Source organism: Planococcus sp. SSTMD024 (assembly GCF_041320495.1).
Lineage (GTDB): Bacteria > Bacillota > Bacilli > Bacillales_A > Planococcaceae > Planococcus.
This window is the reverse complement of record NZ_JBGGNS010000022.1, coordinates 918,805-1,034,147: the sequence shown is the minus strand read 5'-3', so window position 1 is coordinate 1,034,147 and position 115,343 is coordinate 918,805. Positions and strand designations below refer to the sequence as shown.

Here is a 115,343-nt window from a genome sequence, read left to right as displayed (position 1 = left end):
TGACTTCCAGGAAAATGATGGTCTCCTGGTCGCTCGCAAGCAGCCGCTCGAATTCCTTCAGGTTGCGCATGACAGGCACGACGCCTTTTAACTTAACCAACAGCTTTTCCTCCTCCGTTAAAAACAATCTAGGGACATTATGCGCCAGCTTCGTTTCCCGCACAACTATTAACCCCCGGCTTCATTTCATCGGCCGATTGCGATAAAATGGCAGTAATCATCCGAAAGGAGTTGGCGGCCATGCGGGTCAAGAAAGTGGAGAATGTCTATCAATTGGCTTTTATGCCCAGGGTATTTCCGGTGAATTGTTATTTGGTCGAAGAACAGGAAGGTTTGACACTCGTTGATTGCGCCTTGGGTTTCGCAGCAAGAGACATCGCTTTGGCGGCAAAAACCATCGGCAAGCCGATTACGAAAATCGCACTGACGCATGCCCATACCGATCATGTCGGCGCACTCGATGCTTTAAAAAAGCAGTTTCCCGCCGCACAAGTCTCCATCTCGGAAAGGGAAGCGAAAATTCTCTCAGGCGATAAAAGTGCTTCGCCTGAAGATGCGGGCAAACCCGTCAAAGGCGGAATCCCGAAAAGCATCCAGACAACGCCCGACCGCCTGTTGCAAGAAGGCGACCGGATCGGCTCGCTCGAAGTCGTCCTGTCTCCCGGGCATTCGCCTGGATCCATCTCGTTTATTGACAGGCGCTCAGGCGTCCTCATTGCAGGAGACGCTTTCCAGACACGCGGCGGCACCGCAGTTTCCGGGACATTCAAGCCGCTGTTCCCGTTCCCGGCGATCGCGACGTGGGACAAGCGTACAGCACTCGACAGCGCCAAGAAATTGACCTTGCTGCAGCCCAGCTTCCTCGCTGTCGGGCACGGGCGCATGCTCGACCATCCTGTGCGCTTCATGGAACAAGCAATCCGGGATGCCGAGCAAAAATTAAAACCCTAGCCAATTTCGGCTAGGGTTTCTTTCGTTCCAATTGATGGCGCCCGACGCGCATAAACCACACCGGCCGCGTGATTTCCGACACTTCCTCCACGCGCCGGACAATTTCAAACCCGACTTTTTCATAGGCACGGATCGCCGGCTTGTTGCGGATATCGGGATCGGTGACACAGCACGTCACCGATCCGTCGCGAAACACCACTTCCTCCAAAAAACGGCGGATGATCGCCTGGCCGAAGCCTTGGCCGCGGTAGGCGGGTGCCCCGATAAGAATATCCAGGCCAGCTGCCTTCTGCAGTTCAGTAAACTGTTCGCTGCCCGGATAGTCGCTCCAGCGGAAGGTCTGGATATAGCCGATCGGTTGTTCCAGGTAGTAGATGAGATATGGTTCGGTCGGATCCCGCCCTTTGATGCTGCCGACAAATTCGCGCACGAACTCCCCGTAAGTGCCATTATAGCTATATCCCCAAAAACGGTTGATCTGCGGTTCTTTCGTGATCCATTCATAGAGCAGCGGCAAATGTTCACGCCGCAAACGTTTGAAACTGACATGTTCAACCTGCAAGGCCATGAAGCATCCCTCCCCGTGGTCGCGGCTACTCCCGGTCTTTATCTACCGGCGGCCGCAAATAATCCTCCAAATGCTCATTCGGCAATGAAAACATCGATTCTACAGGCGAATAATTCCCCGCAAGCCGCCCGATCGGCGCAAGCTTTTTCGTATCGATCCGGCCCTTGTCATATAATTCATCCTGGATGTGATAGCGCAGCACTTTGCCGATTACGAGATGATCGTCGCCGAGCGGAATGACCTGCACCAGCTCACATTCCATGCTGACGGGCGATTCTTTCACGCGCGGCACTGAAACCACTTCTGATGGGGCAGGCGTCAAGCCTGCATAAGCGAACTCATCGACGTCCGGCGCAACATGTTCGCCGGTTTTCGCCATTTCATTCGCAAGGGGCGCAGATACGATATTGACAACAAACTCGCCCCGCCCCCGGATATTCGCCAATGTGTCTTTCACTGTGCCAGCCCTTCCCTCGACCCCTTCACCGATCGAAAAGATCAGCATCGGCGGATTGCGCGAAGCGACCGTAAAAAAGCTGAAAGGCGCCAAATTCAACTCGCCGCCGGATGAGACGGATGAGACCCAGGCAATCGGCCGCGGCAACACGCTGCCGATCAGCAGCTTATAATTTTCCTTGCTCGTTTGTTGTGTTGGATCGATAATCACACATGTCCACTCCCTTTTCTATTCCTCCGGACCGTTATGCTTGGCATGATCAATCGACTTCTGAAGCAAATAGCCGAACAGCGAGATTGCCGCCAAATACGGCAGGATCATCATGCCGAAACCGGTCCCGAATTCTTCCATAGTTCCTACAGCCTGCAGATAAAGCCCCCAAGCTATGTAGAGTACATACCCGGCTGCCACAAAACCAAGCCAGATATATCGCTTCAGCCACCACGGCAATAACAGCGGCGCCAGTAAAAACACCCCCAATTGGATGTGGCCCATCCATTCATATACAAATTCCACCGCTATCACACTCCAGCCCTTACGCAATCATTCAGCCAAATCTTCCGTGGCGCCCAAGCTATTTTTATCATTGATAATATAAGTTTAAACTTTCGCCATAAAGCAGCTTGAACCCTTTTTACATGAGTTTTTTCCTGCAAAAAACACAGAATTTCAAGCAAGGCAGTTTACTTTGAACCCGATTATTACGCAATCCGAATTGCTGAAATAGGCCTAGAGAATAGGGAGGTTTTCTGTCATTTCTGACAATATAGGTTTATAATACAGTTAATAATTAGGGAGGTGTCCTATATGGAATGGGAACGCAAACTCGCCCACTGGCGTGCGGAAGGGCTCATCGACCAAGAGACGGCCGAGCGCATCCAGGCGTTTGAAACCCGCCAGCCGAAAAAGCGCAAATTGCCTCTTTTGCTCGTCATCGGCTTGATTTTTTTTGCGCTTGCCGTCTTCAGTTTTATTGCCGCCAACTGGCAAGCCATACCGGCGATCGCAAAAGTCGGCATGGTTGTGCTGCTCATGTGGATCTTCTATGTACTTGCTCATTTCTCCGAGAAAAAACATTTTGGCCACCCCATCATTTTTCAAGTGCTTGGGTATGTGATGTTCGGCGCGAGTTTAGTCGTGACTGGCCAGACGTTCCATCTAGGCACCGGTTCCAGCATCGTCCCGTGGGCGCTGTTCATAGCCGCCATTGCGCATTTCTTCATCTGGCGCCATGCCGCTTTCACCGTATTGGCGTTCATTAGCGGGATCACCATCCTGACTTCGGCAGCCCCCGGCATCGGCTTGATCGAATGGCTGCTGTTCATCGCCGTCACGCTCGCTTGGTTCTTCCTGAGCAAAGACGGGCCGACAATGATTTTCAGTTGGCTCTTGCTGTTCGGTTCGGGTTTTCTCGTATGGAGCCTATGGGACATCGACAGCCCGCTCGTGCCGATTTGGACATTGTTCGCACTCACACTGCTGTTGCTATTGATTCCACAAGACAAGCAGAAGCTATTAAGACCGCTCTACTTGATTGTCGGCGGGATCCAGTTGATTGTGTTCCTGGCGATCCGCGGGGAAAGCGATATGGCTTTCGCCGAATTGACCATGCCTGAATCAATCGCTCTTGCCGCGGCAGGTGTTGCAGTCCTGGCACTTGCGTATTTCCGGGAGCGCCATTTAATGTGGCTCGGCGTGCTCGGGCTTGTCGGCTTCATGCTCTTCGATGAAACGGCCATCGCCCTAGCCATCGTTGCGGAATTGACCGCGCTCGCCTATTTGATTATCGCCCAGCGCCAAGACCAGCCGCTCGCTTTGGGCTTCGTCTATTTCATCGTCGTGCAATTCGTCATCTATGTCATCTATGCGTGGGAACGGCTCGACATGTCGCTGTTCTTCCTCATCGGCGCCATCCTGCTGTTCGTGCTGTCGGGCATCGCCTGGTGGCTTAACCGCAAGAAAGAAGGTGCAGTGACATGAAGAAATGGCTAATGCCTGCCTTGCAGACCGTCTTTGTCGCATTGCTCGTTGTCAGCTTTTACGCCACTTCCTGGTTTGGCGATCAATATGTATTGCGTGCTGAACCTTACGACCCGTTCGATCCGTTCTACGGGGAATACGTGATGCTGCAGTATCCCGACCTTGATGCGCCTGCCGGAATTTCCGACGGCGCCGTTTACTTCACCTTGACGGAAGGCGAAGATGGCTACGCTGTCATCGACCGGATCGAGGAGCGCCCGTTTTTCGGCGCCATCAACGGCAGCAAATACGACCGCCGTGTCGTCGCCCCGCAATTGGAGAATTTTTACGTCGAGCAAGGCCGCGGCCCTGAACTGGAAGAAGCGGTCGATCTCCAAGTGACCATCGACGTTGCACCATGGGGTTCCATACGGCCAATCAGCATCGCCCCAAGGGAAGAATGAAGGCATAAACAAAACCCGGCATACAAAATGCCGGGTTTTTCGTTTGGCTTAAAATCCGTTTACAAGCAGGAAACAAGCTTGCGCACGCAACACTCACTGCGCTTCCCCCAGCACACTCGACCGCTCCAGTAAACAATTCCGGTAATAATTGTCCATCTCTTCCCATAAAGCTTCATTGCTGAAATTCTGGCGGACCCATTCCCGGCCGGCTGCTCCCAGCGCTTCGCGCAATTCAGGATCGCTGATCAACTTATCCAGCTTCTCCATGACATCCCGGTGGCTGTCGGGATCGACCAAAAAGCCGGTCTTCCCATCCAGTAAGGTGTCGCGCGCGCCCGTCACATCCGCTGCGATGACCGGAATGCCCGTCAGCGCCGCTTCCGCTGACACATTGCCGAACCCTTCGCGCTTTGTGAGGAATAAAAACAGATCCATCAGATGGTAAAACGGCACGGGGTCCAATTGGTAATCTTCATGGACGATAGCGGGGTGATCGGTGATCGTCTCACGCGTCCACTCGGAAACCGCATCCGCCGATTCGTAATCCCCGACGATGAGCAGCCTTAAATTCGGGTGCTGCGCGTGCAGCTCGGTGAACGCACGCACCGTTTCGTCGATGCCTTTGTCTTTGGTGATCCGCCCCATCGAGCCGAGAACAAGTTCTTCGCCGGTCCATCCATAAGCTTTGCGCTGTTCTGCCACACGCCGTTTCATCTCGCTGTCCAGTTCAAAACGCTGCAAATCAAAGCCATTGACGCTGCCCATTCCTAGAATCTTGATTTTATCGGCAGGCGCGATGCCAAGTTCGACAATCTGCCGCTTCAGGCTCGGCGATACCGCAAGCATATGGGTTGAGGAGGCAGCCGCGATTTTCTCCGCCATCAGCAAAATCTGCCGCTTGATGCCCCCGGTTGTCTCCAGACGCAAGCCGAGAACATTATAGATGCGCACCGGCACCTTGCAGAAATAAGCAGCGAGCGACACGATCAACCCTGCTTTCGGCGTTCCGGTGTTGACGATATCCGGTTTCTCGGAGCGGATAACGCGGATGCAGGCGAACAGCGACTCCAGATCTTTTTTCAAGGCAATTTCACGTTCCATATTGACGTGCAGCACCTTCACGCCTTCTTCTTGCTCAAAGATTTCAGTGTAGCTTCCTTCCGAAGTCAACGCTTTCACTTCATAGCCGCGCGTTTCCAATGTTTTCAGTTGCCCTCTCACCAATTGCAGGCTTTGGGCAATGGTCATGGCGTGCAACACTTTCGCTGACATGATGGACCGCTCCCTTTCAGGCCCCTTGCACCGCTTGGGCAGATGCAATAGGGCTGCCGATTTGTTCCAGTAATTCCTTCGCATAATGAGTGGCGTTATTCTTTTTCACGGAAAATACTTTGTCGCTGCCCCGGATCAATTTCGTCAAAACTTCGCGTTCATTGGCGAGTGCCTGGTCGATGTTCAATTCCGGATTGAAGAATTCATAGGCCGTGAGTAACGGCGAGCGCAAATAATTGAATTCGTAGCGGTTCAAGTTCATCAGCTTCTGGAGCGCTACGGCTTCGGTTTGTTCTGCGACATAATCGTCTCCGCGTTCGAGAATGGCGACATGCGTCACCACTTGATGGTCGAGTATCGATTGTTCCCCGACATACTCCGTAATCGGGTCCGGCTTTTTGAAGCTGATGTATTCCATGACCGGCAATAGTTTATCCACGCGGTTCTTGATTTTCGCACCCATGCCCTGCTCGACCGTGGAGTAATAGCGGAATGTGCTTGTCCACGGAACGGAATGGATCGTTTTGCCGTCTGTGATGGCCAGATCCTCTGCGATGAATTCGGCGCCGTGTTCCATGCAAGCCGTCATGCTGCTTAATGTCTTGCCGGTATCCGGCGGAGCGAATACCGTCAAAGTCGACTCATCTTTCTTGAATGCGGAGCAATGAATCGGTGCATAGCCTTTTTTCAATAACAGAAGTGTCGCAAGATCGGTCATGATATAGCCAATGGAATGAAGGTTCATGATCCGGTGGGTGATGAGTTTATAGTAAGCGCGGTTGACGGTGATTTTCGGCTCATCCGTCAAAAACCCTTCCGCGCGGATACGCATGCGTCCTTTGCCGGCGTAATTGCGTGTGTAGTAGATTTTGTCTTCTCCTGGCTTACCGCTGAAATAATGATATTTCCCCATCGCTTCATGTTCGGCATCGTCATTGAATTCCTTCAATTCGACCTGCATGCGGACCACGCAACGTTCGTATTGTTCCCTCGTGCCTTCCGGGACATTATGGCCGTATGACCAGCCAAAATTTTTGATGTTCGTTTTGACACCGAGCACTCCAGCAGACGCAATATAATAATATGTTTTCAAATGAAACTCCCCTTTGTTTTTGATTTTCCCCGCATGACCTGAACCCTTAGTTCAATTCGCCGGCTGGTACCAGCGATTCGCTGAGGCAGTTTTTATAGAAACTGTCCAGCTCTTTCCATAGCACTTCGTTGCTGAAATGGGTGCTTGCCCATTCCCGCCCGGCTTCCCCAAACCGTGCGCGCAAACTGTCGGATGCCATTAACTTGTGAATCGTTTCCGTGATTTCCTTCAGGTTCCCGGGATCCACCAGCAGACCGGTCTTCCCGTCCACTATCGTATTCCGCGCACCCGTGACATCGGAAGCGACAACCGGCAATCCGCATAAAGCCGCTTCAATCGACACATTGCCAAAACCCTCGCGTTTCGTCAGGAACACGAAGATATCCATCAAATGGTAATACGCTACCGGATCCGGCAGAAACCCGGTTTTGACGATTTTCGGGTTGTTCTCGATTTCCCATCTCACGTCCTCTTCCACCGGGTCATCGTCTTCGTAATCGCCGACGATGAGCAAGCGCAGTTGCTCGTTTTCTAGGCTTAGCAGTTTGAAGGCATTGACCAGTTCATTGACTCCTTTGTCTTTTGTCAGCCTGCCGACAAAGCCGAGAACGATATGTTCTTTGCGGAGTTGATAGCGTGCTCGCAGTTCGCTTTTGGCTGCCTCAATTTCAGGGGTGGCCTGGAATCTCGCAACATCAAAGCCGTCGCCGCTGCCTTTTCCGAGCACGCTGATTTTCTCTTCACCGGCAATGCCGAATTCGACCGCCCGCTCCCGCAAACTGTCCGATACCGCCAAACAATGCGTCGCAGAAGAAGCAGCGATTTTTTCCATCGTCAATAACAAGCTGCGCTTCCACCCCGCGGTCGTCTCCAGCCTCAACCCCCGCATCGTGTAGATTCGCACGGGCACCCGGCACATCCGCGCAGCCAGAGTGACGACCAGGCCGGCTTTCGGTGTGCTGGCATTGACGACTAACGGGCGCTCCCGCCGGAACAGCGAGACGCACCGGGCAAGCGATTGCAGATCGTGGAATGGCGAAATGCCCCTAACCATCGGCAATTCGAGCATATCCACTTGTTCACTTGCCCGAAACGCCTCGTAGCCGGGGCCTTTGGAACTCAATGCTTTCGGGTCGAACCCGCGGGTTTTCAAATAGCGCAATTGGCCATCCATAAAGCTCAAACTTTCCGAAACAGTTACGGCATGGATCAGTTTCGTTGTCATGGCATTACCCTCCGCTCAGCTTTTTTCATAAATTTCCTCTGTCCGGAACACTTTGACCACAGTCTGCATCAAGATGTACAAATCAAGTCGCAAGCTTTTGCGCTTGATGTAATCGATGTCGATGTCAATTTTTTCGTCCCAGCTCAAGCTGTTGCGCCCGCTTACTTGCGCAAGGCCCGTGACTCCCGGCTTCACCATCAGCCGCTGCTTCTGGTAGTCGTTGTAATTGTCGGTCTGGTCGGTGACAGTCGGGCGCGGGCCGATAAATGACATATCGCCTTTGACGATGTTGATCAGCTGGGGCAATTCATCGATGCTTGTTTTGCGGAGGATATTGCCGACTTTGGTAATGCTCGGGTCGCCGTCGAATGGATCGATGCGGTTGCGTTTTTTATCGCGGCCATGCTCCATCGTACGGAATTTATAGATGGTGAAATGGCGCCCGTAAAGGCCGCCGCGCTGCTGCTTGAACATGGCGGGCCCTGATGATTCGATGCGGATCAAGATGGCAACTGCTAGCAATAATGGCGATAAGGCCAATAACATCAAAGCGGCAATAACGACTTCCAAAAACCTCACCGCTGCGTTCGAGCGCTTCGGCTGCTTTTTTTCTTCACTGAAATCTCCAATAATCATGGGCTGCCCCCTCCTCACATTCTCCATAAAATCACCTTCTCCGGTTTCTCATTCCGTTCAAGTATGCTTTTGACATCGAAAACATAGCCTTCCTTGCCTTCAAGCAAGCGCTCGAATAACTTCCACCCTTGTTTCCGGTACGCTTCATGCGGCACTGCGAGTATGACCGAAACCGCTGGAAGCAATTCCTCCTGCCTTGTCAATAAAACACCGCCTACGCATTCTGCCTGGCCCTGTTCGAGCCTGGCATCCGCGACCTGCACATCCATGCCGTATTCCTGAAGCTCCGATACGAGTTCGAGCACCCCCGTTTCCGGCACATCGCTTGTCCTGTCTTCTTTCGTGACGCCCAGCACCGTGATGCGTGCTTCGTGGATGATGACTTCATTCTGGATCAACTTCTTGATGATCCGCTGCGCCACTTGCTTCCCCTTCTGCTCCCCTTTGCACCAGAATTGATCCACTCCATGCCATGGCACGGGATGATCCCCGAGGAGGTCCGGTTCGAATTTGATGAATCCCCGCTTCGTATTGGCGGTTTCCAATACGTCATGCGTGTCGATTCCCTGCTGGTTCAAGGTCAGCGCCACTTCATTCATCAATGCGATATTCACTTCTTTTTGGGCGATTTCGAGCAATTGGGCAGCTTCGGCGACACGGATCGATTTCGCCTTGTACATACCGCCGTCATGAATCGGTGCGAATAAATCGGCGAGATAATCGGTGACCGGCCCGCTTTGCCCTGCGATCACTTTGCGCATTTTCGCAACCTTCCCTTGTGGTTCATTGCCTTGCCATCTGGATGGGACAAAGCCGACGAAAAATTCCTTCCCCGCTGTGAAACCTGAATGCTGCTCAAGCAAGGGGATGCAGATTTCTTCGGTGGTGCCTGGGTACACCGGGGCTTCAAAAATGAGCACCGAACCTTTTTTCATATGCTTTCCGACGATTCGGCACAACTCCGAAAGCGCATCCAATGTATAGACGGGGCGCTTTGAACCGGTCATCAAGAGGATACCGGCATCCGCCAGTTCACTGGCTTGATCGGTAAAAGCAATGCCGTTTTCGTCATATCTTGCTTTTTTGGAGCGATCCGGATCGAATACGATGACCGGATAAACGGTGCCGAATGTTGTGGCCGCAAGCAAGCTTGTTTCCCCGGCCCCAACAATTGCGATTTTCAAGTTTTCCATCATGAGCCCACCTTCTCCCCCTTTTTCCCTGTCCATTTCGTTTTGGTGAATTCGAGCAATTGCTTGCTATTCGCTGCAGCGTAAGACAGCAATAATAGCGGGATAATCTTATTGCGGTGGCGCATCGCCGTGCCCGCACTTTGCGTCCCGTAGGAATAGATGAAAACGGTCATCCCGATTACCAATAGGATGAATATTTTTGTCCTCACCGGCATTTCGCTCCGGAACAGGCCGTACAGCGTAGCACCGATCAGGAACAGGTACACGCTCGAATCAAACAGGAAGCTGACGATATCCGCAACTCCCCGCCAATCGAGCGGCAGCGGAGAAAACAGGAAGTAGAACATTTTCAACGGCGCGACAAGCAATGCCGCTATGCCAGACAACCCGCTGAAGCTTGCCAAGTAAACCGAACCGCCTTCAGCGAAAATCTCGTAATCGACCGTTCCGCCTTCTTCGGTGACGAATTTACTCAAGAAGACATCGGCGTTCTGGAAGACCAGGAAGGCGATGCCGCCGACAAATAGCAGGTAGATAAGCGGGGTAGAAAGTTTGCTTCCCATCTTTCCGCGCTCCAACCAGACGAATGAAGCGATATAGACGAGCAGCAAGCCGATCATGCCGGTATGGAACATCATCGCCAGAATCGACAATACAACAGCCCAGCCGAACTGGAGAAACGAGCGCTCCCCGATCCAGCGCAGGAAATAATACAGCGATACCGTCGTAAAGAAAATGATCAGCGCTTCCCGAAGCAGGATGCTCGACATGAAGATACTGTTTGGCATAAGCGTGAAGATAAGCAACGCGATAAAGCTCAATTTCTTCTCGATCTGCAAATAGTTCAGTGACTTGAAGAGGAAGACGGCCGAGAACACCCAGCAGGCGATATTGAGGAATTGCGAGTAAGCCCGCTGATCCCCGATCATATAGTAGAGCCCTGACAGAAATGGCACATATACTGTATGGGTCTGATCGAGCGGGAATTGGCCATTGGCGACCAGGACCGAAACTTCATGGAAATATTCCGTATCCGTGCCGCTCGAGAAGATCCCGATCGACGGAACATACAAGTCGATGAATAAAATGACCACCCGCACCGCGAACCCCGCAAAAATGACGAACAGCCATTCATTCTTCAAATTGCGGTATAAATACAAGGAAATGGCGACGATTCCGGTAAAGACGAGAAGCATCCCGTATCCATCACCCGGCGGAAGAAAATCTTTGATCAAAAACGTTGCCAAAATCTGTATTACAAAAAATCCAAGCACATAAATCATGAACCCCCACCCCCTTCTTTCAACGTCTCGCCAAGGCCATCAACCGCGCCTTGTAGTAGGCGATATCGCTTAACTGCAGCGCCCATAGCATCGCCGCATAAACAATGACCCCCGTCAATACGCCAATGAACAATGCCGGAATATCGCCTATCGCCAGTAAAGAAACCGTGAATGCCGCTCTTGCCGCGATGCCCATGACAATCGCGGCGAGTATGCCTTTCGACAAATCGACCAAAAGCCGGCGACTGTCGAGCGAACCGATTTTCCGGACGAGCGATGCATACAACAGCACCGTACTGACAATCGCCGCGATACTGGTCGCGAGCGCCAAGCCGTTCAGCCCGATAACACGCGACAGCACCAAGTTCAACGCGACATTCAGGAACATGGCGCCGAATGCATTGATCATCGGCGTGCGTGAATCTTCCAAGGAATAAAACACTTTCGACAGCACTTCCCGCAGCCCGAACCCGAGAAGGCCCAGCGCGTAGAAGAACAATAATCCCGTTGTCATCGCAATCGCCCGCTCCTCGAACGCCCCGCGCCCGAACAGCAGCTCCGTAATCTGCCGCGAGAAAATCATCATGCCGACCGCAGCGGGAATGACGATCAACGACACCGTCGTAATGATCTTGCCGACGACATCTTTCAACTCTTCCATGTTTTTTCTGACAGCCAATTTCGAGATTTTCGGGAACATCACTTTCACGACCGCCAGCACGAAGATTGCCTGGACGAAAAACACGATGCGGTGTGCATAGGTCAAGGCGGAAATCCCGCCTTCCGCGAGCTGGGATGCGACTGTCCGGTCGACCAGGATATTGATTTGGTCAGCCGAAACCCCGATGATGACCGGAATCGCGAGCATCATCATCTGCTTCAAATCACGGTCTTTCAGATTCAGTACCATTTGATGGCGATAGCCGCTTTTGCGTATGGCTGGCACCATGTACAAAAACTGAACAATGACTGCAATGACCGTACCGATGGCAAGCATCATGATGTCCATTTTCGAACTAACCACAATCGTCGTGATCAGCAGCACATTCAGCGGCAAGCCGCTCAGCACCGTCGGCAGGAATCGGTCCTTCACTTCCAGGTAGCTGGTGAAAATGAAGATCAAGGCGGTGAAGTAAAGCGTCAGCGAAATGATCCGCGTGAACAGCACCGCAATGCGCAGCGTCTCCCCTTCAAAACCGTAGGCGAACAGTTTGACGATCGGCACCGGGAACACCAAAAGCAGGACGACCAGCACCGTCGATAGCAGCATGACCGCATTGGTGACATTGGCGGTAAAGCGTTCCGCCGCTACATCGCCCCGCTCTTCGCGAATTTTCGTGTAGACCGGGATGTAGCTCGCGGCGATGCCCATGCCGATAAACGCAAAGAACACTGTCGGGATATCGGTCGAGATCAAGTAGGCGTCCGTCAATCCATCGGCACCGTAGAAAAACGATAGGAAGATGTCCCGTGAAAAGCCGAGAACTTTCGTGATGATGACGACGAACATGATGGCGATGACTGTTTTTTCCATAGTTTCAACCTCTTTTGCGTTCATTCTGGAAGCCAAGATCCGCTCCCGAAGCAGTGATGCAGCATATCATTTGATCCGGCCATCTGTTTGCGGCAGCGATCCTCCTTGGAATTTGGCGCGGACGGAATCCTGTTGTTGTTAATCCTATGGGGCGGAGGTTAAAAGAGGGTTAAACTGTTCAGGCGTTTCGAAAAAGCTTTGGATAATTCGAAATATTTTAATCAGGAAGCTTACAGTCGAAGTTTTTGTGGGGAGGAGATTGCGCTTCAAGGGGACGCTTTCTGAGGGGGCCGGCTTCAGCCGCTTCCCTCGCTAGCGCTCAGTCCAAGGTCTTAGGTTCTCTATGGTCGAGCATGATATGAAAAGCGTTGCTCAACTTTCGCCATGCTCAAGCTTCGCAAATGTATGGACTCGGCTTCCCCTCGCCATCCATTCGCCCCTTTCCGCCCCACCTCTAGCTTTAGAGAAGGAATGAAATTCATGTAGCTTCGAAATTAGTGTGAATAGGTTTGTTCAACCTTGATCATGTCCAGCTAAGCATCAACACCAGCGGATGAACACGAGAAAATAACATACTTTGTCTATTACCAACTCCAATGAAATCTATCAGCCGAACCGCGCTTACGGGCGAGCCGAAGCAATGAGACAAGCGTTCTTCTTGGCTTATTGCGGGAGGCCAGCCCCAAGCGGGAGGCGGCTACTTGATGATGCTAAAGATCAATGAATCATCCTTATCGCTCGCTAGTCCAACTAACCGTCACCAACCAGTGGATGAATCGACGAACAGAGATACTGCGTCACATAAAAACCTCGACGATATCTATCAACCGAACCGCGCACAAACCCGGGCTCAACGCTCAAAATGTTCGAGTATTGCAGGAAAAACACTACTCCCACATCTGCTCATTGCGGGAGGCGGCTGTTTGGTGATGCTAAAGATCAATGAAACATCCAGCTCGCTCTCAAACCCAATTGAACTTCTCTAAGCGGAAAAAATACTTCCCACTAAACTTTCACCTACACAAAAACCTCCCTCAACAACAAGACAATAAAAAAACGCCCGCCAGAAATACGGCGGGCGCTTGGTGATTTCATGTAGTTTCATACGCTGCTTAATTGCTTGCTGGCATTCGCCCGGTACGCTGGGAAGAATGGTTCGTCCGAATTGGCGCTGGACTTTTTGCACAGTTCTTCATAAATCTCGGCGTTCCAGATTTTCCGGCCTGTGTAAAAACGGAAGCCCGTGTGCTGGCCGAACTTTTTCTTGAATTTGTAAAGTGGATCTTCCTCGTCGTTTGTCCGCCCGCCTCCTGCATGGATCAGCTTGACGCCGTTCTCTTTTCCCCATCGTGCTGCGCCGTATTGCAAAACGTAGATCGGCGACAGCTGATGGAAATCGTGGATGGTGCCCGAAAGATGCGTATGCAGGATGCCGCCATAGAGAAAATGCAGCTCTGCAGCGATCACTTGCCCTTCGTAAACGGCTTCAGCCAAGACAATTTTATCGGCGAACTTCAATAGGCAGTTATCGAAGTACCCATCGTCAAAGAAATAATAGGAATCGGCATGGACACGGTTCATTGTTTCGTAATAGATCTCCTTGAAACGGTTCAAGTCGCTCGGTGCTACGGTGATGCGGCAGGTGACGCCCGCATTCAGCGAACGGCGCAAAGTTTTTCTGGCGGATTTCGAAAACTCGGACGCAACCGGATCGTCAAAACCGTCCAGTGTCGTCCCGACGGTCTCACGCTGGAACGTGACATCGTAGCAATTGGAAAAGTCGCGAGCGTTGTCGAAGATCGGATGAAAGCGGACGAATTCGCTGACGATGCGTTGGTCCTTGCAGTATTCACGGAAAGCATGCTCAAAAGCAGTGACCAAATCGGAATGGCAGCCTGTCGCACAGCGCATGATCCGCGGGCCTCCGTAGCCATAGGGCGTGATGGCATCGTACCATCTCTCCCCGTGCACCATCATCGGGATTTCGCGTTTGATAAACAGATGCCTGATTTCGCCGTATGCGCTTTGGAACACGAATTCCTCGCATATCCCATGTTCCATCCTTTCGTAAAGCTTACCGTAAGCTTCTTCAAAAAACAGGTCATTCAATGGGTCCACTTCCTTTCATCATGCGCCGGTTAGACGCGGCTCGCTTCCAAATGTTTTTTGCAGCGGTAGGCAGGGAAGTAATCGGTCGGTGCATCTGCCGCGTTGAGTTCGCATAATTTCTGATAGACCGGCTTGTTCCATATTTTCTTTCCAATATAGAAATCGAATCGGGTATTTTTCCCGAATTGCCTCTTGAACATCAGCAAATTATCGTTCGGGTCGTTGGTCCTCCCCCCGCCGTCGTGGATCAGCCGATAACCGTTTGCTTTCCCCCAAACCGTCAGCGCGTATTGCAGCACGTAGGCGGGATAAGCATGGTTGTAATCGCTCAAAGTGCCTGACAGATGCGTGTGGATACGGTCCCCATAAGTGAAGTTCAAGCCCATCCCGATCACTTTCCCTTCATAGACCGCTTTCGTCAAAACGATATTCTCTGCAAAATGTTCAAGGCATTCCGTAAAATAATCTTCCTCAAAGTAATAATAGGCATCCGCATTATTGCGATTCATCGTTTCATGATAGATGTCTTTGAACTCACCCAGGCTTTCAGGGTTTTCGATGATTTCGTAAACCACACCCGCCTCAAGCGCCTTGCGGATATTTTTACGTGTCGATTTGGAAAACTCGCTTTGGACCGGGTCCTCGTAAGCCGCCAGATTGGTCCCCACCGTCTCGCGCAAATAACGCACCTCATAGCAATCTTCAAAATCGAGTGCATTGTCGATGACCGGGTGGAACCGGACGAACTCACTGATGATACTGTGTTCTGCGCAATATTCTCCGAAAGCTTGCTCAAATGCCTCCACCAATTGGGCTTTTTGGCCTTCTGCATATTTTTTGATGACCGGCCCCCCGTAACCATACGGAGTGACAATGTCGAAATATGGTCCACCTGTTACGGAAATCGGAATCTCACGGCGGATAAACTGATGATGCACACGGCCAAGCGGATGCTCAAACTCGAACACTTCGCACCTGCCATTCTCGATCACTTCGTACAATCGGCCGTAATTTTTTTCAAAAAATAAATCCTTCACACGCTAAACCCCATTTCTGCTTTTGTTGTTTGTATCTGCTCCCCCTCTGATTTCTCTCTATTGAGCCTGGCTCGCCTCTTTTGCCGGACGCTTCCGGTATGCAGGAAAAAACTCATCCGTTACGGCAGTGTGCGCTTCCTGGCAAAGTTTCTTGTACACCTCTTCATTCCATACTTTCTGGCCGCTATAGAACGAAAACCTAGTATGGTGGGCAAATTGCTGCTTAAAGCGAAGCAAGTTATCATCCGGGCTGTTTGTCCGCCCGCCTCCACCGTGGATGAGCTCGATGCCATGTTCTTTAGCCCATAGCACGGTGGCGTATTGCATGACATAAACCGGCGATAGATGATGAAATGCTTCATACGTTCCCGACAAATGCGTATGGATCAAATCGTTGTAGACAAATTGCAATTCCATGCCGATCGCTTGGCCCTCATAAAGCGCTTCGACCAGCAATAACTTGTCCCCAAACGATTCAAGCAATTGAGTGAAATATTTTTCACTGAAGTAATAGAATGAATCAGCGTGATTACGGTCCATCGTCGCAAAGTAAATCCGCTGGAATTCCTTCAGGTCGCGTGGTCCGAGTGTTACCCGGAACTCGACGCCATCGCGCAATGCTTTACGAATGTTCTTGCGGGCAGAAGCGCTGAACTCCGCTTCAACCGGATCGTCATATGCACCGACCCTGGTTCCGACCGTATCACGCAGATAACGCACTTCGTAGTTCTTTTCGAAATCCTGCGCATTGCCAAGCACCGGGTGGAACCGGATAAACTCACTGACCACGCCTTCCGCTTCACAATACGCAGCAAACGCTTCCGCAAAGGCGGATGCCAACTCTTCCCGATGTTCCGGCGCACAGCCTGTCATCAACGGCCCTCCGTATCCATATGGCGTAACAATGTCGAAGTAGCGTTCAGACCCGAGCAAAATCGGAATCTCGCGCTTGATGAACAGATGCCGGACGCGCCCCAGCGGATGATTGAACTCAAAGACTTGGCACACGCCTTTTTCTACTTCTTCATACAATTTCCCATAACGTTCATCGAAATAAAGATCCCCCATCATCTTTTCCTTCTTTCTCGTTGTAAGTTGCGAATGATTCCTCCCCAATGCCTGATGGAGCTCCTGCCATCGCATGCACTCCTTTCTAAATGAAACTCTTTAGTAGCACCTATCCTAAAAGGCCCAGGTTAAAGACAGGTTAAACAGGCCATAAATTTTTCAGGGGACTTATATATAGACAAAATTGCGTGAAAAGGAGACAAGATTCTTTGCGAAAATGAAATAATTTACTTAATATAGGAAATATAGAACTTTCACAGAAGAGGGGCAGACCGATGAAGCTTTATAAATGGATCGGCAATAAACAGGAAACCGATGCGTTGAAAGACGATGGCTGGTTCGTTTTAACAAACGGAGGCGATGCAGCAGCCATCAATGAACAAGGAATTCCGGCTGGCGACAACATCGAAGCCTACGAAGTCCTTGACCAAAAAGGGAAGCTCGAAGACGGGGCCTTCGCCGTATTCAACAACATCCCAGTCACCGAAGAAGGGCGTGAACTGTTCGAATCGCGCTTCCAGAACCGCGCAGGGCTAGTCGAAAAAGAACCGGGCTTCGCGGCAATCCGCATCTTGCGTCCGCTCGATTCCGATACGTATGTCATCCTCACGATGTGGGAAGACGAATCCGCCTTCACCACTTGGCAGTCGTCCCAAGCCTACTCACATGCACACAAAAAACGCGGCACATCGGAAGGCATCGACAAACGGCCGAACATTTTCCCGCGCCCATCATTCGTCACCACTTATTCCAAATAGCAAAGAGGCTTCCAGTTGGAAGCCTCTTTTTCTGTGGAGAAGTATGTGAGTTCATCGAAATGCTTGAGTAAATTGGACAGGCGAGCTAAGTGGAATGCCTTTGTTTTTTTTCATCACACAGTAACCGCCTCCCGCAATGAGCCAATGAATCGGCAAAAGGGAGTTGAGCCGGTTCATTTGCGACGCATCTGCTCGCAGATGTGGGAGCAATAATGGTTTTCCCAAGATGCTCCGAACGCAGTGAGAATTGAATACGGGTTTGGACGCGGTTCGGCTTTTTGATTTCGTTGAACTTAATGTGCGATGTAATGTCTCTATCCATAGATTTCATCCACTGGTTGGTGACGCTTAGTTGGACCAGCGAGTGATGAGGATGATTCATTGATCTTTAGCATCATCAAGCAGCCGCCTCCCGCTTTGGGCTAGCCTCCCGCAATGAGCCAATGAACCGGCGAAAGGAAGTTGAGCCGGTTCATTTGCGACGCATCTGCTCGCAGATGTGGGAGCAATAATGGTTTTCCCAAGATGCTCGAACGCAGTGAGAATTGAATACGGGTTTGGACGCGGTTCGGCTGATAGATTTCATTGACGTTTTTGTGTGATGAAATATCTCTATCCATAGATGTCATCCATTGGTTGGGGACGCTTATTTAGACAAGAATGTCTAAAAGATACTCTATCTTTTTTCAGTTCATTTTGAAGCGCTGCAAAAACTATTTACACTAACCCTTTAATAACAACTGCGTTCCACCTCATCATGATCCAATAGAAAAAACCGCAGCGGCTGCTGCGGTTCAGGTTACTTTTTCTCCTGCCAGGTAGCGGGCGAGCACCATGTCTTCGCCGCTTTCCGAGATGACTTCAAGGGTCCGGTTGATCTCGCGAATCGTCCCGTTCAGCTCCTCAATCGTCTGGCACACGATATTGAAACGGCCCAGCATCTGTGAATAGGAGCCGGTCACCGTGATTTCATCGCCCACTTCACGTGTCGGCACCCAGGAAATCACTGACGGCAAATCCAGAATTTCTTCCAGGCCGCGGATTTCGCGGATGGTTCCCGCACCGAGAAGCACAGAGAGATTGCAGGACGGGTAACGCATGAAGCCGTCATCAAAATTGCTCAGGTCGTACTGCGAAATGTCTTCCCCTACCGCAAAATCAATCATCATCTCCAGCAAATTGACATCAGTCTGGCGTTTGACGATCTGGTAATGCTGCTCCCCGCTCAAACGGTAGCCCATCTCGTAAATAAAGAACTCCCCATTGTCGTAAAGTGACTGGATCAATACAAGTCCGTTCTTAAGGCCCATCCCCCTCAGCATTTCTCGAATATTGGCATCGTGAAGCGCGATAAATTCAGCGAGATGGCTGGACGGGTAGATCGTTGCGACTGGAAGCGGCGGGCTTTGGTGCCCTTGGTTGTAGACAAAACGGTCCGTGACAGCGGATAAGATGACCTCCCCGTTTTGCAAAGTGTAATACATTTCGACGCCATGGTTCGTATCGATGAAGCGTTCGACGAGCACGCGGCCGTGGCGCGAAAAGTGTCTGGCTTTTTCGGCTGCCTCGTATAGTTCTGCTTCGTTTTGGCAGACGGTGATGCCTTTGCTGGCGTAGCTGTCGACCGGCTTGACGATGACCGGGTAGCGCACCGGCACCCCATCGCCTTTTTCGTATTGTTCGATGACCGGCACATCGAATCTTCGGCATAACTCCTTGAACCGGTCTTTGTTGGAACTTGTTTCCAAGTGTTCTTTTGTGGCATAAAACGGCAATCCCAGGCGTTCCGTCAGCATTTGGGCATTCCATGTGTTGATGTCGTCGAAAGCCGTCAATACACCATCGACCTGCTCTTGACGCGCCATGTCCTCCAAGGCGTCGATATCTGCGGTGCTGATATGATAAGCTTTGTCGGCGGTTTTCTTTGCTGGCGATTCCTCGTTGTTGTCCGTAACGATTGTATATAGGCCCATGTTTTTAGCAGTTTCGACGACGTCGATCATATGCGTAATGCCGCCAAGAATGAGCAGCTTTTTCTGTCTTTTCACAGGAAACACCCCCTTCAGTCTGTTCGGGTAATATTGACTAGGAATTTCTCGGATTATGCGAAATCAATCGATTTTCTTGTTCGTTTGTAGAACAAATTTACCAACCGGGGTATTGTTTTGTCAATGTGGAAATCTGAAAAAAATAATATTTCTTCCTATTTAATATGTTTTACCTACTTTTAACCGGAAAACCTTATTGTGAAAGTAGACAGCATACCATTTATTCGAAGGAGGCAGAGAGCCATGGCAGTACCTACTAAGCAAGCGGTTCCAGACATCTTCTTTACGCCCGAATGGAATGAGGCATACGCCGCACACGAGGGAGGGCAATTTCAGCAGTTCGAATGGAAAAGTGAGCTCGGGCACATCATCTATCCTTTCATCAAACGACCGGTGCCGCTGTTAGAAGGCTGGTTCGATACAATTACTGCATTCGGCCAAAGCGGCCCTGTTATCATAAGTGCCGAAAAAAGCAAACGCCGCGCATTGGTCGACGAGTTCGATGCGGCATTTCAGGTTTACTGCGAACAGCAGCACATCGTTTCCGAATACATCCGCTTCAGTTCCTGGATCAAGAATGCGGAAGATTTTTTTCCACATTATGGGCTCGACTTGCGCGGCATCGTCATGTACATCGATTTGACTGTCGATGACCCTTTCCGCTACGAGTTTTCATCCGCCGCCCGACAGCAAGTACGCCGTGCGCTGAAAAACGGCGTGATGGTGGAATATGATTTCACCGGGGATACATTGAACGATTTTTGCCGGCTGTATGACCTCACAGCGGACCGCAACGAGTTTCCGGATCATTATATATTCGATCCTGGGATGCTAAAGGAATCCTTCAAGCATCTGGAAGGCAAGCAGTTCCTGCTCAATGCGAAATACGATGGCAAGACCGTCTCCTCCGCATTGATCGTCCACCACGGTGATTATATGCATTACCATCTGGTCGCCAACGATCCCGAGTATTTCCGCTGTGCCGGAAATTCATTGATCATGGCAGAAGCGTGCCGCTACGGCAAAGAACACGGCTTTTCCGAATTTCATCTAGGCGGCGCCTCGACCGAAGCCCTGTATCGATTCAAACGCCGATTCACCAAGACGGAACCGCTCGAGATCTTGACCGGAAAACGCATCCGCAATACCGATATGTACGGCAGGCTGACCGAGCTGAAACGCCTTCAAATCGGTATCGAAAACCCTGGCCATTTCCCTTTATACAGAGGCTGAAAAAAAGCGCTGGATCCCATAGGGGTCCGCGCTTTTTTCGTTTCATTTTCAAGGCATAAAAAAACAGCGGGCATATGCGCTCGCTGTTTTACTGATTCTTCTACGAAGCGTTCACTTTTGCGGGCTGGAAACGGGCCATGATCATATCGCGACCGTCTTCTGAACGGATGTCGAGCGTACAGTAAATCCGTTCGATCGTTTCCAGGAGTTCTTGCTGGGAGTTTGCGACCACATTGAAGCGGCCGAACATTTGCGAGTAGGAGCCTGTCCGCTCGATCACTTCGCCTTCGGAACGGTTGATGACGCAGGAAATCACTTCCGGCATCGCTTTCACCGCCTCTAAGCCGCGAATTTCCGTAATCGTTCCCGGCCCGAGCAAAATCGGCAAATTAGCGGAAGGATACGGCATCGGTGCATGGTCGAATTGTTCGATCGGATGGCTGGATGTGTCTTCGCCGATCGAAAAATCGAGCATCATCTCCAGCAAGTGGACGCCTGTCTGCTTATGGACAATATGATAATGCTGCTCGCCGCTGAAACGGAAGCCCATTTCGTATACATAGATCTTGCCGCCATCGTACATTGTCTGGATGAACACCAAGCCGTTTTCAATGCCTATATTGCGAATCATATTGCGCACCGCCAGATCGATTTCCTTTATATACTGGTTCTGATGCTGGGAGGGAAACAGCATCGCTACAGGCAGCGGCGGATGTTCTTTCGATTGCTTATGGGTAAAGCGGTCGGTGACGGCAGTCAGGACGAGATGGCCATCCCGAGCAGTGTAGAATGCCTGGACGCCGATATCCGAATCAACAAAGCGCTCGAGCATTATCTTGCCCGACTTCGATTCCCCGACTGCCTTTTGAACCCCCTTTGTGAGTTCCTCTTCCCCATAGCACACCGTAATCCCTTTGCTCGCGTAGCTATCGACCGGCTTGACGATGACCGGAAATTCCACTGCTGGAAGTTCGGGGCCCTGTGCAGGGTCGCACTCATATTCTTCGATGACCGGCACGCCGAATGTACGGCAATAGTCCTTGAAACGGTCCTTATGCGAAGTGATTTCAAGCTGTGCGGGTGTCGCGTAGAACGGCAAGTGGAGCGTTTTGCACAGCGCGACCGCGTGCCATGTATTGATGTCGTCAAAAGCCGTGAACACGCCATCGATTTGTTCTTTCCTGCCGATCTCAGCTAGCTTCTGTATATTTGCTGTACTGATGTCATACGATTGGTCGGCAATTTTCTTCGCTGGCGAACCGACCATATTGTCGGTGACAATAACATAATAGCCCATGCGTTTGGCCGTCTCCACCACATTGACCATATGGAATGTGCCGCCAAGGATTAAAATTTTCTTTTTATCCATCCAAAACCCTCCACTTCGCAAAAATCGTGTACATATCGTATAAGTTCTAATTCAAAATAACTAAATTAATCAATAACCATAATACAAAAATACCAATAAAAAACAGAAACGTCAATAAAAATCTGAAAATTCAGGCATAAAATGTCCTTTAACTCAAAGGTGTCGTATGCGAAACCATCCAGCTCTTGTCGCTTCTATTGTAATAGGCGGTGATTTTGTAGCCGATTCCTGCCGGCGCGAGCACACCTTCACCGCCTGGCCGGTTGTTCACTTTGGCGTTATCGCAGACGAGCCGAACTTCCTGCCCGCCGCTATGTTCGACGAAGATCTCCACTTCTTCGCTGAATTTATGGGCCGGCGCCGGCGGCAGTTTGACGGTTTCCGCCTCGGACGCGCCGTCTTTCTTGTTGACGGTGATCCTTGGCTCGTCTTTCATATCGATCGGGGAGCGTCCACCTTCCGGCACGTATTGATGCAATCGCCCGTTGTAAAGGATGCTCGTCGTATCGTATTGGTATTCTTCGTTGTATAAGGAAGTGATCGAGGCAAGCCCGTCGCCCATGCCGTCGCGCGGTTTCGCGAGCAATGGCTCGATGATGCTGAGGCCAGCCGCATAATCGAGCAGAACATTCGCATAACCGTTGTTCTCGAAATAGCTATGGTTGATGCTGCCGGAATACGCGGGCGTCGTATTGATCGCGCCGCTGCCGATATGGATGCCCGCGATGCCGTTCGAGTCAAAATTGCCGCCTTGGATATGGTGGCCATAAAGCCCGCGCACCATCAGGCCGGTCGCTGCGTTGCCGACAAAATGGCAATCGTAAATCCCGTAGACATTATTATCGCTGCCGCGGTCCGTCTGCAATCCGCAGCCGAGATGGATTTTGTACGGCATTCCCGGCGAGATCGTCTCCTTCAAAGGCGGCGACACGGTGATGCTGCGCGGGCCGACTTCATCGATGTGGTAGACAGACCCTTCTCCAGAGCCCACTTTGAAATAAGCGCCCACATGGACATCGCGCGCGGCGGGATCAAGTTTCATGAATGAAATATTCGTCCCCCGCCCTGAAGCCCCGCTGCCTTCAATGACCGTACCGTTTTGTGAAAACTGGCACAGCCGGTCGAATACGCATAAATTATTATTGCCCTCTTCCAGAATCTGCAAGCCGTGGACTGAGCCCCACATGAACGCGGCGCCTGAGAACAATTTATCGCGGATTTCGCTGGCCACCATGCACACTTTAACGAGTTGTGTATAGCCGTTTTCGGGATCAGTTCCCATGAACTGGATCCCCTTGACCGATCCGCTGCCCCCGCGCATGCGCACCAAATAGTCCATCGGTTCGGACGGTGCGATGCGCGTCGTCTCAGAACTATGGCCGATCCATGAAACGGCTGCCCCCATGCCCCATTCCGGCACTTCAATGGGGCCGCTAATACGATACAAGCCCGGCGGGAAGAACAAATTGCCGCCTTTACTCGTGCCATATGCGGCATCAATCGCTTTTTGCAGCGCTTTCCGGTCGTCGGCTTTGCCGTCGCCAATTGCGCCATATGATTTCACATTGAATAACTGATCTGCCGTCTTTTTCGGGCTCCACATTTCGCGGACAATATCTTCTTTATTGCGCGGAAGCAATTCCTTGTCCCTCGGTTTTTTCCAGAATGCCATGATTGGGCCGCTCCTTTGCTTACTGAATGTCGTACGACGATTCTACCTGCTAAATGTTAAAAATCGGTTAAATTTTTTCAATGAAAAACAGTTCCCTAAAACCGGGTGCACGCCGGCGGGAACTGTCCATGAAGCATTCTATTTTCCAAGTGTCGGTGCATGGCCTTTCATCAATTCCATTGCTTCGATCAGCGCTGCGGCCTTCAGCACTTTCTCTTCTTCAAAAGCCGGCCCCATGATCTGCAATCCCACTGGCAAGCCATCTTTCACCCCCACCGGAATGCTCAGTGCCGGCAAACCGGTCAGATTTCCCGGCCCCGTAAAGCGGATCACTTCATCCAGGAAGCTCAATTCCTGGCCGTTCACGTCCACCGTCTGTGAACCGATCGGCGGCGACAGGAACGGCAAGGTCGGGCTGATCAGCACATCTACGCTTTCAAACGCCGCGGCGAATTCCAGATCGAGTTTCCGACGGATCTGTTGCGACTGCACATAGTCGACGCCGCTCATCAACTCGCCGACTTCCAGCAAAAAGCGCACATCTTCGCCGAATTTCTCCGGCGATTTCAATAGATTCGCATGATGCACAGCGCTCGCTTCTGTCGTGATCGTCACGAGCTCTGCGAATTCCGCCTGCTTCAAGGACGGGATGCTGACGGGTTTGATCACCGCTCCCGCATCTTCCAACTGCTTCAACACGAGTCGCACTTGTTCGTCTACGCGGCTGTCGACATTTTTAAAGAAATAGTCCTCTTCGATGCCAATGACCAAATCTTTCGCATCGCTGTCCAATAGCCCCGAGAAATTCTTCGCCGGGCGGTCGATCGAGGTCGGGTCTTTCGGGTCGTAACCGCTCAAGAATTCCAATAGCAATGCCGCATCGTAAACCGTCTTCGTCATTGGCCCGATATGATCAAGCGACCAGGCAAGCGGGAAGCAGCCGTATTTCGAAATGCGCCCATGGGTCGGCTTGAGCCCGATAATGCCGCAGCTCGATGCCGGGATTCGAATCGACCCGCCCGTATCCGTCCCGAGCGAGGCAATCGCCATATGGGACGCCACCGCAGCACCCGACCCGCCGCTTGAGCCGCCTGGAATCTTCGTCAGATCCCATGGGTTTTTGCACGGCCCGAAATGCGGATTGGTCGTTGTCGCGCCCCACGCATACTCATGCATATTGAGCTTGCCGGTGAACGTTACCCCGGACATCTTCAGCTTCGAGACGACCGTCGCATCGAAATCCGCCACGAACTCGCTGTGGATGCTCGACCCCATCGTCGCTTTCTCGTCTTTAAAATAGAGGATGTCTTTCAGCGCCATCGGGATCCCGTGAAGCGCGCCGCGGTAATTGCCGCTTTGGATTTCCTGTTCAGCCTGCGCGGCTGCTTCCAGCGCTTGTTCTTTCTGCACGGCAATATACGCATTGATCTCGCCGTCGTACAAATCGACATTCGCCAATACCTGCTCCGTCAATTCGACAGGCGACACTTGCTTTGATTGGATGAGCGGCGCCAGTTCCCCGATGGATTTCTGTGCAAGTTCATTACTCATTTCTGCTCACCTCCGGGAATATGCGTCAGGGCCATATCCAGGTCTTTTAATTGTTCCTGGTTCACCGTTTTTCGCAGCTCTTCAAACCCTGCCATCTGCCCGGTGAGCATTTCCTTGTGATGATCCGGGACGTTAATGCCTTTCCTCTCCAAAACTTCGTGAATGTCGAACGCCACATAAATCCCCCATTCCTGAATTTTTTCTGAGGTGTAGATCCTGCTGATTACCGACAGTTTACCATTCTTCGTTATCAATTAACAGATTGTTCTGAAATCATAAAATATATTATTGTTACTATTGAGTAAAATAGCTTCCGCTTATCGACTGCGTTGCAAGGGGCTGCTTGGGGCTCATAGGATGCGAGTCATGCAGCTGAGGAGGCAAGAACTGTTAGTTAGAAAGAAGAGATTTGAAAAGCTTCCGCTTTTTGACTTCGTTTCAGGGGGCTGCTTGCCGTGGGGCGGGTGTTGAGCCAACGTGCCGAAGAGCGGGCACGTTTGTCTCGCCAGCCCGCGCGGTCCCACAGGCGTCAGCCTCCTTCCACTCCGTCTCTAGTTTTAGAAGGAAGAAAATTTCTTCTATCCAATCGACTGAAAATGTGGAAATGCTTCATGCTTTGTAGCACATATCATGTGGACAAAGAGAAGGCGATAGTGAGTACTAGTTTCACCACAAGCTTTTCAACTTAAACGCCATAGGACCAGATGCTTCATCGTAGGAAGCGATTCCCCCACTAGACGGCAACTGAGTAAGGAAGTAGATTTAGCTAAACACACCCGAATCAACGAAATCTCTCAGCCGCCCTGCGCCAAGGGTGAGCCGATGCCGTAAGACAAGTGTTCTTCTTGGCTTATGGCAAGAGGCCAACCCAAAGCAAGGTGGCGAATAGTAAGATGAAACCTCAATCAAATCCCGAAACAGTTCGACACACAAACTCTCACTATCTACTCAAACTTGTCTCGGGAAGCGACTCCCCTACTAGCCGGTAACTGACTACAGAAGCAGAACTGGGTAAACGCACGCGAATCAATGAAATTTCTCAGCCGCCCTGCGCCAAGGGTGAAGCGACGCAGTAAGACAGGCGTTCTTCCTGGCTTACTGCGGGAGGCCAACCCAAAGCAAGGCGGCGACTACTAATTTGAAACTAAAATCAATCGCCGGAACGATTGCACAAGCAAGCTCTCGCTATCTCATCCACATATGTCCTGGGAAGCGATTCGCCCGCTATCTTCATTCAAAACAAAAAAGACGCAGCTCATCGCTGCGCCTTTTCATATTCAATATAAAATCGGTGCATGGAACAGCCCGTCCGGCTGCTCCAAATACTTGTCCCATACCCTTGCCGCTTTGTCGGCAGGGAGCGGACGGCTGAAATAATAGCCTTGCCCGATGATTTCGTATTGCCGCATCAAAGTCACTTGTTCGATCGTCTCGAGCCCTTCGACGACAACATCCGCCCCCAGGTTTTTCCCGAGTTCGATGATGGTCGCCAGGATCGCCATACTGCGGTCGCTGCCGAGCACTTCATCCACCAGCGATTTGTCGATCTTCAAGGTATCGATTTGGATATTCTTGACCGCGTTGAGCGACGAATAACCGGTGCCGAAATCATCGATCGCCAGCTTGACGCCGATTTTTTGCAGCTCTTCAACCAATGAGGCCGAAGCGTCGAGATCGATCATGACGCTTTCAGTGATTTCAATTTCCACACACTCGGCAGGCACGTCTGTTTCATTCAACACACGCGCCACTTTTTCGGCAAACTCCGGATCGAGAAATTGCTTCGCCGACACATTGACCGACACATGGATATCCGGCCGGCCTTCACGGCGCCAGGCATTCAACTGTTGGCAGGCTTCACGCAGCACCCATTCGCCGATTGAATGGATCGCGCCGCATTCTTCAGCGACGGGAATGAATTCAGACGGCGGCACGGCGCCCAGCGCTGAGTTCCAGCGCAGCAAGGCCTCAAAACCGATGACCTGTCCGCTCAACAATTCGACTTGCGGCTGATAATAAACCGAGAACTCCCCATTCACCAAAGCTTGTTGAAGCGCCATCGTAATCTCTTCTTTGCGTGTGGAGCTGTTTAAAAGTTCTGGAGAAAAAAACTCAAAATTCTCCTTCCCCGTACTCTTGGCCATAAAAAGTGCCAAATCAGCTTGTTTGATCAAGCTTTCTTCATTCAACGCTTCAATATCTTGGCAACTAATGCCAAGGCTAATGCCAGAAGCGATTGATTTTCCCCCAATTAGGATAGGCTCACCCATGGCAGCTAAAATTCTTTGGCATAGCTGCTCCAAATAGTTTCTTTCAGCATTCGGTACCGCAAAGACAAATTCATCTCCGCCAAGCCTTGCAAGCACGATGGATTCGGGCAAAGCTGATTGCAAGCGGACGACTACATGTTTCAGAAATTCGTCGCCTCCATCATGGCCAATCAATTCATTGATTGACTTAAAATCATCAAAATCCATAAGCACGACACCGACCGATTTGACTGTTTCTTCCGGTGAATCGATCAGTTCCCGAAAATGGGCGAAAAACCAATGGCGGTTCGGAATCCCCGTCAATTGATCGGTGTAGGCGAGCGTCCGGAAGCGGTTTTCGCTTGCTTTTACTTGTTGCAAAAGCTCTGTTTCCGTCTCAAGGGCATGAAGGTCGACCAGTGCGAGGTTGGCCGAGGACAATAACAATAAAATAACGATGATTGCTATAAATAAAGCAGTTCCAATTATCCATACGCCTTCAGACGCTGCTTCTGGAAGTGCCATATTTGTATAGAAGGTTTTTGTAGAGGTGTAATGAAGCAATGTCAGTACGATGCCCATCATCCCTGCATTGCGGAGACGCTGCATTTCAGTCGCTTGTGCTGCATTGCTGTAGAGGACGAAGTGAAAGCTGAAATAACTAATAGCCAGGACCATAGCTACAGACAGTAAATAATAATCGAGCGAAATTGCATTGAAGCGAACATCTAAAACACCTGACAACCCAAGAAAGTGAACGGCTTTAAGCAGAAACGCTGTTACGAGTACATGCTTGGTTTTCTCGTAGCGTCCGTGTATGTCCTGGGGCGAAATTCTCATGACATAGGCTGCCAACAAACAGGAGGCAAGAAAGGCCAAGGCCAACAGCCAAACCCTTATTGTAAATTGGTATTGTGCCATAAACGTCAGGATGCCAATTAGCTGCATGCCGAAAAAGCCACTGCCAAGCGTCCATATCGCCAGCAATCTAGAACGCGGAGTAATCCCTTTTTTCCGTTTGCTTACGTATTCAATTAAGATCAATACTGTATAGCTTGTCGCTATGGATACGGCAAGAGTTAAAGAAATTAAACTGATATGCGGAAACATTGCCATGGCAAACCTCCTGACTTGGCGGACCAAAAATATTTTCTGCCTACTATTTTGATGCTTACAGAAGGAATAAATTCAGCAAGGACTTTATAATCACTTTACGGATTTTAATTTGATTTTTAAAGCTCTATATTCTGGTATATAGTAAATATTATACCTTCGATTCCCTTCTTTTCACATAGACCTTAATGCCTGATGGAACCATCAAAAACAGTGTTCGCAGCAGGAAAAGCAGTGCCGATTATCCTAACATTCGCGCCCATTGAAGCCTTTTTCCAGGAATTGAAAAAGCGCCGCCATCGCAGCGCCACCTTCCATTATTCTATCGATTTTCCACTGCTTCCTTTCTTCTTCAACGTCACCGTCATCCCGGCTTCCGCTTTGCCGGCGACAATGAATTGCAGCAGGCCGCCCGTCTCCACTGCCCCCACCACGTTCAATTCGATCGTCTCCACTTCATAGCCTTCAAAGCCGCGCACCATCTCTTCCAGCTTGTCCCGGGAAATCGGTGCGTGTTCACGGGTTTCAGTTGCTGAGGCCATCTTGAATGCCTTGCTGTTCACGCCGCTGCCCTGAGCTTTTATATCAGTGGCTTCATTTTCCTCGATGACCGGCAGCCAGATGAACGGCTCCTTGGATTCAGCCATGCCCATTCCCCCTTTCGCATTGTCTCCTATATTCCATATTTTCTGCCAATTTCCTGCCGCGGGGTGACCAATTGACATTTTTCCCTTAGAATGGAGAGAGACACATCAAAACGCATCAAGGAGGAAATGGGATGGCAACTTTAAGCGATATCGCTCTAGCTGACGATTTAGGGCAATTTGAAATAAAGGAAATTTACGGGGCGACCCACCAGCTCCTGCAGGAAATGCAGCAAGCGAAAGCCGAAGCTTTCCCTGGCCGCATCAATGCCATGATCAATCATTTAAAGGAGCGCCTTCAAGGCAAAGCGGCATACCCGCTCGCCGTATTGCTTGAGACGAGTTATCTATCGATTCAGCACCAGCTGAAAAAAGACTGGAACTCCGACTTGAAACAACGCCAATTGTACCTATACGACAATACGATCGAAACGTACCGCGGGCGCATTCCATCGAATGTCTGGAACCAAGTGTGCCTGAACTATGCGGAAACACTTGTCCACACCGGCCGCTCAATCGACGCGCAAGCGGTTTTGAAGGAAATGGTCAAAGATGAAAACGATCCGTCCTACCAGCGCTTGAACGGGGAGTTTGGCTGGACCTTGATTTTCTACTCGACTTTCCTGCCGGTCAAAGCCGAGCGCCTCGGCGCGCTTGAAAAAGCGCTCGATTTATTCAAGACCGCCAAAACCGACATCAAAGACGAAAAAGGCCAAGCCCTTTACGACGAACGCATCAAGCTTGCCGGGAACATGATCGAGCAGCTTGGCGATGTGGATCCCGTGAAACTCGCCCAGCAACCCGAACCGACTGCCGACGAACAGCGCTATCTGGACTGGTGCGCCGAGCAGCAACTGTTCCTCAACAGCGGCAACGATATCGAGCCGGACACGATGGCGAAGCGCGACCTTCCGCTTCGTATCCAGAACAACGCATTCCTCGGCAACTTCCTGGATTCGCTGACGCATGAATTCACGGCGATGCGCCGATCGCTCTACCTCGCAACGAACAGCGAAGACGTGGCGGATGACCATAAGATGGACGGCGACAATACGCGCTACACGAAACGTTATGAAGACTTGAAGCAAGTCTATCGCCAAGCCTATTCCTTATTCGACAAAATGGCGCTGTTATTGAACCAGACGATGCAGCTCGGCGTCGAAGAACCGCGCGTCAACTTCCAACGCATCTGGTTCGAAGACGAAGACTTGAAAAAGCCGCTCAAGCCATTTGTCCAGAACACGAAAAACGATGCCTTGAAAGCTTTGTATTGGCTGTCGAAAGAAGTGTACGGCTATGAGAAATCGGACGAACAAAGCCTGTTCGTGAAAAAGGCCTTGCATATCCGCAACCGCATCGACAACAGCTATTTGCAAGTGGTCGAGAAAGCGGAGCCGTTCGAAAAAGACAACGCCCGCGCACAAAGCCACCACATTACAGAAGCAGAACTTGAGCGCATGACGCTCGCCATGAGCCAAAAAGCGCGCAACGGCATGATGTATTTGCAGTTCGCCTTGGCGATCGGCAAGAAATAATAAAGAAAAAGCCAGGAATCCCGGTTCCTGGCTTTTTCGTATGCAAAGTTTAGACGATCGACGCCGCCCGCTTTTCCTTGCCGCAGCGCTTGCAGCGATACCAGCGCATAGCCGGAACTTCTTCGGCCCGCTCCTGGCGCTCAAAATCATGAAACCCGATCCGGCATAACACACTCTTCTCGCGATTTCCCGCAAGTTGGCTAATCATCAATAACAGCAAGCCGCCGCCAATGAAATAACCCGCAAATCCTCCCAAAGGCGCGAGCAGATCAGCATCTGAAAACAACAAGATGATTCCCATCAAAATAATAAAACCCGATAAAGTCTTCATAGGCCCCCCGTTTTCTCACTGATTTTTTAGTATAATATCCACTGCTTTATGTGTATTCGCAGAGAATAATTTTCTAATTGCATATTTTGACAACAGAGATGAAGCGGATGGCGGTGACGCCTGGGGGACTGAGTGGGACTGGCGAGACAAATGTGACACGCTTTTTGCGGCACATTGGCTCGACGCCCTCCCCCCGGCAAGCATCCGCCAGGAGCGTAATCTCCGTATAAAAAATCCCAATTTACATTTACAACGTGCTGTGCGTTCTAAAATTGAATCTTCAATACTGATATGTATTTCACTTCCCTTTATTCCAATACAAAAACCCCTTCTCAAAAGAGAAAGGGCCTTATTTTACAATGTATTGCCTTCTGCCGGGATCGGGTGGTCCTTCAGCATATTTGCCAGATGATACGTATTATAGGCCAAGCGCTGGATCGCGGCTTTCGAGAAGTCGTTGCCGCCTGTCTCACCATACGACGGCCCAGGACCGGCTTCCCCGACCCAATACGCATCCACATTCGGCGGGATGACAAAGCCGATATGCGACAAACTGTACAATAGCGACGCCGCTGCATGTTTCGCACCGTCTTCATTGCCTGTAATGACCGCTCCGCCGACTTTATTATAGAAAATCGACTGGCCTTGATCGTTCGTCACGCTGCTCGAACCATACAAGCGCTCGATGGCTTGTGTCGCAATCGAACTTTTCTCGCCAAGCCACAGAGGCGTCCCGATGATCAGGATATCAGCCGCTTTCACCAATTCCAAAATTTCCGGCCATTCGTCGCCGTCTTCCATATCTTCTTCCACGCCGAAAGCGATGTAGTAATCCGACAACCGGATGATTTCCGACTCGACGCCGAGTTTTTCGTAATGTTTTTGAACGTCTTTCATGAACACTTCGGTATTGGATTCTTCTTCCGAACTTTTCAATGAACAATTGAGAAATACTGCTTTCAAAGCCATGCAGGCACGTCCTTTCGTTTTCCGTCTCCCTCTAGCTTTCCCTGAAACGGCACGAAAAAAACATTAATTCAAATCGTCGAACTCCTTGGCGATGCGTTCCATCGCTTCTTGGATAAGCGGGCGCGGCGACGGGATGCAGATGCGCTGGAACCCTGCGCCTTCTTTCCCGAACATGGTGCCGTCTTCCAAGATGACGTTCGCTTTATTGTAGATGCGGTCATGGATTTCCTTATCGTCAATCCCATAGCCGCGAAAATCGAGCCACATGACGTAAGTGCCTTCCGGAATGCGCACTTTCACTTTCGGCATGCGCTCTGCAAGGAAATCTTTTACCCATTCGAGCGTCCCGTCGAGATATTCGTTCACTTGACCGAGCCAGTCGTCGCCTTCTGTGTAGGCGGCAATCAAGGCCGCCACGGTGAATGGCGTCGGCAATTGCATACCAAGTTCCGCAGTGAATTTCTCGCGCAGGGCTTCGTTTTCGATGATGACGTTCGTGCAATGAAGCCCGGCCACGTTGAAAGTTTTATTGATCGCCGTACACGTGATGATGTGGTCCGTCTCATCCGCTGCCAGGACCATCGGCGTGAAAGTCTCGCCGCTCCGCACCAAGTCGCCGTGGATTTCATCGGCGATGATTGTCACATTGTGGCGCTTGCAAATGTCCGCAAGCTTGGCCGATTCTTCCGGCGTGAACACGCGCCCCGTCGGATTGTGCGGATGGCAGTGGATGAATAATTTCGTATCTTCATCTTTTGCGAGTTCCTCGAATTCCTCGAAGTTGACCGAGTAACGGCCATCTTCATCCATCACGAGTGCGTTGTTTTTCACGACGCGCCCGTTGCCTTCGACAGCAGAGGTGAACGGTGGATAGACCGGACGCTGGATGATGACGCCGTCGCCCTTTTCGGTCAAGGCTTTCACAGCGATATTCAAAGCGTGCACCGTTCCCGGGCTGAAGATGATTTGTTGCTTATCGATCGCCCAGTCGTAACGTTTTTGGAAATAGTGTTGGATCGCCTCAAAATAAGTATCCGGTAAAATTGTGTAACCGAAGATGCGGTGGTCGACCGTTTGATGGAGCGCATCGACGATCGGCTGTGCAACCGGCAGATCCATGTCCGCTGTGAAAAGCGGGATCGTGTCTTCATCGTAGCGGTCGGTGATGCCGAATTGCTTGATCAGTTCCGCGCCGTCCCATTTCAGTGAATAGGTATTGCGGCGTTCGACTGTTTCGTCAAAATTATAGTTCATTCAAAAACTCCCTTTCTCGAATGGATTCAACACAACTAGTGTACCGCTCCTGTCCGGTGAGTTGGTGAATTTTGCTTATCGTCAATAGCCGAACTTCTTGATCAAGTTGCCACGCAAGACGTCATCCGAGATTTGCAGTTCTTTCGAGCCTTCCTTGAACGGTTCTTCGCACGCCTCAACGCCCAGTTCTTCCCCTGTCATGCGCCAGAAGCAGCTGCCGTTGTCATAGATCCCGTCGGACGATGCGATAAAGCTCAGTTCGCTCGTGATGAACGAGCCGTCGCGGAATGTCGCGCGCCCGCCTTCCGCATCCCACATATTGCGGCCGATGAAATGGTGCTGGGCCGGGTCGCCGCCGAGCACCTCGAGCAAGCTCGGGGCAAGGTCAAGCTGGCTCGCCACTTGGCTGAAGGTTTTCGGCTCCGCTCCTGGGATGTGGACAATGAGCGGAACGTTTTTATTCGTTTCGAAATAAGCAAGCGGGTCCTCTGCTTCAGTGAATTCGATGAACGCCTTTGTATTGTCGGTCATCCCTGTGCTGTGGTCGCCGTAAATGACCAGCACCGTGTCGTCTAGCATCCCTTTTTGCTCGAGCCCATCCACAAACTTGCCGATCGCCTGGTCGACGTAATGGATCGATTGCAAATAATTCTTGAAATGGCGGTCGTGATAGCCGTTATAGCCTTCTGTCTTGAGCAGCTGCAAATCCTCCGGCATTTCGAACGGATGGTGGCTTGTCAGGGTGACGATATGCGAATAGAACGGCTCCGCAAAGGTTTCCATTTCCTCAAGCGATTGGTCAAGCAACGCTTCGTCGTTGATCGCCCAGCCGATCACTTCCGCTTCCTCAAAATCGTCATCGGAATAGAAAGTATCGATGCCAAGCTGCGGGTAGATGATGTAGCGGTTCCAGAAACTTGCTTTATACGGGTGGAACACATTGGTTCCGTACCCTTGCTCTTTTAAAATGCCCGGAAGTGCATCGAATGTATTTTCGGCATGGAGCATATACGCTGAACCTTCAGCTGTCGGGTACAGGGACGTGTTCAGCAGGAACTCGGCATCCGAGGTCCGGCCGAGCGCTGTCTGTTCGTAGAAGTTCGGGAAATACAGATTTTCCCTAGCCAAACGGTTCAAGTTCGGCGTGATTTCCTCCCCGTTCACTTCGCGGTTGAGGACGAAATGCTGCAGCGCTTCCACTTGCAGGACGATGACGTTCTTGCCTTCTGCCATGCCGGAATAAGGGCCAGGCAAGCGCTCCGCATTTCGCCCGTCGAACCAATCCTGGGCCGCTGAGATTTCATCTTCACTATAGACCTTGCGGTTAATGAAATTATCATCGATATAGCGCGTGATATTGGCGCTGTGGAATCCGAGCAACCCGGTGAAATTATACACCCGCATATTCGAGATCAATTTATTGAACTGCCATGCGCCGCCGTTTTCCATCGATTTATTGAACGGCACCGCTGTCAATTGCCAGCCGAGTACGAGCACCAATAGCGCCGTCCCGACTTTCGCCCAGCGAGAAGGGGTGCGGACAGCCGCTTTTTTCCGGCTGATGGCCAGCCACAGGATCGCCATCAACAACACATCTGCCAATAACAGCGCATCGCTCAGGCGGAACAAGGCGAAAATGCTTTCGCCTACATCGCCCACTTGGCGCATCTGCATCAGGACCGTCACGGAAATGATGTCTTCGAAATAACGGAAATACAACGTATCCGCCAAAATGATGAAACTCAGCACCAGATTGGTGATCGCCATCCAAAACAGGCGTTTTCGCCCATGCAACAGCAATAGCCAGAATGTCCCAAGCAAAATCGTACCGATGCTGATCAACAGCACCCCTTCAAAAATCCGTTCCTCTTCCCCGCCAAACAGCCAGGCGACAAATTCCCTGGCATACGCGAACGGACCGAGTGTCGTAAACAGCGTGCCGCTGACGTTCGAGAAATAATACACCTTTCCTAACAGCAATAACACAAACAATGCATAATCCCATTGGCTGAGCAAAAATTTCCCAGCCGTCTTCACTTTTTCCAATTTAAAAACGCCCTTTTCTCTTTTTCTCATAATATTACCATATTCAGAAATTGTTTTTTCCATTTTTTGAATAATTATCTTTTTTTCATTCCCCCCTCCTTTCTTACTCGAAAGCACGCATATCCTGTTAATGAAACGGGTAGTGATTTCTATACTCGTATTCCATTAATATAGAGGAGGGATTCCGTGAAACATCTCATTGCACTCGCTGTGAAATTCGTCATCATCACGCTCGTCTTGTTGGTCGTTCTGACGTGGGCATTTGATGTCAGCTTCATGAACACCTTGATGATCAGCCTTGCGCTTACGGCCTTGTCCTATGCAATCGGCGATTTGCTCATTTTCCTGAATGCCGGAAAACCGAATAACCAGTCAACCCGCAACACGATCGCGACATTCACCGATTTCATCATGGCACTGGCTGTCATCTTGTTGATCGGCTGGCTCTTGACCGGCGAATTCGCCGCCATGGTTGCGCCTGCACTCGTCAGCGCTTTGGTGCTATCGGCTGGCGAATGGTTTTTCCACCAATACGTCGACCGCAGCGTTGTCCCGTGGTACAACAATTACAAATCGGCCAAAAGCTGAAAACGCAAAAAGGCTATCCCAGGCACGATGGGATAGCCTTTTTCGATTTAACTGCCGGGTTTCCAGGCAGCCTTTTCGCGTTCATGTAAGACGGGTTATGCGTTCAAGTGATAGCTGGCTTCCTTTTCAATACCTGTTTTCATCGATGCGACTGTCACTTGGTTGCGCCCCGTTTTTTTCGATTGGTACAGCGCACGGTCAGCCTGCTCAATCAATTCGTCGAGCGGCTGTTCCGTTTCCGACATCGCGGCGCCGAGCGACACGGTCAAACGCCCGCCCGGCTGTTGGTCGGCACCGTAGAACGGATAACTTTCGATGCGTTCGCGCAAGGCATCCGCCAGTTCGAACACCTGCTGTTCAGTGGACACGCCCGTAAAGCATAGGATAAATTCTTCCCCGCCGTAGCGGGCGATGACATCTCCCGGACGCGCCGCTTCTTCCATCAACCGCCCAATCGAGCGGAGCACGCCATCTCCTGCCGGGTGGCCATGTGTATCGTTATAATTCTTGAAATGGTCGACGTCCATCATGACGATTGCCATCGGAACGCCCCGGTATTTCAACTGGCGCACCTTTTCATGGAAAAACCGGAGATTCGGCAAGCCCGTCAAGGCGTCATGCGTTGAATCGTGTTCAAGCGCTTTCCAGCGGATGATGTTGCGGTGCGTATCGTTGAGGATCCAGCCCAGCGCCAATACCCCAATGGCCGCCATCATGGCCATTATGAGCGCCATCGCTGCAGTCGCAGGTGTCGACATCGCCATCCACACCGTTTTGATCGCTTCAAATACCGCAAAGCCGAGCATCATGCGTTTGATATTGGCCATCGCATAAGGCGGACGGTAATTTTTCCTGTCATGGAACAGGCTGCCGATGAGCACCGGCAAGAAAATCGCCTGCATGATGCCGAGCCATACCGTCGGCCCGTCCATCATCATCCGGTAAATGAACGGAATGATCATGGCGATGACACCAGGCAGCCAGCCGCCGATAAATGCGACGAAATAAAGCGGCGCTTCGCGGAGATCGATGCGCATTCCTTCGTGAAGCAGCGGATTGTACATGATTGCGAACGCCAAAACCCCGGTCAGCAAGCCGTTCAACAACGGCGCTTTCCTCGATTCCGCCAATTTCGGCACAAGATATTCCCGGGCTTTCAAGCCGAGATACATCATCGCAATGATCAACGCCATATTTTCAAGGAAATAAAAAAAGTACGCCTCCATCAATCCACCCCACTCTTATCAGTCCCTTAAGTTTAGCAGGAAATGTCTTTTGGTATATATATTTTGGAAATAATTTATAGAAAGCTAAGCACTTTCACTTGTTTAATTCCACAAAAATACCGCAAGCGCTCATTTCAAGCGCTGCGGCATCTTCCTTACAAATCCAATAATAATTTCGACAGGCGGTGCGATTGTTCGTCCAGCTCCTCGTGCTTTCTCACAAGATCGCCAAGTTTGCCTTTCATGGCGTCGACGTCTTTGTCGTCTTCGAATTGTTCGGTGATCGCCACCTGCTCCTGCAAAACGTGGATCGTCTGTTTTAAGTTCTCGCGGTATTCCGTGCTCACTGCAAATTTCTCTTCTTTGTCTTTCAGCTTGTCTTTCATCGATATCCACCTCCTGCTTGTTCTATTCCCGTTGTCCGCCACCAAAAACACCCATTTTCCACAAAACAAAAAAGGCCGCTCACCAACTGGTTTCGGCCTTTTTCTCGTGTTGCCATTTGAACTTTGCGACAAGCCAGTACAATGCCAATCCTGTCGCCGCCCCAGCGCTGTCAATCAAGACGTCGCGGACTTCGCCGCTGCGTCCCGGGATGAATAATTGATGGAATTCATCGGACGCTGCATAAAGCGCGCTCAAGGCGAACGCCAAAAAAACCGCGCGCTGCAAGCCCATCCCGCTTTTTAAGAGTGCCTTTACGAACAGCAGCCCAAGCACGAGATACGCGAAGAAATGGGCGCTTTTCCGGAACAGCGTGTGAAGCGTATCGAACTCCACCGGGACGAATGAGGCGATGGCTTCGAACACTTGCCGGACGATTTCCGAACTGATGCCGCCCGACACCCCGGCCGGCTGATGCGATAACGCAAATATAAGAACCATCCATAAGACCGGCCATAGCCAAGCCAGCAATTGCTTTTTCATCCTGCCAAATCCTTTTCTTTCCTGTCGTACTTCCATTATAACCTAGCGCGCTCAATCAACAAGCGCTTCGAGTGAACGGGCCATTTCCGCATCGACCAGGCCTTCCGAATCGACAACCAAAAATGATTCATAGCGCTCGAGCTGCTCTTTCAGCTCTTTCGTCAAGCCGCCATCGCTAATCAAATACAAAGAAGCGTTACGCCTGGCGGCAGCATTCGCTGCCGCCAATGCGTCGGTGAAATTCGATGCCGGGGCCAAAACCGCAACGCGGCGCTCTGCATCTTCCTCTTTCGTGCGCGCTTGGATTGACAACCGGTCAGCAGCCAAAACGATATCGCTGCGCCCCCTCATCGCTTCGGTCGTCTCACGCGGCATGCGGTTGCCTTGTGACAACAAAATCGGGTATTGGTTTTGGGCAGCGAAGACAGACGCGAGTGAAACATCCTTGAATGTCGCGCCGTCCGCCACGACCGCCCCTTCCGAATCGATGCGCTCGGAAACCAGCGCCGCCGTCTCATAGCGGTTGGCGCCGCCGATGCGTTCTGGCTCAACCCCCATCAAGGCCAATTCCTCCATCTGCGCATCCGAAATAACCGGTGCGCTGCCGAGGATGATGGCATTTCTTGCCCCGAGCCGTTCGATTTCCGCTTTGGCAAACGCGTTCAGCCCGTCATTTTCCGTGAACAACAAAGGCCCGCCTTCCTGATAGGCGAGTGGCGCACCGGCTAATGCATCCGCAAAGCCTTCACCTGTCGCCAGCACCACCGTCTCGGCCGAATCCCATACCGCTTCCGACAATAAAGACGCCGTCTCAAAGCGGTCATCGCCGCTGATTTTCGTCACCGCCGCCGCTTTCGGTTCCGGTTCTCCGCTATACGCCGCAATGCCGCTGCCGCCGTAAACGTACACCGTGTCGTTAACGGACGTGAGCAGTTCACTGCCTTGCGGGATGTTTTCCTGCGCCACTTGATTGCCTTGTGCATCGTAGAACTTCAACTTCCCGCCGCCCAGTACCGCTGCCCCGCCAGACGGAGACAAGGCCGCCGCTTCAACGGAATGCTCCAGCACTTTATTGAATCCGCCGTTTGGTGCCATCACTTGCACGGCGCCGAGACGATACGGATTGCCGAACGCGCTCGTTCCCTGTTCCTGAAGCAATAGCAAGCGGTGATCGCTTTGCTGCTGATGGCTCAGTGCGGATTCCGTCACCACCGGGCGGTAACGGCTCTCAAGCGCACGGAACGAAGCCGACCGGATCGGCTGGCGCATGCGTTCGCCTCCTCTGGCGTTCAAGAATGCCCACTCGCCGGAATCCACGAATTCGACAATCGCACCGTCCGCGTCGGTCCCCACCAGACGCACCTCTTCTGCAGCAGGCAAAGCTTTCTCATACGTGACTTTTTCGTCATCAAGCGAACGCGCGATCAAGGTCGGCACTTCGACTTCTTCATTTGGCGCTTTAATATAGTAGATGATGCCGTCTTTCACTGCATAAGGCTCCAATACATTGGCCGATTGCCATTCCTTGCCGCCTGAAAGTGCGCGGCCGTGAAGCACCGAGCCATCGAAATACATTAAATGGCCGCTTGAAATCACAGCTTGCCGCAAATCGCCGCCCGTTACGTCCGCAACCGGGGTGCCGTCAAGTTTATATGCGAGCAAGCGCGCACCGAGATTGCCGGTGATGATCACATGCCCCGACTCAAGCGCGACATCCGCACCGGATCCGCTCATCCGAAAACCGTCCGCGAGCGCAAAGGATCCGGTTTCTTTGCCGTCCACTACATCATGCACCGAGACGTCATTTCCGGAAATGACGACAAATGCCTGATCGCCGATTGCATAATGCGCTGAGTCCAGTTCCTTGCGCCACAATTCCTTGCCGTCCGCGGCGTAGCTGACGATCGCCTGTGCCCCTAGCTGGTTCTCGAGCACCACGATGACCTGCTCATCTACAACGGAAAGCTCGCCCGCCTTGACGCCTTGCGGTAATTTGACCAGCTCACGGTATTCCGTATCTGCAGCGAACGCTTCATGCGGCACTATGCCCGCCCCGCCCGCTGCCGCAAGCAAGGCGATGCCTATCCCGATCTTGACCTGTTTCATGTGCCTCCCCCTCTTCTCCTGGCTGTCTTCTTTCAGCCTAATGGCAGAAGGTTAAGGAAATGTTAAAAAAACGGCAAAACGCCCCGTCCGGATTGTCGGAATCCAGACGGGGCGCACGTGAGCTCATACCGTTTCTTCGCGCTTCGGGTGCGGCTGCGTGATATCGACCGCATACACCTCGATTTTATTGACCATCAAGTCTTTGATCCCGTAAACTGGGCGTTCGCGGCTTTCGACGTCCGCGACATATTCATTGAGCTTTTCCTGCAAAAAGACGCCGACGGGTTTGTCGGAATCCGTGATTTGAGCTGCCGCATACTGGAAGGAAGTCTCGAAATACAGATTGGAGATTTCAATCGCCTTCAGCGTCTCCTCTTCTTTATGTAAGCCGACCACTTTGTAGTAATTGCCGTATTCGTCGCGCACCAAATCCTGTTGTTCGATGTTTTGCATGCTCATCAAAATTCCTCCTTCAATTAGTCTCGATTGAAAATGCCTCAGTTATTCCTATAGACGGAACTGGAGAAGCTTAAACAAATTTTTATCAACGAGAGACGATTGAAATTGAATGGTTTGAGTTGTTTGTTATGAATTTCCATCTGTTGATACTGGCAGATGGGTTTTATGCACGCCTCTCGCCATAAACCAATGAATCGGCAACAATAAGTTGAGCCGATTCATTGGCTGGATCCGCTATGCGGCAGTATCAGTTGCCTGATTGGTCAAAGGCATCGAACGCATAGGAATCGCAAGTGGATGTCAGACCGCTTTCATAGCCGGCGTTGAATGCTTCGATGCGTTCTTCCGGAGCGATGTTATCGGTGGTCCCACCAGCTTTATCGTCTTCGATTCTGTTCATGGCATTCATGGCTTGATCGATGGTGTCCGCTGTTAGCAGTTCCTCACTATATACGGATTTTGCCCAGATTCCCGATAAACAACTCGCATTTTTTTCCAGCGCAGCATATTCTACCAGATGTTCATAGGCTTCTCCCTCTTGTGGAGCTTCCGTTTTGAACCAGCCCAGATTTTCCTGTATCGCATGGGCGTATTGATGGGCTACCAATAGCGCTGTGGAAAAATCGCCGGCGAATTGGCCTTCAGCTTCCGTCCATACTTGCTGGGCCAACTCTTGTGTGATCACAATCTGGTCATCAAAAGGGCAGTAGAAGCTTTCGAGTGCTTCTGCTGTGCCACATGCCGTCTCGACGGTTCCTTGTTCTTCAGGGCTCGCAAACCAATAGCCGCTGCTCGGGGCGCCGTATCCGTTCTCGAGCAACCTGCCTTGCCAAAATTCATGCACGTTCACAATGGCCGATTCCAGGTAATCCTCCATGGCACCGTTTTCAGGAGCTTCAGTGAAGGCGGAGGACAATTCTTCCCCGTCTTCCGCCGATTCAACAGCCGGCAGTTCCAATTCCAAAGGTGCCGGATTTTCTTGAATCTCTTCTTCAGCCATCGGCGCTTCGGTTCCTTGAGTCTCAGGTGTTTCGGAATCGTTGCACCCCGCCAGGAAAATCAGGACCCCAACGGTAAGAACCATTTTAAAATGTTCACCTAACATCATCAGCTTCTCCTTCCTGATTAAAAAGACAGCCTGCATCAATCGACAGGCTGCCTTTTATGTTTTGCATGAACACTTTGCAATTTAACGCTGACTGTTGTGACGGTTCGCTCAGTTCCCGCACCAACTTGGCGACACTTCCCTGTGCACATGCCCATCGCTTTCCCAAGTGATGACATTCATCACAAGGAAGGCTCCTGCGGGAAGATTGGTGAAATCTATGGAACCGAATGACTCATCAGTTTTGGCATCGCGCCAGCCCAAATTTCGTCCTTCCTTGAAACCATCCGTGTTGACATGCGCGTATGCAATTGCCCTTTCATACTGTTTCCACACATGGTAACGGACCCCGTCCCAACGATACAGAACCGGTTCCCAAGTCACCAGATCTTCTTCAGCAAAAGACGATACTTGCTCCGGAGGGAATGCTTCTACACTAAGCACCCTGTCCCCTGCCTCGTTGTATTCACACTCGCTTGCACTTACTGAATGATCAGGAGAGTCGTCACCGGTATCATGCGCCATGGCGGGCGCCACTGAAAAAGCGGCAATGACGAACAGCGACAGCCACAAAAGAAATAAATTTCTTTTGCCACCTTTCATTGCTTTCACCTTCCTGGATGTATTTCCTCTAAGGGGCAAATAGACAGGAAAGGCTGGAAAACATGATAAGTATAGTTGATGGGCTTCACTCCTCCTTTCTCAACTTTGGTCGGCAGCCGAATCAGACAAACGTGCTTCACAGAATCCAGGAATAGTTGTCTTGTTTGCCGCCTGAGGATTAAGAGTGGGGGTGGTGCAATATGGGCGCTTTGCCATATACCTACTTAGTTGGTCGTGCCTGTAACTTATGTATGCCACTTTACACAAGCACATTATACTCCTTTTTTATTAAAATATCAATTAATTATTCTGAATATTTAGAAATTTTAATCGTTATGAACTTTCGATTGTCGTTTTCGCTGTTCCTAGCCTGGTAAAGATAACTACTGATCCTGGAACAAGGCGGTGGTAAAAATATATGCCTATCTATCAGCTTGTCGAGAAAGGTAAGAACTCGTATTTTCCGAAGCTTATCGCACGACTCCGTGGGCTCGCGCCCAAGCCTCCTCAGTCGCTTTGCGCCTTGCGGGGTCTCGGTCGTCTCGTCGCTTACGCTGCTCCACTGGAAAGATAAGGTCGACCTACGGGAGACATTATCTTTGCGAAAGTAATGCGCAGCATTATTGAGCAGAAGGGTTTACGAGCGAACGCTTCTCCAAATACTGAGATAATTCGTTGTTTTTTAATTGTGGAATAGCTTCACACTCTTTTCATTTATTGAAAATTATAGACTTCTTCAACACTCTGATTTATGTTCCACATTTCTCTATCTCGGAATGGAGTTCATTTTGCATCTAAAGAAGTTAAAATGATGAAGCTTTACGCGCTTTCATCCGTATAGATACATAGAGGTGAGCAATTATGACTTTCCGTTCGAAAATCGATTCATTTTTTATCCGTATCCTTTTTGCGGCAATTCTATTCATCGCCGCAGTTTCGTTTATTCCGTTGTGGTTCGATGACGCGCCGCTTTCAGCTTTCGTGATCGTCACGTCTACTTTCTTCGTGACCACCGCCCTTATCCTGTGGACCACCTTCGCGATACACTATATTTTCAAAGAGAACCACTTAGTCGTGAAAGCCGGCCCTTTCAGAAGCCGGATTCCCTACAACAGTATTTTGAAAGTCGCCCCGACACGCGATATTTTCACCGGCTACCGCCTGTTGTCGTCGCGTGATGCACTAGAGCTCATCAACAATACGACGATGTTTGGGACAGTGAAAATCTCACCGGAAAACCAAGAGGCTTTTATCGCCGAGCTGAAGAAACGGTGTCCTGAGTTGAAGCTGGACGAAAGACTTTCTTAAGCGGCATGCTCCCGGCCATCATCGAATTCGAAAAAGAAATTTAAAAAACAGCCCGTGGGCTGTTTTTTTTCAGGCTGTCGAGAAAGGTAAGAAGTCGTATTTTCCGAAGCTTATCGCACGACTCCGTGGGGCGGGAATCGAGCCTCCTCAGCCGCTATCGCGACCTGCGGGGTCTCTCAAACCCGCTAGTCCCACAGGAGTCGAGCAAACGCTTCTCCAAATACTTAGATAGGTCATTGATTTTTCAATGTCGAAAAGATGACCTCATTCTAATTCATAACTGATTAATGGACTTATTCAACACTCTGTAAAAAAACAGCCCGTGGGCTGTTTTTTTTAATGCCTTCAACTTTATTTCTTCAATACCCCAATGACCCGCCCGTTGATGTAGACGTCTTCGCTGCGCATCATAATCGGTTCGAATTCGGGATTTTCCGCGACGAGCAAAATCTCGCTGCCCATCGGCATGTATTTTTTCATTGTCGCTTCGCCGTCGATGACCGCAATGACGATGTCGCCGTTCGAGGCGGTGTTTTGCTGGTGGACGACGACCATATCGCCTTTGTCGATGCCGGCACCTGTCATGCTGTCGCCTGTCACCGTCAATAAAAAACTGTCTTTCGGCGACACGAGCCAGTCGCGCGGCAAACTGTGTGCCGTTTCGTAACTCTCATTCGCCAGCGCCGGAATCCCGGCCGCGACGTTTCCAATGAGCGGTACGTCCACCAATTCGTGCACTTGAAGCAACACTTCTTCACCGGCTTCGCGCACTTCGATCTCTGCGCCTGGCTCCTGGGCGTATTCGTAATCGCGCCCGTTCTTCAAGTTCTTGTAGAGGCTGCGCTGCTTCGTATCCGGCAAAAAGCGCGCCTGGCATTTCGGCAAGTCCTGCACTTCTTCGCCTTTTCGGTCGATGATTTTCACCGACAATCCATCTGTCGCAATGCCGTAGAACGCCCGGCCGTCCGCTTCCAAATAACTTTTCAGCTGATTCACTGCGTCGCCGATGCCCGTCCCGAACCGTTTCACTTCAGCGATGATATACGGCCGTGCTTCCCCATCCGCATAGATTTCCACAGCAATATCGCAATAGCCTTTTTTCGAGAACTGCTGGACCGGGTATTCGAGCTGCATGAGTTCATGCGGATAGCCGTATGTCTCATGAAGTTCGCGGATGAGCCATTGGCGGGTCAATTCCTCTTTCGAATGCAAGTCGACCAATTGATCGGCCAAGCGGTATTCGGTCATGCTGATGGACTCGAAGGGGCGGAGTGCCGCGTCTTTTCGCATGCGCAAATGCTTGCGGTCGATTTCCTTGATGAATTTCGACGGCTTTTTCACCGACGACATATACAACAATTCATTCGCCCGCGTCATGCCGACATACAACAGCTTGCGTTCATCGGAATCGATCGTCTTCTGATCTTCCGCGTCATCGTAAAGCTCCATCGGGATGACGCCTTGGTTCAAGTCAATGAGGAAAATCACTTTGAATTCCAGGCCTTTGATCGAATGCATGGTCACGAGCTTCACTTTGTCCGATTCGAAATTCGGCTCATTGCCCTGCAGGACTTCGCAAGGAATCCCGAGATTCGCCAAATCAGCGGCAGCGCTGTCGACCGAGCGTTTGTTTTTGGCAACGACACATATTTCCGACAAGCGGTAATCGCCATGCAGCCGTTCGATTTCTTCTGCGAGAAACGCCACTTGCTGCTCCGGCTGCATGAAGAACTGGTAAATCGGCGGATGGCCGTGCCGGTCGATGAGCGCCGGCTTGACGAAATCGACGTTCGATTGGATCGTTTCGTCCGCTTCGATCAAATCGAACGCAGCTTGGGAAATCTCCGTCGTCGTCCGGTAATTCTTGCTCAAGGTCCGCGATTTTCCGCTCATATCATAGCCGATTGTCGTATACGGCCTGCCTTTGCCGAGCCACGAATCCGGATAGATGCTTTGCGTATTGTCCGCCACGAACATCAAGGACGAATGGTCTTTCTCTTTATACAGCTCTTTCAGGAATTCCAGCTGGACGCGTGTCAAATCCTGGCTTTCGTCGATGATGATATGGGTGTACTTGCCGCCATTCGAACGCCTTACTTCGGCGAGCGCCAATTCGTTCAATTGCTTGAACGACACATACCCCTCTTTTTCGAGCAATTCACGGTACAGCCGGGCCATTTCGAAAATCGCCTCGCGCGTCGGCGAATTCTTCAACAGTTTCTGCGGTGTGCTGCTATTGCCGGAAGCACGCCCGATCCGGTCCGCCGCCTGATAAGTTTCGATGTCGGTCATCGAGCACGCCGTGATCCACTCCGCTTCTTCCTTCAGGAACTTCTGGTTTTTAGGCGTCAGGAGCTTCACGTCCGGATAGGACTTTTTCGCTTCATGAAGCGCCTTCAACAAGATGGACCATTCCTTTTCCTTCGGCGCCAGGGCGAGCTTGCGATTCGTGCGCTGCAAATATTTCATGAACTGGCCGTACATGAGCGAATCGATCGTCGCGATCTTCACTTCCGCATTCGACGCAAACAGCCGCTCCGCCTCGCCCATAGCTGCATCGGCCAAACGCTCGTATTGAAATTTTATGTAATTGAGCAAAGTCTTGTTATACGTCACCAATAAAATCCGGTCATCTTCCTCGTGGCAATAATGATCCATCAAGAAATGGATCCGCCGAATCGCCACCGTCGTCTTGCCTGACCCTGCCACGCCTTTCACCAACATCGGCCCGCCCGGCTCCAGTTCCACTATGCGCCGCTGCTCCATATTCAATTTCATCCCCGCACCCTCCCTATTTACAACTTATACCTTTATTCTAAGAATATTGTCATGCAATAGCAAGGTCTTGATTCATCCAAAGAGACTTATTTTAATCAGATGGGATATTGATGAACAGCTATGCAACGAACCATAAGCTTGACTGAAGCCCTATTTAGGTTTTGGATGCATGGGATTTTTGTGGAAATTCCATGGTATAGTAGAGCTGACACAGTAGATTTGATTCAAGTATTGGAGGATCTGAAATGAAGAAACTCATTACCGCCATCCCGCTAGTATCGTTCGCTGTACTTGCAGTGTTCGTCATCAAAGCCAATTTCGGCGATTCCGAAACGCCCGCTCTCCAGGAACCGGAAGAATCGGCAGAAACCGAAGCTTTGGCCATGTCGGAATCGAATGCCCGAAACCCTAAAAGCACATTCCAGCAACTCGACTATAGCGAATATGATGATTTGGAGCATTTCATCACAACCGTCCATGACCAATGGTACGCCATCCACCCGGAACAGCGCTTTGCCTTCTCGATTCACGGAGGGAACTTGCATCTCTTGGCGATAGTCGTGAGAGAAACAAATTACTGGGAAACCGTTATTGAAGAACGCGAATTGACCCATGAATTCGACCGATTGCAAAGCACTGCGTTCCAAATCTCCAGCCCGCTCAGCGAACTCCACGACCAGCAAAAAGAAAACGAGCTGATCCACTTCCAGGAACAGCTCGACATTATTTACAAGCGCATCACCAGCGAATCGTAAAAGGCTGTCGGTGCTCACCGCTATCTTCCCGCCCGCCATTCTGCACATTGGAATCGGCGGGCAGGATTCCTTATTTTATTCCCATAAATTTGGATTACTTCTGAAATCAAGGGTATACAAAAAGGAACGAAGGTAAAAATTCACATGAAGGGAGCAAGAAGATGCCTCATTGCGAAAACTGCGGGACGAAATGGAGCTGGAAAGGTGTCATGAAGCTCAGTTTCAAAGGCAAGAAAGAATGCCCGAATTGCCAGAAACGGCAATACATATCCACCAGGTCGAATTTCTGGGTCACCTTTTTCATCTCCATGGGCTTCTTAACGCCGATGAACGTGCTGCGGTACTATTACGAAATTGGATGGCCATTGATCATTCTGGGCTTTTTGATTTACATGCCGCTTGTGCTATTACTCGCACCTTTCCTGTATAAACTATCGAACACAGGCAAACGCTTCGGCAAAACGGTCGAATAGTCGGCTGCGTTAAGCCCGTTACACTTTATACCTAATTGCTCAGCAGAAAGGATGAATTTCATGGCCCAATGCCAAAATTGCGGTTCACAATGGAACTGGAAGGATATGTTCAAGCTCAGCCTCAAAGGGAAGCAAGAATGCCGAAATTGCCACACTGTCCAATATGCATCAGGCAAATCGAATTTCTGGAGCACCATGTTATTCTTCATCCCGTTTATCCTGGTATTCAATTATCTGCTTATTTATATGGAAGCCGGTTGGCCGCTTCTTATCCTTTTCTTTATCGTTTATGTATCGATTGCCTACTTGCTAATACCGTTCATGCTCAAGTTATCGAATACGAAACGGAAGATTTAAAATTCAAAGCCAAAACCTTCAAAGGATTTTGGATAAGCTTCAGTAAATGAGCCCGCCAGGTATTCTCCTTATTTCATTAGGCAGCCGATGGATTGGGGCAATAAACTAAATGTCCGTCCATCCGTAAATTAGAGATGAAACGGAAAGTGTTCAGCAGCGCGGGACTGGCGAGTGTTTTTGCCGCGACTCTTCAACCCGCAAAATTCCATCCATCTGCAATTCCCCAAAAAGAACCGCTGTTTTAACGTAAGAAGTTCAGAAAACGCGAAAAAAATCTGGAACACCGATTTTAGATCTAGCAACAGGTCTAGCGATCCATTGAAGGCATAACAAGCTTGCACTTAAGTAAGGCTAATATTTTGTAAATAATATATAGAACAAAACGTGTAGAAGTATGGTGATTCCAATCATGTTAAACCAGTTGATGGCGTATTTATTATTTTTAGGTTGAACTACACCCATCGCGACTATGTTCCAAAAAAGTTTAGTGTCACGCCATCTTTTTTTGCTATGAATGTCTTTCCCTTCCATCTTTTGATTTTCTTTTCTAGCCCATAGAACAACGATGATAATATCTAAAAGGGCGCCTCCAGTCACCGCGGCAATAGCAAATTCATCTGAAACCCTAAATGATGGTGGTGATGCTTCTTTATTTGCATCGGCTTCAACTTTGCGTTCGTATTTCATCAACTCTTCTTTAAATGTAGAATTTGAATCGATATTTTTGATCGGTGAAGCACTTTGATCAAAATCGATAAATACCACTATACTAATTAAAGATGCCGTCAATAACACATACGCTGTAAAAAACCAAACGGTCATTTTAATTGATTTACTCAAATGAGAAACACCTACCTTATATGAGGCTGAAAATTCATTTTCAAAACCATTATCCATATTTCACCATATAATGGTATAAATCCTTTTTTAAATAGCATTTATTCAACTATCAATAAAAAAGCACCCTTCTTCACACGATGACAATATCAATTGTCCACATGTAATGTCGGATGCTATGTGTATAATAATTTTAGGTTTATTTTATCGGAAAACATTAAATGCTATTTGCACTGTTTCTCCACAGAAACGGAGCGGCATATGTTGAGCGGCCCTTACTCCACATCGCCTTCCCACGACGACATGCCTTCCGATACATTCACTACTTCAAATCCTGCTTCATGCAAAATTGCGCTCGCTTCCTGGGAGCGGTTCCCCGACTGGCAAATCACCACGTACTGCTGGTCTTCCGATAAGCCGGAAAATTCCTCTTCCCGAAGCGTGCTGAGCGGCTTGTTCTCCGCGCCGGCAATATGCGCCTCTTCGTATTCATACGGCTCACGCACATCGAGCACCGTGTAGCCCGCTTCCTGCTTTGCCGCCACTTCCTCGATCGCGATCGTCTCGTATCCGCCGCTGCCGCATGCCGCAATCAGCAACACCAGCAGTCCCATCAAGCCCATTAGTCTTTTCATCCTGCGTCTCCCTTTCGCATCGTTCTAAACGAATTGTATGAAATTCCATCGTTGAATACTATTTATAAGCTCAAAAAAACGCCTGAACATAACTGTTCAGGCGTTGACTTTAGGTGTCTCTGGGTGCAAATAGCTGTCAATGAACTGCGTCGCTTCTTCGAGCGTTTGGTATTCCCACGCCATGCCGTTCGACATGTCGCGAATGACCAGCCCGCCGGTGCTTGGCTCACACTGAACGATAAGCGTTTTGCCGTCATCGGAATTGAAAGTCTGGGTAATGCGCACGCCGCGGTATTCGAGAAGCGTAGATAAAAATGTGCGGATACTTTCTAACTTCATACGGAACGCCCCTTTCAGGTATATGGTCCGTGACTTGTAATCCGTGCAGTCTTATTCTACTTCACAATATCATATTCAGAATTATTGCACGAGAGACTTTCTTCCTCTTTATGGACTAGAAAGCTCCACAAGAAATGAAGCGAATAGGTCCTCTTCCACTGCCATCTCCCAAATCGCGGAAGCCTCTTCCGTCTCGAGTAGTTCCTTTAGAATTGCCTTTGCGGCCAGTGGCTGATGCCTTGCCGCTTGCGCGCGCGCCAGCTCATACCGCGCCGCGACGAAATGCGGCATTTCTTCAAGGAGCGGCTGGATCAGCTCTTTCGCCCGCTGCCCGTGCCGTTTCGTCGAATAGCTCGACGCCCTTGCAAGAATCAGCCATTCCGCGTAATGCAGTTCTTCCGGCAAATTGTCTTCCAGTTCCATGCGCATTTCGCATTCCATGGACTCCAAAGCATTCCATTTGCGAATATAAAGGTCCGGATTGAACGGTTCCAGCGCAATGGCGGCATCCAGTTTCTCGAGCGCGCCTGGGATATCTTCTAAGATTTCCAGCGCTTCGCTCCACCAGGCGAGCATTTCCGCATCGAGCGGCGCCGCCTCCCCGTAATCTTTGAAGCGCTGAATGACCGTTTCGTAATGCTTCGGCTTGCCGGTCTCTTCCGCCAATTGCAGTTCGGCAAAAATCAGCATGCGCTGCGCTTCTCCGGGCGCTTTCGTTTTTGCATACGGTGTCAATTCCTCGACCGCTTCTTTCGCCATATCACGGTTCAAATAAAATTGCGCCAATTGGATCGCTGCGTCTTCACTTTCCGGTGCCAGCTTGGCGGCGGTTTCACACAGCGTGATGATGGTGCTGGCGAACATCAAGCGTTTGCTGCGGTGGCGCAGGCGTTTGATGAAACCAGCAGGCGGTTGTTCCTCCAATTGTTCCAGACGGCCCATCATTGCCCCGGCTGCAAGCCCATACGCCGCGGCTTGGGCATCTGCCGGCAGCCATTTCTCTAAATTGCGCTTAAGGAACGGGATCTTTCCGAGCGTTTCCAGTGTCACAACGTATTCGCCGTATAATTCCTCTTCTTGCGGTGTTTCCGAAAGCAAGTCCTTGAGCTTGTCCAGCGCGCGTTTATGTTCGCCGCGGCGATTCAAAAATTGCACATATTGGAAACGCGACGGGAACGCGTTCGGTTCTTCATTCGCCTGAAGGAAAAGCGTCTCCGCCGCCTCGAGTTCGCCTGCTGCTTCATGGACATGTGCCCGTGCGGCATACAACCATTCCGCCGGCACTTGGTCTTCAATCCGGTCGAGCAAACGGTTTAATCTATCGATATCGGCAGGCGTCGCAGCAAATCCTGCCAAATCCGGCAATACGGCGGACAAGGGCTCGGCTGCGATAAAATCCAGCGCCGCGGCAAATGCTTTTTGGGTTTTCCCGCTTTCCCGGTAGCAGCGCACCAACCCGCCAAGTGCCGGCGCATAACCGGCTTCCTGGCCAGCCGCTTGCTCGTAATAGGCAATGGCCTGTGCGATATCGCCGCTCGCCTCTGCCAGCTGCCCTTGTTTGGCGAGTGCCAACGGGAAGTTCCCCGCCGACTGGTACAGATGCTTCGCAAACCGCGGATTGCCGGCCAGTTCATGAAGTTCCGCTTCCAGGCAGAGAATTTGCGGTGCGCCGGTCTTGCGCAGCTTTTTCAATCCAGCGATGACGCGGTGAAGCAGGCTCGGAGCCGCGCCGAACTCGCTATAGCGTTCAGCGAGCATATGCAGATCTTCGCCTTCGGAAAGCGCGAAGCCGTCTTCGATGATCTTCAAGGCTTCACCAGCAGAAGCCACGTCCTCCGCTTGTTCCAGGATCAATTCAGCAGCACGGAGACGATAGCCGGCATCGGCCCGTTCCAGCCCCTGTTTCAAAAACGCCAATGCTTCGTTGTTGCGCTTTTGGCCGTAAAGGGCCTGCGCGATGTGGACAGGCGTGAACAAATCTTCGGGATCCAGCTCATACGCACGCCTGTAAGCCGACTCCGCTTGTTCGAATTGTTGCTGTTCAATCGCGATATGGCCCAGATACGAATGAAGAATGTCCTGGTTCAACTCTTTCTTCAAGCCTTCTTCAATGATTTGCTGCGCTTCTGCCCAGCGCTCCTTCTCCATGAACAGTTCAGCCATGCGCAAATACGCAAAAGGTTGCTCCGAATCCAGGACAAGCGCTTGGCGGTATTGTTCCAGCGCTTCCTCCGTTTTGTCCAGTGCCTGCAGGCAGCGTCCCATTTCATATAGGAAATAGCCATCGTCCGGATGGTTTTGGCTCAATTCCGCAAAGCGGCGGTATGCCTGCTCGACAGCGCCGTATTCATACTGGATGAGGGCGTGCGTAATTTGCGCATACATGTCCTCCGGCAATTGGCCGATTGCGATCTTCGACCATTTATAGGCCTGGAAAATGCGCCCGCCGTCCAAATAACAACGCGCCAGATGGCTATAGGCGAGCGGCTGGTAGTGGTCGAGTTCGATCGACCGTTTCAATAAAGGAATCGCTTGCTCCATTTTTCCTTCATTCATGGAAATGGCCGCTTTTAAAAACAGGGCATACGGGCTTCTGGCATGCGCCGGTTCTCGCAATGCAGCCAGCGCTTTACTGCCTTGATCTTTTTGGAAGTACAGATGCGCTTCCAGTAATTCCAGTTCGGCATCGTGCGCATCAAACTCAGCCCGCAGCCGCTCCAACCACGTTTCATGCCACTCGATGGACTTGCCGGCAAGCGCCATCGTCAATCCGATTACCGCTGCATAGCGCTGCTCTGTATGCTGCTCCAAAAACTCCACGAATTGCGCTTCTTGGAGCGGCTCGACATCGAGAAGTTCATAAATTTCCGTAAAGAAACGGTGGTCCGCCGAGTCCAGAATCTCCAGCAATTCATTACGGGAACCGTCCACAAACGCCATGCTCAGTGAATCGGTCATGCGGAACATTTTCGGCACTTCGTCGTAAGCGACCAAAAACGGCCCCAGATCATTCGGGTCTTGGATGACGAGCGCTTGCAGGCGGTCGTCGTACCCGACCACGACCTGGACGTGGGCGCTGTTTTCAATCATCATGCTGAGCAGCACCGGGACGCCGGCATCGATGAAAGTTTTATAACGTTCGATAGTTCCTTTGAAATAATGCGCAGTAAAACCGAGCGCCTCCATATAGGACATCGTCGTCTGCAATTTCGAACCCGTCACATCAAAGACGTGCGCGGCGATCTCGTCTTGTGTCGCTTTTTGCCCGAATGCTTGCAAAATCAGCGAGAGCGAAGCCGGGACGCAATAATTGAGTTTTTGCACTTCAGGCGTTAAGGACAGCTTGTTATGTGCGCCGTGCGGGTTGATTTCCGCTTTCGTATAAAGGCTGTCTTTCAACTCGCGGGGATGCTTGGCAATCCAATGGCCCAGCTCCTCGAAACGTTCCAGTTCGTACAAGCAATGCGCCGCCAAATGAATGAACATTTGTTTGCGCGAATGAAAAGGATTGGCTTCCAGAACCGCGTCCATTTCGTTCAGGACTTTTTCAAAACGGTTCAGCTGATGAAGCCTGGAAATCTGTTCCGTCCGAAAAGCGTGAACATGCGGAAACTTTGCGGCGCCTTGCACCAATAATTCAAGCGAACGTTCCGGTGCCCCTCGCATCGCCAATAGGTCCGCATACAAAAGATGGATGCTCGTGCTCCAGCGGCTGCCCGTCTCCGGAAGAGCACGCAACAAGATGTTCTCTGCGCCTTCCCAGTCGCCGCTATGGATGGCGAAAAACGCCTGCTGGTCCGGGCGCGCCCCGCCGAGTTCCTCGATGCGCGCCAATTGCTCGGCAGCCTCCGGGATGCGGTTCAACTGGCAATAAACTTTCATCAATAAATGATGCGCATGCATCAATTCTTCGTCCTCATAAGCATCGGCATGGATGCCCTGCAGGCGGGCCAGCATCCTTTCCTCCGCTTCCAGGCTGCGCCCGTTTTCCATAAAACGCACGCAATGCCACGCATAGGACCGCAAGCTTCCGAAACGTTTATAGCTCGCAGTCGCCAGCAAATTGCTGTAGCCGTACAAATCGGATTCATCCGCCATGCGGATCAAGCGGTAAAATTCCTCTTCATCTGGAATGCCGGCCAAAAATTCCTTTGCCGCACGCAGTGATTTCGCCTCCCATAACTCCCCAATGATGCGGACCAAATCATCCGCCGTCTCGATGTGAACAGTCGCCATCATGTCTCTCTATCCCCTTTAGTGTCTTCTATTATGAATGTTGACTTCCTAATTGTTCTTTACAAATCAGAAAACTGTTGAATATCACCTGAAAGATCAATTAACTTATTATATATTGGGAGGTACTGGGTCGCAATGACTATTTCAAGGCAATCGAACATAATAAAATCCGCCCCTGTCAACGCGACAAGAGCGGATGATTCGTTTCTTCTTTAATTAGACAGTCAATCCGCGCGCTTGGCGGAACTCGGTGATGCGCTGGTCTTTAATGACGCCGGCTTCGATGACGACCGCCTGTTGGACCATTTCGGACATATGGCCTTCGAGCAACTCGTCGAGCATCGGCGCAAAGCCGGTGCTGAGCACTTTCGTGATGGTGTGCGGAAACATCGCCGGCGTGTTGTCGACGGCGTAATGGATGATTCCGTCCACGGTGTAGACCGGATTGTCGATCGTCGTCGGCGTCGAGGTCTCGATCTCGAGTTCCGGGTCGCAGCTCACATCGATGATCATCGCGCCTTTTTTCAAGCGCTTGAGGTCTTCGCGGTAAATGATGCGGTCGGTGCGCGTCGTGTCCCACATGACGCAGTTGACGAGCACGTCGTAATCGACCATCTTTTCCTTAAAGAGATTCTCCAGCCGTTTGCCGTAGACATCGACTTCCGCGCCGAGCCCGTGAAGGATGCGCATCGCGCCTTTTGCCGTGTGGCCATTTCCTAGAATCGCAACCCGCGTCTCATACGGCATCTTGCCGCAATGCTGGTACGCCTGCAAGACAGCCGCTTCCCCCGCCACTTCGCGGTTGCGGTAGAAAATATAGCGGCCGCCTTCGAACAACTCTTCCCAAGCGATAACCGTATGCTTGCCCGCGATGGCACCATCCGTGAACTTGATGTCCTGGATAGCATGCGCCCAACCGATCAGAAGTTTGCCGTCTTCGAGCTGGTCCAGGTAATCGGCGTTGCCGAGCTTCACATCGACAATCGCATCGCACTTGAGCACTTCTTCGCGCGGCGCGATTTCGGCGCCTGCCGCACGGTAATCGTCATCCGACAAGCCCAGCACATCGCCATACCCTTCTTCAAAATACAAGCGCTCCGGATGTGCCACCTGTTTCAAATCCTCCGGCAAAATCGCCCGCCGCTTCTCGTTATTCTTGCGGCTAATCACAAATCCCATCGTCTTCAAGATCCATTCCCCCATTTTCTCTCGGCACTGCCGTTAAACTCATATTATCATGAAAACCCTTTCAATGGCGGATTGTTGGTTGTGTCCCTGTGTTGCGTGGTTTTGTTTCTGTCCCTGTGTTGCACCGTTTCTGTCCCTGTGTTGCGCCGTTTCTGTCCCTGTGTTACACACAATTCAGCGCAGGACATCTGCTGTACAGAGGCATTCTATCGCTCACTTGTCCCTGTGTTAGACACAATTTCAAACAAAAAAACCGCCCCCGGCTTTCGCCAGAGACGGTCTCTCTCATTTCAAGAATTTCGAGCCTTCCAGGTTCAATGCATCCGCAACCGGGCAGTAATGCGTAATGCCTTCCCCGACTTTCTGGGCGCCGGTAAACGCAAGTACCAGCTGTGAAGCGGAAGTGCCTTCGCGCGCCATTTTCGCCGTCGAATACGCGAGCAGCGTCAAGCCTCCCGCGATGCGGAACATTGAGTTATACGTGCCGATATTCTGCTTCATGAAACCGCCTCCTCTTGTAATGATCATCAGTATAAAAATTCCCCATATTCGCATATTCAAACAATCCCTTCAGCCGAAAGGTTCTTTCTTGGTTCTGTCCATGTGCGGGGCTGGGTGTGTCCCTGTGTTGCGCACAATTCAGCGGACTAAATCCGCTGTACAGAGGCATTCCGCTGTCCACTTGTCCCTGTGTTACACACAATTCTACCGGAGACATCTTCATACCACGCAAAATTCTATATACTATTTTCTGCGCTTCCCTTATACTAAACGTGATTATATCCTCTATAGAAAGAAGTGATTCTTATAAGCATTCTCCTCATTTCCCCCTACCCGGATGCAGTGCGCCGAAGACGCTTCCCGGCCCTCCTCTTACTTCCCCCTCTACCAGATCGTGCTGATCACCACCCATTTGGCGGCGCCGCCCGATCGGACGGTGGCCGCATATGACGAGAAGACGCGAGTTCAATCCCGATTCCTATTATCACGTCGTCATAGGCGGCAACAACCGGCAGGCTATATTCAGCACCAAAGAAGACATGCGGGAATTGATGCGCGCATTTCTGCATGTCCACGCGCGGTACCCATTCACGATTCTCGCTTGGTGCTTCATGTCCAACCACTACCATATTTTAATTAAACCGAAGCAAGATTCACTCAGCAAAATCATGAGCTTGGTGAATCGCCGCTATAGCCATTCTTACAGCAAGCGTTACGGGCATCTCGGGCGTATTTACCAAAAGCGATTTTTCGCCAAGGAAGTCGCTTCGCCGCACAGCTTATTGGTCGTCAGCAGCTACATCCACCGCAACCCCATCCAAACCTCCATCCCCATGGTCAAGCGCCTGGTGCATTATCCGTACAGTTCTTTCCCGCTCTATTGGCACGAGGATCTCCCAGCCCCGCCGTTTTTAGACCGCACCATCCTCCCCGCCCTGATGCCGGAGCCTCATGAACAAACCATTGCCGCTTATTGCCAGTATTGCTTGAAATACAGGCAGAACGTAGAAGAAGACAAACACGTCGAAGAAATGGCTCCGCCGGAAATGTAGTTTTGGGTTTCTGCAGTTTTTTGATCTTTGCCGCGTCCCCTTCTTCAACACAATCAAAGCCGCACTTAACCGTAAGACGGTTGGGTGCGGCTTTTTTAGTAGTGAATTGTGCCTGACACAGGGACAGGAACACCACAAAACCCCTCTGCGACAAGCATCTGCTTCCGTGAATTGTGTGCAACACAGGGACACATTCATTCAGTCACTCACCGTAATCGTCCGCTTCTTCAACGCGCGGATCCAGAAACCGCCGTAGATCGTTTTCGCGTCATAGGCGACGATGAAAGCAGAGGGGTCCAGCTCTTTGACGATCCGGTAAAGGTCCGGTTCTTGCTTTTTCGGCATGAGGATTTGCAGCGAGCTGCGTTTGCCTTCATAGCCATTCGTTTCCCAATCCGTTACGCCATATCCTTTATCGCGCAATTGAATAGCCAGCCGGCCGCTATTGTCCTGCGAAATGACATTCGCCGTTACATAGCCAAGGCTTAACTTGTCTTCGATTTTCGATCCGACGATGATGCCTGCTGCAAAGCCGAGCGCGTACGCCAGCAAGTTCTGCACATTCGCCAAATTATCCAACACCAGCCCGAGGCCGAGAATATTGATGATGACTTCAAGAATCGACAATCCCGCTGCTGAATATTGATAGCCTTTCACCATCAAAATCATGCGGATTGTCGACAAAGTGACAAAACTTAAACTGATGCTGAAAATGATCAGCACCAATAACAAAGGATGGATATCCATTCCTGACTCTCTCCTTCCAACTTGTAAAATATCGACAGTTTTTTTAAGCTTATTGTCGTTTTCCCGGAGCACATCACATTAAACGCTCTCTGCCCTTTTTGCTTCGATGGGCATAAGTGGCTGCAGCTCTTTGAATGGAATGAATATCCCTTATTACGAATTTCACACAAAAAAGCCTGGGAGCAGCAGCCACCCAGGCTTTCTTATATAAGTCAAATTGTGTCTGACACAGGGGCGCACGCGAAGCGAAATGCTTCTATACGTGGAATTCCGTCCCTTGAATTGTGTGCAACACAGGGACACAAGCTGCTTCATCGGCGATGATCGTGGCGTTTGGATGCAACCTTAACACGGAAGCAGGAAATCCCTCTTCGATCCCCCCCTCGACCAAGCGGCTCAACGCCTCGCTTTTTTTAGCACCCGAGACGAGCAAGAGAATTTCTTCGCTTCCCATGATGGTCGCTATCCCCATGGTGATCGCCCGTCTCGGCACCGAATCCAAACTCCCAAAAAATTTCGCGTTCGCGCTTCTCGTCTCCACAGTCAGATCCACAACATGCGTCGTTGACTCGAACGGGGTGCCGGGCTCGTTAAAACCGATATGCCCATTGCCGCCCAACCCAAGAATCTGCAATTCCACCTTGCCGCTGTCTTGAATAAGCTTTTCGTACGCCTCAGCTTCCGCAAATGCATCCTCTGCATCGCCTTTTGGAAGATGCGTATTCTTTTTATCGATATCGATATAGTCGAATAAAAAGCTATCCATATAGTGTCTGTAGCTCTGGGAATCCTGTCCGGACAATCCAATGTACTCGTCGAGATTGAATGTCTGGACGTGTTGATAGGAAGTGCCGTTCCTCACATGATCGGAAATCAGTTCCCTATACAGTCCTTTTGGAGTGTCGCCTGTCGGCATACCTAATTTGATTTTGGGGTTTTGGTGAAGTTTCTCGATGACATAATCGGCTGCGATTCGGCTCATTTCATTATAGTCTGCGACTTTGATTAACTTCATGCTGGATTTTCGTTCCTTTCATAAGTAAATGTCCCTCTGCAAGAGCACTGCATCTACTCCAAAATCCACTCCACCCAAGACTGCTCATAAGGTCCCGAACATTCTTTCCGTTAAAATAAGCATACATTTTTTGATAATTTTACGCTAATTATCAGCGCCATAACGATAAATTATTATTAAAATTGTGAACGTTTTTGTGTCATTCACACTTGCACTTTCCTTCTTTAAAACGCCAGAAAAAATTTATCACTCTACATGCCCGTTGTTCTATGTATCCAAAAATAAAACGCCGCATCCCCCAGCTTTTCGGCAGTGGTGATGCGGCGTAAATTGTGTCTAACACAGGGACATCCGAGCGGAAAAATCCCTATATATCAAGAATCCTGCCCCGCAAATTGTGTCTGACACAGGGACACTATCAGCTACCGAAGCATCCTTTTCACATCATCCGACACTGCGCCGGTGCCCCCGAAGATCGAGAAGCCGCCATACACCGGCAGCTGCTGTTCGGTCGCTTTCGGGATTCGGTCCGGGCGCACGAGCAAAATCGGTGCGTCGTTTTTCGCGGCGAAGACAGAGCCCGTCAACGCGTCCGGGAAGTCCAGTCCGGTAGCGATAAAGGCGCGGCTATCGCCGAGCGGAAGCCGTGTCGCGACTTCGGAACCGGTGTCGTAGCGCGATTTCCCGCCGAAACGTTCAGGGTCCGGCAGCTGCGCGAACACTTCTTCACTGACGGCGCCGGTGCTGCCGATGACGTAGCTCGACGTGTAGCGTTCAAGCGCGGAAACGGTCTCTTTTGGCAAGGAGCCGCTGCGCGTCAGCAAAATCGGAATGCCCTTTTTCGCGGCATACGGGGATACAGATAACGCATCCGGGAAATTCAACCCGCTTGCGACGACCGCTCGATCCGAGTCCAATTTCTCTGCAATCAACGCCGCGGTGTCATAGCGCGACTTGCCGCCGATGCGTTCGGTAGCAAGATCCATGTCTTCGAGTTCCGCTTCCACCGCTCCGGAAATCGCGATGCTCCCTCCGAGGATGATCGCCTTGTCGGCGCCCAGCCGCTCGATTTCCTTGCGCGTTCCGGCATGAAGTTCACCTGTACGCGTCAATAAAATCGGCGCATCTTCCAAGTAGGCGAGCGGCCCGCCAGCCAATGCGTCCGGGAAATCGCCTGCGGTGGCGAGGACCACTGTGTCAGCCGTTTCCCAGCCGCTTTGTGAAATCGCAATCGCCGTTTGATAGCGGCTAGTGCCGGATATGCGTTCCGGGAGTTCTTCCGGCGCCGTTTCTTCCACGGCAATCTTCAGCTTTTCGCTTTCATTGCCATAGCGGTCACGTACCGTTATCGTCAACACGCCACCTGCTATTTGCTTCGGAATCGCCACGCTGAACTTGCCCGCGCCTGTATAGTCTTCTAAGCGCGCGATTTCGCCGTCTTCATTCTCGACAGTAATCACGGCGTCTTCCACAGCCTGATTCAAAATGCCGGTAATTTCCACTGAGCTATCGTAAACATCGCTGACAACGGGCTGTTCGATATCGAAAATCATCAACGCCGCTTCCGCATCGACCCGCCCGTGGCCGAAATACGGGTCTTTTCCGGCTGCGCCGAGGTCGACCGAGGTATCGTACAACCGCTGGGCGATTTCTTCATTCGTCAAATCCGGCTCGTTCGCTTTCACGAGCGCCGCAACCCCTGCCACGACCGGGCTTGCCATCGAAGTTCCGCTCATCGAAGCGAAGCTGCCCCCGGCGATCGTCGACCAAATGCCGGTGCCGGGCGCCGTGATGTCCTGATCGGCTCCGTAATTCGAGAACCCTGAAAACTGGTCGGCGCGGTCTGTCGATCCGACCGCCATGACGTTTTCGTAGCCCGATGGATAATGCGTGTCGTCCGTGTAATCATTGCCGGAAGACGCGATCACCAACACCCCGCGTTCATGCGCATAGTCAATCGCCGCTTGATACGGCTCGCTCTTGTAGTAATTCCCGAGGCTCATATTGATAACGTCCGCCCCCGCATCCGCCGCATAATAAATGCCTTCGATGACATCGGACGAATACGCGAGCTCGCCTTCGAACACGTCGATCGCGAGCAACCCAGCGTCCGGTGCGACACCCGTGCCGAGCGTTCGGTTGTTGTAGGAAGCGCCGATGATACCCGCCACATGCGTGCCATGGTCGTCTTCGCTCATGCTGGTCGCGGTCGCATAGGAACTGACCACTCGGCCTTTCAAGTCCGGATGGTCCAAATCAAAGCCGTTATCGAGTACGGCGACCAATACGTCCGCCGTGCCCCTCGTTCTCTCCCAAGCGCGTTCCGAGCCGATCATTTCATGATGATACTGGAATGAATAATACGGATCGTTCGGCACCGCCGTCGTCTTGAGCAAATGGTCCGCCTCGACATGCGCCACGCCCGGCGACGTGCCTAGTTCTTCTATGTAGTCGTCCACGCTTTGCCCTTTTGGCACCTCGACCGTCACGACTTCATTGGCCGAGTTGATGTTCAGTGCATCGATGTTTTCTCCTGTCAGCGCCTGGCTAGTCGCCCCCGCCTCCAATTCAACGATAACGCGGTCGGTCTCTACAGTGTCTTCCGCCGATACTGCCCCTGTAATCTGCAAAACCGCCGCCCCCGTCAGCACAGTGATTCCGAATTTCTTAGCTGTATTCACATTGTTGGCCCCTTCCATCTGTTCTCCGTGGCTGGTAAATTCCCGCTTATTGTAACATCTCTTTTTTCCAATTAATAGTAATCCACTTTCTAGTTTGGGAATAATTTCTACAAAAACGCATAATCACTAGAACAATGAATCTCTCCCCCATCCAAAAAAAACCGTAGCGCCTCGCCTTTTCGGCAGTGGAGATACGGCATAAATTGTGTGTGACACAGGGACACCATCAAACCGTGACAATCGACTCAAACGAATCCAGCTCATAAATTATAGATAGAATATTCGGACTATTAGTTTTATACTATACCTGAATGAAACAGAAAGGGAGGGTTCTATGAAAAAGCTCATCAAAACCATTGTCATCGTGTTGCTTGCCAGCCTACTCCTGTCTCCTGGCGCTTTCGCCAAGAGCGACAACGCCAAAGAATCGCTCGTCGCTGTCGGCGATTCGATTCCGTTCGGCTTGAATCTCGGCCAGACCAACAAGAATCCCGCGAAGACCAGCTATCCTTATTTAATCGGCAAGCTGGCCGATTTCCGGGTGCGCAACCTCGGCGTGTCCGGCTGGCAATCGGACCAATTGCTCGAAGCATTGCAGAACGACCAGAAATACCGGCAAGCCATCATCCATTCGGATTACGTCGCCGTGACGATCGGCAATAACGATTTGCTCGCCATCTTGCGCGAAGCCGCAGCCGAAAGCGGCGGCAATCAAGCCCTGTTCCAGCAGCTTCTTCAGCTGAAACTCAGCCAAAGTGATGTCTTCTCGAACATCCAGCAAATCATCACGGAAATCCGCTCGCTCACCGATTCACCGATCGTGCTCTATAATGTCTACAATCCATTCCAGCTGACCGACCCGCTCCACTATGTCGCCGATTCCGTCCTGCCGCAGATCAATTCGGCATTCGCCGGCCTCGCCTACTCCAATGAAAACGTCTATCTCGCGGACGCTGACACGGCTTTCGGGAACAATCAAGCAGTATACGTCCTGCCGGGAGACATCCACCCAACCAACGCCGGACAAGCGAAACTCGCTGAAATCGGCTTGCAGGCACTCGGGCTGTACTAAGCAAATGAAACCGAAAAAGCTGCCTTCCTTGAGATCAGGGAAGGCAGCTTTTTTGCGTCGAATTGTGTGGCACACAGGGACGGCTGCACAGCGAATTCCTGGTGTGAAGCGAATCGCCGCCTCCAAATTGTGTCTAACACAGGGACATCTCACCGTTTCACAAACGTTTTCCATAGAACAGAACCCGCACCGGCAATCGCCGCACTCGCAAGAAGCGGATGCTTCTGGGCGACAAGCGACCAACTGTTTTTCCGCAGCCAGCCTTTGTTCGACCCGCGTTCCGCTAATCCATATCCCGGCCGGTACAACGCGCTGTCTTTCGGCAAGCGAGACGGCCGCTCCAATTGCTGTGTGCGGTACAGCGTCGCTTCCATCAAGCGGTCGGTCATGCGCGGCGCGGCGCTTCCGGCGAGCGACAGCAATTTCGCCTGACCGCCGACATAGACATCGCGTTTTCTATGCGCCGCCGCGAACAGCACTGCATCAGCGACGACGCGCGGGTCATACATCATGCCGATATGTCCCGGCTGCTTGTCGAGATAGCTCCGGGCGTGTTCGTTATACGGCGTATCGATGCGGCCCGAATGGATGAGCGTCACCGACACCGGCAATTTCTGCTTCTCGAGTTCCATTCGCAAGCTTTCCGTCCAGCCGTGCACCGCGAACTTGCTCGCGGCGTAGGAAGACTGTAGCACGACGCCCCGGTCGCCGAAACCCGACCCGATGTTGATGATCGATCCGGCATCTCCCCGCTCCGCGTAATGGTTTGCCGCTGTGCGCGACCCGTAAACGACGCTCCAGTAATTTGTGTCGAACTGCTTTTTCATATCGTCCACCGGTATTTCCAAAGCATTCCCGAAAATCATGATGCTGGCGTTATTGACCCAGGTATCGAAGCCGCCGAATGAACGGATGGCCGCCTCAGCAATCCTTGCGATACCTTCTTCCCGGCCAACATCCGCCTGCACCGAAACGGCAACTCGGCCGCGAGCGTTCAGTTCTTCCGCCAAAGCCTCGAGCGCTTCTTGATTGCGCGCCGCCAAGACGACTTTTGCGCCGCGTTCCGCAGCCAGGCGAGCCGTTGCAAGCCCGATGCCGCTCGTCGCACCGACAATCACCACTACTTGATCCTCCAGCTTTTTCAAGCTTAACTTCCGGCCTTTTCCGTGCTTTTGCTGATCGTTCTTCATCCAAGCCGCCTCCCCGAGTTTTTCTTGTCTTTGTCTTTTCCCCGATCCGCACGGCGTTAAGCCGGAATAAATTCCAGTTCAGTTCGCTTTACTATAAAAGCTATTTTCATTCGCTTAAATTGTGTTTGACACAGGAATCCAAAAAAAGCTTATCCCCGCCCACTTCAGGGTATTCTATAGATTGTTGTAATCTAACCACAAAGGAGAAATGTCCCGTGAATCATGTAACGCTAAATAATAAACTCGAAATGCCCCAACTAGGCTTCGGCGTCTGGCAAGTCGACAACGGCCAAGCAGCCGATGCCGTAACGACCGCGCTGAACACCGGCTATACATCCATCGATACGGCGATGATCTATAAAAACGAGGAAGGCGTCGGGAAAGCACTGAAAGAAACGACAATCCCGCGCGAAGATTTGTTCATCACCACCAAAGTCTGGAACGCCGACCAAGGCTATGACAGCACCTTGCGCGCCTTCGACGAAAGCCTCGAGCGCCTCGGCCTCGATTATGTGGACCTCTACCTCATCCACTGGCCGACACCTGAATTCGACAACTACGTCGAGACGTATAAAGCGATGGAAAAACTATACAAAGACGGACGCGTCAAAGCGATCGGCGTCTGCAACTTCGAAATCGAGCATTTGCAGCGCTTGTTGGACGAATGCGACGTGCCGCCCGTGCTGAATCAAATCGAATGCCATCCGTATTTGGCGCAAAATGAATTAAAAGAATTCTGCGCACAGCATAATATCTTCGTCGAAGCATGGAGCCCGCTCGACCAAGGCGGCGAAGTGCTGCAGGACGAAGTGATCCAAAAAATCGCCGAAGCGCACAAGAAATCCCCAGCCCAAATCGTCTTGCGCTGGCACCTGCAAAACAACACGATCGTCATTCCGAAATCCGTCACGCCATCCCGCATCGAAGAAAATTTCAAGGTTTTCGATTTCGAATTAAGCGAAGAGGACATGAACCAAATCAACGGGCTGGATAAAAACCGCCGCAAAGGCGCCCACCCGAACGAAATGAACGTCCGCTAAAATTCCATACAAAAAAGCCCGCTCCTCCCCTGGAACGGGCTTTTTTCTGTTTGAATTGTGCGGAACACAGGGGCGCAAACAGTTCCCCGACACCAAAAAACCGCATCCCAGCGCCTTTTCGGCTGCCGGGATGCGGTTTGAATTGTGTCTGACACAGGGACACCAACTACAAATTCCGCTCCATATACCCTTTGCCCCAATCGTACATCGAATCCAAGATCGGCATGAGGCTCTCGCCTTGTTCGGTCAGCGAATACTCCACTTTCGGCGGCACGACCGGATACACTTCGCGGTGGACGATCAAGTGATCTTCCAGTTCACGCAGCTGGTTGACCAGCATGCGCTGGGTGATGCCGGGCATGAGTTTTTTCAACTCGCCGAAGCGCTTCGTGCCGGATTTCCCTAAATGCCACAACACGAGCATCTTCCACTTTCCGCCGATGATGGAAAGGGTCAATTCTTTTTCGCAGTTAAATGTCTTCTCTCCCAAATTGGGCATTTGCGTCCCCTCCATCTTTATCTTTATCTACCGGAATCCGTCCCTCGCTGTCCCGAATCGACAGCGGCTGCCCTTGGTTCCAAAATGAATTTATTGAGCACATGCAAGACGCCTTCTTCGTTGTTCGACAAGCTCGTGTAGTCGGCGAGCTCTTTTAATTCGATGACAGCGTTGCCCATGGCGATGCCGAAGCCGGCTGCTTTGACGAGGTCCGCATCGTTGTGGTTGTCGCCGATGCCGATCACTTCCGAAGAATCAATGCCGAGCTGTTCAGCCAAGAAGTTCAAGGCACTGCCTTTATTCGCTTCCGGATGCGTCACTTCGAGGTAGCGCAGTTTGGATTTCTCGATGCACGCTTCGTCGCCGAGTACCGCCTTTAATTCTGCCTGCACCGGCGCAAGGGCTTCCGGTTCGTCGATAAACAGCAGTTTCATGAAGCCATTTTCCGCGAGCTTGAGAAGGTCCGGCTCGATTTTATAGCCAACGCCGACTTCTTTGGAATAAGCCCTGACCTGCTCGTTATCGACTGCGCTGTAGAGCACATCGTCCTGATAGACTTGGATGTGCATTTGGTTCTCGGCTGCGATGCGGATGCACGTTTGCGCGATGTCGAACGAGACGATGCGTTCACGCAGCACTTCCCCGCTCGTCGCCGATTTGATCATCGCCCCTTGGTACGTGATCATCGGGGCGTCGAGTCCGAGTTCCAAGGCGATCCGCTGTGCGGACGGATACATGCGCCCCGTCGCGATCGTCACGACCACGCCGAGTTCCATCGACTGCCGAATCGCCGCCATCGTATCCGTCGTCACCTTCAACTCATCCGTCAGCAAGGTTCCATCTAAATCAATTGCGATCATTTTATACATACACTTGCTCCTTCACATCATGCTGTTTTTTTGGCGGGCCAGCCATTGCGATTAAGCTCCGCAACCAGCCACTCGCCATTCATTCCAATCAAACCTGCCCTGTCACCGCAGTTGTCCATGCCACCAATTTTGCACCTCTGTGGGCGAGTTGTCCAATAGGTAAGCTTGGCATGAAAAATAAGCTTGAGACGGAATCGCTTCCAGCCTCAAGCTTATTTCTGTGCTATTCCAAATTGGCGTGCGTGCCGAACATCGCATCGGCCGTGATGTGTTGCTGCTCCATAAACGCCAAGACGAGCGCATCGTATACCACCAATAGCGATTGCTCGAACAACGAGCCCATCGGTTGGATGGATTTGCCGCTCGCCCCGTCCGCTTTCGCTTGCGCCGGGATGGTGATGTGGAGATCCGCAAGCCTGCCGATCGACGACGCCGGATTGGTCGTCACCGCCGCAACTGTTGCACCGATCGCTTTCGCTTTTTCGGTCATCGCAAGCAAGCTGCCCGTTTCACCGGAACCCGATCCGACGATGAACAAATCCTTTTCCTGCAAACTCGGCGTCACCGTTTCGCCGACCACATAAGCGTTCAAGCCCATGTGCACCATACGCATGACGAACGCTTTCGCCATGAAGCCGGAGCGGCCGCCGCCTGCGACAAAAATCTTATCGGCTTGCGCCATCGCGGTCACCAAACGGGCAGCTTCCGCGTCACTCACTTGCCCGACCGTGTGCGACAGTTCGGCAGTTATTTCATTCATGAATCCGGAAACGTTCACGTTAAACCGTCACGCTTTCGTTCATAAGCGCCTTGATTTTCGCCGCTTCAGCCTTTTTGTCGTCTTTGCCTGTGATGCCGCCCCCGACAATGATCAAATCCGGCTGCGCTTCGATGACTTCCGGCAAAGTTTCCAGTTTGATGCCGCCAGCAATCGCGGTTTTCGCATTTTTCACGACGCTTTTGATCGTGCGCAAGTCTGCGAATGAATCTTTTCCTTCTGCCTGCAAATCATAGCCCGTGTGGACGCAAATATAATCCGCCCCCAGCATGTCGAGTTCAGCGGCACGAGTTTCGATGTCTTTCACGGCGATCATGTCGACGAGGATCTTCTTGCCCAGTTTTTTCGCTTCTTCGACTGCGCCTTTGATCGACGAATCTTCCGCTTGCGCGAGAATCGTCACGATGTCCGCTCCAGCAGCCGCGGCATTGCCGACTTCATAAGCCGCCGCGTCCATGATTTTCACATCCGCCAAGACTTCCAAGTGCGGAAACGCCGCTTTCACTTCGCGCACGGCTTTCAACCCTTCTTGGTTAATGACCGGTGTGCCGAGTTCGACGATATCGATCGACCCCTCGACTTCCTTGATCAATTCGATCGCTTGCGGAATATCTACTAAATCCAATGCTAGTTGTAATTTCATCTATGTGCAGCTCCTCATATGCGTATTTTGATGCCCTCCAAGTGTAAGTCCCCGCATACATCTTGGGAAGTACGCACTTTAATCTCACATACAGACAAAAAGTATACCGTCGACGTGTGGAATTGTGTGCAACACAGGGACAAAAGGACAGTCAAATGCCGCAGCGACGGGAAAACGGAGCGTTGAATTGTGTGCAACACAGGGACAAGCCCGCCACCGCGTTTTTTCGCCGAAATTGTGTGCAACACAGGGGCGCATACAATTCCCCCGCACGCAAAAACCGCATCCCGGCGCCATTTCGGCCACCGGGATGCGGTTGAAATTGTGCGGAACACAGGGACAGCTAGCTACTACTTCTTCTTCATTGCCTCATACTGACGCACGACTTCCTGCGCCAGCTCGCTATCGGCTGCGAGCCCGCTGACTTCTGTCAATACGCGCTCCGGCCCGCCTTGTGCGATCATCTCCTGGATTTTCACCGCTTCTTCGTCTTCCGCGTAATCGAACAACAACGCCGCGGCGATCGCTTTGGCGAGATGCGCATACGCCAGTCCCGCTTTTTGCGCTTGCACGGCCGGGCGCACGAGGCGGTCTTCCGGGCCCAGTTTGCGGATCGGCGCGCGGCCGACGCGCGTGACGCCGTCGTTCAAATAGGCGTTTTTGAAGCGCTCGATGTTTTTGTCGATATAGGCCAGGTGCTCCTGTTCGTCCAAGCCGTATTGCTTCACGAGGTACGCGCCGGTCTCTTTCAGGGTTTCCCGGACTTCGCGTTCGATTTCCGGGTCGGCCAAGGTTTCGTCGATCGTCGTTTTGCCGGCGAGATAGCCGTGATACGCGATGACGGCGTGGCCCGTATTGACCGTGAACAGCTTGCGCTCGATGAACGGCGCCAAGTCATCGACGATCGTCATGCCGGAAACCGGCGGTATGTCTTCGGTCGTCTCGACGATCCACTCGTAATACGGCTCGACCAAGACGTCGAGTGAATGGCCTTCCTGGATCGGCACGATGCGGTCGACCGCCGAATTAAAGAAATACACCTTGCCCGCGAGATCCGCTTTCGCTTCGTCGCTCAAATGGCTCAAAATGTGGCCTTTCAAAATATCGGTCGCGCCAATCTGGTTTTCACAGGCAATGATGTATAATTTTTCCGAACCCGCGCTCATGTCCGTCGCCACGTCCAACTCCGACATCGGCTCTAAATCCGCTCCCGTCGCAAAATTTCCCTTCACGCGCGCTTCAATTCCGCGCGCAATCAACGGCGCGATGCGCGGCAAGATGTTCGGCCCGATCGCCGTCGTCAAATACGTCGCTTGCTGGATCTTCGCGATGACCGCGTCTTCATCTTTCATATTGTTGATGCCCGACACATTGTCCACCAAGACACTTTCGTCCGTCTCCTGCGCCATGTTCACGCGGTACCGGCCCTGTTCGTTCAACCCGTCGATGATCTGTTCCGCCACATCGACAAAACTGACGTGATAGCCGGATTCCGAGAACAAGGCCCCGATAAACCCTCTGCCGATATTGCCTGCCCCAAAATGGATCGTTTGTTTCATTCCAATCATTCCTTCATCAAATTATTTTGTAAGTATTCGTAAAACAACTCTTCCAATTTGCCGCGGATGACGCCTTCATTCGACGACGAGAAAATCATCATCGCGGCTTCGCTTTCGATCAGGCTCGAACTAATCAAGCTCATGATTTCCTGTTCACGCTCGCTCAATTCCACTGGCGTCAGCATCAACAACACATTCGTCATGTGCACGTCGCGTCCGTCCATCCCTTTGACCGCACTCGGCGTATCCAAATGCACCACCTGGAACAGCAAATGACCTACCGATTCGTCTCGGCAATGAAACAGCGCCATATTGGTCCCCGGAATCCCGAGGCCGCCTTTCGTCTCGCGGTCTTTCAGTTGCCGCAAGGTGCTCTTTGCATCCAGCAAGCCGTCCGCCGCCATTCCGCCCAACACCTCTTCGAGCACCTGCCAATAATCTGCGCCGTGCTTGTTCACCACCCGGAAATGGTCGAGTATCGCTTCCATCCCCGTCTGCACTTGCTTGATGTCCACCAGCAACTTCCGGACATCCCGCCGCTCTTTTCGGTTGGGCCTCGTGACGTCTTCTGCCGTCAAATACTGCTTGTTGCGCGTCACTTGCTGGATATTGTGCTGCAAGTAATTCTCGATATGGCTGATGTCCTGTTCGTTCAACAGCGGGCTCACCATCAAATAATCCACATCGGTCACCGGCAGGCGGATCGTCGAAATGACCAGGTCGTAGTCCTTTAAATTCGCCGACTGGAAATCGTGGACCGCCAAGATCTTCACCGAATCGATTTCCGGCAGCTCTTTTTGGATGCGGCTCGCGAGCATTTTCGACGTGCCGATGCCGGTCGGGCACACGACGACCGCTTCGAGCTGCACGCGTTCTTCATTCATCAATAACGCCGAGCCGAAATGAAGCACAATAAACGCCACTTCGTCCGCCGAAAACTCCAGGTCGTCGAATTCGGTCTCTAAAGTCTGCTTGACCGCGAGAAACAGCACCGGGTACTTCTTCTTGATTTCCTCGGTCAGCGGATTGAACGATTCGAGCTTTTGCTTGAGCCGGAAAATGAGCGGCTCCATATGCGCAAGCAAGCCTTGGTACAAGGAAAAATCCTTCGTCAAATCGACGCCGAGCTGCGCGGACACGTCGCGGATCATGTTCTTGACGAGTTTCCCGAGCAGCACGCTGTCGTAATACAGCACATTCGACGCCTGGATTTTCGAGCCCTTCAAGACGACCGCAAGAAACGCGACATCGCGCTCCGTCAACGCCACGCCAAGCCGCGCGTGCAACTCATCGCAAATCGCTTTGATCATGCCGTACTCCGCGTTACGCTCCCGTTCTTCTGGCGCATCCAGCAGCAAGCCGCTTTCGGTCCGCTGCAGCGCCAAGGCGAGATGCACGACGAGGCCTGTGTAATCGCTGTCGGCCAAGCGGATCTGTTCCTCGCTGATGTGTTCGCCGACGAGTTCGTTCGCCGAAGCAAGATACGCCGGGTTGAAATAGCCGAGCACTTTTTCGCCCTCGGTCTTGCCTTGCTGCAAATAATACAGGCTTTCAATAAGCTCTTCGTAGAAATGAATCAAGAAATACGCCGCCAGCGCGTGGCGTTTATGCGCTTCCTCACCTGCGATTTCCACCCCGACGCCGCGCTGCCTGGACAAGGTAACCGAGAACTTGCGCAGCCAATTGCCGAGCTCATCCAAATACGAAGTGAGCGTCGTCGTGCTGATGCCGAGCTGATTCGACAGCACCTGCTTTTTAAAAAACGCCCCTTCTTCCATTAAAATGATGAGCAAGCGCAGCTTTTTCTCCTCCGGCGTCGCTTCCGGCGCGCTTGATGCCGCAAGCTGCTGCATCAGGCGGTAGATTTTCTCGTTATTGCCGTCAATAAAGAGCGCATCCGCCGCATTGCGTTTCATCGTGAGCCCAAACTGCTCCAATAGCTTGTCCACCGACTTCAAATCCCGCTGAATCGTCCGTGCGCTGACGTCGAGATACGTCGCCAAGGAATTCACCGTATGCTTTGCCGACATCCTGGTCACCAGCTCAATGATCGACTTTTCCCTAACCGTGACAAACATCCACTCACCTACTCCTTTGTCACTTTTCGTTAATAAAGAATATACAAGTTTTTCAATAACAGCATTTCACTACTGAAGATATTCCGCAAAACCACTACGAAACCCTTGCTCTCACATTTACTGCGTAAATGCGTCGCAAATGAATTAGCTCAGCTTACCCATCGCTAATTCATTTCCTGCGGGCGAGCGCCAAGCCTCCTCAGTCGCTTCGCGCCTTGCGGGGTCTCGGCTGTCTCGTCGCTTAAAAGAGCGCTGCTCCCTTGGGAGTCTCCGTGGTTTTGCTCCATATCTAGGGTTATACGCTATTTCAATAAGGATTATTACTAGCAGGTTCACTAGCTTTTGATATTACCTACTTACTCAATATAATTACAGAAGCTTAACAATTTCTTTATCTATCCTATATATAGTTTCTCACTACTCCACATATTCCGCAAAACAGCTGGCTTTCATTTTTTGTCTCAATAAAGTTAGAAACACTTACCCAGTATTCAAACTAAATTTAAAGAGCGGAAGGCGGCGACTAATGAATAAGCGAAAGGCGCTTGAGCTTGTTCATTTGCGACGCATCTGCACTGCAGATGTGGGAGCAGCAGCGGTTTAAACTGTTTCATTAGTAAACTGGAAGCGGCTGAGTGCGCGACGTCCTGTCGCACCAGCTGAATGACCCGCCTCCTGCGGGCCTAAAGCGTCCGCCTGGAGCGATTTCCCCACTAACTCGTACTATATCTATTTTTCCACCAAAATATCCCGATATGAATAAACCAAAGAAATAGCACAAAAAGGCAGGATTCCCCCTGCCTTTTCGTGGTGTCGCTTATTTGCTGTTCAAGATGTCGAGCAGTTCTTTCGGAGATTTCGCGGCGACGAGTTCGTCGACGTTCGATTGCTCGGCGCAGATGACCGCGATGCCGGACAAAATCTCCAAATGCGTGCCGTCTTTGCCGGCGATGGCGAAAATCAATTTCGCTTTCTCTCCGTCAAAATCCACGCCGTCCGGTACTTGGACGACCGTGAAGCCGGATCTCAAGACCGCTTTTTTCGCTTCTTCGGTGCCGTGCGGAATCGCGACATCGTTGCCCATATAGGTCGTCGTGATTTCTTCGCGCTTGATCATTTCATCGACATACGACGGCTCGACGTATCCTGCTTTCACAAGAGCGTCTCCGGCAAAGCGGATCGCTTCTTCTTTTGTGCGGAAGCGTTGATTGATGAAAATATTGTCTTCCGTGAGCAAAGGAGCGTCCGCTTCTTCGCCGGTCGCCGCGTTCGCTTCGCTGTCGTCGACCAGTTCGCTTTGTTCTTCTGTCACGCCGTGTTTCATGCGCTCGATCAAATGGTCGTATTCCGGGCTCGACAGGAAGTTGTCGACCGAGATGTGGTATGCATCCGGGCGCTTGTCTCTTGCACGCGGCGTCAATTTGTCCTGTGTGATGATGATTTGCGAATCGGCCGGGATGGATGAAATCGCACTGTTCGTGACTTTGATGTCCATGCCTGCTTCTTTCACTTTCTTGCTGAGGAGCGAGGCGCCCATCGCGCTCGACCCCATCCCCGCGTCGCACGCAAAGACGATCTTGTGGACATCTTCCGGGAACGTGCCCGCCGCTCCAGCGCTCGCGCCCAGTGCGCCGGCAACCGAGCTTTTCTTGCCTTTCATTTCTTCCATGCGTCTCGTTGCAGCTGCGACGTCCTCGTCCGTTTCGGTGTCTTTGCTGCGCTTCAACACGACCGCTGAAATCAAGAACGACACCGTCGCCGCGACCAAAATCGCCGTAAAGTTCGCGACATACGCCATGCCTTCAGGCGGAGTGACCGCGGTGATGGCGAAGATACTGCCCGGTGAAGCCGGCGCTACCAAGCCGCCGCCCATCAAGACGAGAGTGAAGACCCCGCTCATGCCGCCGAGGATGACGGACAAGAGAAGCATCGGTTTCATTAACACGTACGGGAAATAAATCTCGTGGATCCCGCCAAAGAACTGGATGATGATCGCACCCGGTGCCGATTGCTTCGCGATGCCTTTTCCGAAGAACATGAACGCAAGCAAGACGCCAAGGCCAGGCCCTGGGTTCGCTTCGAGCAAGAACAGAACCGAACGGCCCGCTTGCTGCACTTGTTCAAGCCCAAGCGGCGTCAGGATGCCGTGGTTGATCGCGTTATTGAGGAACAAAATTTTCCCCGGCTCGATCAAGATGCTGGTGAGCGGAAGCAATCCCGTCTCGAGCAGCCAGTCGACGCCTGCAACCAATACTTGCGTCAACGCGCTGACGGCCGGCCCGATGCCGAGGAAAGCGAGCAACGCAAGTGCGCCGCCGATGATCCCGGCCGAGAAGTTATTGACGAGCATCTCAAAACCGGAACGGATCTTACCTTCAATCAACCGGTCAAACTGCTTGATGACCCAGGCACTGAGCGGCCCCATGATCATCGCGCCGAGAAACATCGGCGTATCGGGCGCCCCGACGATGACCCCCATCGTGGCGATTGCGCCCATAACGCCGCCTCGCTGGTCGTGGACGAGCTTACCGCCCGTATACCCGATCAACAACGGAAGCAAATACGTAATCATCGGGCCAACAAGCGACGCAAATTGTTCATTCGGGAAAAAACCTGTCGGAATAAATAATGCCGTGATGAGCCCCCAGGCAATAAACGCGCCGATGTTCGGCATGACCATCGAACTGAGGAAGTTCCCGAACTTCTGGACTTTCACTTTAACGCTTGAACGTTCTTCTGCCATTCCTTTCATCCTCCTTTTAAGAGCGCTGCAAGTATCGAAACTTTCTACTTAGCTAGCGCCCCTCTTTTGTTTGTTAATTCAGATTATACGCCCATTGTGTAAGCGCATTCAATCTAATGAAAAATCAACTTTGTCGCCGCTGTCCGGACAAGGCTGTCTTTGCCGTGAATTGTGCCTGACACAGGGGCGCTCGGACACCAAAACCCCGCTGCGCCGCGAATCCTCTCCGCCGAATTGTGTCTGACACAGGGACCAGGCACTCCATCCACACAGGGACACAACCACCCCTGTCGCGCCTCTCCGGACAACACTATGTTTTCTGTTTTTTCCAGCCACAAGGCCCTGCTATGCATTTTCTGCGGATAATGTCATAATGGAGGGTGAATTCGCTTACAACCCAATCACCCCCAAGGAGGAATTTTCATGGTAGAAAAAACATTCACAATCACAGACCCAGCAGGCATGCATGCACGCCCAGCTTCAGCACTCGTAGGCTCTCTTACAAAATTCCAATCCGACATCACAATGGAATTCAAGGACAAGAAAGTTAACTTGAAATCGATCCTCGGTGTTATGTCACTCGGCGTTCCTTCCGGGTCGCAAGTCCAGATCGCGGCAGACGGCGCGGACGAAGCGGAAGCGATGGAGACAATCGAGCGCGTACTCAAAGAACAAGGGATCTCGAACCAATGAATCGCCTCTCCGGAATCGCAGCCTCTAACGGCATCGCCATCGCCAAGGCCTTCCGCCTGGAACATCCGGACCTGACAGTCGATAAGAAAAACGTGGCGGACACACAGGCGGAAATCGAACGCTTCCAGCAAGCGGTCAACGAATCGATCGCCGAACTGGAAGTCATTAAAAAACGCACCGCCGAAGAAATCAGCGACAAGGAAGCGGCCATTTTCGGCGCCCACTTGCTCGTGTTGGAAGACCCGGAACTGATCGGGCCGATCACCGACAAAATCAACACCGACAGCGTCAACGCAGAATTCGCGCTTCACGAAACCTCGACGATGTTCGTCGACATGTTCGAAGCGATGGACAATGAATACATGAAAGAACGCGCCGCCGATGTGCGCGATGTCACGAAACGCGTGCTCGCCCATCTGTTAGGCGTAAAGATCCAAAACCCAAGCATGATCACCGATGAAGTCGTCGTCATCGCAGAAGACTTGACCCCATCCGACACGGTGCAATTAAACCCGAAATACATCAAAGGTTTCATCACCGATATCGGCGGGCGCACGTCGCATTCCGCGATCCTCGCGCGCACATTGGAAATCCCGGCAGTCGTCGGCGCGAAAACAGCGATGAGTTCCATTGATAACGGCACGATCGTCATCATCGACGGCCTGGAAGGCGAAGTCCTTCTCGACCCGGACGAGGCGACACTTGCCGAATACAAAGAAAAGCAAACCGCGTATGCGGGACAAAAAGCCGAATGGGCCAAGCTGAAAAACGAAGCGACCGTCACGAAAGACGGCGTCGCAGTCGAACTCGGCGCCAATATCGGCACGCCGAAAGATTTAGTCGGCGTCTTGGATAACGGCGGCGAAGCGATCGGCTTGTACCGGACGGAATTCCTGTACATGGGCCGCGACGAGTTCCCGACCGAACAAGAACAGACCGACGCCTATGCGGAAGTCTTGCAAGGCATGGACGGCAAACCGACCGTCGTCCGCACGCTCGACATCGGCGGCGACAAGGAACTGTCGTACTTGAAACTGCCGAAAGAACTCAACCCGTTCCTCGGCCTCCGTGCGATCCGCCTATGCCTCGAGATGCCGGACATGTTCCGCACGCAGCTGCGCGCATTGCTCCGTGCGAGTGTCCACGGGAACCTCAAGATCATGTTCCCGATGATTGCGACGCTCGATGAGTTCCGCGAAGCGAAAGCTCTTCTTATGGAGGAAAAAGCGAAACTCGAAGCGGAAGGCATCCCGGTCAGCGACCAAATCGAAGTCGGCATCATGGTCGAGATTCCCTCGACTGCCGTCATGGCCGACACGTTCGCAAAAGAAGTCGACTTCTTCTCCATCGGCACGAACGATCTGATCCAATACACGATGGCCGCCGACCGGATGAACGAATCCGTGTCGTATCTCTACCAGCCGTACAACCCAGCTATCCTGCGCCTCGTTAAGACCGTCATCGACGCGTCCCACAAAGAAGGCAAATGGACCGGCATGTGCGGCGAAATGGCCGGCGACGAAATCGCCATCCCAATTCTCCTCGGCCTCGGCCTGGACGAATTCTCGATGAGCGCCTCGTCGATCCTGAAAGCCCGCTCCCAGCTAAGCCGCCTCTCCAAAGCGGACATGGAAGGGCATATCGACCACATCCTCGGCCTCTCGACTTCCCAGGAAGTTGAAGACTACGTCAAAAACCTATAATGCAAAAAAAAACCGTGAACTCAATTGAGTTCACGGTTTTTTTTGACGATTGAATTGTGTGGAACACAGGGACACTCAAGCACCACAATCCCGCTGTGACGCGAATCTTCACGCGGGAATTGTGTCTAACACAGGGGCGCCAACAACACAGGGACAGCTTACAATCCACTCTCCACTTTTACCGCCTTGCGATCCACCGGCACATGCCACTGCGGAGCCAACTTCTCCAGCTTGTACTGCTTATAGCCTTCAATATAGTCCTTATAAGTTTGCAAATAGGTTTTGTTCGGGATCTCCATTGTCATTTCTTCTTTTACAATCGCAGTCATCCGATTCATCCTCCTCGATTTTGGTCCTTACAAGTATTGATCACGCGGCACCCAACTGGTTATTGAGACCTTGCTGGCCTTGCTGAAATAAATGCATACCTTCCTTTTCAATATGAATGGGAGAGGTCTGCCGTATTCACTTTTTTTGAGTCACTGCACCGAGGGTATCCGTCAGGCGTTCAACAAAATCCGAAAACGCTTCAACGGATGCAAGCCGAAGCATGTGCTTCCCGTCTTCCACGGCCGAACTTTGCGAATAGCTTGTCGGCAGTAAGATTGGATGTTCAATGAGTGCCCGCATAAACCGCTCCACTTGCGCCGGCGGAAGAATGATTTCCGCCCCGTTCAAGCCTTGCTGCTCATCGCGGGACAATTTAACGGATACACCCCGGTCCAACGGCAAGCCGATGTACAATTGCGGAATCGTCTCCCTTTCGGCTCCCGCCTCATAATCCATGTGCTGCATTTCCACCATTTCAACCATCCCCTTGCTTAGATCCATCCTCACACCCCTTTGGCTTATAGCCATCGCGTTGACAGATCTTTATACTGGCAAAAATAAATCTAAAAAATCTAAAAACAATTCCTGTCTATTAAATAAATGATTAGTAATCAATTATTTAATAAAAAATATAGTTTATATAACTTTTAACACTACAATAAACCTACATTAAGGGCCAAAATATGTAAAGTAGCTAATGAAAATTCTTATAATTCAGATAATATTTCGTTTTCCTTATATACTTTTCAGGAAAGACAAGCGTTTTACAAATTCGATATGAAAATCCGAAACGCTCGACAACTCCACTATAGACGCTAGTTATCACACTTATGCATTTTAACTATTTGCGAACAATACCCTCCCCGGTTTCCATTAAAAGGTAAACTGCTATAATATTTTTTTAAAAGTTTTTTTCATCACTAGTGTGCCGTAGCCCTTCCTTCCTACCAATATTCCTCCATGCCACCCTATTAAGATGCAGCACGCTTCTCCAGTAAACTCGTATTTACAGCTATGCCCATGATTCCCTCTTCAACAAGTGCATAAAATCTCCAAATCACTTCTCCCTTGGAAACTGCCCGCACCAAAATCCCCAACACCACAAAAAAACCTTGAACTCGCCCGAGTCCAAGGTTTTCTGCTTAAATTGTGTGTAACACAGGGACACAAGGGCAGCAGAATCCCGCCACGCCGCCATTCGTCCCCTGTGAATTGTGCGGAACACAGGGACACGACAAACCACGACACCCCCTGCCTACGATTCGTACCCTTCGCGAACCGCTTTCTGGCGTTTCGCGCGTTTCTTCACTTTCCGATCCTTCCTATAATACTCATCCGACGTAAAGAACTCGTTCTTCAAGTCTTTCACTTTGTTGCTCAAGAGCAAGATCGCGATGACGTTCGGGATAAGAATCATGGCGAGCATGATGTCGAGGAAGCCCCAGATGACTTCCGCTGCGCCGACTGCGCCCAAGACCACTGCAATTATGTAGACCACTTGCATGCCATAGGAAGCTTTTGTGCCGAACAAGAATTCCGCTTGCTTGGCGCCGTAAAACACGACGACCAAAATCGTCGACAAGACGAAGAAGATGAGTGCGATTGTCACAAGAATCGAACCGAAGCCACCGAAATACTCTTCAAACGCCAAGCTCGTCAACGCGGATGAATTTTCCATCGCGCCTTCTTCTGTCCACACGCCGGAAGACAAGATGACGAACGCTGTTGCCGTACAGACGATCAAGGTATCGACCACCACGCCAATGACGGCCCAGAAGCCCTGGCGTACGGGGTGATCGGTCGTCGCTGCTGCGTGGGCGATCGGCGCCGTCCCGAGCCCCGCTTCGTTGGAATAAAGGCCGCGGGCAAAGCCCCAGCGGATGACTTCCACGATTGCCGCACCGGCAAAGCCGCCCATGACTGGTGCCGGTGAAAAGGCGTTGCTGAAGATCAGCATGAAGAATTCCGGAACGGCTTTCACGTTCATCAATAAAATGACGACCGCCCCGCCGACATACATCAAGGCCATGAACGGGACGAAAATCTCCGTCACCTTGCCGATGCGCTTGATGCCGCCGAAGACGACAATCGAGACGAGAATGGCAGTCGCAATCCCCGTCCACAACGCCGGAATGCTGAACGTCGCTTCCACGGTGCTCGCGATCGAATTCCCTTGCACCATGATGCTCGGGATCAATTCGATCATCAACGCGAACGAGAACCAAATGCCGAGCCATTTCATGTTCAAACCTTTCGTCATATAATACATCGGCCCGCCGACAAATTCGCCATTAGCGTTTTTCTCGCGGTATTCAACCGCCAGTACACTTTCCGCGAATTTCAAGGCCATGCCGATCAATGCGATGACCCACATCCAGAAGATGGCGCCCGGCCCGCCGAACATGATCGCCGCAGGCACCCCGACGATGTTCGCTGCACCGATTGTCGATGACAGTGCAGACGTCAAGGCCTGGAACGGCGTAACCGTCCCTTCGCCTTTCGGTCTCCTGAAAATGCTGCCGAACGTTTGCCCAATTATGTATCCGAAATAGCGAAACTGAAAAAATCCTAATTTAAATGTCATATAAAGTCCAGAAATCAATAACAATGCGATAAGCGGGATGCCCCATAACCATGCTGAAAAATCAGCAACCCCTTGTAAAAACTGTTCCAACTGCTTTCCCCCTATATTATTTCAAGATATGAAATAATTCCCTCACGATCGAAGGCTTAAACAGGAATCAGGAAATTATCTTGTAAATTTAGAAAAACTCGGCAATATAGCCCACACCGCTTCCATCCGCTTAATCCAATAAACCTCCCCTAAAACATAAAAGCCTTGGACTCCGTTAAGGAATCCAAGGCTTTCGGACGAGAGCTCATAGAATTTCGATACAATTAATTACTGAAAATGCTTCTTTACAAACTCCGCTTCCCGCTCTTCCGATAACAAGCCCGTCGCACGGCCCACTGTGCCTTTATGCCATTCCCAGATGGTGTTGTGCACGTTGACGGCATTGGAGAAATCGCCTTTTTCCCAAGCGGTCAAACTTTGCTCATAGAATTCGTACTCCCCATAAGCGCCTTCGTTGGCCTGCAAGATTTTCAGCATTTCATCGATGCGCTCCGGCGTCATCTCGATCGCCCCGCGCTTTTCAGTCGCCTCGATTTTCTGGTGCGTCATTTGGTGAAGATGAATCTGGAATTCCGTTTCACTCAAGCCCACCGTTTCCACGAGCTCGTTCGGTTTCGGCGCTTCCGTATCTTCTTGCAATTTTTCGTCCGCTTCCTCCGCAGCTTGGGAGATTTGCTGCTCGTCGCTGCTGGTCAAGCTCTTGTACGCCCAATATCCAGCCCCCGCGAGTATCCCCAATCCCACCACCAGGATAATGATCGTTCGTAAAACAGTTTTCAAATAGACACGTCCTTCCTTTCGACGGGAAGTTCATCCCGCCAAAAGCGATTTAAAACAAGCAAGGACTATTATACAACAAAAATCTCTGAAATGCTGTAGTTCTCGTATCTTTCTTCCTATTCGGGGTGAAATTCTACATTACCCTAGCACTTATCTTCTTCCACTTATTAAAAATCAAGCCAGGTTCTTAACAACGAATGCGCCTCAACAAGCGACATTCTTGCTATACTTTGAATAGGTATTTATACATACACACTACCCGCACTGAAAGGATCCTCACCATGACCCGAACAAAACGCAAACGCCTGATCATCGGCATCATCCTCGTAGCCCTCTCGCTCCCTTCCATCACGCCGATGCTTATGGAAATCGCCTACAGGATTGAAATGGACACGCGCTACGACATCGACGAGCTGAACAGCAACCGGACCGATTACGCCGGGGCGCCGGATGATGCCAATTACTACGGAAACATCATCCGCGCTTCGCACATCACGACCGGCGAGCCGTATTTCAATGCGTGGGACAACTTGGTCCACCCGAGCGATATCCGCCTCACCGTCAACGGCGAAACGGCCGAGACACTCAACGGCTATCCCGTCCAATTGCTCCACTACGAAGAACTCGCCGTCGAAGGCCTCGACCGCTATAATAGCGCCATCACTTACTGGACCGTCGAAGACAAGTTCACGGACAAGGATTTCTTCGCCATCACGATCCTCCGGAACGGCTACGATATGCGCTTCCATCGCGACGGCGAAGTGATGCCCGGCTATGTAGACATGGAAGACCGGGAGTTCAAGCTTATCAAGATCGCAAAGGACGGCAGCGTCTCGGAACAACTTTTCACGTTCGACAACAAGTCCAAGCTGCAGACGCAATTGATCACCGAAGACTTCAGCGGACCGATCAATTACTATTTGCCGCCGGGCTATTACTACCCGTCTCTATTGTATTCGCTGCTCTATCCCTGGATCACGGCAATTGCCGGACTGGGCTTGATTCTTTTCAACCTTCCATACGGCGCAGTAAAAAGACGCTACACGAAAGCCGAGCAAACCAATTAACATCCATAGCACAGTGAAGCTCTCCCGAAACGAACCCGCAAAAAAGCAGCGATCCCCACTCGGAGACCGCTGCTTTTCATGTATTGAACTCTATTTGACTTCATCCATCTCTGCGCCGCTCATTTTTTCTGAGCGCGATGGGCGAATAATACTCGTTGATCAAATAAGCCGGGCGTTTTTTCGTTTCATTGAACACTTTCCCCAAATACTCGCCGATGATCCCGAGGGAAATCAATTGGATGCCGCCGAGGAACAGGATGACCGTCATCAATGACGGGTAGCCGGGCACCGAACCGCCGAAGAGCAAGGTGCGGACGAAAATGAACAGCATGAACAACAAGGCGAAAATCGAGATGACAATCCCGAAAAACGACGAAATGCGGAGCGGTGCCACCGTGGAAGACGTCAGGCCATCGACGGCCAAGTTGAACAGCTTCCGGTAATTCCATTTGGTGGTGCCGGCTGCCCTCGGTTCACGGTCGAACAGCAATTCCTTTTTGTTGAAGCCGATCCAGCTGAACATGCCTTTTGTATAGCGTTCGGACTCGCGCATCTGCTTTAGCGCTTCGATGCATTTGCGGTCCAGTAAGCGAAAATCGCCGGTGTTGTTCTGGATCGGGATGCTCGAGACTTTCTGCAGGATTTTGTAATAGGAATTGGAAGACCATTTTTTGAACCAGGTCTCGCCCGCACGGGTATTCCGTTTGGCAAACACGTCGTCGTAGCCCTTTTCCCAGTAGCGGATCATTCTCGGAATGAGCTCAGGGGGATCCTGCAAATCGGCATCGAGGATGATGACGGCGTCTCCATTGATATGGTCGAATCCGGCGAGCATCGCCACTTCCTTGCCGAAATTCCGTGATAAATTGACATAGGAGATTTCGGCATGGACTTTCGCCAGCTTCCGCAACATCTCCAATGTCCGGTCGGTACTGCCGTCATTGACGAACAGGAATTCAAAACCATAGTTCGGCAATTTAGCCGTCACACTCTTCAAGCGTTCCAAAAGCGGAACCAATACTTCTTCTTCATTATAGGCGGGAATGAGAATCGTAATTAATTTTTTAATCGCTTCCACCCACTTTGTATTGTTGGAGTTATTTATTATCATAATAGCAATAATTTTGAAACAAGTCGACGAGGGAAATTACTGATACGGGCGCAGTCTGGAAAATATTAAGAACTCCACAAATTCCCACTACCTAATATATGGTATAATTCTGAATGTTTCACTGGAATGAAACTACAGTGCTTGATTCCCGCAGGTGCACGGGTGAGTTTAACTGAGCTCCCCTGCACTCATCATAGTCGAAAAAAAGGAGATTCCCATGCCAGAACAAGTATTGCTCCGCCTCAAAAACGCGATCAAGCCGCAATGGAAGACTGCGTTCTTCGCTGCGCTTATCATAGGTTTTCTCACGCATCTCTACATGTTTACGAACACCCTCCCGAATCACGACAGCTTGCTGAATATCCATATGTCGCAGAAAAAGTTCTCACTCGGGCGCTTTTTCCTGTCGCCTTTTAGCGGCATCAGCTCCTATTTCGACTTGCCGTGGGTCAACGGGGCTTTGTCGATTTTCTATCTCGCGTTGACCTCAGCCGCCTTGACGGAATTATTCGGCCTCCGCAAGAAGCTGTCGATCATTTTAACCGCCGGGCTGCTCGTGACTTTCCCGACCGTTACGTCGACATTTTCTTATATGTTTACGGCCGATGCTTATATGCTCGGATTCTTCACAACCGTCCTGTCCTTGGTAATCACAAAGAAATACACTTACGGTTTTTTGCCGGGGGCAGTATTGTTTTTCGTGAGCGTCGGCGTCTACCAAGCCAATTTGCCGCTCGCCCTCACACTGATCACCGTTTTCTTGCTCAATGAAATCCTCACGCAGCAAGCGAACTTGCGGAAAACCCTCACCTACGCTTTGCGCTTTTTGATGGTGACGGGAATCGGCATGGCGCTTTATGGTATCACCTTTACGCTCTACACCAATTTCTTTGCCGGAAGGATTTCCAGTTATCAAGGCTTGAACGCAATCGGCGATACGTCGATCACGATAGCCGAACGGTTCACTTTGATCAAGGAGTCGTTCCAGGAATTTTTCTTCCGCGGGTATATTACGGACATGCCGGTCAACCTCTTTGAAGTGCTGAATGTCCTCACCTTCATTCTCATCATACTCGGCTTCGTCTGGTTTGCCGTCCACCATAAAATTTACCGCCAAGGCTGGCTGCTTGGCATAGCGATCGTGTTGCTGCTGAGCTTGCCGATATCGGCTTATAGTTTGTACTTCGTGTCGTCTGATGTCAGTTACCACATGCTGATGGTCATGACATTGGTCAGCTTCTACTATGTGCCGATTATCTTTTATGACAATTACACACCCGCCAAATTCGTTACGCCAGCCTTGTCGTGGAGCACCTTGTTGGTCTCCGCTTTGATCGTCTTCAACTTCGCGATCATCGCCAACATCGCTTATTTCAATATGAACTTGAAATACGAGCGTTCCTACGCCTTCTTGAACCGTGTCGTGGACCGCATCGAACAAACAGAAGGCGTGGAAGAAGTCACCAAACTGGCGGTGCTTGGGCGGATCTCGATGGACAGCAGCGTCAGTTCCGTGGAAGTGGCGGAAAGCGTGCCGAAAATGACGGGCATGCTCGGCGACCGCTTCCTCGCTCATCCGCCCCATTATAAGCGCATGATGAAAAACTACTTTGGCTATACTTATGACCTGTCCGACGCAGATGAGCGCAAGGAAATTATGGAAAGCGACTTATACGAAGAAATGAAGCCGTGGCCCGCAGCCAGCTCTGTCCAGCGCGTCGACGATACAATCATCATTAAATTGGACGACTAAAAAAACCGCCTGCCCAAGCGATTGTGATACTTGGGCGGGCGGTTTATTCATATGGATTCGGTTGCACAGCCGGTCATTCGGCAAGCACTTCGCGTACCTTGCCGGTAGGGACGACCTGTAGGTTCAGTCTACCCGGTATTTTGCTTGCTCCAACTTTTTCTCGAACAACGCCAGCAATTGATCTCTCAGTTCCGGCCGCTGCAAGGCAAATTCGATGGTGGTTTCGATAAAGCCGTATTTTTCGCCCACATCAAAGCGTTTGCCTTCGAATTCGTACGCATAGACCGGTTGCTGTTCATTCAACTGCTGGATCGCATCCGTCAATTGGATCTCCCCTCCCGTTCCAAGCTCGTGCTTTTCCAGGAACTGAAAAATCTCGGGCGTCAAAATGTAGCGGCCCATGATGGCATAGTTGGAAGGGGCGGTGCCCGCTGCCGGTTTTTCGATGAATTTATTCACCGCGATCAATTGACGGTCAATCGAAATGGGGTCGATGATGCCGTAGCGATCGGTTTGGCCTTCCGGGACTTGCTGCACGCCAATGATGCTGTTTTCGGTCAATTCGTATTGTGCCATTAACTGCGCCAAACAAGGTTGCGGGTTTTCGACAATATCATCCCCGAGCAGCACAGCGAACGGCTCATCGCCGATGAATTTACGCGCTGACCAAATCGCATGGCCCAGGCCAAGCGGCTGCTTTTGGCGGATAAAATGGATCTCGACGTCCGATGTTTGCAAAACGGAATCGAGCATGTCCATCTTCCCTTTTTTCAACAAGGTCTCTTCCAATTCAAACGCATGGTCAAAATGGTCTTCGATGGAGCGCTTATGCTTCCCAGTCACGATGATGATGTCTTCTATACCGGAAGCAATCGCTTCTTCGACGATGTATTGGATCGTCGGTTTATCTACGATCGGCAGCATTTCTTTCGGCATCGCTTTTGTGGCCGGCAAGAAACGCGTCCCAAGACCCGCCGCAGGAATAATCGCCTTTTTGACTTTCATGAATGCACCCACTTTTCAATTTAATACAACCCGTACTTGCTATTCCCTATACGCATGAAAAATATACCATTTCTTTTAATTCAGACCAGGGTTGCATATCTCTTTGGAGCCTCCCCATCATCCAGCAGTGATCAAGGCGCCGGTCCATATAAGAAATTTTATTCGTTCAACCACTCAACTCCTTAATTAGTCTATGGTACTCTTATGGATAAATAAGAGGATTACAGATAGCCGGGCTAAACACTTACAATCCGCATCCCCGGGGGAAGGAACCATTACATGAAAGCCAAATACATCCCCGTCCTTCTATGGGCGCTGTGCATCCTCATTGCCACCAATAATTACAATTTCACGGCGCTGTTCGCGAGCGACATCGACTTTAATGTCCGGCTGTTCCCGGACCTGTCCGACTTGTTCATCACGAGCGACATCCATCTCGACAGCAAACTGTACGTCTTCCAAAAAACCGGCCATGCCTTGTCGTTCGGCATTCTGTATCTGTTAATGAATCAAGCGCTCAAGGAACGCCACGTTGCCTTCGTGCTGTGCAGCTTGTTCGCCTTTTTCACGGAATTTCTTCAGCTGTTCTTTGAACGCAGCGGCAGGCTCGTAGACGTCCTGATCGACATCGCGGGTATTTTTGTGGCGTATCGGCTAAGCGAATACGTAAAAGCTCAAGGCGGTTTCGTTCCCGCTTTGTCTCATGCCACACAGAAGATATCCAATGCCTTAAAAGACAACAAATCCCATTAACCAAACACAAAAAGCCGGGCGTCTCTTGTGAGATACCCGACTTTTTTTTAACATCGAACTAACTGCCCGTATTCCAAAGCTGCCGGATCTCAATGACCCCATTCGCCCGGGCACACGGCGTGTCAGCGACGAGATCGATCACTTCTTCTACATTCGCCGCTTCAATGATCGAAAACCCCGCCAGCGGCAGTCCGTGAGTCTCCTCAATTCCTTCCGTCACCTGGAGATTATTGTCCCAATTTCGAACAGCAGTCACTGAAGGCTGCACGGCCGACACCAAATTTCCGCGCTCTTGGATCACCTTGTCTTGAGCCAGCGCATCCTTCCTTTCCTTTTCGCTTAATGCGTTCCACCCGGCTTCATCTCCGTATGCCAAGCAAAGGTATTTCATCGTCCATCCTCTCCTCTTTTTTGATTTTGAGAGACCTTTTCGCCAAAACTAGCCAGATTCCTTCAGGCTATCCCACAAAATTGAAGAGAGACTAGAAGCATCTCCTGCTGCACCTTACCCAAACAACTTCAATAACTCCTCGAACTCCTCGATCACGTAATCAAACTCATCCGCATCCCCAAACCCATACGCCGCATAAACGAACGGGATCCCCGCCAGTTCTGCTGCCTCCCGGTCGCCTTTCGTATCGCCGACATAGACGGCACACTCCACACTGTTTCGCTCCATGAGCAACTGGATGTTCTCCCCCTTAGATAAGCCCGTTCTCCCCGGGTTCTCGAAATCGCTGAAATGCTTATCCAGCGCGTGATATTCGTAGAAGCTTTCGATATAGCCTTCCTGGCAATTGCTGACGATGTACAAATTGTACTTTTGCGACAACCGCTCCAATACGCTCTCCACGCCGGCATACAACTGCCCGCCTTGTTTTCGCAAATACACGCATTCCAGTTGTGATGACTCTTCTGTCAGTTTTTCGCACTTTTCTTTCGAGAGATGGGGAAACAGCTTCTCGCCGACTTGATCCGCTTGCATCCCCATAATGCCGCGCAAATCGTCTTTCGTGAGTTGTTCGTCCACGCCATTATCCGCCAATACTTTGTTCCACACCGCTACCGACACGTCGAGCGGATTCCAAAGCGTGCCGTCCAAATCAAAAATGATGCTGTCCATATGTATCTTCCTCTCCACTGCGTTTTCTCCATTCTACCGCAAGAAATTGTGTCTTGCACAGGGACGCAAACCTTTCAGAATCCCGATGCAACAAGATTTTCCACACGCAAATTGTGTCTGACACAGGGGCGGGACAAAAAACCAGGACACTAAAACCGAAACCCACAAAAAAGAGAGCAGGCACAAAACCCGCTCTTTCCCCCAAACCTATTCCGCCCGATGCTCATAATTCACTTGGCCAGCCTGCTTCACCAAATGATACTTCGTCTCCGGCAGCACCCGGCCGCTTTCGAAAAACCGTTTCTGCGCTTCCATCTTGAACTGCAGCTCGTACGCTTTTTCCATGCGGCGCTGGATCGACTTCTTGCTGCCATCAAGAACGATCGAACTGCCGTTGCTCAAATTGACTTTCGTCGTGCAGCCGTCGATGCTGATGCATTCCATGATGTGCTGCAAGGACAGCCAGACGCAGCCATCCAACGATGCTGATTTGCTCGGCAACAGGATGATGCCTTGATCGCGGTCGATGATGATTGGGTTTTTATTGAGCTTCCCGAGAATCGCCGCCGATCCTTCCACCGCGCCGCGCATGCTCGAACCGCGGAAGCGCAAATTCGTGTCGATCAAATCGAATGGCTTCGACTCGATTTTAATCATGCCGTCCGTATGGTAAATCACCGAGTTCAAGCAACCATTTTCATCGTAGTCCGGCAAAATCAATACGGTCTCCTGCCCGATTTCCTTTTCTATGTTCATATCCAACTTGAAATTCTTGCGCTTTCTCACGTTTCTATCCCCTTTTGTGGTTTTTGGTGTATATCTTTACCGAAAAAGGAGTATACTAACTAATAGTTGGTACACTCCAACTGATTGCCTCCGGATGTTTGTCGGCCATGACTATGACATCCGGAGGTTTCTCTTTGTCTTGCTCCCCTTCAACGCGAACACAGCACACCTCCTAAAAATAAATCTATCGTCAGTTTCGAGAACAGTCATCCGATTCTACGACATGCTGCAATCTCTATCGCGGCATATCATCTTCTTCCACGTTTTAGATAAACCCCCATCAGCCAAACCCCTCTGATACTCCGTCAATCCAATCGGGCTCTCGCGACCGTTGATCTCCAGCGGATCGCACTGAATTCCCACCGGCCGCAAAAGCGGAATTAATTTGTCGCTCTATTCTAACTTTTATTATTATATAGTGTTTATGATCTATTTGTATAGATATTTTTTCCTTTTTTAAACGAAAATGGTCATTGTCTTATTAAAAACATTATGACCCATAAAAACGATTATAGTTAAGCTCCATTTTGCCATTCCTCGGCTTAATTCGTGCAAAACTAAGCTAATTTCCTTCGTTTTTGCTATTCCCAACTTTTCGAATCTAATCAAAAAAAGCCTGCTTTTCAGCAGACTTTCTTCACTACATCGGCATAAATCGTGTCACGCACAGGGACAATTAATCACTGAGTCGCAACATAACTATATGTCACCTCTTCAGACTGAAAGAAGTAATCCTCCATCCATTTTCGGATTGTCATCGGTACTTGATCTTCATAACGCGGATCATTTGTGTAAAATTTAATTCCATAATGTTCTTCACTCGGAAGTGCTGCGTAAACATATCGATCACTAATCATCATAACCGCATTCATTGCAGCTACTCCCCTTATAAATCCGCTAGTCACTGTCGTTTGTAGCCCATCTATATCCGCTTCTATATGAGTAATCATCATATTCTCTACGAAACTTGGATAATCTTCTCCAACGACTTCCCTAAAAAGTTTATCCTCCTTTTCTGTCAGAAAGCCTTGTTGGACAAAGTTCACTTCGGTCGGATCGGTCCCCTTTTTGTACTCTCCATGAAAGAATGTTCCATTGCCCCCCATCATGGAACATTCTTCGTCTTCGTCTTTGTCTTCAGTTTCTGTTACCTCAATCATGTCATCATTCAATTCAAAGATTATTCGGCATTCCACAAATTCCACGTCATAATAAGCGGTATTTCCCGACAACTGCGCTCTTCCTTCCAATGTATTTGTATTTGCGCCAGCGGCTACGTGGAGATTAAAATCGAAGCCCGTGTCTGTACCATTCGATATCGTAAGTGAACCGTTATGTTGGTGAAGATAACGTTCCCATTCCCCTTCTAACTCGTTTCTTTCCTGTTCTAATTCTTCATCAGCAAGATTCTCGGATTGGGCACTTTTAATTAACTCGACCTCATCCACACACCCACTCATCAATACTAAAGCTGTCAGTATCATTAGAAATAAAAAGGCTTTTCTTATCATTATTCATCTCCTTTTCCCAGAAAAACCGCACAGAATTAGTATATATCTGTGCGATGCAGTCTAGAATAGAATTTTCAATCTTGAACTTATTACAAAGTCTAAGGATGTTTAATAGCTTCTATCTTGTAAAGAAACTTCTGTCATGACTTTACTTTTCTTTAGTAGAAACTAGTTCATCCACTAACCAATCGTCTCCATTTTTCACAAGGATATTCACGGTTTGATATGTCTTCTCACTAGATTTTTCAGTTCCGTGAATGATGAACTTTTCCGTCGTAGTCACTTTCACCTTGGAAGCATCAATATTCTCCACTTTATCGACGGTCGTTCCCAAATGCTCAGTGGAGATCCCTCTTGAATAAAGGGAGGCAATATAATCAATTGATTCCTTGCGTTTCGGCCCATTTTGAGTAATCAAAGGAGTGACTACTGAGGCATCGCCTGACATCGTTGCTTCCGAGCTCAAGTCATTGTAGTTATGCATAAACATTTCCATAATGTGAAGAAAAACTTTTTCGGATACTTCTGGAGAAGATTCTGTAGATACTTCTGCCGATGCATCCTCTTTCTCTTCGACTGTGGTTTCTGTGGATTCTGCCGTTTCATCCTTCTCTCTAGCCTCTTCGTTTGATGCCGAGGTATCTTTGTATTCATAGACTTTCTTCGAACCTTCTATTGTGCTTATCGGTTCTAAGGTGAAGCTACGGTTGGAATTATTATTTGTCCAGTACTCTTTGACAATCCACTCTTTGGTTTCGCTATCGTATGCCATTTTAACAGTAGCGTGTGTTTTTTGTTTTTCCAACTCGGGCTTATCTGCCCCATAATATTCATCGCCTTCGTATATCACTTCTGCATCGACAGTAATGCCCTCTTCCCAGAAGCCGACCGACTCTCCGTCAAAATTGACTTGAGTTAATGAACCTGTGAAATAGGTTTGCCATTCTTTCAATTGATCAAACTCATCTGCGAATCGCTTAACAACTCCAGGAGTCAAAAATGTATAAACCGACGTGTCTCTGGCTGCTTTTGCCTCTAGATCCTCCTCGAGAAAGGCAACAAAACGCTCCAACACTTGTTCCGTTATCTCTTGATCGAGTTCAGTAATGGCAATATCGACGACATCTCCTTCAACAGGTACAGCTTCCGAGGTTGCATCGCCCCATGAGAACTTCATTTGCGCTTTGGCGGTCACGCTGCCATCTATCAACAATGGCCCTATTTCTTCTGTTTGGCCATTAGCATTCACAGGATATTCTTCTTCACCAACCATCACTTTCGTTTCACTTATCGGTGCACCCTCAGCCACCCCTACGTTAAATATCGCAGAACCAATCGGTAATTCTTCTTCGATCATTAGCGTGTATGCAGGATCCTCCTGGTAATGGACCGTCAATTCGAAAGAATGCTCATAAACAGTCTGGCCATTGTCAAAAATAAACTCCGCTTCGTACTGACCAGGCATAATGCCGCTATACATGTATTCACCTTCAGTGCTTGTATCTGCTTTTACTTCTTCTCCGTTCAATTCCAATTTCAATCCTTCATATGAAAACGGAAAATAGACATGCTCGGGATCGATTATAACTTTATGAGAATCAAAAACACCCGCAAACTTTCCGCTTTTCTCAATGTTCATCATCTCTTCCAATTCTGCAGATGACAAGGGTGCATACAATTTAATAAACGCTTCTGCTTCCTTTATGGATATGCTGTTGCCATTCGAAAGGGCAACATATTTTGATAAAGCTTTTGCATTGTTTTCTTGTACGGCTTCAATGAATTTTGTGGCAGTGGAATCAGCTGAAGCCATTTTTGTACCCCATGTGTAGAAAATTCCTAATGCAGCAATGAAGAAAATGGCAACTCCTGCTAGCAATTTAGTCTTTAAAGAAATACTCTTTTTAGGCGCACGACCCTGGACAGGTTCGATAGCTTTTTTGTCTTCAACAGTCAATGCCCTTCCGCATTCGACACAAATTTGATTTTCGTTTTCATTAGCATGGCCGCAGTTTGTACAGAATTTACTCATAATAGATAGTTCCCCCTTTTAGTTTCACAGTACAAAGTTTAAGATTTCAAATACAGAAGACATGGCGTCTTTTAGCTTGGTCTCGAGGAACCAGGAAAAGCAGACAGTCGACCCAAGTAAAAATAAGCTCGTATAGGCAATCAACGAAAAAAGAGAGTCGTGTTTTTCAGCTAGCTTTTCATTGAACTTAGCAATCGCATAAAGAGGAACAACCAAGAAACTGACTATGAGTCCTATAAAGAATAGGATATTCCCAAAACTTCTCATGCCGACAAAAAATAAAAGATAAGCGGCAACCATAAATAAAATGGCTGGCATGAGGAGTGTACCGATGACCGTTACCAATTGCTTAAATTCAGGTGTTGACTTCACCAATTTCGTTGCAAGGAAGATCGAACCAAAGGAGAGAGCAAATAACGTCAAAAGGAACAAAAATACATTTGGGAATGTATCAACTAAAGAAGGCGTCAGGAAATCTGTAGGTTCAGAAGCCGAAAAAATGCTGCCGCTGCTTAGACTAGCGAATAGTTGAAAAACATATTCAATCATATTGTGTATAACAAGGCCTACGAAGATAAAGAAAATAGCCAGTGTAATCAACGCATTTAACAAGTTCTGAGCAGAGCTCCCAAAAATTGCAGACGGCTTTTTGATGTAAGTAAGAACATAATCCCAGTAAAGCTTTGAAGCTTCCTTTGCTTTCTCAAGCGATTGCCCCTTGTCACCATCCGGAAAAGCAATAGTTGACCCGCTATGAGAGATTGGATCATTTGCATGCACGAAATTAGATGTACTATTCAATGATGAATGTTCCGTACTTCCCTCCACGCTGCCAAGCTCTACTGGCTGAAGTGAATTTCCGCATTTCCCACAAAACTTTCCTGACGATTGTTTATGACCACATTTTTGACACTCCATAAAATAACCCCCTCTTATTTGAGACTTTATAGATACCAACTTAAAATATCTTTCATACATTGGCGAAGACTATTTTCACACTAAAAAAAATTTTAAGTAGGCAATAAAGCTTAGGTCAATAATATCATGCAGATTTTCAAAAAAGAATATTATATAACAGAATAATCTTTCACTAAAATTCTGTTTTCAGCCATTATTTCTTTATATGTGAACCTAAAATTTCTACTGTGTGAACGAGTAAATTGAAAGAGGTATATCTTCCAGGTGTGCCTCAACTATTTCACCGAGTATTGTTAAACGAGAAGGCCATTAATTTGGAGTTAAAACTATCATTTGCAGAGAAGGTTGCTAGAACAGAAGAAGACTATTGCCGGTGCTATAACCGAATTCGATCTTATCGAGGGCAGCAATTGAAGAAAAGCTAAAATAGATAGTAGCTACATCCATCATCAAGAATATGAAAAAACACAAAAATCGCAGCCAGAAACCATATCGGTTTGCAGCTGCGATTTTCTATTTACGCGAATGTTGTGTAATGCAAAATAGAAGTACAGAGTTGTGCATGAGATATTCATGCAAATAAAAATGGACTTGTAAGCCGTTAAGTCAACCTCTACTGATAAAGTGCAAACTCATAACAGCTGCAGGTTTGAAAGGAAAGCTTACAATGTCCAATTTTAATTCTATCAAACACTTACGAAATGAAAAAGGATTGAAAATCGACCAGATTGCCAATACCCTTAAAATAAATTGACGTACAGCCAAAAAGTATGGCGAGGAAAGTGGGCTCCCAAATTCTATCATCAAACCTAGAAAAAGCATTATGATAGAAGATAATGGGGAACGATGGTTTCCGATTGGCTATTTGAAGACGCACAAGAAAAAAGAAAGCTGAAAAGAACCAATCGTCAGCTCTTCAAAGAGTTGCAGAAACATCAATTTCCAGAATCCTATTGGACCTGTTGCAACTTTATTCAGGAATGACGGGTACAGCATGATAGCGAGGATTGAGATCGAGGGTCTGAACGGTTGGAACATCCTGCGAGTGAAGCTCAAGTCGACTTCGGGGTTATGGAAGCAGTTGAGGAAGGGAAAACGCGCGAAATTCAGCTGCTTGTCATGTCTTTCCCTTGCAGTAATGTCGCGTTTCACGAGCCCATGCCTTCTGAAATTCAAGAATGCTTTTTGGAAGGATTAAAGAAGTTATTTGGCAAAGTGGGCTTTGTGGCACGAAAGATCCGAATTGATAACTTAACTCCCGCTGCCAAGAAGATCAGAAGTAAGACAGAAGAAGCTCAACTAACAGACGAATGTTTACGGTTTCAGCTGAACTATGGGTTTGAAACGCAGGTATGTAACGTCCTGAAGAGAAACGAAAAAGGTCACGTTGAAAAGAAAGTCGTCTATATCCGCTACAACTTCTTCAGTGTTCCGCCGGTCATCACGGGGCTAGAAGATCTTTCGGAGAAGTTACTAGCCTTCTCGATCCATGATCAGTACCGGACACACTACAAGAAACAAATTGAAATCCATGAACTTTAACTTTTGGAAGAAGAAAAACACAGCATGATGAACTTGCCGCAAAACGAGTACCCGGTTCGTAAAGAACAGCGAATTAAGGTGAATCGATACAATGAAATTAAAGTGGATGATGAAGTGACACATATTCTAAAAGGAAGAAATCATAGTTAGCTGTACTTAGTCACCACATGGGATAGCTACCAAGTTGTGACACCGGATGGAAAAATTATTGCAGAAGGTCTACGACCTTATATGAACAACCCCAAGGTTCTGCCATGGAAGGAGTTGGAGCCTGGCGATTAAAACCGTGTGTCGTTGAATATTCTAGGCACCGCCAATACCTACCTGGAAGAATCAAAGAGTACCTCGATATTCCATCGGCTCATCTGCGGAAGCAACGTATTGAGCAAATACTAGTACTTCTTACCCGATATCCATTGGAAGAAATCAATGAAGATTTCTACAAACATATGATGGCCGATCCACCACCTGAACAGGATCATCCGTTTGATGTGAATTGGAATCAATACGATGAATTAAGCCAGCAAGGAGTCGTAATCGATGACAGAGAACCTGCGTGAGTTGTGCAAGCAACTCCGTCTAGCTTACGTAGCTGAAGCCGTAGATTCTGTCGAATTTTCCACACCTCAGGACGACTTATCCAACGTTTTGAAGAAAGAAATCGAAATGCCTGAGTTTGCAAAAGTCAAAAGGAACTTGAAACAGGCTCGTTTCTTAGAGAACAAGACATTGGAAAGTTATCAACGGGGTTCTTCCCTGCGTTTCCTCATACGGTGACAAAGGAACTGCTAGAAGATTTAGAGTTTATTAAAGCGCACCAGAATCTAGTGCTCGTCGGAGCACCGGAACAGGAAAAACACATTTAGCTCCTGCTTTAGAAAGACGGGCATGCGAAAAAGGACATCAAGTTCGGTTCTATCGTGTTTCTCAGTTGGTAGAACAACTGGAAGCTGCCTATCGAAATGGAAAACTGAGTGCTTTTCGAAAGAAATTCGATGATGTCCAGCTACTCATTCTGGATGAAATGGGGTACGTGCCCTTCAGCAAAGAAGGAGCAGAGATTCTCTTCCAACTTATCACCGAGTTCTACGAGAAAAAGAGTTTGATTGTCACATCAAACCTGGAATTCAGCCAATGGAACCGGATCTTTATCGACAGTCGATTGACGGCAGCACTAGTGGATCGGTTGATCCACCATGCGCATATCATCACCTACACCGGTGAAAGTTATCGTTTAACCTATGCATTATCACGCATCAACTGATACTCCATCTCTGGCGGCAAAACTATGTATAAACCGTTGCAACACTCTGCACTTTTCTATTGCAAAATACAGTACGTGCCCTTCAGCAAAGAAGGAGCAGAGATTCTCTTTAAGCTTATCACCGAGTTCTACGAGAAAAAGAGTTTGATTGTCACATCAAACCTGGAATTCAGTCAGTAGAACCGAATCTTTATCGATAGCCGATTGACGGCAGCACTGGTGGATCAACTGATCCACCATGCGCATATCATCACCTACACCGGTGAAAGTTATCGTTTAACCAATGCATTATCACGCATCAACTGACACTCCATTTCTGGCGGCAAAACTATGTATAAACCGTTGCAACACTCTGCACTTATCTATTGCAAAATACAAGTGTCTTAAATAAGCTCGTTCTTGCCGTAGACAAGATGAAATTCAAATCTACATTCTGACTAGTTACCAGATTCTCCGAATTAAACTAAAGTCATTTCCCTCACAATGCTTTCTCATAGTTCCTCAATTCCTGCAAAGCTGCTTCTATATGTGGCTCGACTTCTTCTTCAAACTCATTCATCATGACAATATCATATATTTTATGTGTCATAATTTCTCACCACAACCTCTCCAATTACAGTAGATATATTCAGTATACTGGGTTCTGAAAACAGAAAAAAACCCAAATGAGCAAGCACTTTTTAAGGTGTCTACCGTTTGGGGTTCAGTTCACATAAAGACATTCAAAGGTGTTTTTTAAAATTTTTTTGTGGTAATTCGATATTTTCATTTACTCTATCAATAAATATTTTTTCAGCGTATTCTTTATTAGTAATCTGTTTATACCGTTTAGAAGCTGCCGAAGAAGATTCATTAATTCTTTTATTATTCTTTATTGATTGGAAATTGTCTAATGTGTTTGAGACATTTTTAGTTTTGAAAGAAATAAGAAAGAACATTTATATCTCCTCCTTTCTTTTAATTATACCAAATCATTTAATAATAACAAAATAGGTTCCTCCGAGGGAATTATTCTTTTATCTATAATTACTTGCAAAATAAAATCAAATTCTCCTTCTACTTCATTAATCATCCTAAAATGCAGGTCAACATATCTTCTATGCTGTTTATCTTTATTGGTATTTGTATAATCTTCTATATACACGAAACTAGAATCAATTTGCCGCTCTTTTGTATACTCTGCTTTTTCCTCTACGTTATCAACATAAACTTTAAGAGATGGAATATTAAAAAAAACTGTAGAATAGTGAACTGATTTGAAAAGCTTTGTCTTATTAATTTTGACTTTCCACTTCCCAATGGCTTTTTTAATATTTTTTTTAACCAACGCTCACTTTTCCCTTCATTTTCTTCTCTAAAGTATTCTACGAAATAATAAAGCAGCATTTGAGTTGTATATTTATCCATATTCATATTATTGAGTGTATTTATATCATACTGTACATTAGTTTTCTCTATATTATCAATTATATTTTCCTGAATCCACTTGTCTAGAAGAATTGGTACTTTTATTTCTTTAGGTTTTAACTTATCTACTGAAGAATATTTTGAAACTAAATCAAAAACTATATTAAATACATATAAACTGTCATCTGGTAGTGTATGTTTTTCTACTCTAAAGAGTCGAATTCCTATAACACCATCTGTATTTATTAAACGACTTTCGGATTTTTTCTTAAACCTATGAATTAAAGAAGCGATTATTTCATCATACTCATCTAGAAATCTATATTTAAATCGAAAAGCAAAAAAAGGCTGAAAAATAATAACTCCTAAGATTATCATTGTACCAGCTATAAAGAACCCTAAATAAAATGATTTTGCGAAAACTGGGGTTACACTAATCCAATTGACAATCGAAGCTGTCCCCATCCCAGTAAGTAATAAAAGAAAGAAAAAAGAGATGGATGTTATTTTAGAATTAAAAACTAATAATCGAAATTTTTCCCACATAATGTATTCACCTCTTTTACTTACCGTTATTTCTAAAGAATATAACAGAAAGATGGCGCTGACAATTGATTTCTGATTTAACTTAAAGAAAACATTTGAATCACGGAGCTAGAGATATTAACTAAGACAAGTACAAACTATATACGCTATTAGGAATGTTATAGAAAGATAGAGAAAGAAAATATATTGAGTGGCAGAAAGAGATACGAAGTAGCCAGACGCTTAGAATCTACTTTTCTCTCCGCTTGATTAAGATATAACGCTAAGAGAGCAATCTATCACCCTTAGGAATGAGTAAGTTTTCACATATAAGATCGATAAATTTTTCTACAAGTTGGAAGGAAACTGGATTGGTCCAGTCGATGTTCCGTCGAGATACCTGTCTTGACGATGTTCCCTCGACTCGTTTCTTGGTCTCTTTTAAACAAACGACCTTGAAGGAACTAGTGGATGAGTAAATAGAGCGTTACAACGGAACTCGCAAGCAATAGAATCTAAAAAAAGATGACTCCGGCACAATACCGAAGTCACCTGATTGCAGCTTAGCTGCCGGGCGCTTTTATTAAATTGTCCACTAAATGGGGGGCAGTTCACAGTTCATCTTTATGGTTTTTTTATAATCATTACTTTTTCAATGCTTCATCCAACAAGTTCTTGACCTCATCTGATACTGCTCCTGTACCCCCGAAGATTGAAAAGCCATTATAGATCGACAATTGATTTTTCGTCGCATCCGGAATCGCTTCCGGGCGAACGAGCAAGATTGGTGCATCGTTTTTCGCTGCCAAGACAGACCCTGCCAGCGCATCCGGGAAGTTCGAACCGGTTGCGATAAAGGCTTTGTCAGTACCAAGCTGAAGTTTCGTCGACACTTCATACCCTGTTTCGTACCGGTCTTTACCGCCGTAGCGAGTCGGCTTCGGCAAATCGTCGTAAACGGATTTGCTTACCACACTCGTGCTGCCGATGACATAAGTGGAAGATACACCCTTCAGCGCTGATCTTGTTTCATCTGGTATACGGTCCGTACGCGTCAACAGAATCGGCACGCCGTTCTTCGCAGCATAAGAAGATATCGAAAGAACATCTGGGAAGTTCAAGCCGTTTGCCACGACTGCTCGATTAGAATCTATTTTCCCGGCTATTAATGCTGCTGTTTCAAATCTCGTCTTGCCTCCAAGTCGCTCTGTGGATAACCCCATGCTTTCCAACTCTGCTTCCACTTCCATAGAAACTGCAGTGTTGCCGCCAAGAATCATCACTTTTTTAGCACCTAAGCGTTTAATTTCTTGTTTGGTTTCTGTATTTAGTGATTTGGTACGTGTCAGAAGAATCGGGGCATCTTCTTGATACGCGAGTGGACCGCCTGCTAATGCATCTGGGAAGTCACTCCCAGTAGCCAACACTACTGTATCAGCATCATTCCACCCCTCTTGTGAAATTTTGATAGAAGTATAATATCGGTTATTCCCTGAAATACGCTTTACTTCTTTTGGTTTATCTTTTAAATAATCGTATCCAGCCACATTGATATTCCCCTTCACTCCTTCTATATGTTTTATTTGATAACCGTCTGCAAGTTTTTTTATAGTATCCACAGTTATGCTTACAGGTTCATTACTGTTTCTGAGGTTTTTTAATATAATTTCCAACCCTCGACCTTTATTGTTGCTAGTCGACAAGTTATAAATATTCACGTTCTGTATTTTTTCATTTTGAGAATTCGGCTCGATATCTATACCACTTTCAGGTGGTGTTCCGTTCGTATTTGTAATTTTCGCGTTATAAATATTGAGATTTATTGCTGATATTATCGAAATTCCTTGTCTCCGATTATTATCTAAGATTGGATTAACAATGTTTACGTTTTTATTGTAATTTTGATTTAATGTTGATCCAACATAAATGCCGTCACCCCAGCAATCAGATATTTTTACATTTTCTACTGTAATATTATCTGACCCTTTGATGCTAATTCCAAACCCCCATTCCCCTGAAGTTCCATAATGTTCTTTTCTATCTCCTATAATTTCTACAAAACCAGAAATATTAACATTTTTTACATCATGAATTTCTATTACTTCATACCACTGACTCTTGTTAGGAAGTGCCTTTAGAATTGTGCCTTCTTCAAATTTTAAACTAATATTATCTTTTAACACAATAGATTTTATTGCATCAATTAAATATGTTCCTTTAGGAACGTTAACAGTTCCTCCTCCTTTATCGCTTATGAAATTAATTGCTTTTTGAATGTAAACTGTTTCATCCACTTCTCCCTCACCAGTCGCTCCAAACGAGGTAACACTTACTTCTTCTTCAGCAGAACTCACATCGGAAAACCACACTGCAGTTAGCACCAAAAATATAATTAAAAAGACATGCAAAAAACTAATTTTCTTTAAAATCGTCATTCAAAACCACTCCCTTCTAATCATATTAATATCATAAAAACATCGATTTTTAGTTAAAAAAAATAAAAAATAATAAAATAGTTAAAAATACTCAATATTCAGACATTGTAAAATTAAATAAAAAAAGGTCAAGAAAATAAAATTTCTCGACCTTTTAGTAATATTTACTATAATTTGTTTGCGTGTGATTCATATATTTTTTTTTCAAACATCTCTAGTAACTGCTCTTTCAGCTCGGGGCGTTTTAAAGCAAACTCTATCGTTGTTTCAATAAATCCGAACTTCTCTCCAACGTCAAATCTTTTACCTTCAAATTCATAAGCGTAAACTGCTTGTTTTTCATTTAATTGTTGAATGGAATCCGTCAATTGGATTTCCCCACCAGTCCCAAGTTCGTGTTTCTCTAAAAACTGGAAGATTTCCGGTGTCAGTACATAACGGCCCATGATAGCGTAGTTTGATGGAGCTGTACCAAGTGCTGGTTTCTCTACAAACTTGTTCACAGCAATAAGTTTATTGTTGATTGAAATTGGATCAATAATTCCATAGCGATTCGTTTGATCTTCTGCTACTTGCTGAACACCGATAATGCTGTTTTGGGTTTGTTCATACTGATTCATTAACTGAGCTAGGCACGGCTCAGAGTGTTCTACAATGTCATCACCAAGCAACACTGCAAATGGCTCATTACCAATGAATTTGCGCGCAGACCAAATTGCATGACCAAGGCCAAGTGGCTGCTTTTGTCGAATGTAGTGAATTTCTACATTTGATGTCTGCAATACGGAATCGAGCATATCCATTTTTCCTTTCTTCATTAATGTATCTTCCAACTCAAAAGCATGATCGAAATGATCTTCAATCGCGCGTTTATGTTTACCCGTAACAATTATAATATCTTCAATTCCAGAAGCAACTGCCTCTTCAACAATATACTGAATTGTTGGTTTATCAACGATGGGTAGCATTTCTTTTGGCATCGCTTTTGTTGCCGGCAAGAAACGAGTTCCGAGTCCTGCAGCTGGAATTATGGCTTTTTTTACTTTCATCTTTGCACCTTCTAATCAATTATTTACAGAAAATCCCTGTATATATCTTTTAAATACTTTCATAAGATGTAAAAATTATACCATTTTTCCAAGGAACATGTAACTATTAATTATAGAAATGTAACAGGGTACTATTTACTATGGTAATTAAAAATCCCTCACCTTATTCGTAGAGGTGAGGGATTTTTTATGCATTTATCTTTTTCACATCATAATAATTACAGTACCAATCTACAAACTTCTGAAGTCCATCTTCAATAGAAGTAGTCGGCTTAAAGCCAACTGCTTGTTGAAGCTGTTCAGTAGATGCATAAGTGGCTGGAACGTCACCAGGCTTAATTGGTTCAAAGCTTTTTTTGAATTCAACTTTTTCCCCAAGCGCATTACTCAATGCTTTCTCTAGCGCTCTAACAAACTTCATTAGCATCTCAGGATTATTGTTACCAATATTGAAAACTTTGTGCGGTACTTGACCATCCGCAGAAGGAGGGTTTGATAGAAGTCGTTCAATTCCTTCTATAATGTCATCAATATAAGTAAAATCACGATACAGATCGTTATCAAAATCACCATTATTATAGATTTTGATTTCTTCCTCATTAAAGAACTTTTCGGTAAATCCAAAGTATGCCATGTCAGGCCTGCCCATCGGCCCATAAACCGTAAAGAACCTCAAACCGGTCGAAGCAAATTTATATAAATGGCTGTAAGTATGAGCCATCAATTCATTGGATTTCTTCGTTGAAGCATACAACGAAACCGGCTGATCAACAAAATCTGTTTCCTTAAAAGGCACTTTCTTGTTTGCACCATATACAGAGCTTGAAGAAGCGTATAGTAGATGGTCTACTGGGTAATGTCTGCACGCTTCAAGAATATTATAGAACCCAATAATATTACTTTGAATATAAGCGTCTGGATTTTCGATAGAGTACCGCACACCCGCCTGGGCAGCTAAGTTTACAACAATATCAGGCTTATACTCATCAAATATTTCCATCAGAGTCTCTTTATTAGAGATATCACTCTGCAAAAAAGTGAAGTTTCCATAAGGTGCCAATAACTCAAGCCGCTGTTCTTTCAATTTCACATCGTAATAATCATTCATATTATCCAGCCCGATTATCTTACAGCCTTTATCAAGTAAACGCTTTGACAAGTAATGGCCAATAAACCCGGCAGCACCTGTTACTAAATAAGTTTTATCCACGTTTAGAGGATTGTAGTTCACGTTCTTTCGCCTCCTCACGGCTTACTCTTTTCGCAGAAGGACGACCTACCGAGTGATATTCTACTCCAGCCTCAACCATCCCATCCACTTCATGAATATTACGCCCATCGTACACTAAAGGCGTTCTCATTAAGAGTTTAAAGGTCTCAGGCTGAACAGATTTTATTTCTCCCCATTCAGTGAAGATAAAGCAGACATTTGCGTCTTGTAAGGCAGCTTCAGCATCTGCTACATATTTGATATTCCCTTTGCCATTCGGTCCTTCTGGATATACTTTCGCGAAGTTTTCCGCACCGATTGGATCATACGCATAGATGTCTGCACCTTGTGCCAAAAGCAATGGAACATTTTCAAGAGACGGTGCTTCTCTCAAATCATCTGTTCCAGGTTTAAATGTTAATCCTAAAACCGCCACTTTCAAGCCGTTAAAAGTAATAAGACGTTTGCTGGCTTTTTTATAAAGAAGTGTTTTTTGATCATTATTGACATCAATAGCTGCTTTAATCGTTTTTAAGTCGTATCCATTTTGAGTAGCCAGGTATTCAAGGGCTTTTGTGTCTTTAGGGAAACAAGATCCGCCATAGCCGATTCCAGCATTCAAGAACTTACTTCCGATACGATCATCGAAGCTCATACCTTCCGCCACATCTTGAATATCCGCACCGACTAACTCACAAAGATTTGCAATATCATTCATATATGAAATTTTTAATGCCAGGAAATCATTTGAAGCATATTTTATCATCTCAGCTGAACGTCTGTTTACAGCAACTATTGGTAATTTAAATGGTTCATAAATGCCTTTAAGCAATTCCTCTGCCCATTCACTTTCGGTTCCAATGACGATTCGCTTGGCATGCAATGTATCATAAACAGCGGATCCCTGTGCTAAGAACTCTGGGTTAGAAGCTACTTCTACACGTACATCATTTACCAAGAAATCACTGATGAACTGTTCAACTTTATCGTTTGTACCTACAGGTACAGTCGATTTAACGACTACTAAACAATCATTTTCAACACTTTCAGCAATCTGCCTGGCTACCGTCGCTATGTATGAAAGATTTGCCGATCCATCTTCGTTTTCTGGGGTACCAACACCAATAAATACTGCATCGACATCTTTGTAAACTGATCGGAAATCAGTAGTATAATCAATTCTTCCAGCCGTATAATTACACTGCATCAATTCTTCTAAATCTTTTTCAAAGATAGGAGAAACACCGGATTTCATTAATTTAACTTTTTCTTCATCAATATCGACGCAAGTTACTTGATGTCCCATCTCCGCGAAACAAACCCCTGCAACTAACCCAACATATCCTGTTCCAGCTACTGCAATCTTAAACATATTTTCGCCTTCTCTCTTTCCAACCTTTAGTTAAGTCATTTACTATACTGATTCTCGAAATATTCCTGATACTCGCCAGAAATAACCTTTTCCCACCATTCCGTATTATCTAAATACCACTGAATGGTTTGTGCGATACCAGTTTCGAATGTATAAGTTGGCTTCCACCCCAACTCTTCTAACTTAGTAGGATCAATAGCGTACCGTTTATCATGACCTAAACGATCCGTGACGTATTCAATCAATTCTTCTGGCTTGCCAAGAGTGCCAATAATTGTTTTAACAACTTCCAAGTTAGTTCGTTCATTATGACCGCCAATGTTATACACTTCTCCATTTACACCTTCGTGCATGACTAAATCTATAGCACTGCAGTGATCCAGAACATGCAACCAGTCACGAATATTTTTCCCATCGCCATATACAGGGACAGTTTCGTCACTTAACACTCTAGAGATAGTCAATGGAATTAACTTCTCTGGGAAGTGATATGGGCCATAATTATTAGAGCAACGTGTAATGTTAACTGGTAGATTAAACGTTTCATGATAAGCACGTACTAACAAATCCGACGAAGCTTTAGAAGCACTGTATGGACTGTTCGGCATTAAAGGTGTGTCTTCTGTAAAGAAAGTCGTTGGATCAAATTCAAGATCACCATAAACTTCATCAGTAGATACATGGACGAACTTTTTAAGTCCATATTCTTTAGCAGCATCCAGTAAGACTTGTGTTCCAACAACATTCGTCTTTACAAAGATGCCTGGATCTGTAATAGATCGATCCACATGACTCTCCGCAGCAAAATGAATGACAAAGTCAAAATTATATTTCTTAAAGACAGAAAAAATTGTTTCTCTGTCAGCAATATCAGCTTGTAAGAAATGATAGTTCTCAAGAGCTTCAATTGCTTGATGCTTAGTTAAGTCACCAGCATATGTTAGCAGATCTAGGTTATAAATATCATAGTTCGGATATTTTTCCACCATATATTGTATAAAGTTGCCTCCAATAAATCCTGCTCCACCAGTAACGAGAATACGGTTTGTACTCATAATTTCACCTCTGACTTCAATTCATAAAGATATCTTTTAACAGCATCTTGCCAAGGCGGCAATAAATTAAATCCATTCTCTTCTAGCCTCTGCTTAGACATTCTTGAATTTAATGGACGTCTAGCTTTTGTTGGATATTCTTCAGTAGTAATGGCGTTAACTTTCATTTCAATATTCGATTGAACGAATATTTCTTTTGCAAAGTCGGCCCAGTTACAATATCCTTCATTTGATGCATGATAGATTCCATATTTTTCTCCTAAAACCATCTCGAGTAAAATGTCTGCTAAATCAAATGTATAGGTTGGAGATCCATACTGGTCGCCAACTACATTTAGTTCTTCTCTACTCTCGGCAAGTTTGAGCATCGTTTTCACAAAGTTATTTCCGTTCACACCAAACACCCACGATATTCTGACAATAAAATACTCTTCAAGAGCTTCTTTTACTCTCAGCTCTCCTTCAAGCTTTGTTTTTCCGTATGTACCAATCGGATTCGGATAACCTGTTTCCTCGAAAGGTTCTTCACCTGATCCATCAAAAACATAATCGGTACTTATGTATATAAACTTAGCATTAACAGTCTTAGCAGCTTCGGCCAAGTATTTTGTTCCTTCCACGTTCACTTTCCAACACACTTCTCGTTCGTCTTCCGCTTTATCTACAGCAGTATACGCAGCACAATGTATGACTGCGTCAGGATTTAGATTTTTTATATACTTCTCAACACCAGGTTTATTTGTTATATCTAACTCTTTACTACTAATGCCTACCATGTTCAAGCCTTTCTCTTTACCACGACGAACAACGTCATAACCCAATTGACCAGTAACACCGGTTACTAAAATCTTCATATACTTTCTCCAAAGACAAAATTATTTTCTGCATCTTTTAATGATGGAGCTTTTTCATCTTTTTCAGAAGTAATAGGTTTTACATCTAAAGGCCACTCGATAGCAATATTTGGATCATTCCATATTATTCCTCTGTCATTTTCCGGTGAATAAACTTCATCCACCTTGTATTGAACTTCAGCATCTTCAGTTAATGTCATGAAAGCATGAGCGAAGCCTTTAGGAACTAATAGTTGTTTTTTATTTTCTGCTGACAACTCTATCCCAATCCACTTCCCGTAAGTAGGACTACCTTTGCGAATATCTACTGCCACATCATAAATTGTTCCTTTAGTACAGCGAACTAACTTTGTTTGAGCCTTAGGACTTAATTGATAATGTAATCCTCTCAACGTGCCTTTCTCTGCCGAGAATGATTGATTGTCTTGAACAAAATTCAGTTCCAAACCTGCTTGTTGAAACTTCTCATAGCTAAACGATTCCATGAACCACCCTCGATGATCCCCATAAGTTTGGGGCTCTATTACAAACACACCGTCTAAAAATGACTTGTGAAATTTCATCCTAAAACCTCTTCTCTTTGCATTATATCAGTACTTTTTTTAGCCAATCTTATAAGATATTGTCCATACTCATTTTTTTTCAAAGGTTCAGCTAATTTCAATAATTGGTCTGAATTTATATATCCCTTTCTATAAGCAATCTCTTCTAAACAAGCGATCTTCAGACTTTGTCTTTTTTCAACGGTTTCAATATATGTTGATGCTTCTAATAATGATTCGTGAGTTCCAGTATCCAGCCAAGCAAAACCACGACCTAATAACTCTACATTTAAGTCCATTAATTTTAAGTACTCTTTATTAATATCTGTAATTTCTAATTCTCCACGTTCAGACGGTTTGATTCTTTTTGCAATATCAATCACTCTATTATCATAAAAGTAAAGTCCTGTTACAGCAAAACTTGATTTTGGTACATATGGTTTTTCTTCAATAGAAATTGCTTTACCTCTGTCATTAAATTCGACCACACCAAACCTCTCTGGATCTTTTACATTATATCCAAAAACAGTAGCTCCAGAGTCTCTTTTAGCCGCATTTTCTAATAATTTAGTAAAACCATGGCCATAGAAAATGTTATCTCCTAAAATTAAGGCTACACTATCATTCCCTATAAATTGTTCACCAATTAAGAAAGCTTCAGCCAATCCATTTGGAGATTCTTGAACTGAATAATTTAACTTCACTCCAATATTTTCACCATTCCCTAACAATTGTTCGAATCGTGGTGTGTCTTCTGGTGTAGAAATAATTAAAATCTCCTTTATTCCAGCTAACATTAATACAGATAACGGATAGTAAATCATTGGTTTGTCATAAATAGGCAAGAGTTGCTTAGATATTGTTTTCGTTAATGGGTAGAGTCTTGTCCCACTGCCACCTGCTAAAATAATTCCCTTCATAGACGATACTCTCCTTAAAGTTACTTTAGTTTTTGTATTTACTTACCATTCCTTTTATTAAAATCGATACTTCTACATCACTCTGTTTTTAATAATATTCTAAAATTAATAAATGTGTATTTAAGATCTTTACTTTTGATAACCAAATATATAATATAGGTCGCTCCGTATAATATCATTACCCACCAGGAGTTCAAATACCATGCTGTTATTATAAACATTGAGGTCAAAATAAACTCGAGACTTATATCTTTATAAACAGAGATGCCTAATTTTTTAGAAAGTATTACTTCCGCAAAAATACATCGAATAATCAAAACAATTATTATTGACAGTACTGCTAAATCTAAACTCTTCATAACAATCGTTGTGAAAAAAGTAAAAATTGAACTTAATATAAGAGAAATTATATTAATATTTAACATTGATTTTTCTTCTCTCAATGTTTTGAGATAAGTATTTATCAACAAGGACACTTTTCCTTCATATATACAAATAGGAAGTAAAAAAGCCATATATTTCAAGCTATCGCTATATTCTGGCAACCACATGGATAATATAACCTGTAGCGGATAATAAAAAATTAAAATAGCTAATAACAAAATCATCAGTAAATCTCTCATACTCATATAAATTAATGGTAATTTACCCACATCTGCTCTTCGTAAAATTGGAAATAACACAATACCAAGCGTATTAATGAATACTAAAATGAAATTCGACAAACTTAATGTAAGAGATACCTTACCAAAACTTGAAACATCCCAGGACCTCTCGATACCAAATCTAACGACTCCTACAACTAACAGACTTGCTATATTAGCCAACATTAACTTTATTCCAACGCTTATATTTTCAAATGTTTCTTTAAAATTAAAATAAAAAGAAGAAATATTGAGGAAAATAAAATCTCTACATAAATATATAACACATGACAATAATATTGTTTTTGCAATTAGATCCGCCATTATAAGTAGTTTAAAGTCTGTAACTCCTATCATTAATAAAAGAACAACAAGTAAAACTAAGTAAGTAACTTTTCCTATGATTGTAACTAAGGCGTACTCTTTAATTCTATTTGTGCTTTGCAGAATAAATATGAGCATATTACTTAAATTGACAATCACTAAACATGCACTTGTCATTTGCAATATATATACTTTATCTTCCAATTGAAAAATGAATATCGAAAAAAAAGATATTATTAATGCAATAACAATTTGGGTTACAGCCAACATATAAAATTGCGAGAAAAAGAGGGGTTTATTAAGCTTTTCATACTGTTCCCCGCCATATCTCAAGTAAATACCATCATTCCATCCTAAGTGCATAAAACCTACATATGTTGTATAAAAAATATAAAGTTGCCAATATCCATATGCTTCGATGCCGATTAATTTGGGCACCAGTAAAACTGCTAAAGTTGATGCGATTAGGGAGACTATATTGGAAATGATTGCATAAGAAAAGTTGGAAAAAAAAATCTTGGCTTTTTTACTGACATTTAAATTCCGAAAATTATTATCACTTTTCAAACTCAGTTTTATTCCTCATTTTTTTGTTCATGACTAAAACTCCTTCTTAAAATGATTACTTCCAAGCGATAAAAAATACAGATTTTTATAGTAATTTAAACCCTAAACAACCGGCCTTTTTATTCAAAAGTAATTTTCTATCTGTTTCACTCTAATTAACTGCAATATTATATTAAAAGTTTTTCATTTCACTAATTAAAACTTCTATTGATTTTGCTTTAGTATTTCTTATAAATGTTAATTTTTCTTCGCTTTTATTATAAGCAGCCTTAGTTGCCATTCCTTCTAAGTGTTTGATTTTCAATTCTGGAAGATACACACTTTTCAAGTTTTTTTTATTTAACTGAACAAACAATATAGCTTCTTCTCTATACATAAACGTTCTTGGATCAAAACCAGACATTTTTTTAAAAAAGCTAGGAGTAAAAACAAAACAGCAGCCATGTACGATAACATTTTCTTTTCTTTCTATATTATACTTCTGCAGTCTCATTCTTTTTTTAAAACTTTTTATTTTCGCAATAACTGTATATCTTAAGGTCAACTTTTTTATTCTACCAATTATACTTTTTTCACTTCTTAATTTTTTCAATTCTTTATTGTAATACTCTAAACTTTTTAAATCTTCGGGAAATTTTTGTATAGAGTTGTCAATTAACAAAATTTCTGGTCCTATTACAGCGGCCTCAGATTTCTTATATTCTTTAATAACTATTTCAAAAAAATTATTTTGCATTAGTTGAGTATCATTATTCAAACAGCAGACAAAATTTGCTCTGAGTATATTTTTCGCATACGATATACCTACATTATTACCTTTTGCAAATCCTAAATTTTCTTCTAACAAAATAACGTCAACTTTATTATTATTCCTATAATAATACTCAAGCTCTATTCCAGTGTTATCTTTCGATCCGTTGTCAACTATAACAATATGATAATTGCTTTTATTGTTATTTAGTATTGAATCTACACAATTCTTTGTCAAATCAATCGTAATATAATGTAATACAACGTATGCTATTTTATTCATAATTCCTCCTTAATTAATGAATTTTTCTTAATATAGTAGTTTTTTATAAAAATCAATTATTCACTAATAAGCGCTCGTAGCTACTTTCATAAAGTTTAGCAACAGAACTTGTAGAGAATTTTTTCTCTGCTAATGTCACACATCTTTTGGATATGTCATCGTTATCCTCTATAACTTTTTTAATAAAGTCATCCAACGCTGCATTTTTACGATCTATATTCACACCAACGCCATATTTTTCTACTATGTCACTACATCCGATAGCATTACTATTACAAATAATAGGAATTCCTGCCGATAAATATTCGACAGTTTTTATTCCCATCCTTACATCTGGATTATTCATAACCTGTAGACCTGCCAAACATCCTATTATACTAGATTTAATATCTTCTGGAGATTTAGTTTCTACACTATATATTTCATCTGGTATGCCACTTTTTTTAAATTCTTTTTTAACTAGCTCTATACCTGAGGGTAATACATAAAATTCGAAATTGATTTGTGGATATTTGTTATGGATTTCTTTTACAACGGAAGAATATAACTTTACATTATTCCAACCATTCCCTATACTTCCTACATAACAAATTGAATTTCGCCTTTTTTTCTTTGCTAAACTATAAATTTCGCTTGAAGGAGGTACTTGTGCATTATTAGGTATATGCAAAACATTTCCATCATACTGATTTAAATATTTTTCAAACCTTTCGGATATTGCAATATTTAGGGAATTATTATTAGCAATAAATCTTTCTATATCACTCCAATCTTTAAACTTTTTGCTTTCTTTATCTATTTTGTATGTACTTTGTAATTCTGTAAGATAAGGTGATCTCGCATCAAATATTGTTTTCACTTCCACCTTCTTCCTTTTATTTACTTTAGCTAATAAAAACCCACTATTATATCCACGAGCATGTAATATATTTATCTTTTTATGTTTCACAATTTTTTCCAACGTTGTAATTGTTTGTAAAGATAATAAGTTAAGCTCAAATTTAGATAAAGGAAACTTATATACAATAATAGGTATTCTAATTAATTCTATTCCATTATTTTTCAATCGATTTTTTATTTTTTCAAATTCCTTCTTCTTTTTGAAGTAATAATCGACTCTGCATGCCCAAATTAAATACACTTTGAATTTTTCTTTGTTTATAGCAGAAAGTACATCGAAGACTTGCGTTTTCACTAAAGGAGAAAAAAGTTCTTCACGAACAATTAAATATCCTATATTTTCTTGCATATTTTCAAAACCTCTTCCACTTTATTTTATAAATAATCACGACCATAATAATGAATATTTCAAAAAAAGTTCCAGTAAAAAAATAGTTATTTTTAAAAGAAAGTATTAATAACAGAACAAAAATACATATTGATACGAACTTAACTTGTCTTACTATTTTTATAATATCTTTATTAGTTTCTACCCTATTCCTATTAATATTTTGAATATCTAAATATAGCTTGGTATACCAAATTAAATTAAGTATTAATCCCAATATACCAATAGAATAGATTGTACGAGTATAACCAGGATCTTGAAGTGGCTGATAACCTGCTCCAAAAATTAGTTGTGGTAATGTTAACGAATCAAAATTGAAATGAACTGATGCTGTCGAATCTAAGTTAGTGTTCGCATACGAGGCTTCTACTTCTTGAATTAAAATTGCAGTCTCTGGAAACGTATCATTAATTTTATATAAGTAGTTAACATTTAAGTTAGTTGTTGAAATCAATAGTATTATAAAAGGTATAGTAATTAGTGGAACAACCATGCTGCAACATATTACTTCAAATCTTTTATACACTTCTTTTCTGTAATAAAAAATAAAAAATAACATTAGAACTACTAACATTACAATCGAAAACCTAGATGTAAGAACTGAGGCTGTAATAAATATTAACATCAGGATTCTACTAGTTATATTTTTCATAACTTTCTCAGAAGAACTTGCAGCTAGCAAAAAACCAATATTGCAAATCATACCTGCCATATCAAATCCCATCATTAATCCTGTAGAACGATAACTTCTTATTTTTTTCTCGTAGCCATTAAACCAACTGATGTATTCTTGTAACTGAGGATTAATACCTGCTGTTATAATCACAGTTATTGCATGTAATGTTAAAACTATTAGTAGTGATTTAATGATAGTTGATACTGAGTATTTCGATCCAACTAATACAATCCAAATCGAGAACATTGAAATAATCGACCGCAAATATCTGCCCCCGATAACTATGTCTAACTCATTGTTAAACAACATTACCATCATTGCATAAGTAAAAATAAACAGCACGAAAAAAATATACCTTAAAAACTTTTTACTAATATTCAATGAAGATTTTCTTTTTGCCATAATCATTATCCCAGCAATCGACATTATCATACTAGTATCGACATAAGAGCCGAACTTTGGACCGAACAAAACGAAGAATAAAAATATAACTAAAGAAAATTCACTAATTTTTCTAGCGATGAATAACTGTTTTAATGGTTTATCAACGCCTTCTTTAACTGCTACTGCATTAAAATTCACATTCTCACCTACGTTCCAAATAGAAAATGAAAGAACTATAATTTACACTCCAAGCATACTTTTCCATATTTTTAAATTATTTTTAAATGAAAATTTTTCATTCCATTGAAGCCCAGCGTTATGACTATATTCCTCCCATTTATCCCATGACTCTGTTAAATTATCTATCGCTTCGATCCAATTTTCATTGTGTTCACGATCATCAACTAAAATGCCAGATGAACCTTCTATTACTTCATTATTAAACCCTACATCCGAACCTATAACTGGTAGTTGAGTTGAAATATATTGCACTAGTTTGAAACCAGCTTTTCCCAGCGCATATTCACTGTATATGAGTGGCATAATTCCTATATGGGCATTGAACATTTCTTCTTTTGCTTTTTCCCTCGACCATTTAATATTACGAATCTGTAAATAAGTAGTATTTGTTTTCAATGGCTTATTGCAAACTATGGACAGTTCAAGCTTTTTCTTTTTTTCTTTTTTCATTTTAAATGCTGCTTCTTCTAAAATAGGGATTATTTTTTCTAAGTGTGGTAAATTCCCAGAAGTGGCTACCCAAACTAATTTGACCTCTTTATTAAAACTTTTTTTTCTTTGATTATTTATTTCATTTTTGTTGAAGCCTTGAAAATCACCATCAGTTGTTGGAAGCGAAATCACTTTATCTTGGTGTAATGGATTGATTTTCGATTTTAAAAATATATTTGAAACTATTATCTTTTCACTCTCTTTCTCTAATAGTTCGAATTGCTTCGCATCAATTTCTCCACTTCCTAAGATATGATCATCAAAATCCCAATACAATTTGGTATGCTTGACCAACTTCTTTATTTGTAAAATCGTTAGGTTTGGTGTGTGTCTAGGAAAGAAGGTTTTAGAAACTATAGTCGAGTCCGGTTTGTTAATAATATCGTAAAGTAAAAATACTGTAACTCTAAAAAATATAATTAAGAAATAAAGAACTTTAAGTATGAAATAATTAATTTTCTTTTCTTTATCATAATTTAAATATAACTTATAAAAGTTGCTTGGTACCAATTCTTTAATGTTGATTTCACCTTCAAATTTATTACAGTATTGTATTATTCTATAATAACTAGAGGGGGTTATTTCTTTATTCCTTACATATATTGAAACTTTTTTAAGTTTGCTCATTCTTCTATCTACGACCTTTTTTCATGATTTTATGTACTTACAATAAACATTCGTTTCTAGAGCGTTTTAAAAACTTAAAACTATAGTTTATACTCTGAGGAGAAAACTTCTTCCAACTTCTCAAAGTAAGAATTGATTACTATATTTCTATCAAACTCTTTTTCAATTTTATATCTTGAATTAATACCCATTCTCACTCGCTCATCAAATGTTAACTTAACAAATTTTTCTATTTTCTCAACTAAATCTTTCGTATTTTTTTTTTCGAAAGTATATCCGTTTATTCCTTCATCTATAGCTTCTCTGCACCCTGCTATATTTGAAGCAATGAGGGATCTTCCAATTGCTCCTGTTTCCAAGAGAACGTTAGATAAACCTTCCCCTCCATGAGATGGTTGAATTAAACAATCGGAATCTTGAATAAATGGTATTACATTAGTTTGATATCCGAAAAAATTAATAGATTTATCGTCAACATATTTTTCTATTAAACCAGCGTAGTAGCTCTGAGAATTTTCAATAAAGCCAATAACATTAAACTGGGTTTCAGGATACTTTTGTTTAGTTAATCTAGCAGCCTCTAAATACTGGTCGATTCCTTTGTCTTTCATGATACGCCCTATAAATAAAAAATTTACTTTCTCTGTATTTAATTTCTTTTCAAACTTAAAGTCAGTTAAGTTTACGCCAGACCCAGGAAGCAAATCATAATTCCCTTTAACAATTTTTAGATCCGACAATTTTTTTAAATCTTCTGTATTTTGAAAAAAAACACAGTGAGATTTTTTTAATCCCATTTTGTAAAGACTTGATAGAAACATTTTCAATGATTTTTTTCCATTAAATCCACTACCTAGACCTGTAATGTTACTGATGTAAGGTATATTCAAAATTCCACAAGCTATACCACCATACAGGTTTGGTTTAATAGTATAGGTAAAAACTATATCGGGTTTAACTTTTTTCAGCATTTTTAGATAATGTCCTAAAAGTTTGCTGTCTGTAATGGGATTCGTCCCTCTTCGATCAACTTTTGTTTCAATAAATTTACAACCCCAGCTAACCATTAAATCAACTTTTTCATCATACGGGAGTGAGATATAAACTTCGTAACCCTCTTTTAATAATCTTTGAATTAATTCTTTACGAAAATTGTAGATTACAAAACCATGATTACCTAATAATAAAACCCTTTTTTTCATCTGTAGGCCACCTATTAAATGCTTTTTTTAATCGATTCGTCTAACGTTTTTACTTGATAATTTTCTCTATACACGCCAAGCTCTTTTTCATATACTAAATCTCCAAATACTTTCAGTAGTAAAGGAACTCTATTAATAAAAACACTTATTGGTATTGAAAAACCTTTTAACAGTAAAATTTTTCTGTTTTGAAATCTAGTAATTTGCTTTACTAAATTACTAGTATTGATGTATTCGGTATTTTGAGGAAAGAACAATCCTCGCTCTTCATTTTTAATAATTAATTTCAGAAATTCCGAAAGATTATCTATATAAAGCATACTTCTTTGATTTTCAACATTCGGAAAAACAGGTAAAAATTTAGCAACTTTTACAAGCTTTCTGAAATTCCCTTTTGATCCTTTACCATAAATCATTGGAGGACGAACTATTACAACTTTAAATTTATCGGTTTCAATTTCTTTTATTTCATTTTCTGCTTGCAATTTACTATCACCATAAAAATCATTTGGTTTTGGTATAGTATTTATATCTATGACTTTCCTATTTACACCACTATCACCATATACAATAATACTACTCATGAAAATGAATTGCTTCACACCGCAATTCTTTACGTGGTTTGCAACTTCAAAGGTCAAGTCTCGATTCACTTTATAATATTGTTCTTCCATTTTAGGATTTCTCGAAACATGAGCTATCCCAGCAACATGTAATACGGAATCATATTTTCTAAAATTATACTTCTTCCATTCATCACCACGTACAGAAAGTTCGTCGACATCATATTGATCTGGCCATTGCTTTAACCAAGTAACCAGGTTAGTACCAACATAACTTCCTTTACCTGTGATTAGAATCTTCTTTTTCTCCATTCTTCTAACATCCTAACTTCATAAGTTTTTATTACCAAGACTTGCCCCTTCTTTTACCCCATCACTTCTTAATACACTAAATACTGTTTTCAGAAAGATCTCTGAATCAAGTCTTGGGTTTTGTTTCTGAACATACTCGCCATCAATTTTTGCTTTCAAATCAATGGGTAATTCATCGCGACCACTGATTTGTGCTAAACCAGTCAATCCTGGAAGAACTCCATTTACTTTATATTTATCTCGTTCTGCAATTAAATCGTATTGATTCCACAGCGCTGGGCGTGGTCCTATAAGGCTCATGTCACCCTTAAGAATATTAATTAGCTGAGGAAGCTCATCAAGACTTGTCTTTCTCAGAAAGTTACCTACCGGAGTAATATAAACATCTGGTTTATCTAATAAATGTGTAGGCATCTCTTTAGGTGCATCTGTCTTCATGGTTCTAAATTTCAAAATGTAAAACTCTTTCTTATTCTTACCGATGCGCTTCTGTTTAAAAAATACAGGCCCTTTTGAATCTAATTTTATGATTAAACTTAGAATAAGGAAAACAAGTGATAACCCTGCGAGAATTGCCAATGAAAGCGTAAAGTCTACAATGCGCTTTG

At 47.3% G+C, this 115,343-nt stretch carries 101 protein-coding genes and 2 pseudogenes (2 of these 103 only partly in view); 23 read left to right on the top strand and 80 right to left on the bottom strand.

Features of this window, described 5'->3' with window-relative positions; translation table 11 throughout:
• Positions 1-100: the 5' portion of a glycerol-3-phosphate responsive antiterminator gene (locus AB9R92_RS13800; RefSeq protein ID WP_370669998.1), read on the bottom strand. Its footprint begins 446 nt before the window's first position; only the first 100 of its 546 coding nucleotides appear in the window; its start codon is at positions 98-100; its stop codon lies off the left edge, out of view.
• Between the two features lie 140 nt (positions 101-240).
• Here AB9R92_RS13800 and AB9R92_RS13795 point away from each other — a divergent pair, with 140 nt between their 5' ends.
• Entirely contained in the window at positions 241-951 is a 711-nt protein-coding gene (locus tag AB9R92_RS13795) for an MBL fold metallo-hydrolase (RefSeq protein ID WP_370669997.1), read from the top strand.
• A 10-nt stretch (positions 952-961) separates the two neighbouring features.
• Here AB9R92_RS13795 and AB9R92_RS13790 read toward each other — a convergent pair whose 3' ends face one another.
• Genes AB9R92_RS13790 through AB9R92_RS13780 form a run of 3 tightly spaced genes read right to left on the bottom strand, consistent with a single transcriptional unit; the run spans position 962 to position 2,492 of the window.
• Positions 962-1,519: a GNAT family N-acetyltransferase gene (locus tag AB9R92_RS13790; RefSeq protein ID WP_370669996.1), complete on the bottom strand. Its 558-nt coding sequence runs from the start codon at positions 1,517-1,519 to the stop codon at positions 962-964.
• Between the two features lie 25 nt (positions 1,520-1,544).
• A complete protein-coding gene (locus tag AB9R92_RS13785) occupies positions 1,545-2,186 on the bottom strand; it encodes a flavin reductase family protein (RefSeq protein ID WP_370669995.1) in 642 nt (213 codons plus the stop codon).
• A gap of 18 nt (positions 2,187-2,204) precedes the next feature.
• Entirely contained in the window at positions 2,205-2,492 is a 288-nt protein-coding gene (locus tag AB9R92_RS13780; protein ID WP_370669994.1) for a hypothetical protein, read from the bottom strand.
• A gap of 291 nt (positions 2,493-2,783) precedes the next feature.
• Between AB9R92_RS13780 and AB9R92_RS13775 the strand changes: the two genes are divergently transcribed.
• A complete protein-coding gene (locus tag AB9R92_RS13775; protein ID WP_370669993.1) occupies positions 2,784-3,956 on the top strand; it encodes a DUF2157 domain-containing protein in 1,173 nt (390 codons plus the stop codon).
• Positions 3,953-4,399 carry a GDYXXLXY domain-containing protein gene (locus AB9R92_RS13770; RefSeq protein WP_370669992.1) on the top strand — a complete coding sequence of 149 codons (447 nt, stop codon included), beginning with the start codon at positions 3,953-3,955 and terminating at the stop codon, positions 4,397-4,399. Before AB9R92_RS13775 ends, AB9R92_RS13770 begins: the two co-directional genes overlap by 4 nt.
• A gap of 93 nt (positions 4,400-4,492) precedes the next feature.
• Here the strand turns inward: AB9R92_RS13770 and AB9R92_RS13765 are convergent, their stop codons facing one another.
• Genes AB9R92_RS13765 through murJ form a run of 7 tightly spaced genes read right to left on the bottom strand, consistent with a single transcriptional unit; the run spans position 4,493 to position 12,635 of the window.
• Entirely contained in the window at positions 4,493-5,671 is a 1,179-nt protein-coding gene (locus tag AB9R92_RS13765) for a glycosyltransferase family 4 protein (RefSeq protein ID WP_370669991.1), read from the bottom strand.
• A 16-nt stretch (positions 5,672-5,687) separates the two neighbouring features.
• The gene (locus tag AB9R92_RS13760; RefSeq protein ID WP_370669990.1) at positions 5,688-6,764 is read right to left on the bottom strand and encodes a hypothetical protein; all 1,077 of its coding nucleotides are present in this window, start codon (positions 6,762-6,764) and stop codon (positions 5,688-5,690) included.
• Positions 6,765-6,810: 46 nt separating this feature from the next.
• A complete protein-coding gene (locus tag AB9R92_RS13755; RefSeq protein ID WP_370669989.1) occupies positions 6,811-7,989 on the bottom strand; it encodes a glycosyltransferase family 4 protein in 1,179 nt (392 codons plus the stop codon).
• Between the two features lie 15 nt (positions 7,990-8,004).
• Complete coding sequence (locus AB9R92_RS13750; protein WP_370669988.1) at positions 8,005-8,625, bottom strand: sugar transferase; 621 nt, start codon at positions 8,623-8,625, stop codon at positions 8,005-8,007.
• Positions 8,626-8,639: 14 nt separating this feature from the next.
• The gene (locus AB9R92_RS13745; RefSeq protein WP_370669987.1) at positions 8,640-9,818 is read right to left on the bottom strand and encodes a nucleotide sugar dehydrogenase; all 1,179 of its coding nucleotides are present in this window, start codon (positions 9,816-9,818) and stop codon (positions 8,640-8,642) included.
• A complete protein-coding gene (locus AB9R92_RS13740; RefSeq protein ID WP_370669986.1) occupies positions 9,818-11,101 on the bottom strand; it encodes a hypothetical protein in 1,284 nt (427 codons plus the stop codon). Before AB9R92_RS13740 ends, AB9R92_RS13745 begins: the two co-directional genes overlap by 1 nt.
• A gap of 19 nt (positions 11,102-11,120) precedes the next feature.
• Positions 11,121-12,635, bottom strand: a complete 1,515-nt coding sequence (gene murJ / locus AB9R92_RS13735; RefSeq protein ID WP_370669985.1) for a murein biosynthesis integral membrane protein MurJ — start codon at positions 12,633-12,635, stop codon at positions 11,121-11,123.
• 701 nt (positions 12,636-13,336) lie between these two features.
• Between murJ and AB9R92_RS13730 the strand changes: the two genes are divergently transcribed.
• The gene (locus AB9R92_RS13730) at positions 13,337-13,621 is read left to right on the top strand and encodes a hypothetical protein (RefSeq protein ID WP_370669984.1); all 285 of its coding nucleotides are present in this window, start codon (positions 13,337-13,339) and stop codon (positions 13,619-13,621) included.
• Positions 13,622-13,736: 115 nt separating this feature from the next.
• Here the strand turns inward: AB9R92_RS13730 and AB9R92_RS13725 are convergent, their stop codons facing one another.
• From AB9R92_RS13725 to AB9R92_RS13715, 3 genes are read right to left on the bottom strand one after another with little or no spacing between them, the layout of a single operon-like run.
• Positions 13,737-14,753 carry a GNAT family N-acetyltransferase gene (locus AB9R92_RS13725; protein ID WP_370669983.1) on the bottom strand — a complete coding sequence of 339 codons (1,017 nt, stop codon included), beginning with the start codon at positions 14,751-14,753 and terminating at the stop codon, positions 13,737-13,739.
• A gap of 20 nt (positions 14,754-14,773) precedes the next feature.
• Positions 14,774-15,781: a GNAT family N-acetyltransferase gene (locus AB9R92_RS13720; protein ID WP_370669982.1), complete on the bottom strand. Its 1,008-nt coding sequence runs from the start codon at positions 15,779-15,781 to the stop codon at positions 14,774-14,776.
• Positions 15,782-15,838: 57 nt separating this feature from the next.
• Positions 15,839-16,852: a GNAT family N-acetyltransferase gene (locus tag AB9R92_RS13715; protein ID WP_370669981.1), complete on the bottom strand. Its 1,014-nt coding sequence runs from the start codon at positions 16,850-16,852 to the stop codon at positions 15,839-15,841.
• Positions 16,853-17,124: 272 nt separating this feature from the next.
• On the opposite strand from AB9R92_RS13715, the gene AB9R92_RS13710 reads away from it, so the two are divergent.
• On the top strand, positions 17,125-17,607 hold the full coding sequence (locus tag AB9R92_RS13710; RefSeq protein WP_370669980.1) for an antibiotic biosynthesis monooxygenase family protein: 483 nt from the start codon (positions 17,125-17,127) through the stop codon (positions 17,605-17,607).
• Between the two features lie 794 nt (positions 17,608-18,401).
• Here AB9R92_RS13710 and AB9R92_RS13705 read toward each other — a convergent pair.
• Positions 18,402-19,655, bottom strand: coding sequence for an ATP-grasp domain-containing protein (locus AB9R92_RS13705; protein ID WP_370669979.1), 1,254 nt, complete (start codon positions 19,653-19,655; stop codon positions 18,402-18,404).
• A 243-nt stretch (positions 19,656-19,898) separates the two neighbouring features.
• On the opposite strand from AB9R92_RS13705, the gene AB9R92_RS13700 reads away from it, so the two are divergent.
• The gene (locus AB9R92_RS13700; RefSeq protein WP_370669978.1) at positions 19,899-20,888 is read left to right on the top strand and encodes a GNAT family N-acetyltransferase; all 990 of its coding nucleotides are present in this window, start codon (positions 19,899-19,901) and stop codon (positions 20,886-20,888) included.
• A gap of 100 nt (positions 20,889-20,988) precedes the next feature.
• Here AB9R92_RS13700 and AB9R92_RS13695 read toward each other — a convergent pair whose 3' ends face one another.
• The 6 genes from AB9R92_RS13695 to AB9R92_RS13670 form a co-directional block, all read right to left on the bottom strand.
• Entirely contained in the window at positions 20,989-22,257 is a 1,269-nt protein-coding gene (locus AB9R92_RS13695; protein ID WP_370669977.1) for an ATP-binding protein, read from the bottom strand.
• Between the two features lie 148 nt (positions 22,258-22,405).
• On the bottom strand, positions 22,406-23,929 hold the full coding sequence (locus tag AB9R92_RS13690; protein ID WP_370669976.1) for a right-handed parallel beta-helix repeat-containing protein: 1,524 nt from the start codon (positions 23,927-23,929) through the stop codon (positions 22,406-22,408).
• Positions 23,930-24,067: 138 nt separating this feature from the next.
• Entirely contained in the window at positions 24,068-25,480 is a 1,413-nt protein-coding gene (locus AB9R92_RS13685) for an amidase (protein WP_370669975.1), read from the bottom strand.
• Positions 25,477-25,656, bottom strand: coding sequence for a hypothetical protein (locus AB9R92_RS13680; RefSeq protein ID WP_121298057.1), 180 nt, complete (start codon positions 25,654-25,656; stop codon positions 25,477-25,479). Before AB9R92_RS13680 ends, AB9R92_RS13685 begins: the two co-directional genes overlap by 4 nt.
• A gap of 1,101 nt (positions 25,657-26,757) precedes the next feature.
• Positions 26,758-28,845 (bottom strand): putative bifunctional diguanylate cyclase/phosphodiesterase, encoded by a 2,088-nt coding sequence (locus AB9R92_RS13675; RefSeq protein ID WP_370669974.1) that lies wholly within the window; start codon positions 28,843-28,845, stop codon positions 26,758-26,760.
• A 314-nt stretch (positions 28,846-29,159) separates the two neighbouring features.
• Positions 29,160-29,489: a hypothetical protein gene (locus AB9R92_RS13670; RefSeq protein ID WP_370669973.1), complete on the bottom strand. Its 330-nt coding sequence runs from the start codon at positions 29,487-29,489 to the stop codon at positions 29,160-29,162.
• 131 nt (positions 29,490-29,620) lie between these two features.
• Here AB9R92_RS13670 and AB9R92_RS13665 point away from each other — a divergent pair, with 131 nt between their 5' ends.
• A complete protein-coding gene (locus tag AB9R92_RS13665; RefSeq protein ID WP_370669972.1) occupies positions 29,621-31,021 on the top strand; it encodes an LA2681 family HEPN domain-containing protein in 1,401 nt (466 codons plus the stop codon).
• A 49-nt stretch (positions 31,022-31,070) separates the two neighbouring features.
• On the opposite strand, the gene AB9R92_RS13660 is transcribed toward AB9R92_RS13665, so the two are convergent.
• The 4 genes from AB9R92_RS13660 to AB9R92_RS13645 all read right to left on the bottom strand — a co-directional run bounded on the left by AB9R92_RS13660 (position 31,071) and on the right by AB9R92_RS13645 (position 35,612).
• Positions 31,071-31,352 (bottom strand): hypothetical protein, encoded by a 282-nt coding sequence (locus AB9R92_RS13660; RefSeq protein WP_370669971.1) that lies wholly within the window; start codon positions 31,350-31,352, stop codon positions 31,071-31,073.
• 354 nt (positions 31,353-31,706) lie between these two features.
• Complete coding sequence (locus AB9R92_RS13655) at positions 31,707-32,321, bottom strand: flavodoxin family protein (protein WP_370669970.1); 615 nt, start codon at positions 32,319-32,321, stop codon at positions 31,707-31,709.
• Positions 32,322-32,384: 63 nt separating this feature from the next.
• Positions 32,385-33,575, bottom strand: coding sequence for a MalY/PatB family protein (locus AB9R92_RS13650; protein WP_370669969.1), 1,191 nt, complete (start codon positions 33,573-33,575; stop codon positions 32,385-32,387).
• An 81-nt stretch (positions 33,576-33,656) separates the two neighbouring features.
• Positions 33,657-35,612: an LTA synthase family protein gene (locus AB9R92_RS13645; protein WP_370670115.1), complete on the bottom strand. Its 1,956-nt coding sequence runs from the start codon at positions 35,610-35,612 to the stop codon at positions 33,657-33,659.
• Between the two features lie 195 nt (positions 35,613-35,807).
• On the opposite strand from AB9R92_RS13645, the gene AB9R92_RS13640 reads away from it, so the two are divergent.
• Positions 35,808-36,209 carry a DUF2512 family protein gene (locus tag AB9R92_RS13640; protein WP_370669968.1) on the top strand — a complete coding sequence of 134 codons (402 nt, stop codon included), beginning with the start codon at positions 35,808-35,810 and terminating at the stop codon, positions 36,207-36,209.
• Between the two features lie 95 nt (positions 36,210-36,304).
• On the opposite strand, the gene AB9R92_RS13635 is transcribed toward AB9R92_RS13640, so the two are convergent.
• The 7 genes from AB9R92_RS13635 to AB9R92_RS13605 all read right to left on the bottom strand — a co-directional run bounded on the left by AB9R92_RS13635 (position 36,305) and on the right by AB9R92_RS13605 (position 42,635).
• Complete coding sequence (locus tag AB9R92_RS13635; RefSeq protein WP_370669967.1) at positions 36,305-37,435, bottom strand: diguanylate cyclase; 1,131 nt, start codon at positions 37,433-37,435, stop codon at positions 36,305-36,307.
• Between the two features lie 155 nt (positions 37,436-37,590).
• Positions 37,591-37,821 carry a hypothetical protein gene (locus AB9R92_RS13630; RefSeq protein ID WP_370669966.1) on the bottom strand — a complete coding sequence of 77 codons (231 nt, stop codon included), beginning with the start codon at positions 37,819-37,821 and terminating at the stop codon, positions 37,591-37,593.
• A 79-nt stretch (positions 37,822-37,900) separates the two neighbouring features.
• A complete protein-coding gene (locus AB9R92_RS13625; protein WP_370669965.1) occupies positions 37,901-38,362 on the bottom strand; it encodes a VanZ family protein in 462 nt (153 codons plus the stop codon).
• A gap of 51 nt (positions 38,363-38,413) precedes the next feature.
• Positions 38,414-40,468, bottom strand: coding sequence for a cell wall-binding repeat-containing protein (locus tag AB9R92_RS13620; RefSeq protein WP_370669964.1), 2,055 nt, complete (start codon positions 40,466-40,468; stop codon positions 38,414-38,416).
• 123 nt (positions 40,469-40,591) lie between these two features.
• Entirely contained in the window at positions 40,592-40,927 is a 336-nt protein-coding gene (locus AB9R92_RS13615) for a hypothetical protein (protein WP_370669963.1), read from the bottom strand.
• A gap of 247 nt (positions 40,928-41,174) precedes the next feature.
• Complete coding sequence (locus AB9R92_RS13610) at positions 41,175-42,035, bottom strand: neutral zinc metallopeptidase (RefSeq protein WP_370669962.1); 861 nt, start codon at positions 42,033-42,035, stop codon at positions 41,175-41,177.
• A 108-nt stretch (positions 42,036-42,143) separates the two neighbouring features.
• Positions 42,144-42,635 (bottom strand): hypothetical protein, encoded by a 492-nt coding sequence (locus tag AB9R92_RS13605; protein WP_370669961.1) that lies wholly within the window; start codon positions 42,633-42,635, stop codon positions 42,144-42,146.
• Between the two features lie 861 nt (positions 42,636-43,496).
• Between AB9R92_RS13605 and AB9R92_RS13600 the strand changes: the two genes are divergently transcribed.
• On the top strand, positions 43,497-43,943 hold the full coding sequence (locus AB9R92_RS13600) for a PH domain-containing protein (RefSeq protein ID WP_370669960.1): 447 nt from the start codon (positions 43,497-43,499) through the stop codon (positions 43,941-43,943).
• 351 nt (positions 43,944-44,294) lie between these two features.
• Here the strand turns inward: AB9R92_RS13600 and lexA are convergent, their stop codons facing one another.
• A complete protein-coding gene (lexA, locus tag AB9R92_RS13595) occupies positions 44,295-46,721 on the bottom strand; it encodes a transcriptional repressor LexA (protein WP_370669959.1) in 2,427 nt (808 codons plus the stop codon).
• A 245-nt stretch (positions 46,722-46,966) separates the two neighbouring features.
• Here lexA and AB9R92_RS13590 point away from each other — a divergent pair, with 245 nt between their 5' ends.
• From AB9R92_RS13590 to AB9R92_RS13580, 3 genes are all read left to right on the top strand, one after another.
• A complete protein-coding gene (locus tag AB9R92_RS13590) occupies positions 46,967-47,476 on the top strand; it encodes a hypothetical protein (protein WP_370669958.1) in 510 nt (169 codons plus the stop codon).
• A 161-nt stretch (positions 47,477-47,637) separates the two neighbouring features.
• A complete protein-coding gene (locus tag AB9R92_RS13585; RefSeq protein WP_370669957.1) occupies positions 47,638-47,949 on the top strand; it encodes a TIGR04104 family putative zinc finger protein in 312 nt (103 codons plus the stop codon).
• A 51-nt stretch (positions 47,950-48,000) separates the two neighbouring features.
• On the top strand, positions 48,001-48,306 hold the full coding sequence (locus tag AB9R92_RS13580; protein ID WP_370669956.1) for a TIGR04104 family putative zinc finger protein: 306 nt from the start codon (positions 48,001-48,003) through the stop codon (positions 48,304-48,306).
• 351 nt (positions 48,307-48,657) lie between these two features.
• Here the strand turns inward: AB9R92_RS13580 and AB9R92_RS13575 are convergent, their stop codons facing one another.
• From AB9R92_RS13575 to AB9R92_RS13550, 6 genes are all read right to left on the bottom strand, one after another.
• Positions 48,658-49,203, bottom strand: coding sequence for a hypothetical protein (locus tag AB9R92_RS13575; protein WP_370669955.1), 546 nt, complete (start codon positions 49,201-49,203; stop codon positions 48,658-48,660).
• A gap of 215 nt (positions 49,204-49,418) precedes the next feature.
• Positions 49,419-49,778, bottom strand: coding sequence for a rhodanese-like domain-containing protein (locus AB9R92_RS13570; RefSeq protein WP_370669954.1), 360 nt, complete (start codon positions 49,776-49,778; stop codon positions 49,419-49,421).
• A 96-nt stretch (positions 49,779-49,874) separates the two neighbouring features.
• The gene (locus AB9R92_RS13565; protein WP_370669953.1) at positions 49,875-50,117 is read right to left on the bottom strand and encodes a hypothetical protein; all 243 of its coding nucleotides are present in this window, start codon (positions 50,115-50,117) and stop codon (positions 49,875-49,877) included.
• Between the two features lie 108 nt (positions 50,118-50,225).
• Positions 50,226-54,356 (bottom strand): tetratricopeptide repeat protein, encoded by a 4,131-nt coding sequence (locus AB9R92_RS13560; RefSeq protein ID WP_370669952.1) that lies wholly within the window; start codon positions 54,354-54,356, stop codon positions 50,226-50,228.
• Between the two features lie 213 nt (positions 54,357-54,569).
• Positions 54,570-55,532: a N(5)-(carboxyethyl)ornithine synthase gene (locus AB9R92_RS13555; RefSeq protein WP_370670114.1), complete on the bottom strand. Its 963-nt coding sequence runs from the start codon at positions 55,530-55,532 to the stop codon at positions 54,570-54,572.
• Between the two features lie 294 nt (positions 55,533-55,826).
• A complete protein-coding gene (locus tag AB9R92_RS13550) occupies positions 55,827-56,042 on the bottom strand; it encodes a YgaP family membrane protein (protein ID WP_370669951.1) in 216 nt (71 codons plus the stop codon).
• A 446-nt stretch (positions 56,043-56,488) separates the two neighbouring features.
• Here AB9R92_RS13550 and AB9R92_RS13545 point away from each other — a divergent pair, with 446 nt between their 5' ends.
• On the top strand, positions 56,489-57,094 hold the full coding sequence (locus AB9R92_RS13545) for an REP-associated tyrosine transposase (protein WP_370669950.1): 606 nt from the start codon (positions 56,489-56,491) through the stop codon (positions 57,092-57,094).
• A 198-nt stretch (positions 57,095-57,292) separates the two neighbouring features.
• Here AB9R92_RS13545 and AB9R92_RS13540 read toward each other — a convergent pair whose 3' ends face one another.
• From AB9R92_RS13540 to AB9R92_RS13530, 3 genes are all read right to left on the bottom strand, one after another.
• Positions 57,293-57,841, bottom strand: a complete 549-nt coding sequence (locus AB9R92_RS13540) for a DUF2179 domain-containing protein (protein WP_370669949.1) — start codon at positions 57,839-57,841, stop codon at positions 57,293-57,295.
• A gap of 256 nt (positions 57,842-58,097) precedes the next feature.
• Positions 58,098-58,856, bottom strand: a complete 759-nt coding sequence (nagB, locus tag AB9R92_RS13535) for a glucosamine-6-phosphate deaminase (RefSeq protein ID WP_370669948.1) — start codon at positions 58,854-58,856, stop codon at positions 58,098-58,100.
• A 422-nt stretch (positions 58,857-59,278) separates the two neighbouring features.
• Positions 59,279-61,537 carry a S8 family serine peptidase gene (locus AB9R92_RS13530; protein ID WP_370669947.1) on the bottom strand — a complete coding sequence of 753 codons (2,259 nt, stop codon included), beginning with the start codon at positions 61,535-61,537 and terminating at the stop codon, positions 59,279-59,281.
• Between the two features lie 334 nt (positions 61,538-61,871).
• Between AB9R92_RS13530 and AB9R92_RS13525 the strand changes: the two genes are divergently transcribed.
• Complete coding sequence (locus AB9R92_RS13525) at positions 61,872-62,609, top strand: GDSL-type esterase/lipase family protein (protein WP_370669946.1); 738 nt, start codon at positions 61,872-61,874, stop codon at positions 62,607-62,609.
• Positions 62,610-62,758: 149 nt separating this feature from the next.
• Here the strand turns inward: AB9R92_RS13525 and AB9R92_RS13520 are convergent, their stop codons facing one another.
• On the bottom strand, positions 62,759-63,799 hold the full coding sequence (locus tag AB9R92_RS13520; protein WP_370669945.1) for an SDR family oxidoreductase: 1,041 nt from the start codon (positions 63,797-63,799) through the stop codon (positions 62,759-62,761).
• A 215-nt stretch (positions 63,800-64,014) separates the two neighbouring features.
• Here AB9R92_RS13520 and AB9R92_RS13515 point away from each other — a divergent pair, with 215 nt between their 5' ends.
• Positions 64,015-64,839 carry an aldo/keto reductase gene (locus tag AB9R92_RS13515; protein WP_370669944.1) on the top strand — a complete coding sequence of 275 codons (825 nt, stop codon included), beginning with the start codon at positions 64,015-64,017 and terminating at the stop codon, positions 64,837-64,839.
• A 166-nt stretch (positions 64,840-65,005) separates the two neighbouring features.
• Here AB9R92_RS13515 and AB9R92_RS13510 read toward each other — a convergent pair whose 3' ends face one another.
• The 7 genes from AB9R92_RS13510 to AB9R92_RS13480 form a co-directional block, all read right to left on the bottom strand.
• Positions 65,006-65,338: a winged helix-turn-helix transcriptional regulator gene (locus AB9R92_RS13510; RefSeq protein ID WP_101190983.1), complete on the bottom strand. Its 333-nt coding sequence runs from the start codon at positions 65,336-65,338 to the stop codon at positions 65,006-65,008.
• Between the two features lie 23 nt (positions 65,339-65,361).
• A complete protein-coding gene (locus AB9R92_RS13505; RefSeq protein WP_370669943.1) occupies positions 65,362-66,207 on the bottom strand; it encodes a Cof-type HAD-IIB family hydrolase in 846 nt (281 codons plus the stop codon).
• Between the two features lie 223 nt (positions 66,208-66,430).
• A complete protein-coding gene (gene hxlB, locus AB9R92_RS13500; RefSeq protein WP_370669942.1) occupies positions 66,431-66,985 on the bottom strand; it encodes a 6-phospho-3-hexuloisomerase in 555 nt (184 codons plus the stop codon).
• A gap of 1 nt (position 66,986) precedes the next feature.
• Positions 66,987-67,628, bottom strand: coding sequence for a 3-hexulose-6-phosphate synthase (hxlA, locus tag AB9R92_RS13495; protein ID WP_370669941.1), 642 nt, complete (start codon positions 67,626-67,628; stop codon positions 66,987-66,989).
• Between the two features lie 350 nt (positions 67,629-67,978).
• Positions 67,979-69,187 carry a mannitol-1-phosphate 5-dehydrogenase gene (locus tag AB9R92_RS13490; RefSeq protein WP_370669940.1) on the bottom strand — a complete coding sequence of 403 codons (1,209 nt, stop codon included), beginning with the start codon at positions 69,185-69,187 and terminating at the stop codon, positions 67,979-67,981.
• A gap of 5 nt (positions 69,188-69,192) precedes the next feature.
• Entirely contained in the window at positions 69,193-71,265 is a 2,073-nt protein-coding gene (locus tag AB9R92_RS13485) for a BglG family transcription antiterminator (RefSeq protein ID WP_370669939.1), read from the bottom strand.
• Positions 71,266-72,082: 817 nt separating this feature from the next.
• On the bottom strand, positions 72,083-74,008 hold the full coding sequence (locus AB9R92_RS13480) for a PTS mannitol transporter subunit IICBA (RefSeq protein ID WP_370669938.1): 1,926 nt from the start codon (positions 74,006-74,008) through the stop codon (positions 72,083-72,085).
• A 423-nt stretch (positions 74,009-74,431) separates the two neighbouring features.
• Here AB9R92_RS13480 and AB9R92_RS13475 point away from each other — a divergent pair, with 423 nt between their 5' ends.
• Both AB9R92_RS13475 and ptsP read left to right on the top strand, forming a co-directional pair.
• On the top strand, positions 74,432-74,701 hold the full coding sequence (locus AB9R92_RS13475) for a phosphocarrier protein HPr (RefSeq protein WP_370669937.1): 270 nt from the start codon (positions 74,432-74,434) through the stop codon (positions 74,699-74,701).
• Positions 74,698-76,404: a phosphoenolpyruvate--protein phosphotransferase gene (ptsP, locus tag AB9R92_RS13470; protein WP_370669936.1), complete on the top strand. Its 1,707-nt coding sequence runs from the start codon at positions 74,698-74,700 to the stop codon at positions 76,402-76,404. The genes AB9R92_RS13475 and ptsP overlap by 4 nt, the downstream gene beginning before the upstream one ends.
• Before the next feature lie 158 nt (positions 76,405-76,562).
• On the opposite strand, the gene AB9R92_RS13465 is transcribed toward ptsP, so the two are convergent.
• From AB9R92_RS13465 to AB9R92_RS13450, 4 genes are all read right to left on the bottom strand, one after another.
• Positions 76,563-76,733, bottom strand: coding sequence for a hypothetical protein (locus AB9R92_RS13465; RefSeq protein ID WP_370669935.1), 171 nt, complete (start codon positions 76,731-76,733; stop codon positions 76,563-76,565).
• Between the two features lie 136 nt (positions 76,734-76,869).
• Complete coding sequence (locus AB9R92_RS13460) at positions 76,870-77,235, bottom strand: hypothetical protein (protein WP_370669934.1); 366 nt, start codon at positions 77,233-77,235, stop codon at positions 76,870-76,872.
• A gap of 754 nt (positions 77,236-77,989) precedes the next feature.
• Complete coding sequence (locus tag AB9R92_RS13455) at positions 77,990-79,408, bottom strand: alanine/glycine:cation symporter family protein (protein WP_370669933.1); 1,419 nt, start codon at positions 79,406-79,408, stop codon at positions 77,990-77,992.
• Positions 79,409-79,636: 228 nt separating this feature from the next.
• Positions 79,637-80,149: a DUF6241 domain-containing protein gene (locus AB9R92_RS13450; protein ID WP_370669932.1), complete on the bottom strand. Its 513-nt coding sequence runs from the start codon at positions 80,147-80,149 to the stop codon at positions 79,637-79,639.
• A 281-nt stretch (positions 80,150-80,430) separates the two neighbouring features.
• On the opposite strand from AB9R92_RS13450, the gene AB9R92_RS13445 reads away from it, so the two are divergent.
• Positions 80,431-81,216, top strand: a complete 786-nt coding sequence (locus AB9R92_RS13445) for a hypothetical protein (RefSeq protein ID WP_370669931.1) — start codon at positions 80,431-80,433, stop codon at positions 81,214-81,216.
• Between the two features lie 100 nt (positions 81,217-81,316).
• Here AB9R92_RS13445 and AB9R92_RS13440 read toward each other — a convergent pair whose 3' ends face one another.
• Positions 81,317-82,294, bottom strand: coding sequence for a glycosyltransferase (locus AB9R92_RS13440; RefSeq protein ID WP_370669930.1), 978 nt, complete (start codon positions 82,292-82,294; stop codon positions 81,317-81,319).
• 250 nt (positions 82,295-82,544) lie between these two features.
• On the opposite strand from AB9R92_RS13440, the gene AB9R92_RS13435 reads away from it, so the two are divergent.
• Positions 82,545-84,080 carry a glucosyltransferase domain-containing protein gene (locus AB9R92_RS13435; protein ID WP_370669929.1) on the top strand — a complete coding sequence of 512 codons (1,536 nt, stop codon included), beginning with the start codon at positions 82,545-82,547 and terminating at the stop codon, positions 84,078-84,080.
• Between the two features lie 123 nt (positions 84,081-84,203).
• Here AB9R92_RS13435 and galU (AB9R92_RS13430) read toward each other — a convergent pair whose 3' ends face one another.
• The gene (gene galU / locus AB9R92_RS13430) at positions 84,204-85,085 is read right to left on the bottom strand and encodes a UTP--glucose-1-phosphate uridylyltransferase GalU (RefSeq protein ID WP_370669928.1); all 882 of its coding nucleotides are present in this window, start codon (positions 85,083-85,085) and stop codon (positions 84,204-84,206) included.
• Positions 85,086-85,364: 279 nt separating this feature from the next.
• On the opposite strand from galU (AB9R92_RS13430), the gene AB9R92_RS13425 reads away from it, so the two are divergent.
• A complete protein-coding gene (locus AB9R92_RS13425; protein ID WP_370669927.1) occupies positions 85,365-85,838 on the top strand; it encodes a VanZ family protein in 474 nt (157 codons plus the stop codon).
• Positions 85,839-85,896: 58 nt separating this feature from the next.
• Here AB9R92_RS13425 and AB9R92_RS13420 read toward each other — a convergent pair whose 3' ends face one another.
• From AB9R92_RS13420 to AB9R92_RS13395, 6 genes are all read right to left on the bottom strand, one after another.
• Entirely contained in the window at positions 85,897-86,229 is a 333-nt protein-coding gene (locus tag AB9R92_RS13420) for a YciI family protein (protein WP_370669926.1), read from the bottom strand.
• A 114-nt stretch (positions 86,230-86,343) separates the two neighbouring features.
• The gene (locus tag AB9R92_RS13415; RefSeq protein WP_370669925.1) at positions 86,344-86,961 is read right to left on the bottom strand and encodes an HAD family hydrolase; all 618 of its coding nucleotides are present in this window, start codon (positions 86,959-86,961) and stop codon (positions 86,344-86,346) included.
• 207 nt (positions 86,962-87,168) lie between these two features.
• Positions 87,169-87,747: a competence protein ComK gene (locus tag AB9R92_RS13410; protein WP_370669924.1), complete on the bottom strand. Its 579-nt coding sequence runs from the start codon at positions 87,745-87,747 to the stop codon at positions 87,169-87,171.
• Positions 87,748-88,427: 680 nt separating this feature from the next.
• Positions 88,428-89,258, bottom strand: a complete 831-nt coding sequence (locus AB9R92_RS13405) for a hypothetical protein (RefSeq protein ID WP_370669923.1) — start codon at positions 89,256-89,258, stop codon at positions 88,428-88,430.
• A gap of 148 nt (positions 89,259-89,406) precedes the next feature.
• Positions 89,407-91,290: a TcaA NTF2-like domain-containing protein gene (locus AB9R92_RS13400; protein WP_370669922.1), complete on the bottom strand. Its 1,884-nt coding sequence runs from the start codon at positions 91,288-91,290 to the stop codon at positions 89,407-89,409.
• A gap of 24 nt (positions 91,291-91,314) precedes the next feature.
• Complete coding sequence (locus tag AB9R92_RS13395; RefSeq protein ID WP_370669921.1) at positions 91,315-92,208, bottom strand: hypothetical protein; 894 nt, start codon at positions 92,206-92,208, stop codon at positions 91,315-91,317.
• 1,029 nt (positions 92,209-93,237) lie between these two features.
• Between AB9R92_RS13395 and AB9R92_RS13390 the strand changes: the two genes are divergently transcribed.
• The 3 genes and pseudogenes from AB9R92_RS13390 to AB9R92_RS13380 all read left to right on the top strand — a co-directional run.
• On the top strand, positions 93,238-93,750 hold the full coding sequence (locus tag AB9R92_RS13390; protein ID WP_370669920.1) for a hypothetical protein: 513 nt from the start codon (positions 93,238-93,240) through the stop codon (positions 93,748-93,750).
• Between the two features lie 540 nt (positions 93,751-94,290).
• Positions 94,291-95,014, top strand: a pseudogene (gene istB / locus AB9R92_RS13385) (IS21-like element helper ATPase IstB).
• A 63-nt stretch (positions 95,015-95,077) separates the two neighbouring features.
• Positions 95,078-95,320, top strand: a pseudogene (locus AB9R92_RS13380) (ATP-binding protein); the annotation flags it as partial.
• Between the two features lie 416 nt (positions 95,321-95,736).
• On the opposite strand, the gene AB9R92_RS13375 reads toward AB9R92_RS13380, so the two are convergent.
• The 18 genes from AB9R92_RS13375 to AB9R92_RS13290 all read right to left on the bottom strand — a co-directional run.
• Positions 95,737-95,952, bottom strand: a complete 216-nt coding sequence (locus tag AB9R92_RS13375; RefSeq protein ID WP_370669919.1) for a hypothetical protein — start codon at positions 95,950-95,952, stop codon at positions 95,737-95,739.
• Between the two features lie 253 nt (positions 95,953-96,205).
• Complete coding sequence (locus tag AB9R92_RS13370) at positions 96,206-96,967, bottom strand: hypothetical protein (protein WP_370669918.1); 762 nt, start codon at positions 96,965-96,967, stop codon at positions 96,206-96,208.
• 623 nt (positions 96,968-97,590) lie between these two features.
• Positions 97,591-99,381: a cell wall-binding repeat-containing protein gene (locus tag AB9R92_RS13365; protein ID WP_370669917.1), complete on the bottom strand. Its 1,791-nt coding sequence runs from the start codon at positions 99,379-99,381 to the stop codon at positions 97,591-97,593.
• 167 nt (positions 99,382-99,548) lie between these two features.
• Complete coding sequence (galU, locus tag AB9R92_RS13360; RefSeq protein WP_370669916.1) at positions 99,549-100,430, bottom strand: UTP--glucose-1-phosphate uridylyltransferase GalU; 882 nt, start codon at positions 100,428-100,430, stop codon at positions 99,549-99,551.
• Between the two features lie 187 nt (positions 100,431-100,617).
• On the bottom strand, positions 100,618-101,661 hold the full coding sequence (locus AB9R92_RS13355) for a GDP-mannose 4,6-dehydratase (protein WP_370669915.1): 1,044 nt from the start codon (positions 101,659-101,661) through the stop codon (positions 100,618-100,620).
• Entirely contained in the window at positions 101,633-103,012 is a 1,380-nt protein-coding gene (locus tag AB9R92_RS13350; protein WP_370669914.1) for a UDP-glucose dehydrogenase family protein, read from the bottom strand. The genes AB9R92_RS13355 and AB9R92_RS13350 overlap by 29 nt, the downstream gene beginning before the upstream one ends.
• A 35-nt stretch (positions 103,013-103,047) precedes the next feature.
• Entirely contained in the window at positions 103,048-104,067 is a 1,020-nt protein-coding gene (gene rfbB / locus AB9R92_RS13345) for a dTDP-glucose 4,6-dehydratase (protein WP_370669913.1), read from the bottom strand.
• Positions 104,064-104,921 carry a dTDP-4-dehydrorhamnose reductase gene (gene rfbD, locus AB9R92_RS13340; protein ID WP_370669912.1) on the bottom strand — a complete coding sequence of 286 codons (858 nt, stop codon included), beginning with the start codon at positions 104,919-104,921 and terminating at the stop codon, positions 104,064-104,066. The genes rfbB and rfbD overlap by 4 nt, the downstream gene beginning before the upstream one ends.
• Complete coding sequence (gene rfbC, locus AB9R92_RS13335) at positions 104,918-105,484, bottom strand: dTDP-4-dehydrorhamnose 3,5-epimerase (protein ID WP_370669911.1); 567 nt, start codon at positions 105,482-105,484, stop codon at positions 104,918-104,920. The genes rfbD and rfbC overlap by 4 nt, the downstream gene beginning before the upstream one ends.
• Positions 105,481-106,383: a glucose-1-phosphate thymidylyltransferase RfbA gene (rfbA, locus tag AB9R92_RS13330; protein WP_370669910.1), complete on the bottom strand. Its 903-nt coding sequence runs from the start codon at positions 106,381-106,383 to the stop codon at positions 105,481-105,483. Before rfbA ends, rfbC begins: the two co-directional genes overlap by 4 nt.
• 77 nt (positions 106,384-106,460) lie before the next feature.
• Positions 106,461-107,918, bottom strand: a complete 1,458-nt coding sequence (locus AB9R92_RS13325; RefSeq protein ID WP_370669909.1) for an MATE family efflux transporter — start codon at positions 107,916-107,918, stop codon at positions 106,461-106,463.
• A 172-nt stretch (positions 107,919-108,090) separates the two neighbouring features.
• Entirely contained in the window at positions 108,091-108,951 is an 861-nt protein-coding gene (locus tag AB9R92_RS13320) for a glycosyltransferase (RefSeq protein WP_370669908.1), read from the bottom strand.
• A 52-nt stretch (positions 108,952-109,003) separates the two neighbouring features.
• Positions 109,004-110,200 carry a glycosyltransferase gene (locus AB9R92_RS13315; protein ID WP_370669907.1) on the bottom strand — a complete coding sequence of 399 codons (1,197 nt, stop codon included), beginning with the start codon at positions 110,198-110,200 and terminating at the stop codon, positions 109,004-109,006.
• Positions 110,201-110,204: 4 nt separating this feature from the next.
• Positions 110,205-111,497, bottom strand: coding sequence for a hypothetical protein (locus AB9R92_RS13310; protein WP_370669906.1), 1,293 nt, complete (start codon positions 111,495-111,497; stop codon positions 110,205-110,207).
• A gap of 42 nt (positions 111,498-111,539) precedes the next feature.
• Positions 111,540-112,658 carry a glycosyltransferase gene (locus AB9R92_RS13305; RefSeq protein ID WP_370669905.1) on the bottom strand — a complete coding sequence of 373 codons (1,119 nt, stop codon included), beginning with the start codon at positions 112,656-112,658 and terminating at the stop codon, positions 111,540-111,542.
• A gap of 80 nt (positions 112,659-112,738) precedes the next feature.
• Positions 112,739-113,860 (bottom strand): glycosyltransferase family 4 protein, encoded by a 1,122-nt coding sequence (locus AB9R92_RS13300; RefSeq protein ID WP_370669904.1) that lies wholly within the window; start codon positions 113,858-113,860, stop codon positions 112,739-112,741.
• A 14-nt stretch (positions 113,861-113,874) separates the two neighbouring features.
• Positions 113,875-114,735 (bottom strand): NAD-dependent epimerase/dehydratase family protein, encoded by an 861-nt coding sequence (locus AB9R92_RS13295; RefSeq protein ID WP_370669903.1) that lies wholly within the window; start codon positions 114,733-114,735, stop codon positions 113,875-113,877.
• 18 nt (positions 114,736-114,753) lie between these two features.
• A protein-coding gene (locus AB9R92_RS13290; protein WP_370669902.1) for a sugar transferase crosses the window boundary here: on the bottom strand, positions 114,754-115,343 show its 3' portion. Its footprint extends 13 nt past the window's final position; 590 of the gene's 603 nt are visible here — the last part of the coding sequence; its start codon lies beyond the right edge, outside the window; it ends in the stop codon at positions 114,754-114,756.

Excerpts from the sequence above, each read along its gene's own strand:
- AB9R92_RS13675 (WP_370669974.1), bottom strand. The coding sequence starts at position 28,845 with ATGGCAATGTTTCCGCATATCAGTTTAATTTCTTTAACTCTTGCCGTA.
- AB9R92_RS13750 (WP_370669988.1), bottom strand. The coding sequence starts at position 8,625 with ATGATTATTGGAGATTTCAGTGAAGAAAAAAAGCAGCCGAAGCGCTCG.
- AB9R92_RS13745 (WP_370669987.1), bottom strand. The coding sequence starts at position 9,818 with ATGGAAAACTTGAAAATCGCAATTGTTGGGGCCGGGGAAACAAGCTTG.
- AB9R92_RS13555 (WP_370670114.1), bottom strand. The coding sequence starts at position 55,532 with ATGGGATTTGTGATTAGCCGCAAGAATAACGAGAAGCGGCGGGCGATT.
- AB9R92_RS13420 (WP_370669926.1), bottom strand. The coding sequence starts at position 86,229 with ATGAAATACCTTTGCTTGGCATACGGAGATGAAGCCGGGTGGAACGCA.
- AB9R92_RS13560 (WP_370669952.1), bottom strand. The coding sequence starts at position 54,356 with ATGATGGCGACTGTTCACATCGAGACGGCGGATGATTTGGTCCGCATC.
- AB9R92_RS13425 (WP_370669927.1), top strand. The coding sequence starts at position 85,365 with ATGAAAGCCAAATACATCCCCGTCCTTCTATGGGCGCTGTGCATCCTC.
- AB9R92_RS13405 (WP_370669923.1), bottom strand. The coding sequence starts at position 89,258 with ATGATAAGAAAAGCCTTTTTATTTCTAATGATACTGACAGCTTTAGTA.
- AB9R92_RS13670 (WP_370669973.1), bottom strand. The coding sequence starts at position 29,489 with ATGGCTGAATCCAAGGAGCCGTTCATCTGGCTGCCGGTCATCGAGGAA.
- AB9R92_RS13480 (WP_370669938.1), bottom strand. The coding sequence starts at position 74,008 with ATGGCAGAAGAACGTTCAAGCGTTAAAGTGAAAGTCCAGAAGTTCGGG.
- nagB (WP_370669948.1), bottom strand. The coding sequence starts at position 58,856 with ATGAAGTTAATCAAAGTCGCAGACTATAATGAAATGAGCCGAATCGCA.
- AB9R92_RS13600 (WP_370669960.1), top strand. The coding sequence starts at position 43,497 with ATGACTTTCCGTTCGAAAATCGATTCATTTTTTATCCGTATCCTTTTT.
- AB9R92_RS13415 (WP_370669925.1), bottom strand. The coding sequence starts at position 86,961 with ATGGACAGCATCATTTTTGATTTGGACGGCACGCTTTGGAATCCGCTC.
- AB9R92_RS13510 (WP_101190983.1), bottom strand. The coding sequence starts at position 65,338 with ATGCCCAATTTGGGAGAGAAGACATTTAACTGCGAAAAAGAATTGACC.
- AB9R92_RS13540 (WP_370669949.1), bottom strand. The coding sequence starts at position 57,841 with ATGGATATCCATCCTTTGTTATTGGTGCTGATCATTTTCAGCATCAGT.
- AB9R92_RS13370 (WP_370669918.1), bottom strand. The coding sequence starts at position 96,967 with ATGTGGGAAAAATTTCGATTATTAGTTTTTAATTCTAAAATAACATCC.
- AB9R92_RS13580 (WP_370669956.1), top strand. The coding sequence starts at position 48,001 with ATGAATTTCATGGCCCAATGCCAAAATTGCGGTTCACAATGGAACTGG.
- AB9R92_RS13615 (WP_370669963.1), bottom strand. The coding sequence starts at position 40,927 with ATGAGCATGCAAAACATCGAACAACAGGATTTGGTGCGCGACGAATAC.
- AB9R92_RS13630 (WP_370669966.1), bottom strand. The coding sequence starts at position 37,821 with ATGAAAGACAAGCTGAAAGACAAAGAAGAGAAATTTGCAGTGAGCACG.
- lexA (WP_370669959.1), bottom strand. The coding sequence starts at position 46,721 with ATGAAATTGAATATGGAGCAGCGGCGCATAGTGGAACTGGAGCCGGGC.
- AB9R92_RS13625 (WP_370669965.1), bottom strand. The coding sequence starts at position 38,362 with ATGAAAAAGCAATTGCTGGCTTGGCTATGGCCGGTCTTATGGATGGTT.
- AB9R92_RS13650 (WP_370669969.1), bottom strand. The coding sequence starts at position 33,575 with ATGAACTATAATTTTGACGAAACAGTCGAACGCCGCAATACCTATTCA.
- AB9R92_RS13755 (WP_370669989.1), bottom strand. The coding sequence starts at position 7,989 with ATGACAACGAAACTGATCCATGCCGTAACTGTTTCGGAAAGTTTGAGC.
- AB9R92_RS13715 (WP_370669981.1), bottom strand. The coding sequence starts at position 16,852 with ATGATGGGGGATCTTTATTTCGATGAACGTTATGGGAAATTGTATGAA.
- AB9R92_RS13575 (WP_370669955.1), bottom strand. The coding sequence starts at position 49,203 with ATGGATAATGGTTTTGAAAATGAATTTTCAGCCTCATATAAGGTAGGT.
- AB9R92_RS13635 (WP_370669967.1), bottom strand. The coding sequence starts at position 37,435 with ATGGAGGCGTACTTTTTTTATTTCCTTGAAAATATGGCGTTGATCATT.
- hxlA (WP_370669941.1), bottom strand. The coding sequence starts at position 67,628 with ATGAAATTACAACTAGCATTGGATTTAGTAGATATTCCGCAAGCGATC.
- AB9R92_RS13305 (WP_370669905.1), bottom strand. The coding sequence starts at position 112,658 with ATGAGCAAACTTAAAAAAGTTTCAATATATGTAAGGAATAAAGAAATA.
- AB9R92_RS13395 (WP_370669921.1), bottom strand. The coding sequence starts at position 92,208 with ATGGAGTGTCAAAAATGTGGTCATAAACAATCGTCAGGAAAGTTTTGT.
- AB9R92_RS13590 (WP_370669958.1), top strand. The coding sequence starts at position 46,967 with ATGAAGAAACTCATTACCGCCATCCCGCTAGTATCGTTCGCTGTACTT.
- AB9R92_RS13365 (WP_370669917.1), bottom strand. The coding sequence starts at position 99,381 with ATGACGATTTTAAAGAAAATTAGTTTTTTGCATGTCTTTTTAATTATA.
- AB9R92_RS13315 (WP_370669907.1), bottom strand. The coding sequence starts at position 110,200 with ATGCAAGAAAATATAGGATATTTAATTGTTCGTGAAGAACTTTTTTCT.
- AB9R92_RS13740 (WP_370669986.1), bottom strand. The coding sequence starts at position 11,101 with ATGATTTATGTGCTTGGATTTTTTGTAATACAGATTTTGGCAACGTTT.
- AB9R92_RS13570 (WP_370669954.1), bottom strand. The coding sequence starts at position 49,778 with ATGAAAAGACTAATGGGCTTGATGGGACTGCTGGTGTTGCTGATTGCG.
- galU (WP_370669928.1), bottom strand. The coding sequence starts at position 85,085 with ATGAAAGTCAAAAAGGCGATTATTCCTGCGGCGGGTCTTGGGACGCGT.
- AB9R92_RS13770 (WP_370669992.1), top strand. The coding sequence starts at position 3,953 with ATGAAGAAATGGCTAATGCCTGCCTTGCAGACCGTCTTTGTCGCATTG.
- AB9R92_RS13660 (WP_370669971.1), bottom strand. The coding sequence starts at position 31,352 with ATGAAGACTTTATCGGGTTTTATTATTTTGATGGGAATCATCTTGTTG.
- AB9R92_RS13685 (WP_370669975.1), bottom strand. The coding sequence starts at position 25,480 with ATGAGTAATGAACTTGCACAGAAATCCATCGGGGAACTGGCGCCGCTC.
- AB9R92_RS13465 (WP_370669935.1), bottom strand. The coding sequence starts at position 76,733 with ATGACTGCGATTGTAAAAGAAGAAATGACAATGGAGATCCCGAACAAA.
- AB9R92_RS13700 (WP_370669978.1), top strand. The coding sequence starts at position 19,899 with ATGGCAGTACCTACTAAGCAAGCGGTTCCAGACATCTTCTTTACGCCC.
- AB9R92_RS13775 (WP_370669993.1), top strand. The coding sequence starts at position 2,784 with ATGGAATGGGAACGCAAACTCGCCCACTGGCGTGCGGAAGGGCTCATC.
- AB9R92_RS13565 (WP_370669953.1), bottom strand. The coding sequence starts at position 50,117 with ATGAAGTTAGAAAGTATCCGCACATTTTTATCTACGCTTCTCGAATAC.
- AB9R92_RS13485 (WP_370669939.1), bottom strand. The coding sequence starts at position 71,265 with ATGTTTGTCACGGTTAGGGAAAAGTCGATCATTGAGCTGGTGACCAGG.
- AB9R92_RS13690 (WP_370669976.1), bottom strand. The coding sequence starts at position 23,929 with ATGGCATTCTGGAAAAAACCGAGGGACAAGGAATTGCTTCCGCGCAAT.
- galU (WP_370669916.1), bottom strand. The coding sequence starts at position 100,430 with ATGAAAGTAAAAAAAGCCATAATTCCAGCTGCAGGACTCGGAACTCGT.
- AB9R92_RS13300 (WP_370669904.1), bottom strand. The coding sequence starts at position 113,860 with ATGAAAAAAAGGGTTTTATTATTAGGTAATCATGGTTTTGTAATCTAC.
- AB9R92_RS13445 (WP_370669931.1), top strand. The coding sequence starts at position 80,431 with ATGACCCGAACAAAACGCAAACGCCTGATCATCGGCATCATCCTCGTA.
- rfbB (WP_370669913.1), bottom strand. The coding sequence starts at position 104,067 with ATGAGTACAAACCGTATTCTCGTTACTGGTGGAGCAGGATTTATTGGA.
- ptsP (WP_370669936.1), top strand. The coding sequence starts at position 74,698 with ATGAATCGCCTCTCCGGAATCGCAGCCTCTAACGGCATCGCCATCGCC.
- AB9R92_RS13665 (WP_370669972.1), top strand. The coding sequence starts at position 29,621 with ATGGCAACTTTAAGCGATATCGCTCTAGCTGACGATTTAGGGCAATTT.
- AB9R92_RS13375 (WP_370669919.1), bottom strand. The coding sequence starts at position 95,952 with ATGTTCTTTCTTATTTCTTTCAAAACTAAAAATGTCTCAAACACATTA.
- rfbC (WP_370669911.1), bottom strand. The coding sequence starts at position 105,484 with ATGAAATTTCACAAGTCATTTTTAGACGGTGTGTTTGTAATAGAGCCC.
- AB9R92_RS13610 (WP_370669962.1), bottom strand. The coding sequence starts at position 42,035 with ATGATGTTAGGTGAACATTTTAAAATGGTTCTTACCGTTGGGGTCCTG.
- AB9R92_RS13295 (WP_370669903.1), bottom strand. The coding sequence starts at position 114,735 with ATGGAGAAAAAGAAGATTCTAATCACAGGTAAAGGAAGTTATGTTGGT.
- AB9R92_RS13460 (WP_370669934.1), bottom strand. The coding sequence starts at position 77,235 with ATGGATCTAAGCAAGGGGATGGTTGAAATGGTGGAAATGCAGCACATG.
- AB9R92_RS13585 (WP_370669957.1), top strand. The coding sequence starts at position 47,638 with ATGCCTCATTGCGAAAACTGCGGGACGAAATGGAGCTGGAAAGGTGTC.
- AB9R92_RS13320 (WP_370669908.1), bottom strand. The coding sequence starts at position 108,951 with ATGAATAAAATAGCATACGTTGTATTACATTATATTACGATTGATTTG.
- AB9R92_RS13350 (WP_370669914.1), bottom strand. The coding sequence starts at position 103,012 with ATGTTTAAGATTGCAGTAGCTGGAACAGGATATGTTGGGTTAGTTGCA.
- AB9R92_RS13710 (WP_370669980.1), top strand. The coding sequence starts at position 17,125 with ATGAAGCTTTATAAATGGATCGGCAATAAACAGGAAACCGATGCGTTG.
- AB9R92_RS13505 (WP_370669943.1), bottom strand. The coding sequence starts at position 66,207 with ATGTATAAAATGATCGCAATTGATTTAGATGGAACCTTGCTGACGGAT.
- AB9R92_RS13475 (WP_370669937.1), top strand. The coding sequence starts at position 74,432 with ATGGTAGAAAAAACATTCACAATCACAGACCCAGCAGGCATGCATGCA.
- AB9R92_RS13655 (WP_370669970.1), bottom strand. The coding sequence starts at position 32,321 with ATGGCTTTGAAAGCAGTATTTCTCAATTGTTCATTGAAAAGTTCGGAA.
- AB9R92_RS13435 (WP_370669929.1), top strand. The coding sequence starts at position 82,545 with ATGCCAGAACAAGTATTGCTCCGCCTCAAAAACGCGATCAAGCCGCAA.
- AB9R92_RS13790 (WP_370669996.1), bottom strand. The coding sequence starts at position 1,519 with ATGGCCTTGCAGGTTGAACATGTCAGTTTCAAACGTTTGCGGCGTGAA.
- AB9R92_RS13520 (WP_370669945.1), bottom strand. The coding sequence starts at position 63,799 with ATGAAGAACGATCAGCAAAAGCACGGAAAAGGCCGGAAGTTAAGCTTG.
- AB9R92_RS13605 (WP_370669961.1), bottom strand. The coding sequence starts at position 42,635 with ATGAAAGGTGGCAAAAGAAATTTATTTCTTTTGTGGCTGTCGCTGTTC.
- rfbD (WP_370669912.1), bottom strand. The coding sequence starts at position 104,921 with ATGAAGATTTTAGTAACCGGTGTTACTGGTCAATTGGGTTATGACGTT.
- AB9R92_RS13550 (WP_370669951.1), bottom strand. The coding sequence starts at position 56,042 with ATGAAGCAGAATATCGGCACGTATAACTCAATGTTCCGCATCGCGGGA.
- AB9R92_RS13695 (WP_370669977.1), bottom strand. The coding sequence starts at position 22,257 with ATGGATAAAAAGAAAATTTTAATCCTTGGCGGCACATTCCATATGGTC.
- AB9R92_RS13490 (WP_370669940.1), bottom strand. The coding sequence starts at position 69,187 with ATGAAACAAACGATCCATTTTGGGGCAGGCAATATCGGCAGAGGGTTT.
- murJ (WP_370669985.1), bottom strand. The coding sequence starts at position 12,635 with ATGGAAAAAACAGTCATCGCCATCATGTTCGTCGTCATCATCACGAAA.
- AB9R92_RS13620 (WP_370669964.1), bottom strand. The coding sequence starts at position 40,468 with ATGAAACAGGTCAAGATCGGGATAGGCATCGCCTTGCTTGCGGCAGCG.
- rfbA (WP_370669910.1), bottom strand. The coding sequence starts at position 106,383 with ATGAAGGGAATTATTTTAGCAGGTGGCAGTGGGACAAGACTCTACCCA.
- AB9R92_RS13795 (WP_370669997.1), top strand. The coding sequence starts at position 241 with ATGCGGGTCAAGAAAGTGGAGAATGTCTATCAATTGGCTTTTATGCCC.
- AB9R92_RS13765 (WP_370669991.1), bottom strand. The coding sequence starts at position 5,671 with ATGTCAGCGAAAGTGTTGCACGCCATGACCATTGCCCAAAGCCTGCAA.
- AB9R92_RS13400 (WP_370669922.1), bottom strand. The coding sequence starts at position 91,290 with ATGAGTAAATTCTGTACAAACTGCGGCCATGCTAATGAAAACGAAAAT.
- AB9R92_RS13545 (WP_370669950.1), top strand. The coding sequence starts at position 56,489 with ATGACGAGAAGACGCGAGTTCAATCCCGATTCCTATTATCACGTCGTC.
- AB9R92_RS13525 (WP_370669946.1), top strand. The coding sequence starts at position 61,872 with ATGAAAAAGCTCATCAAAACCATTGTCATCGTGTTGCTTGCCAGCCTA.